General features: G+C 67.2%; 100 protein-coding genes (1 of these 100 running past the window's edge). 37 read left to right on the forward strand and 63 right to left on the reverse strand.

Annotated elements, in window-relative coordinates; genetic code table 11:
* Positions 1-224 precede the first annotated feature (224 nt).
* The 10 genes from miaB to LCI23_RS11270 all read left to right on the forward strand — a co-directional run bounded on the left by miaB (position 225) and on the right by LCI23_RS11270 (position 11,186).
* Positions 225-1,586 carry a tRNA (N6-isopentenyl adenosine(37)-C2)-methylthiotransferase MiaB gene (gene miaB, locus LCI23_RS11225; protein WP_224946550.1) on the forward strand — a complete coding sequence of 454 codons (1,362 nt, stop codon included), beginning with the start codon at positions 225-227 and terminating at the stop codon, positions 1,584-1,586.
* Complete coding sequence (locus tag LCI23_RS11230) at positions 1,583-2,674, forward strand: PhoH family protein (protein WP_224946551.1); 1,092 nt, start codon at positions 1,583-1,585, stop codon at positions 2,672-2,674. The genes miaB and LCI23_RS11230 overlap by 4 nt, the downstream gene beginning before the upstream one ends.
* On the forward strand, positions 2,655-3,122 hold the full coding sequence (gene ybeY / locus LCI23_RS11235) for an rRNA maturation RNase YbeY (protein ID WP_224946552.1): 468 nt from the start codon (positions 2,655-2,657) through the stop codon (positions 3,120-3,122). The genes LCI23_RS11230 and ybeY overlap by 20 nt, the downstream gene beginning before the upstream one ends.
* A 110-nt stretch (positions 3,123-3,232) precedes the next feature.
* The gene (locus LCI23_RS11240; protein WP_224946553.1) at positions 3,233-4,111 is read left to right on the forward strand and encodes an HlyC/CorC family transporter; all 879 of its coding nucleotides are present in this window, start codon (positions 3,233-3,235) and stop codon (positions 4,109-4,111) included.
* Complete coding sequence (lnt, locus tag LCI23_RS11245; RefSeq protein ID WP_224946554.1) at positions 4,111-5,712, forward strand: apolipoprotein N-acyltransferase; 1,602 nt, start codon at positions 4,111-4,113, stop codon at positions 5,710-5,712. The genes LCI23_RS11240 and lnt overlap by 1 nt, the downstream gene beginning before the upstream one ends.
* 111 nt (positions 5,713-5,823) lie before the next feature.
* On the forward strand, positions 5,824-6,753 hold the full coding sequence (gene glyQ / locus LCI23_RS11250; protein ID WP_224946555.1) for a glycine--tRNA ligase subunit alpha: 930 nt from the start codon (positions 5,824-5,826) through the stop codon (positions 6,751-6,753).
* A gap of 26 nt (positions 6,754-6,779) precedes the next feature.
* Positions 6,780-8,888: a glycine--tRNA ligase subunit beta gene (gene glyS, locus LCI23_RS11255; protein ID WP_224946556.1), complete on the forward strand. Its 2,109-nt coding sequence runs from the start codon at positions 6,780-6,782 to the stop codon at positions 8,886-8,888.
* 18 nt (positions 8,889-8,906) lie between these two features.
* Positions 8,907-9,461, forward strand: a complete 555-nt coding sequence (gmhB, locus tag LCI23_RS11260) for a D-glycero-beta-D-manno-heptose 1,7-bisphosphate 7-phosphatase (protein WP_224946557.1) — start codon at positions 8,907-8,909, stop codon at positions 9,459-9,461.
* Between the two features lie 37 nt (positions 9,462-9,498).
* Entirely contained in the window at positions 9,499-10,239 is a 741-nt protein-coding gene (locus tag LCI23_RS11265; protein WP_224946558.1) for a 1-acyl-sn-glycerol-3-phosphate acyltransferase, read from the forward strand.
* A gap of 44 nt (positions 10,240-10,283) precedes the next feature.
* Positions 10,284-11,186 carry a M48 family metallopeptidase gene (locus tag LCI23_RS11270; RefSeq protein WP_224946559.1) on the forward strand — a complete coding sequence of 301 codons (903 nt, stop codon included), beginning with the start codon at positions 10,284-10,286 and terminating at the stop codon, positions 11,184-11,186.
* A 37-nt stretch (positions 11,187-11,223) separates the two neighbouring features.
* Here LCI23_RS11270 and LCI23_RS11275 read toward each other — a convergent pair whose 3' ends face one another.
* The 6 genes from LCI23_RS11275 to LCI23_RS11300 all read right to left on the reverse strand — a co-directional run bounded on the left by LCI23_RS11275 (position 11,224) and on the right by LCI23_RS11300 (position 17,313).
* Positions 11,224-11,781: a YcxB family protein gene (locus LCI23_RS11275; RefSeq protein ID WP_224946560.1), complete on the reverse strand. Its 558-nt coding sequence runs from the start codon at positions 11,779-11,781 to the stop codon at positions 11,224-11,226.
* Between the two features lie 88 nt (positions 11,782-11,869).
* Entirely contained in the window at positions 11,870-13,162 is a 1,293-nt protein-coding gene (waaA, locus tag LCI23_RS11280; RefSeq protein WP_224946561.1) for a lipid IV(A) 3-deoxy-D-manno-octulosonic acid transferase, read from the reverse strand.
* Positions 13,159-14,154, reverse strand: coding sequence for a lipopolysaccharide heptosyltransferase I (gene waaC / locus LCI23_RS11285; protein WP_224946562.1), 996 nt, complete (start codon positions 14,152-14,154; stop codon positions 13,159-13,161). Before waaC ends, waaA begins: the two co-directional genes overlap by 4 nt.
* A 10-nt stretch (positions 14,155-14,164) precedes the next feature.
* Complete coding sequence (locus LCI23_RS11290) at positions 14,165-15,547, reverse strand: phosphomannomutase/phosphoglucomutase (protein WP_224946563.1); 1,383 nt, start codon at positions 15,545-15,547, stop codon at positions 14,165-14,167.
* A 198-nt stretch (positions 15,548-15,745) separates the two neighbouring features.
* On the reverse strand, positions 15,746-16,075 hold the full coding sequence (locus tag LCI23_RS11295) for an H-NS family nucleoid-associated regulatory protein (RefSeq protein ID WP_224946564.1): 330 nt from the start codon (positions 16,073-16,075) through the stop codon (positions 15,746-15,748).
* A gap of 137 nt (positions 16,076-16,212) precedes the next feature.
* Positions 16,213-17,313 carry a glycosyltransferase gene (locus tag LCI23_RS11300; protein ID WP_224946565.1) on the reverse strand — a complete coding sequence of 367 codons (1,101 nt, stop codon included), beginning with the start codon at positions 17,311-17,313 and terminating at the stop codon, positions 16,213-16,215.
* A gap of 278 nt (positions 17,314-17,591) precedes the next feature.
* On the opposite strand from LCI23_RS11300, the gene LCI23_RS11305 reads away from it, so the two are divergent.
* Positions 17,592-18,449 (forward strand): symmetrical bis(5'-nucleosyl)-tetraphosphatase, encoded by an 858-nt coding sequence (locus LCI23_RS11305; RefSeq protein ID WP_224946566.1) that lies wholly within the window; start codon positions 17,592-17,594, stop codon positions 18,447-18,449.
* A gap of 13 nt (positions 18,450-18,462) precedes the next feature.
* On the opposite strand, the gene ilvD is transcribed toward LCI23_RS11305, so the two are convergent.
* The 7 genes from ilvD to LCI23_RS11340 form a co-directional block, all read right to left on the reverse strand.
* Positions 18,463-20,325 (reverse strand): dihydroxy-acid dehydratase, encoded by a 1,863-nt coding sequence (gene ilvD / locus LCI23_RS11310; protein WP_224946567.1) that lies wholly within the window; start codon positions 20,323-20,325, stop codon positions 18,463-18,465.
* Between the two features lie 90 nt (positions 20,326-20,415).
* The gene (locus LCI23_RS11315) at positions 20,416-21,129 is read right to left on the reverse strand and encodes a 1-acyl-sn-glycerol-3-phosphate acyltransferase (protein WP_224946568.1); all 714 of its coding nucleotides are present in this window, start codon (positions 21,127-21,129) and stop codon (positions 20,416-20,418) included.
* A 98-nt stretch (positions 21,130-21,227) separates the two neighbouring features.
* The gene (locus tag LCI23_RS11320) at positions 21,228-22,508 is read right to left on the reverse strand and encodes a dihydroorotase (RefSeq protein WP_224946569.1); all 1,281 of its coding nucleotides are present in this window, start codon (positions 22,506-22,508) and stop codon (positions 21,228-21,230) included.
* An 11-nt stretch (positions 22,509-22,519) separates the two neighbouring features.
* Complete coding sequence (locus tag LCI23_RS11325) at positions 22,520-23,497, reverse strand: aspartate carbamoyltransferase catalytic subunit (RefSeq protein WP_224946570.1); 978 nt, start codon at positions 23,495-23,497, stop codon at positions 22,520-22,522.
* 2 nt (positions 23,498-23,499) lie between these two features.
* Positions 23,500-24,054, reverse strand: a complete 555-nt coding sequence (gene pyrR / locus LCI23_RS11330; protein ID WP_224946571.1) for a bifunctional pyr operon transcriptional regulator/uracil phosphoribosyltransferase PyrR — start codon at positions 24,052-24,054, stop codon at positions 23,500-23,502.
* Complete coding sequence (gene ruvX / locus LCI23_RS11335) at positions 24,041-24,433, reverse strand: Holliday junction resolvase RuvX (protein WP_224946572.1); 393 nt, start codon at positions 24,431-24,433, stop codon at positions 24,041-24,043. Before ruvX ends, pyrR begins: the two co-directional genes overlap by 14 nt.
* A 29-nt stretch (positions 24,434-24,462) precedes the next feature.
* Entirely contained in the window at positions 24,463-25,119 is a 657-nt protein-coding gene (locus tag LCI23_RS11340) for a YqgE/AlgH family protein (protein WP_224946573.1), read from the reverse strand.
* 262 nt (positions 25,120-25,381) lie between these two features.
* Here LCI23_RS11340 and LCI23_RS11345 point away from each other — a divergent pair, with 262 nt between their 5' ends.
* Positions 25,382-26,830, forward strand: a complete 1,449-nt coding sequence (locus tag LCI23_RS11345; RefSeq protein ID WP_224946693.1) for a deoxyribodipyrimidine photo-lyase — start codon at positions 25,382-25,384, stop codon at positions 26,828-26,830.
* Positions 26,831-26,861: 31 nt separating this feature from the next.
* On the opposite strand, the gene LCI23_RS11350 is transcribed toward LCI23_RS11345, so the two are convergent.
* From LCI23_RS11350 to LCI23_RS11375, 6 genes are all read right to left on the reverse strand, one after another.
* Complete coding sequence (locus LCI23_RS11350) at positions 26,862-32,372, reverse strand: Hpt domain-containing protein (protein WP_224946574.1); 5,511 nt, start codon at positions 32,370-32,372, stop codon at positions 26,862-26,864.
* 20 nt (positions 32,373-32,392) lie between these two features.
* Positions 32,393-34,678, reverse strand: coding sequence for a methyl-accepting chemotaxis protein (locus LCI23_RS11355; protein ID WP_224946575.1), 2,286 nt, complete (start codon positions 34,676-34,678; stop codon positions 32,393-32,395).
* Positions 34,679-34,763: 85 nt separating this feature from the next.
* Entirely contained in the window at positions 34,764-35,309 is a 546-nt protein-coding gene (locus LCI23_RS11360) for a chemotaxis protein CheW (RefSeq protein ID WP_224946576.1), read from the reverse strand.
* Positions 35,306-35,695, reverse strand: a complete 390-nt coding sequence (locus LCI23_RS11365) for a response regulator transcription factor (RefSeq protein ID WP_374041166.1) — start codon at positions 35,693-35,695, stop codon at positions 35,306-35,308. The genes LCI23_RS11360 and LCI23_RS11365 overlap by 4 nt, the downstream gene beginning before the upstream one ends.
* Positions 35,696-35,736: 41 nt before the next feature.
* Positions 35,737-36,132, reverse strand: a complete 396-nt coding sequence (locus tag LCI23_RS11370) for a PleD family two-component system response regulator (RefSeq protein ID WP_224946577.1) — start codon at positions 36,130-36,132, stop codon at positions 35,737-35,739.
* 168 nt (positions 36,133-36,300) lie between these two features.
* Complete coding sequence (locus LCI23_RS11375; RefSeq protein ID WP_029755924.1) at positions 36,301-36,453, reverse strand: rubredoxin; 153 nt, start codon at positions 36,451-36,453, stop codon at positions 36,301-36,303.
* 92 nt (positions 36,454-36,545) lie between these two features.
* Between LCI23_RS11375 and LCI23_RS11380 the strand changes: the two genes are divergently transcribed.
* Both LCI23_RS11380 and hemL read left to right on the forward strand, forming a co-directional pair.
* Positions 36,546-37,349 (forward strand): hydroxymethylpyrimidine/phosphomethylpyrimidine kinase, encoded by an 804-nt coding sequence (locus LCI23_RS11380; RefSeq protein ID WP_224946578.1) that lies wholly within the window; start codon positions 36,546-36,548, stop codon positions 37,347-37,349.
* Between the two features lie 14 nt (positions 37,350-37,363).
* Complete coding sequence (hemL, locus tag LCI23_RS11385; protein WP_224946579.1) at positions 37,364-38,659, forward strand: glutamate-1-semialdehyde 2,1-aminomutase; 1,296 nt, start codon at positions 37,364-37,366, stop codon at positions 38,657-38,659.
* Positions 38,660-38,686: 27 nt separating this feature from the next.
* Here the strand turns inward: hemL and LCI23_RS11390 are convergent, their stop codons facing one another.
* From LCI23_RS11390 to mpl, 10 genes are all read right to left on the reverse strand, one after another.
* Entirely contained in the window at positions 38,687-41,044 is a 2,358-nt protein-coding gene (locus tag LCI23_RS11390; protein WP_224946580.1) for a DUF4214 domain-containing protein, read from the reverse strand.
* Between the two features lie 20 nt (positions 41,045-41,064).
* The gene (gene corA, locus LCI23_RS11395) at positions 41,065-42,030 is read right to left on the reverse strand and encodes a magnesium/cobalt transporter CorA (RefSeq protein ID WP_224946581.1); all 966 of its coding nucleotides are present in this window, start codon (positions 42,028-42,030) and stop codon (positions 41,065-41,067) included.
* 88 nt (positions 42,031-42,118) lie between these two features.
* The gene (locus tag LCI23_RS11400) at positions 42,119-42,430 is read right to left on the reverse strand and encodes a hypothetical protein (protein WP_224946582.1); all 312 of its coding nucleotides are present in this window, start codon (positions 42,428-42,430) and stop codon (positions 42,119-42,121) included.
* Between the two features lie 9 nt (positions 42,431-42,439).
* Positions 42,440-43,159 carry a monofunctional biosynthetic peptidoglycan transglycosylase gene (gene mtgA / locus LCI23_RS11405; RefSeq protein WP_224946695.1) on the reverse strand — a complete coding sequence of 240 codons (720 nt, stop codon included), beginning with the start codon at positions 43,157-43,159 and terminating at the stop codon, positions 42,440-42,442.
* Positions 43,160-43,176: 17 nt separating this feature from the next.
* Positions 43,177-43,983, reverse strand: a complete 807-nt coding sequence (gene aroE, locus LCI23_RS11410) for a shikimate dehydrogenase (RefSeq protein WP_224946583.1) — start codon at positions 43,981-43,983, stop codon at positions 43,177-43,179.
* 5 nt (positions 43,984-43,988) lie between these two features.
* On the reverse strand, positions 43,989-44,837 hold the full coding sequence (locus tag LCI23_RS11415; protein ID WP_224946696.1) for a TonB family protein: 849 nt from the start codon (positions 44,835-44,837) through the stop codon (positions 43,989-43,991).
* 216 nt (positions 44,838-45,053) lie between these two features.
* Positions 45,054-47,111, reverse strand: a complete 2,058-nt coding sequence (locus tag LCI23_RS11420; RefSeq protein WP_224946584.1) for a ribonuclease catalytic domain-containing protein — start codon at positions 47,109-47,111, stop codon at positions 45,054-45,056.
* 1 nt (position 47,112) lies between these two features.
* Positions 47,113-47,694, reverse strand: a complete 582-nt coding sequence (locus LCI23_RS11425; protein ID WP_224946585.1) for a chorismate lyase — start codon at positions 47,692-47,694, stop codon at positions 47,113-47,115.
* 8 nt (positions 47,695-47,702) lie between these two features.
* Positions 47,703-48,311 carry a YqiA/YcfP family alpha/beta fold hydrolase gene (locus LCI23_RS11430; protein WP_224946586.1) on the reverse strand — a complete coding sequence of 203 codons (609 nt, stop codon included), beginning with the start codon at positions 48,309-48,311 and terminating at the stop codon, positions 47,703-47,705.
* Complete coding sequence (mpl, locus tag LCI23_RS11435; RefSeq protein WP_224946587.1) at positions 48,308-49,687, reverse strand: UDP-N-acetylmuramate:L-alanyl-gamma-D-glutamyl-meso-diaminopimelate ligase; 1,380 nt, start codon at positions 49,685-49,687, stop codon at positions 48,308-48,310. Before mpl ends, LCI23_RS11430 begins: the two co-directional genes overlap by 4 nt.
* Before the next feature lie 91 nt (positions 49,688-49,778).
* Here mpl and LCI23_RS11440 point away from each other — a divergent pair, with 91 nt between their 5' ends.
* From LCI23_RS11440 to LCI23_RS11475, 8 genes are all read left to right on the forward strand, one after another.
* Positions 49,779-50,408 (forward strand): hypothetical protein, encoded by a 630-nt coding sequence (locus LCI23_RS11440; protein ID WP_224946588.1) that lies wholly within the window; start codon positions 49,779-49,781, stop codon positions 50,406-50,408.
* Positions 50,405-50,962, forward strand: coding sequence for a TlpA disulfide reductase family protein (locus tag LCI23_RS11445; protein WP_224946589.1), 558 nt, complete (start codon positions 50,405-50,407; stop codon positions 50,960-50,962). The genes LCI23_RS11440 and LCI23_RS11445 overlap by 4 nt, the downstream gene beginning before the upstream one ends.
* Positions 50,963-51,145: 183 nt before the next feature.
* Positions 51,146-51,583, forward strand: a complete 438-nt coding sequence (aroQ, locus tag LCI23_RS11450) for a type II 3-dehydroquinate dehydratase (protein WP_224946590.1) — start codon at positions 51,146-51,148, stop codon at positions 51,581-51,583.
* A 91-nt stretch (positions 51,584-51,674) separates the two neighbouring features.
* Positions 51,675-52,136 (forward strand): acetyl-CoA carboxylase biotin carboxyl carrier protein, encoded by a 462-nt coding sequence (accB, locus tag LCI23_RS11455; RefSeq protein ID WP_224946591.1) that lies wholly within the window; start codon positions 51,675-51,677, stop codon positions 52,134-52,136.
* A gap of 103 nt (positions 52,137-52,239) precedes the next feature.
* The gene (gene accC / locus LCI23_RS11460; protein WP_224946592.1) at positions 52,240-53,640 is read left to right on the forward strand and encodes an acetyl-CoA carboxylase biotin carboxylase subunit; all 1,401 of its coding nucleotides are present in this window, start codon (positions 52,240-52,242) and stop codon (positions 53,638-53,640) included.
* The gene (prmA, locus tag LCI23_RS11465) at positions 53,637-54,590 is read left to right on the forward strand and encodes a 50S ribosomal protein L11 methyltransferase (protein ID WP_224946593.1); all 954 of its coding nucleotides are present in this window, start codon (positions 53,637-53,639) and stop codon (positions 54,588-54,590) included. The genes accC and prmA overlap by 4 nt, the downstream gene beginning before the upstream one ends.
* A 14-nt stretch (positions 54,591-54,604) precedes the next feature.
* Positions 54,605-55,825 (forward strand): DUF3426 domain-containing protein, encoded by a 1,221-nt coding sequence (locus LCI23_RS11470; RefSeq protein ID WP_224946594.1) that lies wholly within the window; start codon positions 54,605-54,607, stop codon positions 55,823-55,825.
* Positions 55,826-55,835: 10 nt separating this feature from the next.
* The gene (locus LCI23_RS11475; RefSeq protein ID WP_224946595.1) at positions 55,836-56,777 is read left to right on the forward strand and encodes a carbohydrate kinase family protein; all 942 of its coding nucleotides are present in this window, start codon (positions 55,836-55,838) and stop codon (positions 56,775-56,777) included.
* Between the two features lie 84 nt (positions 56,778-56,861).
* Here the strand turns inward: LCI23_RS11475 and LCI23_RS11480 are convergent, their stop codons facing one another.
* From LCI23_RS11480 to LCI23_RS11525, 10 genes are all read right to left on the reverse strand, one after another.
* Positions 56,862-57,335, reverse strand: coding sequence for a YggT family protein (locus tag LCI23_RS11480; RefSeq protein WP_235584425.1), 474 nt, complete (start codon positions 57,333-57,335; stop codon positions 56,862-56,864).
* A 140-nt stretch (positions 57,336-57,475) separates the two neighbouring features.
* Positions 57,476-58,885 (reverse strand): transcriptional regulator, encoded by a 1,410-nt coding sequence (locus LCI23_RS11485; protein WP_224946597.1) that lies wholly within the window; start codon positions 58,883-58,885, stop codon positions 57,476-57,478.
* A 699-nt stretch (positions 58,886-59,584) separates the two neighbouring features.
* The gene (locus LCI23_RS11490; RefSeq protein WP_224946598.1) at positions 59,585-61,231 is read right to left on the reverse strand and encodes a glycosyltransferase family 4 protein; all 1,647 of its coding nucleotides are present in this window, start codon (positions 61,229-61,231) and stop codon (positions 59,585-59,587) included.
* A 119-nt stretch (positions 61,232-61,350) separates the two neighbouring features.
* Positions 61,351-61,872 (reverse strand): hypothetical protein, encoded by a 522-nt coding sequence (locus LCI23_RS11495; RefSeq protein WP_224946599.1) that lies wholly within the window; start codon positions 61,870-61,872, stop codon positions 61,351-61,353.
* A 148-nt stretch (positions 61,873-62,020) separates the two neighbouring features.
* Entirely contained in the window at positions 62,021-63,130 is a 1,110-nt protein-coding gene (locus tag LCI23_RS11500) for a ribonucleotide-diphosphate reductase subunit beta (protein ID WP_224946600.1), read from the reverse strand.
* 132 nt (positions 63,131-63,262) lie between these two features.
* Positions 63,263-66,214: a ribonucleoside-diphosphate reductase subunit alpha gene (locus LCI23_RS11505; protein WP_224946601.1), complete on the reverse strand. Its 2,952-nt coding sequence runs from the start codon at positions 66,212-66,214 to the stop codon at positions 63,263-63,265.
* A 469-nt stretch (positions 66,215-66,683) separates the two neighbouring features.
* On the reverse strand, positions 66,684-68,156 hold the full coding sequence (locus LCI23_RS11510) for a sigma-54 dependent transcriptional regulator (protein WP_224946602.1): 1,473 nt from the start codon (positions 68,154-68,156) through the stop codon (positions 66,684-66,686).
* A 20-nt stretch (positions 68,157-68,176) separates the two neighbouring features.
* Positions 68,177-69,889, reverse strand: a complete 1,713-nt coding sequence (locus LCI23_RS11515) for a PAS domain-containing sensor histidine kinase (protein WP_224946603.1) — start codon at positions 69,887-69,889, stop codon at positions 68,177-68,179.
* Between the two features lie 8 nt (positions 69,890-69,897).
* Positions 69,898-70,149 (reverse strand): PP0621 family protein, encoded by a 252-nt coding sequence (locus tag LCI23_RS11520; RefSeq protein ID WP_224946604.1) that lies wholly within the window; start codon positions 70,147-70,149, stop codon positions 69,898-69,900.
* Entirely contained in the window at positions 70,146-70,949 is an 804-nt protein-coding gene (locus tag LCI23_RS11525) for an inner membrane protein YpjD (protein WP_224946605.1), read from the reverse strand. Before LCI23_RS11525 ends, LCI23_RS11520 begins: the two co-directional genes overlap by 4 nt.
* A gap of 197 nt (positions 70,950-71,146) precedes the next feature.
* Here LCI23_RS11525 and ffh point away from each other — a divergent pair, with 197 nt between their 5' ends.
* On the forward strand, positions 71,147-72,514 hold the full coding sequence (gene ffh, locus LCI23_RS11530) for a signal recognition particle protein (protein WP_224946606.1): 1,368 nt from the start codon (positions 71,147-71,149) through the stop codon (positions 72,512-72,514).
* Between the two features lie 233 nt (positions 72,515-72,747).
* The gene (locus LCI23_RS11535; RefSeq protein WP_224946607.1) at positions 72,748-73,134 is read left to right on the forward strand and encodes an SWIB/MDM2 domain-containing protein; all 387 of its coding nucleotides are present in this window, start codon (positions 72,748-72,750) and stop codon (positions 73,132-73,134) included.
* Between the two features lie 86 nt (positions 73,135-73,220).
* Here the strand turns inward: LCI23_RS11535 and LCI23_RS11540 are convergent, their stop codons facing one another.
* The 4 genes from LCI23_RS11540 to LCI23_RS11555 form a co-directional block, all read right to left on the reverse strand.
* Complete coding sequence (locus LCI23_RS11540; RefSeq protein ID WP_224946608.1) at positions 73,221-74,585, reverse strand: alkaline phosphatase; 1,365 nt, start codon at positions 74,583-74,585, stop codon at positions 73,221-73,223.
* Positions 74,586-74,595: 10 nt separating this feature from the next.
* On the reverse strand, positions 74,596-76,083 hold the full coding sequence (locus tag LCI23_RS11545) for an alkaline phosphatase (RefSeq protein WP_224946609.1): 1,488 nt from the start codon (positions 76,081-76,083) through the stop codon (positions 74,596-74,598).
* Between the two features lie 84 nt (positions 76,084-76,167).
* On the reverse strand, positions 76,168-76,788 hold the full coding sequence (locus LCI23_RS11550; RefSeq protein ID WP_229517376.1) for a lytic transglycosylase domain-containing protein: 621 nt from the start codon (positions 76,786-76,788) through the stop codon (positions 76,168-76,170).
* A gap of 2 nt (positions 76,789-76,790) precedes the next feature.
* A complete protein-coding gene (locus LCI23_RS11555) occupies positions 76,791-78,509 on the reverse strand; it encodes a proline--tRNA ligase (protein WP_224946611.1) in 1,719 nt (572 codons plus the stop codon).
* Positions 78,510-78,725: 216 nt separating this feature from the next.
* On the opposite strand from LCI23_RS11555, the gene LCI23_RS11560 reads away from it, so the two are divergent.
* Together LCI23_RS11560 and LCI23_RS11565 are read left to right on the forward strand one after the other, a co-directional pair.
* A complete protein-coding gene (locus LCI23_RS11560; RefSeq protein ID WP_224946612.1) occupies positions 78,726-79,370 on the forward strand; it encodes an RNA pyrophosphohydrolase in 645 nt (214 codons plus the stop codon).
* Between the two features lie 202 nt (positions 79,371-79,572).
* Positions 79,573-80,001, forward strand: a complete 429-nt coding sequence (locus LCI23_RS11565) for a DUF1841 family protein (protein WP_224946613.1) — start codon at positions 79,573-79,575, stop codon at positions 79,999-80,001.
* A 58-nt stretch (positions 80,002-80,059) separates the two neighbouring features.
* Here the strand turns inward: LCI23_RS11565 and LCI23_RS11570 are convergent, their stop codons facing one another.
* The 3 genes from LCI23_RS11570 to LCI23_RS11580 form a co-directional block, all read right to left on the reverse strand.
* Positions 80,060-81,580, reverse strand: coding sequence for a SulP family inorganic anion transporter (locus tag LCI23_RS11570; protein ID WP_224946614.1), 1,521 nt, complete (start codon positions 81,578-81,580; stop codon positions 80,060-80,062).
* Between the two features lie 104 nt (positions 81,581-81,684).
* Positions 81,685-82,023 carry a cytochrome c gene (locus tag LCI23_RS11575; RefSeq protein ID WP_224946615.1) on the reverse strand — a complete coding sequence of 113 codons (339 nt, stop codon included), beginning with the start codon at positions 82,021-82,023 and terminating at the stop codon, positions 81,685-81,687.
* 10 nt (positions 82,024-82,033) lie between these two features.
* Entirely contained in the window at positions 82,034-82,390 is a 357-nt protein-coding gene (locus LCI23_RS11580; RefSeq protein WP_224946616.1) for a cytochrome c, read from the reverse strand.
* A 176-nt stretch (positions 82,391-82,566) separates the two neighbouring features.
* Between LCI23_RS11580 and LCI23_RS11585 the strand changes: the two genes are divergently transcribed.
* The 5 genes from LCI23_RS11585 to LCI23_RS11605 all read left to right on the forward strand — a co-directional run bounded on the left by LCI23_RS11585 (position 82,567) and on the right by LCI23_RS11605 (position 87,709).
* On the forward strand, positions 82,567-83,421 hold the full coding sequence (locus tag LCI23_RS11585; RefSeq protein ID WP_224946617.1) for a MoxR family ATPase: 855 nt from the start codon (positions 82,567-82,569) through the stop codon (positions 83,419-83,421).
* Entirely contained in the window at positions 83,418-84,017 is a 600-nt protein-coding gene (locus LCI23_RS11590; protein WP_224946618.1) for a GNAT family N-acetyltransferase, read from the forward strand. Before LCI23_RS11585 ends, LCI23_RS11590 begins: the two co-directional genes overlap by 4 nt.
* Positions 84,011-85,180, forward strand: coding sequence for a VWA domain-containing protein (locus LCI23_RS11595; RefSeq protein ID WP_224946619.1), 1,170 nt, complete (start codon positions 84,011-84,013; stop codon positions 85,178-85,180). Before LCI23_RS11590 ends, LCI23_RS11595 begins: the two co-directional genes overlap by 7 nt.
* Positions 85,181-85,377: 197 nt before the next feature.
* A complete protein-coding gene (locus LCI23_RS11600) occupies positions 85,378-86,580 on the forward strand; it encodes a cation:proton antiporter (protein WP_224946620.1) in 1,203 nt (400 codons plus the stop codon).
* On the forward strand, positions 86,570-87,709 hold the full coding sequence (locus tag LCI23_RS11605; protein ID WP_224946621.1) for a YbdK family carboxylate-amine ligase: 1,140 nt from the start codon (positions 86,570-86,572) through the stop codon (positions 87,707-87,709). Before LCI23_RS11600 ends, LCI23_RS11605 begins: the two co-directional genes overlap by 11 nt.
* Positions 87,710-87,736: 27 nt before the next feature.
* Here the strand turns inward: LCI23_RS11605 and LCI23_RS11610 are convergent, their stop codons facing one another.
* Both LCI23_RS11610 and LCI23_RS11615 read right to left on the reverse strand, forming a co-directional pair.
* Complete coding sequence (locus LCI23_RS11610; protein WP_224946622.1) at positions 87,737-88,738, reverse strand: gamma-glutamyl-gamma-aminobutyrate hydrolase family protein; 1,002 nt, start codon at positions 88,736-88,738, stop codon at positions 87,737-87,739.
* Positions 88,739-88,875: 137 nt separating this feature from the next.
* Positions 88,876-89,748 carry a two-component system response regulator gene (locus LCI23_RS11615; protein ID WP_224946623.1) on the reverse strand — a complete coding sequence of 291 codons (873 nt, stop codon included), beginning with the start codon at positions 89,746-89,748 and terminating at the stop codon, positions 88,876-88,878.
* 151 nt (positions 89,749-89,899) lie between these two features.
* Between LCI23_RS11615 and LCI23_RS11620 the strand changes: the two genes are divergently transcribed.
* Positions 89,900-91,897 carry a DNA topoisomerase IV subunit B gene (locus LCI23_RS11620; RefSeq protein WP_224946624.1) on the forward strand — a complete coding sequence of 666 codons (1,998 nt, stop codon included), beginning with the start codon at positions 89,900-89,902 and terminating at the stop codon, positions 91,895-91,897.
* A 31-nt stretch (positions 91,898-91,928) separates the two neighbouring features.
* Positions 91,929-94,268, forward strand: coding sequence for a DNA topoisomerase IV subunit A (parC, locus tag LCI23_RS11625; RefSeq protein ID WP_224946625.1), 2,340 nt, complete (start codon positions 91,929-91,931; stop codon positions 94,266-94,268).
* 179 nt (positions 94,269-94,447) lie between these two features.
* Here parC and LCI23_RS11630 read toward each other — a convergent pair whose 3' ends face one another.
* Positions 94,448-94,945 carry a hypothetical protein gene (locus LCI23_RS11630; RefSeq protein ID WP_224946626.1) on the reverse strand — a complete coding sequence of 166 codons (498 nt, stop codon included), beginning with the start codon at positions 94,943-94,945 and terminating at the stop codon, positions 94,448-94,450.
* 147 nt (positions 94,946-95,092) lie between these two features.
* Entirely contained in the window at positions 95,093-96,511 is a 1,419-nt protein-coding gene (locus LCI23_RS11635) for an IgA Peptidase M64 (protein WP_224946627.1), read from the reverse strand.
* 120 nt (positions 96,512-96,631) lie between these two features.
* Between LCI23_RS11635 and LCI23_RS11640 the strand changes: the two genes are divergently transcribed.
* Complete coding sequence (locus tag LCI23_RS11640; RefSeq protein ID WP_224946628.1) at positions 96,632-97,675, forward strand: alpha/beta fold hydrolase; 1,044 nt, start codon at positions 96,632-96,634, stop codon at positions 97,673-97,675.
* 4 nt (positions 97,676-97,679) lie between these two features.
* Here LCI23_RS11640 and LCI23_RS11645 read toward each other — a convergent pair whose 3' ends face one another.
* The 3 genes from LCI23_RS11645 to LCI23_RS11655 all read right to left on the reverse strand — a co-directional run bounded on the left by LCI23_RS11645 (position 97,680) and on the right by LCI23_RS11655 (position 100,163).
* The gene (locus LCI23_RS11645) at positions 97,680-98,984 is read right to left on the reverse strand and encodes a cyanophycinase (protein WP_224946629.1); all 1,305 of its coding nucleotides are present in this window, start codon (positions 98,982-98,984) and stop codon (positions 97,680-97,682) included.
* 69 nt (positions 98,985-99,053) lie between these two features.
* Positions 99,054-99,491, reverse strand: coding sequence for a GNAT family N-acetyltransferase (locus LCI23_RS11650; RefSeq protein WP_224946630.1), 438 nt, complete (start codon positions 99,489-99,491; stop codon positions 99,054-99,056).
* 78 nt (positions 99,492-99,569) lie between these two features.
* Positions 99,570-100,163: a hypothetical protein gene (locus LCI23_RS11655; RefSeq protein ID WP_224946631.1), complete on the reverse strand. Its 594-nt coding sequence runs from the start codon at positions 100,161-100,163 to the stop codon at positions 99,570-99,572.
* A gap of 145 nt (positions 100,164-100,308) precedes the next feature.
* On the opposite strand from LCI23_RS11655, the gene argH reads away from it, so the two are divergent.
* Complete coding sequence (argH, locus tag LCI23_RS11660; RefSeq protein WP_224946632.1) at positions 100,309-101,706, forward strand: argininosuccinate lyase; 1,398 nt, start codon at positions 100,309-100,311, stop codon at positions 101,704-101,706.
* 111 nt (positions 101,707-101,817) lie between these two features.
* Here the strand turns inward: argH and rsgA are convergent, their stop codons facing one another.
* Positions 101,818-102,852, reverse strand: a complete 1,035-nt coding sequence (gene rsgA, locus LCI23_RS11665) for a ribosome small subunit-dependent GTPase A (protein WP_224946633.1) — start codon at positions 102,850-102,852, stop codon at positions 101,818-101,820.
* Positions 102,853-103,182: 330 nt separating this feature from the next.
* On the opposite strand from rsgA, the gene LCI23_RS11670 reads away from it, so the two are divergent.
* Positions 103,183-103,866, forward strand: coding sequence for an HAD-IA family hydrolase (locus LCI23_RS11670; RefSeq protein WP_224946634.1), 684 nt, complete (start codon positions 103,183-103,185; stop codon positions 103,864-103,866).
* Positions 103,867-103,946: 80 nt separating this feature from the next.
* Positions 103,947-104,174 carry a hypothetical protein gene (locus tag LCI23_RS11675; RefSeq protein ID WP_224946635.1) on the forward strand — a complete coding sequence of 76 codons (228 nt, stop codon included), beginning with the start codon at positions 103,947-103,949 and terminating at the stop codon, positions 104,172-104,174.
* Positions 104,175-104,176: 2 nt separating this feature from the next.
* On the opposite strand, the gene LCI23_RS11680 is transcribed toward LCI23_RS11675, so the two are convergent.
* The 9 genes from LCI23_RS11680 to paaE all read right to left on the reverse strand — a co-directional run.
* Complete coding sequence (locus LCI23_RS11680; protein ID WP_224946636.1) at positions 104,177-104,641, reverse strand: cupin domain-containing protein; 465 nt, start codon at positions 104,639-104,641, stop codon at positions 104,177-104,179.
* A gap of 62 nt (positions 104,642-104,703) precedes the next feature.
* Positions 104,704-106,755 (reverse strand): phenylacetic acid degradation bifunctional protein PaaZ, encoded by a 2,052-nt coding sequence (gene paaZ / locus LCI23_RS11685; protein ID WP_224946637.1) that lies wholly within the window; start codon positions 106,753-106,755, stop codon positions 104,704-104,706.
* Between the two features lie 26 nt (positions 106,756-106,781).
* Positions 106,782-107,381 (reverse strand): phenylacetic acid degradation protein PaaY, encoded by a 600-nt coding sequence (locus LCI23_RS11690; protein WP_224946638.1) that lies wholly within the window; start codon positions 107,379-107,381, stop codon positions 106,782-106,784.
* Between the two features lie 2 nt (positions 107,382-107,383).
* The gene (gene pcaF, locus LCI23_RS11695) at positions 107,384-108,586 is read right to left on the reverse strand and encodes a 3-oxoadipyl-CoA thiolase (protein WP_224946639.1); all 1,203 of its coding nucleotides are present in this window, start codon (positions 108,584-108,586) and stop codon (positions 107,384-107,386) included.
* A gap of 15 nt (positions 108,587-108,601) precedes the next feature.
* A complete protein-coding gene (gene paaK / locus LCI23_RS11700) occupies positions 108,602-109,915 on the reverse strand; it encodes a phenylacetate--CoA ligase PaaK (RefSeq protein WP_224946640.1) in 1,314 nt (437 codons plus the stop codon).
* A gap of 44 nt (positions 109,916-109,959) precedes the next feature.
* Positions 109,960-110,397: a hydroxyphenylacetyl-CoA thioesterase PaaI gene (paaI, locus tag LCI23_RS11705; protein ID WP_224946641.1), complete on the reverse strand. Its 438-nt coding sequence runs from the start codon at positions 110,395-110,397 to the stop codon at positions 109,960-109,962.
* Positions 110,390-111,928 (reverse strand): 3-hydroxyacyl-CoA dehydrogenase PaaH, encoded by a 1,539-nt coding sequence (paaH, locus tag LCI23_RS11710; protein ID WP_224946642.1) that lies wholly within the window; start codon positions 111,926-111,928, stop codon positions 110,390-110,392. The genes paaI and paaH overlap by 8 nt, the downstream gene beginning before the upstream one ends.
* A gap of 2 nt (positions 111,929-111,930) precedes the next feature.
* A complete protein-coding gene (gene paaG / locus LCI23_RS11715; RefSeq protein WP_224946643.1) occupies positions 111,931-112,722 on the reverse strand; it encodes a 2-(1,2-epoxy-1,2-dihydrophenyl)acetyl-CoA isomerase PaaG in 792 nt (263 codons plus the stop codon).
* Between the two features lie 27 nt (positions 112,723-112,749).
* Positions 112,750-113,651, reverse strand: the 3' portion of a protein-coding gene (paaE, locus tag LCI23_RS11720) for a 1,2-phenylacetyl-CoA epoxidase subunit PaaE (RefSeq protein WP_224946644.1). It continues 175 nt past the right edge of the window; the window shows 902 of its 1,077 coding nt (coding positions 176-1,077); the start codon falls outside the window, past its right edge; its stop codon occupies positions 112,750-112,752.

A 113,651-nucleotide genomic window follows, 5' to 3' on the forward strand; every position in this document is an offset into this window, starting at 1 on the left:
TTCAGGAAACCTTGTTGCAACTCAGAAATTTAACAATATAGGTATATTTGCAATTACTTTAGGTTAAATTATCTTCGCTCAAATTGCACGTCATTCTTGCGATTCCGAAGCTGTCACGCGTAGCCCTCGGCGCACACACGCCAATTCCGGGCCAGCGGAACGATTTACGCTAAACTGGACCCCTGTTTCATCGAGGCGTAGCCTCTCTTTCAACACAGCACTCCATGCAGAAAAAAGTATTCATCAAGACCTTCGGCTGCCAGATGAACGAATACGATTCGGACAAGATGGCGGATGTCCTCGGCGTATCCGATGGACTGGTCCGCACCGATTCGCCCGAAGATGCCGACGTCATCCTGCTGAACACCTGTTCAGTGCGCGAAAAAGCGCAAGAGAAAGTGTTTTCCGACCTGGGGCGCTTCAAGGCGCTCAAGCGCGCCAAACCGGAACTGGTGATCGGTGTCGGCGGCTGCGTTGCCTCGCAGGAAGGGGAAGCCATCGTCAAGCGCGCGCCGCATGTGGACGTGGTATTCGGCCCGCAGACCCTGCACCGCCTGCCGCAGATGATCCGCGAGCGGCGCGCCAGCGGAGCGGCCCAGGTCGACATCAGCTTCCCGGAAATCGAAAAGTTCGACCACCTGCCCCCAAGCAAGGTGGAAGGTCCGGTGGCCTACGTGTCGATCATGGAAGGCTGCAGTAAATATTGCAGCTACTGTGTCGTGCCCTATACCCGCGGCGAGGAAGTCTCGCGTCCCTTCGACGACGTGCTGACCGAGTGCGCCGGCCTGGCCGCCCAGGGCGTGCGCGAAATCATGTTGCTGGGCCAGAACGTGAACGCCTACCGCGGCGCAATGGCGGGCGGCGAGACGGCCGACTTTGCCCTGCTGCTGGAATATATAGCGGACCTCCCCGGCATTGCGCGCCTGCGCTACGTCACCAGCCATCCGAAGGAATTCACCCAGCGCCTGATCGATGCCTATGCCCGCATCCCGCAGCTGGTCAACCACATCTACCTGCCGGTGCAGCACGGTTCCGACCGCGTGCTCGGCGCCATGAAGCGCGGCTACACGGCGCTCGAATACAAGTCGATCATCCGCCGCATCCGCGCGGTGCGCCCGGAGATGGCCTTCTCGTCCGACTTCATCGTCGGCTTCCCCGGCGAAACCGAGGCCGACTTCGAGGCCATGATGAAGCTGGTGCAGGACGTCGGCTTCGACAACAGCTTCAGCTTCATCTTCAGCAAGCGCCCGGGCACGCCGGCGGCCAGCCTGGAAGACGATACCCCGCACGAGACCAAGCTGGCGCGCCTTCAGCGCCTGCAGGCCCTGATCGACGCGAATACCTGCAAATACAGTGCGGCCATGGTCGGCAGCGTGCAGCGCGTGCTGGTCGAGGGCGTGTCGAAAAAAGATCCCGCCCAGCTGCAGGGGCGTACCGAAAACAACCGCGTGGTGAACTTCGCCCCGGACGCGAGCGGGCTGGCCCTCGTGGGCCAGCTGGTCGATGTCCACATCCTGGCCAGCCACGACTACTTCCTTCGCGGCGAACTCGTCGCCAACCTCGATACGATTGCCAAAGCCAGTTGAAGAACACACCTACCCAGCCCTCGTATTTCATTCCCGAGCCGCTCGACAACAACCGGCTTGCCCACCTGTGCGGTCCGCTCGACGAGAACCTGCGCCAGATCTCGGCCGCGCTTGACGTCACCATCTTCCGCCGCGGCGAGAAGTTCATCGTCAGCGGCAGCAACGCCACCCGCGCGGTGGAGCTGCTGGAACGCTTCTATGCGGTGGCCAACAAGGTCGTGCCGATCGAGGAGGTGCAGCTGGCCCTGGTCGAACAGCGTTCCGGCCTGAAGCCGCGCATTCCCGGCGAAGCCGAACCTGCAGCCCCTGGCGCGGCGCCAGCGCAGGATGCCGCCGCTCCGGCGAGCGAGGAAGCGCCTTCCGACCTGGTCAGCCCCACCCTGAAAACCCGCCGCAGTGACCTGCGCGGCCGCACCCCGCACCAGATTCAGTACCTGAAGGCGGTGCTCGAGCACGACATCAGCTTCGGCGTCGGCCCGGCCGGTACCGGCAAGACCTACCTTGCCGTGGCCTGCGCGGTCGATGCGCTGGAACGCGACGCGGTCAAGCGCATCATCCTGACCCGCCCGGCGGTGGAAGCGGGCGAACGGCTCGGCTTCCTGCCCGGCGACCTGAGCCAGAAGGTCGATCCTTACCTGCGCCCGCTGTACGACGCGCTGTACGACCTGCTCGGCTTCGACCGCACCCAGAAGCTGTTCGAGAAGCAGGTGATCGAAATCGCCCCGCTGGCCTACATGCGCGGGCGCACCCTGAACCACGCCTTCGTGATCCTGGACGAAGCCCAGAACACGACGGTCGAGCAAATGAAGATGTTCCTGACCCGGATCGGCTTCGGCAGCAAGGCCGTGATCACCGGCGACGTCACGCAGGTCGACCTGCACAAGTCGCAGCGTTCGGGCCTGGTGGACGCGATCCACGTGCTGAAGAACGTGCGCGGGATCGCCTTTACCCATTTCGCGAGCGAAGACGTGGTGCGCCACCCGGTGGTGGCGCGCATCATCGACGCCTACGAGAAGCATTCCTCGATCGAGGACCTGGCCGCTTTACCCAAACCTACCCCTGTGAAAAATGCAAGAAAAAAAACATAAGCTCGACCTGGAAGTCCAGTACCCCGACACCCGCCTCGAGCAGGAGATCACCGCGCAGATGCTGCAGCGCTGGGTGGAAGCCGCCCTGCTCGGCCCGGCCGAACTGTCGATCCGATTCGTCGATGCCGGGGAAGGCCAGGCGCTCAACCGCCAGTACCGCGGCAAGGACTACGCCACCAACGTGCTGACCTTCGCCTACAACGAAGGCGAGGACCTGGGCGAGGACGATCCGACCCAGGCCGACATCATCCTGTGCACCGACGTGCTGATGCGCGAGGCGCAGGAGCAGGGCAAGACGGTCGAGGAGCACGCGGCCCACCTGGTGGTACATGGCGTGCTGCACGCCCAGGGCTACGACCACGAGCACGACGAGGAAGCCGAGGAGATGGAGCAGTTCGAGCGCGACATCATGGAAGTGCTCGGCTATCCGGACCCGTATTCGGAATGATGCCGCGGGTGGGCGGCTGCGTCGTCCACCCTGCTAACATCACCCAAAATTGGGCCATCTGCCCTTTTCGTGTATCCTATACCCATCGTAACAACGGCTTCACGCCAACTATGCCCGAGTATCCCAGTGACGTCCGATCGGACGCCAAACCCCACCGGTCGCTGTTCGAACGGCTGACCGCACTCATCTCCCCCGAGCCTGAAAACCGCGCAGAACTGCTCGAAGTCCTGCACGAAGCCCACGAACGCAAGCTGATCGATGCCGACGCACTCTCGATGATCGAGGGCGTGTTCCAGGTATCCGACCTGTCGGTGCGCGACATCATGGTGCCGCGTTCGCAAATGGACGTGATCGACATCACCGACCCGATCGAGCATTGGCTGCCGATCGTGCTCGAGACCCAGCACTCGCGTTTCCCCGCCATCGAAGGCGAGCGCGACAAGGTAGTCGGCATCCTGCTGGCCAAGGACCTGCTGCGCTACTACGCCGAGGAATCCTTCGACGTGCGCAAGATGCTGCGCCCGGCGATCTTCATTCCCGAATCGAAGCGCCTGAACGTGCTGCTGCGCGACTTCCGCGCCAACCACAACCACATGGCCATCGTCGTCGACGAGTACAGCGGCGTGGCCGGCCTGATCACCATCGAGGATGTGCTCGAGCAGATCGTCGGCGACATCGACGACGAATACGACGTCGACGAGGACGAGGACAACGTCCTGTCGATCAAGGAAGGCCAGCTGGGGCCCCGCTGGCGCGTCAAGGCCCTGACCGAGATCGAGCAGTTCAACGAAGAAATCGGCGCCGACCTGCCGGAAGACGACGCCGACACCGTCGGCGGCCTGGTCGCCAGCCACCTCGGGCGCATGCCGCACAAGGGCGAAGTGTTCGACCTGCAGAACCTGCGCTTCGAAGTGCTGCGCGCCGACGCGCGCCAGATCCACGTCCTGCTGGTCGAGAAGCTGCCATTCGCTGAAGACGACCACGACTGATGCTGCGCCGCCGTACCCAGCCCGGTTCGCCGGACCGCAGCACCGCTCCCGATCCCACGTTGCGCGGCACCAGGCCTTCCCCGCAGGCCCTGGTCCTGATGGCGCTGGCAGGCGCCAGCAGCCTGCTGTCCTTCCAGCCCTTCGGCTGGTGGCCGGTGCAGTTCCTGGCCCTCGCCTACTTCTTCTACCAGGTCGGCATGGGTACATCGCGCCGCCGCGGCGTGTGGCTCGGCTGGGCCTTCGGCTTCGGCTGGTCGGTGGCCGGCATGCACTGGCTCTACATCGCAGTCACCCGCTTCGGCGGCCTGCCCGCCATTCTCGGCGCCATCGCGATCGCCCTGCTCGGCCTGTACATGGGCCTGTTCGGCGCCCTTGCCGGCGGCGTCGCCAGCTGGCTGCGCCGCAAGTGGTCGCTGCCGGTATCCGCCTTCGTGCTGCTGGTGCTGCCCGTGACCTGGGGCGTGTCGGAATGGATGCGCGGCTGGGTGTTTACCGGTTTTCCGTGGGCGGCGTCGGGCTATGCCCACAACGTCTCGCCCCTTGGCGGCTATGCGCCCATCCTTGGCGTGTATGGCGTCGGCGTGCTGGCGGCCGTGTGCGCCGGCTGTATCGTGATGCTGACCCAGCGCGCGCGCTGGCCGTCCCTGGACCTGTTGACGGTGGTGATGGTGGTGGGCTTCAGCCTGAAGCAGGTCGCCTGGACCCAGGAAGTCGGCCAGCCGCTGAGCGTGCGCCTGCTGCAGGGTGATGTGAGGCAGGACCAGAAATTCGACATGGCCTACCTGGTCGACATTATCAGCCGCTACCAGGGCATGATCACGGCCGCGCCGGCGGACCTGATCGCCACGCCGGAAACCGCGATTCCCGTCACGCCGCAGCAGTTGCCGCCCGAGTACCTGGCCGGCATGCGCAGCTTCGCCGCGCAGACCGGCAGCCACCTGATGATCGGCATCCCGACCGCGGACAGCGCGACGCAGTATTCGAACAGCGTGATCGCCTTCGGCCCAGGCAGCGCCAGGGACCCGCAGCCTTACCGCTACGACAAGCACCACCTGGTGCCCTTCGGCGAATTCATCCCGCCGGGCTTCCGCTGGTTCACCGACCTGATGCACATCCCACTGGGCGACCAGACCCGCGGCCCGGCCCTGCAGGCGCCCTTCGCGGTCAAGGACCAGCTGGTGCTGCCCAACATCTGCTACGAGGACGCCTTCGGCGAAGAGATCGCGGCCCAGCTGCGCAATGCGCCGCGTCCGGCGACCCTGCTGCTGAACGTGTCGAACCTGGCCTGGTACGGCGACTCGGTGGCGATCCCGCAGCACCTGCAGATCTCGCAGATGCGCGCCATCGAAACCGGCCGCCCGATGCTGCGCTCGACCAACAACGGCGCCACCGCCGTGATCGACGGCCGCGGCAAAGTCGTGAAGCGCCTGCCCTTCTACGAGCGCGGCGTGCTAACGGCTACCGTGCGCGGGACCGAAGGCATGACCCCGTACATCCGCTTCGGTAACGCTGCGTTCCTGCTGCTCGGCGGACTGATGCTGGTCGGCGCATGGCTGGCCGGCCGCCGCTATCAAAATAACAGCGCCAATTCCAACGGCTGAGTTGAATCGATCCCAGAGGGCCGTGAAAATTCAGTAGAATTGGTCATTTGGCAAATTTACTGTGACCGCGGCGACGAGCGCCGCGGCACCCCACATGTTGCTCACATTCCGATGCTCACATTCCAACAAATTATCCTGACCCTGCAGACCTATTGGGACAAGCAGGGCTGCGCACTGCTGCAGCCGTACGACATGGAAGTCGGCGCAGGCACCTTCCACACCGGCACCTTCCTGCGTGCGATCGGTCCGGAGCCGTGGCGCGCCGCCTACGTGCAGCCTTCACGCCGCCCGAAGGACGGCCGCTATGGCGAGAACCCGAACCGCCTGCAGCACTACTACCAGTACCAGGTGGTGCTGAAACCGGCGCCGGAAAACATCCTCGACCTTTACCTCGGTTCGCTCGAGGCGCTGGGCCTGGACCTGAAGAAGAACGACGTGCGCTTCGTGGAAGACGACTGGGAAAGCCCGACCCTGGGCGCCTGGGGCCTGGGCTGGGAAGTCTGGCTGAACGGCATGGAAGTCACCCAGTTCACCTACTTCCAGCAGGTCGGCGGCCTCGATTGCAAGCCGGTGCTGGGTGAGATCACCTACGGCATCGAGCGCCTGGCGATGTACCTGCAGGGCGTCGAGAACGTGTACGACCTGGTGTGGACCGAGTGGGAAGAAAACGGGGCGGCCGGCGCTCCGGTCAAGAAGACCCTGTCCTACGGCGACGTGTTCCACCAGAACGAAGTCGAGCAGTCGACCTACAACTTCGAGCACGCCAACACCGAACTGCTGTTCCAGGCCTTCAGCAACCACGAAGCCGAAGCCAAGCGCCTGGTCGAACTGCAGCTCACGCTGCCGGCCTACGAGCAGATCATGAAGGCTTCGCACAGCTTCAACATGCTGGACGCGCGCGGCGCCATCTCGGTGACCGAACGCGCCGCCTACATCGGCCGCGTGCGCACGCTGTCGCGCCTGGTGGCCCAGGCTTACTACGACTCGCGCGAGAAGCTCGGCTTCCCGATGCTGCCAGGTGCAGACAAAGCCGCAGCCTGAGCCCACGGAACAGATAAGAACAGACCATGAACCAGACTCTCCTCGTCGAAATCCAGACCGAAGAACTGCCGCCGAAAGCGCTCGTCAAACTCGGCACGGCATTCGCCAATGGCATCGCGGGCGGCCTGAAGGCGCGCGACTTCCTTGAAGCGGACAGCGTGGCCACGGCCCATGCCACCCCGCGCCGCCTCGCGGTCACGATCACCAACGTACGCGGCACCTCGCCCGACAAATCCATCCGCGAGAAGGTGCTGCCGGTGGCGGTCGCGCTGGACAAGGACGGCAACCCGAGCGCACCGCTGGCCAAGAAGCTGGCCGCGCTGGGCTTCCCGGGCCTAGAGATCGGCGACCTCGAACGCGCCCAGGATGGCAAGGCCGAATCCTTCTTCTACACCTATACCGCAGCGGGAAGCGCGCTGGCCGGCGCCCTGCAGGATGTCCTGCAGGAGACCGTGGCCAAGCTGCCGATCCCGAAGCTCATGAGCTACCAGCGCCCGGATGGCGCCACCGTGCAGTTCGTGCGCCCGGTGCACCTCCTCACCGCCCTGCATGGCGAACAGCTGCTGCCGCTCTCGCTGCTGGGGCTGGAAGCCGGCCGCCACACCATGGGCCACCGCTTCCTGTCGCACGGCCAGGCCATCGCGATCCCGCATGCCGACCAGTACGCGCAGGTGCTGGAAAGCGAAGGCAAGGTGCTGGCGTCAACCGCAGCGCGCAAGGAAAGCATCCGCCAGCAGTTGCTGGAAAAGGCCGGCGCCGACCAGGTCCTGATGCCGGAAGCGCTGCTCGATGAAGTGGCCGCGCTGGTCGAATGGCCGGTGGTCTACGAATGCCGCTTCGAGGACGAATTCCTGGCCGTACCGCAGGAATGCCTGATCCTCACCATGCAGACCAACCAGAAATACTTCGCGCTGACCGATGCCTCGGGCAAGCTGCGCTCGCGCTTCCTGATCGTGTCGAACATCGCCACCGACGACCCGGCGGCCATCGTCGGCGGCAACGAGCGCGTGGTGCGCCCGCGCCTGTCGGACGCCAAGTTCTTCTTCGAGCAGGACAAGAAGAAGACGCTGGAATCGCGCCTGCCGCAACTGTCGAACGTGGTCTACCACAACAAGCTGGGCACCCAGCTCGAACGCACCGAGCGCGTGACCAGGCTGGCGACGGCAATCGCCACGCGCCTCGGCTTCGACGTGGCGCTGGCCGAACGCGGCGCGCACCTGGCCAAGGCCGACCTGCTGACCGACATGGTGGGCGAGTTCCCCGAGCTGCAGGGCATCATGGGCACGTATTACGCGCGCCACGATGGCGAGCACGATGAAGTGGCCAAGGCCGCTTCCGAACACTACCAGCCGCGCTTCGCCGGCGACCTTCTCCCCTCGACCAACACCGGCCTGGCAGTGGCGCTGGCCGACAAGCTGGAAACCCTGGTCGGCATCTGGGCCATCGGCCTGCAGCCGACCGGCGAGAAGGACCCGTTCGCGCTGCGCCGCCACGCCCTGGGCGTGATGCGCATGCTGGTCGAGAAGCGCCTGCCGCTGTCGCTGTCGGAACTGCTGGGCGATGCCGTGGCGGTGTTCGAAGGCCAGGCCGCCAAGGTCAAGGAAATGCGGGATCCGAGCGTGGAAGTGAAGGACTTCATGCTCGACCGCCTGCGCGGCATGCTGCGCGAGCGCGGCTTCTCGCCGAACGAGGTCGAGGCCGTGCTGGCCCAGAACCCGGACCGCGTCGACGACGTCGTCCAGCGCCTGGAAGCGGTGCAGGCCTTCGCCGCCCTGCCGGAATCGGGTTCGCTGGCCGCCGCCAACAAGCGCATCACCAACATCCTCAAGAAGAACGAGGATGCGATGCCGGCCGACGCCTCGGTCAGGCAGGAGCTGCTGGTCGAGCCGGCCGAGAAGAACCTGGCCGCCAAGATGACCTCCCTCGAGGGCGACGTCACCAGCGCGTTCGAGAAGAGCGACTTCACCGGCGCCCTCAAGACCCTGGCGCTGATGAAGGACGAAGTCGACGCCTTCTTCAACGACGTGATGGTGATGGCCGACGACATCAATCTGCGCAACAACCGCCTGGCGCTGCTGTCGCAGCTGCACGGCATGATGAACCGCGTCGCCGACATCTCGAAACTGGCTGCATAAGCGTAAGGTAGTAGTTCCATGAAACTCATCATCCTCGACCGGGATGGGGTCATCAACCACGATTCGCCGGACTTCATCAAGTCGCCGGCGGAGTGGATCCCCATTCCCGGCTCGCTGGAAGCGATCGCCCGCCTGAACCAGGCGGGCTACCGGGTCGTGATCGCCTCGAACCAGTCGGGCATCGCGCGCGAACTGTTCGACATCACGACCCTGAACGCGATCCACCAGAAACTGCACGCCAGCGCCCAGCTGGTGGGCGCCGACATCGACGCCATCTTCTTCTGCCCGCACGCGGCCAGCGACAACTGCGACTGCCGCAAGCCCAAGGCCGGCATGTTCGAGGAGATCAGCAAGCGCTTCAAGCTGAGCCTGAAGGGCGTGCCCACCGTGGGCGATTCGCTGCGCGACCTGCAGGCCGGGTTCAAGATGGGCTGCACGCCCTACCTGGTCCTGACCGGCAAGGGCGAAAAGACCCACGCGACCGGCGGCCTGCCGCCCGGTACCCAGGTCTTCCCCGACCTGGCCAGCATGGTGAACGCCTTCCTCAAGGCCGCGGCACAGCGGCCCGAGTAAACACCGATCCAAACCTAGACCACTGTCCGGAGCCCCTTTGCGACAATTCAGCCTGTTCCTGCGTTCCCTGCTCTTCACGATCGTGATGGTCGTGGCCACCGTGGTGTGGGCCTGCGTCTGCTTCCTGGCCGCGCCCCTGCCCTACAACAAGCGCTTCTGGGTGACCTCGCGCTGGAATGTCTTCATCATCTGGTGTGCGAAGGTGATCTGCGGGATCCGTTACCAGTTCAAGGGCTACGAGAACCTGCCGGACGCACCAGCCATCGTCCTGTCGAAGCACCAGTCGGCCTGGGAAACCATCTTCCTGCTGCCGAACCTGACCCGCCCGCTGGTATTCGTGTTCAAGAAGGAAATCCTGTACATCCCCTTCTTCGGCTGGGCCATGGGCCTGCTGCGCATGATCCCGATCGACCGCAAGCAGGGCAAGCACGCATTCGGCCACGTGGTCCGGCACGGCAAGCGCCGCCTGGCGGACGGCCAGTGGATCATCATGTTCCCCGAGGGGACCCGCATCCCAGTAGGCCAGGCGGGCAAGTACAAGAGCGGCGGCACGCGCCTGGCGATCGAAACCGGTGCCGTGGTGGTGCCGATCGCGCATAATTCAGGCGAGTGCTGGCCGAAGAACTCGTTCATCAAGCGCCCGGGCCTGGTGACCGTTTCGATCGGCAAGCCGATTTCGCCGCAGGACCACACCCCCGACAGCATGATGCAAGAGGTCGAAAATTGGATAGAATCCGAAATGCGCGTTATCTCGCCCCACGTCTACAAAGGTGGCTGAGCGACGTCAGCGCCCAGATCAGGCAGTCGCAGGCACCGCACACCATGCGTTCGGCCAAGGTCGATGGGCAGCAGCTGGAGCTGTTTGCCCAGGAATTCTTCGCGGCGCTCAAGCCCTCCGATAAGCCGGCCGCGCCGGCGCAGCCGCTGTTCAAGGCGCCGCCTCCGGCGCCGCGCCACCTCATCCCCACGCCGCCTGTCGCCAGCGGCGATGCGCCCCTCAAGCGCATCGTGCTCGGCCCCCATACCGTCGACTATGCCCTGCGCCGCTCGGCGCGCCGCTCGATCGGCTTCATGATCGACGACGACGGCCTGCGCGTGACCGCGCCGCGCCGCTGCACCCAGGCCGACATCGACAGCGCGATCCGCGCCAAGCAGCGCTGGATCCTGTCCAAGCTGCTCGAACGGGGCGAACGGCGCGCCAACCGGCAGCAGTGCCCGCCCCTCGAGTGGAAGGACGGCGCGCGCCTGCCCTACCTGGGCGGCGAGATCACGCTGCGCCTCGAAGACGCGGCGCGCAGCCACTGCCAGTTCGACACCGCCGGCGGCGAACTGTGGATCGGGGTGGTACCGGGGCTGTCGGAATGGCAGCTCAAGGAACGCGTCAAGCTGTGGTTCCAGGCCGAGGCCAAGCGCCTGTTCCGCGAGCGGCTGGATTTCTTCGCCCCGCAGCTGGGGGTGCGCTACGCGGCCTTCGGCCTGTCCTCGGCCGGCACGCGCTGGGGCTCCTGCACCAGTGCCGGGAGCATCCGCCTGAGCTGGCGCCTGATCCACTATGCGCCGGCGCTGGTGGACTACGTGGTGGTGCACGAGCTGGCGCACCTGCGCGAGATGAACCATAGCCCGCGCTTCTGGGCGGCGGTGGGCGAGGTGTATCCGGACTACGATGGGGCGCGGCTGGCGCTCAAGAAGCGGGCGCAGGAGATGCCCGTACTGTTCGCGGAATGATCGCGGGCTCGCGGGGTGCACGGCAAGGCCGTGCGCCCTACAGCAGCGCGTCGCGCCGGGCGGCGGCCAGTTCCTTCATCGCGCCGCGCTGCGCGTCCGACAGGGCCCGGTAGGGAATCGGCAGCGTGCCGCGCTTGAGCACCATCATGAAGCCGCGCGTGTAGGTGCGCACGCCGATCACGTCTTCCCAGCCGATCAGGGTCACGCCGCCGCTGGTGCGCACGATGCCGTGCTGGTCGATCGTGAATTCGTAGGTGCGCCGGCCGCGCCCCAGCATGACGAAATGCAGGGCCGCGCTCAGGGTGCTTTTCAGGCGCAGGTAGAGACTGGCGGGCCAGCGGATGCGGCGCCGGCGGATCAGGAAGCCGGCATGGTCCCACATGAAGCTGAGGTACTCGCCCAGCGTATAGCGGACGAAGAAATGCAGTCCGGATAATGGTACCGGTGGTATCGGTGGTATCGGAGAAACAGGGGCTGTGGCGGGATCGGCGTTCGCCGCTGCGTCGACCGGGCCGTCATGGGTGGGCAACTGCAGCGCATCGTCGACACCGGCGCCATGCTGGGCCAGCATCGCCAGCGGCTGTTCGCTTCCCACTCCATTGCTTCGCGGCCTCGGGTGATTAAACGACAACATTGCGCATCCCCTGTAATGATCCGAGCTCGAACCGGAATGGTAACAAAAGCTACCCGATAAGTCGCCGCAGCAGTTCAAGCGTGCGCAGGGTGGCGCCGCGGTGGCGCCCTGCGAAGGCCAGCGCATGCGCGCCCATCGCGGCGCGCGCCGCGCCGTCCGCGAGCAGGCCCAGGGCCGCCGCGGCCAGGGCGTCGGCATCGGCCACGCGCACGGCGGCACCGGCGCGCACCGCTTCCTCGCTGGCGTCGGCGAAATTGAAGGTGTGCTCGCCCAGCAGCACCGGCTTGCCGAGCGCGCAGGCCTCGATCAGGTTCTGGCCGCCGAGCGGCATCAGGCTGCCGCCGATGAAGGCGCAATCGCAGGCGGCGTAATAGGCGAACATTTCGCCCATCGAGTCGCCCAGCAGCACCTCGGCCGCGCCGATGCCGCCGATCCCCCCGCCCTCCAGGGCCGAACGGCGCGCCACCCGCAGGCCGCGCGCCGCCGCCAGTTTTTCCACCTCGTCGAAGCGCTGCGGATGACGCGGCACCAGCGCCAGCAGCGCATCGGCCGGCTTGCCGGATGCGCGCTGCCAGGCATCGAGCACCAGTGCCTCCTCGCCCTCGCGCGTGCTGGCGCACAGGAACAGGGGGCGGCCGCCGCATTGCGCGCGCAGCCAGGCACCCTTGTCCAGCGCCGCCTGCGGCGGGACCACGTCGAACTTGATGCTGCCGGTGACCTCGACCCGGGGCGCGCCGAGCGAGCGGATGCGGGTGGCGTCGGCCTCGGTCTGGGCCGCCACCAGGCCGATGGCGCCGGCGGCCTCCCCCATCAGCGCGCCCATCCTGCGGCCGCGCCGCAGCGAGCGTTCCGACAGGCGCGCGTTCACCAGGGCCACCGGCACCCCGGCCCTGGCGCAGCCGGCGATCAGGTTCGGCCATACCTCCGTCTCCATCAGGATGCACAGGCGCGGCCGCCAGCGGCGCAGGAAGCGCCCGACCATGAAGCCGGTGTCGTAGGGCAGGTAGGATTGCAGCACCCGTTCGCCATGGCGGCCGAACAGGGCCTTGCCGGTGGCGCGGCCGGTCGGCGTCATGTGGGTGAGCAGGATGCGGGCCTCGGGGTAGGCTGCCAGCAGGGCCTCGACCAGGGGTTCGGCGGCGCGGGTCTCGCCCACCGATACGGCATGTACCCAGAGCGTCATGCGCGCCGGCGCGGCCTGCACCGCCGCTGGCCCCGCGCCGCCCAGGCGTTCGGTCCAGTGGGCGCGGTAGCCGGGCTCGCGGCGCCCGCGCCACCACAGGCGGGCCAGCACCAGCGGCATGGCCAGCCACCAGGCCAGCGAATACAGCCAGCGCGTCAAGGCCGGGCCTCCGCCGCGCCCTCCAGCAGGCCGCGCGCGGCGGCGATCACCTCGGTAGCGGAGGGCGGCGCACCGAGGTCGCCCAGGTTGACGATCCGGTCCGACCAGTTGCCTTCGGTCTTCCACTTCGGCGAGTCGCAGTAGATCTCGACGGTCGGGCGCAGGAAGGCGGCCGCGATGTGGGTCAGGCCGGTATCGACGCCGACCGCCAGGCGCGCATGCTGGGCCAGCGCCACCGCATCCATCATCGACAGCTGCGGCAGCACGCGCGCGTTCGGCAGGCCGGCCGCCAGCAGCTCGGCTTCCTGCCGCTCCTGGGGCGAGCCCCAGGGCAGCAGCACCGTCAGCGGCGCCAGCGCCTGCCCCAGCGCGATCCAGTCCGCGCGCGGCCACTTCTTGGCCGCGCGCGCGGTGCCGTGGAAGAACACGGCATAGTCCTGGGCCGGCAGGAAGTCCGGCCGCGCGGCCGCCTGCGGCGCCGGCAGCCCGAAGTCGGGTGCGCTGTCGACCTGGTAGCCGAGGGCCGCCGCGGCCACCAGGCGCCCGCGCGCCACCGCATGGGTGCGCGGGTTGAGCGGAATGCTGTGGGTATGGAAGATGCGCGAGATGCCTTCGTAGCCGGAACCTTCGCTGCCGTTGGCCAGGCCCACCTTGCGCCCGCCGCGACGGGTACGGGCGGCGCCCATGATGATGCCGGTCTTGAGCAGGCCCTGGGTGTCGAACACGATGTCGTATTCTTCCTCGCGCAAGGTAGAGAAGAAGGCCTTGATCTCGGCCCGCGTCTCGGCCTTGCCCAGGCTCTTGCGCCAGCGCCGCAGCGCCCACGGGATGATCTTGCGCACGCGCGGATTCAGGCGCACCAGGCTGGTATAGCCCTCTTCCACCACCCAGTCGATGGTGGCGCCCGGATGCTGGCGCAGCAGGTCGGCCACCATCGGCAGGTTGTGCAGCACGTCGCCCAGCGAGGACACGCGCACCAAGAGGATCTTCACCGTGCGGTCCTCAGAACGGCAGTTCCGCGTCCGGCCTGGCCGCCAGGATCACCGACTTGAACTCGGCCTGGATGCGCGCCAGGGCCTCCGGATTCTCGCCTTCGAAGCGCAGCACGACTACCGGGGTGGTGTTCGAGGAGCGGGCCAGGCCGAAGCCGTCCGGATATTCCACCCGCAGGCCGTCGATGCCGTTGATGCTGGTGGAGCTCGGGAAGCTGGCGTTGGCGCGCAGGCTGTCGATCAGCGCGAAGTTCTCGCCCTCCTTCAGGTGCAGGTGCAGTTCCGGGGTGCTCGAGGCGATCGGCAGGCTGTTCAGCAGCCTGGAAGGATCGCTTTCCCTGGCCAGGATCTCGAGCATGCGCGCGCCGGCATACAGGCCATCGTCGAAGCCGTACCAGCGATCCTTGAAGAAGATGTGGCCGCTCATCTCGCCGCCCAGCGGCGAACCGGTTTCCTTCAGCTTGGCCTTGACCAGCGAGTGGCCGGTCTTCCACATCAGCGGCTTGCCGCCGGCCTGCTCGATCCAGGGCGCGAGGTGGCGCGTGCACTTGACGTCGTACAGGATCTCGGCGCCCGGGTTGCGCGACAGGACATCGGTGGCGAACAGCATCATCTGGCGGTCAGGGAAGATGATCTGGCCGTCCTTGGTGACGACACCCAGGCGGTCGCCGTCGCCGTCGAAGGCCAGGCCGATCTCGGCGTCGGTGTCCTGCAGGGCCTTGATGAGGTCCTGCAGGTTTTCCGGGTGCGCCGGGTCGGGGTGGTGGTTCGGGAAGTGGCCGTCCACGTCGCAGAACAGTTCGACGACCTCGCAGCCCATGCCGCGGAACAGGTCGGGGGCGAAGGCGCCGGCCACGCCGTTGCCGCAATCGACCGCGATCTTGATCGGGCGCGCCAGCTTGACGTCATTGACGATGCGTTCCAGGTAGGCTTTGCTAATGTCATGGGTGCCGTATTCGCCGCGCTGTTCAGCGATCTTCTGGTCGTACGCCGCGATGCTGTCGTGCAGGGCCAGGATGGCGTCGCCATGGATCGCCTCGCCCGCCAGCACCATCTTGAAGCCGTTGTAGTCCGGCGGGTTGTGGCTGCCGGTGACCATGATGCCCGAGCGGCTATCGAGCACGTTGGTGGCGAAGTAGACCATCGGGGTGGCGACCATGCCGAGGTCGATCACGCCGACGCCGGCGTCGCGCAGGCCTTCGGCCAGGGCCGCGGCCAGGCCGGGACCGGACAGGCGGCCGTCGCGCCCGATCACGACCTTGCGCTCTCCCTTGGCCAGCGCGGCGGCGCCAAAGGCGCGGCCGATATCGCGCGCGATGCCTTCGTCGAGCGTCTTGCCGATCACGCCGCGAATGTCATAAGCCTTGAAGATGGTTTTCGAGAGAGGGAGCATGGTTTCCTTGAAAAGCGGGAGGCGCGGGCGTGCATGAGCCGCCGGGGAATCGGCGCCGAATGATCGGGGTGGCTAGTTGGAGGAATGACAAATGCGGCTATTGTAGCGGCAAGCAGCGTCGCGTGGGAATCGGACGGACCGCTTGCGCGCGCGGTGCGCGGCCGCCGGAGCGGCCGCGGAGGAGACCCGGGCCTGCGTTCAGACGCGCAGCTTGTCGAGCGACTTGCCGCCCTCGACCCATTCCTTGACCCATTTCGGCTGGCGGCCGCGGCCGGTCCACTGCTGCGACGCATTGTCGGGGTGACGGAAGCGCACGGCGACGGTATTGCCTTTATTCGATGCGCCCTTGGCGGCGCCGCGGCCGCCGGTGGCCAGCAGGTCCTTGAGGGGCACGCCAACGCTTTGCGCGATGGCCAGAATCTGTTCGCGCGCTTTTTGCACTTCCTGTACTTCGCGCGTTTTCATCTCCTGCTTTATTTGCTCCTGCAGGTTGCGCAAATCGCTTATGGACATATTGGACAGATCCATCTTGGTTCCCTCGTCAGTGAAAAAGTTGAAACAGATTAAAGCAGCTTGATGCAGCCTCCGTTACAGAATCCGTTACAGAATCTGTTACGGCATGGCGAGAATCTCACCAAATTTCGCGACATACTATCATTAATACTTCATTTCCGCTTTTTATTGTGCAGGAAAAGCCAGCGTGGCGACTTGAATCGAACAATACGCGCATATAACCAGAGGTAACTGATTATAAACAACAAACTGAAGAAGATCAGAAGTCCGGTGTTTTTCCAGAACACGGTTGCGGGAATCACTGCCATCAAGGAAAAGAGCCATAAATAGGGCGAGGTGCGCGCGTTCCGTTTCATCAATGCGCGCGCTTCACGCGGACCGACGGTCCATTGCACGATGCGGCGAAATATCAGGCTATGCAGATGAATACCATCCGGGAGTGCCGGCGATTTACCGCGCACGAACATCCGGCGATAGGCCGAGAATAAGGTTTCGAATGCGGGATAGATCAGCAGCAGCGCGGCATACCAGGTCGACACGCCAGGATTGCGCATCACCAGCAGCAGTGCGAGTTCGCCCAGCATGAAACCGATGAAGTAGGCGCCGCCATCGCCGAGGAATATCAGGCCGACCGGGTAATTCCAGATCAGGAAACCGGCCGCGGCGCCAGCCACGATCAGCGCCGTCACCAGCACGTACATGTCACCGACCTGCAGCGCCACATAGGCCAGCGACAGCAGCATGCAAATGCTGACCATGCTGGCCAGCCCATTGAAGCCGTCGATAATGTTGACCGCATTCGCAATGCCGGCCACCGCCAGCACGGTCAGCGGCAGCACCAACAGGTTCAATTGCAGCGGCAGCACGCCCCAGGGTAAATCCAGGCGCACCAGTTTCGCGCCGAGCAGGTAATACGCGAGCAATGCCGCAAGCATCGTGAGCAGCAGCCGGCGGCCCGGAGAAACGCGGCCGGTACAGTCTTCGACGATGCCTCCGGCCATGGCGATGAATGCGCATCCGATCAGCGATGCAAGCCACGGACCGAGCGTCAATTCGCGCAGCGTCGAAATGGCGCCGCTGAATAGGACCGCGAGAAAGATCGGGATTCCGCCGATACGCGCGACCGCATGGGTATGGAACTTCTGCACACCTTCATAATCGCTGTCCAGCGCCGCGCCATTGCGCTTCGCGTACTTAATCACCAGCAGGGTCAGCAGCGCGCAGGCTACGAAACTGACGAAAAAGGAGAACATTATTATGCTTTCGGTGCAATTACGTGAGCCGCTTTCGCATACGCGTCCGCGGAAAAACCACGGCACGCCGATCCCGCAAATGGTGGCCCATTGTACCGGAATGGACCGTGTTTTCCGGAAGCGGATACACGGCTGTGCGCCCTCATTCGACTGGATCAAATGCGCGCAGCATTTTCCCCGCGGCATGCGCCGCAGCGTCTCTGCGTGAAATCATTTAGTATCCGAAAATGCCGGCCACCCGGCACCGCTTACTTCGCTTCACCAGGACGACAATCACCATGAGAACCTACGCCATCGGCGACCTGCAGGGCTGCGCCCACGAAGCCCGGCTCCTGATCGAACGCATCGCCGACGACGCCCGGCAACACGGCCCGGAAGCACCGCGCATCCTGTTCGTCGGCGACCTGATCAACCGCGGTCCGGATTCGCTGAGCGCGCTGCGCCGCATGAAGGCGCTGTCCGAGGCCGATCCCGGCCGTGTCGAGGCCCTGCTCGGCAACCACGACCTGCACCTGATCGCGGTTGCCGCCGGCGCGCAGCGCGCCAGCCGTTCCGATACGCTGGAAGAGATCCTGGCCGCGCCCGACCGCGACGACCTGGTCGCCTGGCTGCGCCAGCGCCCCCTGGCGATGTTCGTCGATGCCCACCTGCTGGTGCACGCCGGCGTCGCCCCGCAATGGGATGCGGCGCAGACCATGGCGCTGGCGCACGAGGTGGAAAGCGCGCTGCGCGGCCCCGACTGGATCGATTTCCTGCGCGAGATGTATGGCAACGAGCCGGACCGCTGGGACGAGGGCCTGCGGGGCAGCGCGCGCCTGCGCTGCATCGTCAATGCGCTGACCCGCATGCGCCTGTGCGCGCCGGACGGGCGCATGGACTTCCTGCACAAGGAAAGCGGGCAAGGGCCGCAAGGCTCGGACCTGCTGCCCTGGTTCGATCTGCCGCAGCGGCGCACCCGCGACGTGACCGTGGTGTTCGGCCACTGGTCGGCGCTGGGCCTGGTACTGCGGCCGAACCTGGTGGGCCTGGACAGTGGCTGCGTGTGGGGCGGGAAGCTGACGGCGGTGTGCCTGGACGACCGCTCGCTGCTGCAGGTGGATTGTCCCGAGTATCGGGAACACAGCGGCAAACAGTGATGCCCGTTTGCGGTCAGCGCTTGAGCTGGCTCAGGTCGCGCACGGCCCCACGATCCGCCGACGTCGTGAGCGCCGCATACGCCTGCAGCGCCTGCGACACATAGCGCTCGCGCCCCGCCGGCTTCCACGCATCCGCACCGCGCTCTTCCATCTTTCCGCGGCGCTGCGCCAGTTCCTCGGCACTCACGCGCAGGTCGATCGTGCGGTTCGGGATGTCGATGTCGATCATGTCGCCCTCTTCCACCAGGCCGATCGCGCCGCCTTCGGCCGCTTCCGGGGAGGCGTGGCCGATCACCAGGCCCGAGGAGCCGCCCGAGAAGCGTCCGTCCGTGAACAGCGCGCAGGCCTTGCCGAGTCCCTTGGACTTGATGTACGAGGTCGGGTACAGCATCTCCTGCATGCCCGGACCGCCCTTTGGGCCCTCGTAGCGGATGATGACGACGTCGCCGGCCTGTACCGTGTCACCGAGGATGCCCTCGACCGCCGCGTCCTGGCTCTCGAACACACGCGCCTTGCCGGAGAATTGCAGGATGCTCTCGTCCACCCCCGCCGTCTTCACGATGCAGCCCTTCTCGGCGATGTTCCCGTACAGGACCGCCAGGCCGCCATCCTGCGAGTAGGCGTGCGCGCGGTCGCGGATGCAGCCCGTGCTGCGGTCCAGGTCGTTCTCGTCGAAGCGCTCGGCCTGCGAAAAGGCGACCTGGGTCGGCACGCCGCCCGGCGCCGCGCGGAACAGCTGGTGCACGCCTGGATCGTCGCTGCGCTTGATGTCGTACTTCTCGATCGCTTCACCCATCGTGGGGGTGTGCACGGTGGGAAGCGAAGTGTCGAGCAGGCCGGCGCGCGCGAGCTCGCCCAGGATCGCGAAGATGCCGCCGGCGCGGTGCACGTCTTCGATGTGGTACTTGTCGGTCATCGGCGCCACCTTGCACAGGCAGGGCACCTTGCGCGAGATGCGGTCGATGTCGGCCATGCTGAATTCCACGCCGGCCTCGTGCGCCGCCGCGAGCAGGTGCAGCACGGTGTTGGTGGAGCCGCCCATCGAGACGTCCAGCGCCATCGCGTTCTCGAACGCCGCCCTGGAGGCGATCGAGCGCGGCAGCACGGAATCGTCGTCGCCTTCGTAGTGGCGCTTGGCGATCTCCACGATCAGGCGGCCGGCGCGCAGGAACAGTTCCTTGCGGTCCGCGTGGGTGGCGAGGATGGTGCCGTTGCCCGGCAGGGACAGGCCCAGCGCCTCGGTCAGGCAGTTCATCGAGTTCGCCGTGAACATGCCCGAGCAAGAGCCGCAGGTCGGGCAGGCCGAGCGCTCGACTTCCGCCACGTCGGCATCCGATATCTTGCTGTCGCCGGCCTGGATCATGGCGTCGACCAGGTCGAGCTTGATGATCTTGCGGTCATTATTCACGACCTTGACGACCTTGCCCGCCTCCATCGGGCCGCCGGAGACGAACACGGTCGGGATGTTCAGGCGCATCGCGGCCATCAGCATGCCGGGGGTGATCTTGTCACAGTTCGAGATGCACACCATGGCGTCGGCGCAGTGGGCGTTGACCATGTACTCGACCGAGTCGGCGATCAGGTCGCGCGACGGCAGCGAGTACAGCATGCCGCCGTGGCCCATGGCGATGCCGTCGTCGACGGCGATGGTGTTGAATTCCTTGGCCACCCCGCCGGCCGCTTCGATCTCGCGCGCCACTATCTGGCCCAGGTCCTTCAGGTGCACGTGGCCGGGCACGAACTGGGTGAAGGAATTGACCACGGCGATGATCGGCTTGTCGAAGTCGCCGTCCTTCATGCCGGTGGCGCGCCACAGGGCGCGCGCGCCGGCCATGTTGCGGCCCTGAGTGGTGGTGCGGGAACGGTAGGTGGGCATGCTGGTCTCCTCGGCGGGCTGGGCAAAGCACCAGCGTGCCCTGCGGGCTGTGAGTTGTCCAATATATGATTCAGCGTGCTGTGATACGTTTTATGTATCAGTGACGACGTGTGCCGCGAGCGCCGCGCCGATCGCCTCCTGGGCCACCCTAGCCAGGTCGCGCCGGTGCGCGCCGGTGGCATCGATCGGCGCCAGGCATTGCAGGCGGGCCTGCACCGGCTCGCCCTCCAGGATGCGCAGCAGGCTGTCCACGAAGGTGGTTTCGCCCACATACTCCACCGCGGCGTGGTAGCCCCCCGCGGCATCGACATAGCTCAGCGCATACGGCTGCACCGCGACCCCGGCATCGATCGCGGCCTCGAACAGGTTGGCGTGGAAAGGCAGCACCTCGCCCTGCAGCGAAGTGGTCCCTTCGGGGAAGAAGGCGACCCGCTGGCCGCCGTGCAGCACCGCCACCAGGCCCTTGAACAGGTGGCGCAGCTCGCGCCGGTTGCCGCGCGCGATGAAGACGGTGCCGGCGCTGGCCGCCAGCCAGCCCAGCACCGGCCAGGAGCGGATCTCGGCCTTGGCCACGAAGCGGCAGGGGTACAGGGCGTTGATCACGAAGATGTCGAGCCAGGACACGTGGTTGGCCACCACCAGCGCATGCGCGGCCGCCGGCGCGCCGGGTAGCTGCGCCACGCTGACCCGGCACAGGCCGAGCAGGCGGCGCGACCAGCGCCGCGTCAGGCGCTCGCGCAGGGCGCGCGAGGCGAGCGGGAACACCAGCGCGGACGTCGCCAGGCCCGCCACCAGGTGGACCATGACGCGCGCCAGGCGCAGTGAACGGAGAAGGCCCGGCCGGAGCTTCACGACGAGAAGGAGAAGGCAAGCTGGCGGACGGCGGGCGCCGTCCGCCCGGCTCAGCGCTGGAAAGCCACGCGGCCGCGCACGACCGTCGCGCGCACCTGGCCGGCCAGCTCGAAGCCGAGGAAGGGGGTGTGCTTGCCCTGGCTGGCCAGCGCCTTGCGCTCGACCTTCCAGCGCGCCTGCGGATCGAACACGATCACGTCGGCCGCCGCGCCCACCGACAGGGTGCCGGCCGGCAGCCCGGCGATGCGGGCCGCCTCGACGGTGACCTTGGACAGGGCCTGCGGCAGCATGTCGCCGTTGCGCTGCTCTTCGGCCCACTTCAGCGTCAGCGCCAGCAGCAGTTCCAGGCCGGTCGCGCCGGGTGTCGCTTCGGCGAAGGGCAGCAGCTTCTCGTCGTCGTCCACCGGCGTGTGGTCGGAGCAGATCGCATCCACGGTGCCGTCCAGCAGCGCGTTGCGGATCGCGTCGCGGTCGCGCTGGCTGCGCAGCGGCGGGTTGAAGCGCGCGTTGGGGTCGAAGAAGCCGATGTCGGCGTCCGTCATGTGCAGGTGGTGCACGCCGACGTCGCAGGTGAGCGGCAGGCCTTCCTTGCGGGCCGCGGCCACCAGCGCCAGGCCGGCGGCGGACGACATGCGGCACAGGTGCACGCGCGCGCCGGTGGCGCGCATCAGCTCGAAGATCGTGTGCAGGGCGATGGTTTCGGACATCACCGGCACGCCCGACAGCCCCAGGCGCGAGGCCAGCGGGCCGCTGTGGGCCACGCCGCCGCGCCCGATGTGGGCGTCCTGCGGGCGCAGCCAGACCGTGTAGCCGAAGGTCCTGGCGTACTGCATGGCGCGCAGCAGCACGGTGGTGTCCAGCACCGGCACCTCGGCCTGCGAGAAGCCGATGCAGCCGGCCTCGGTCAGCTCAGCCATCTCCGTCAGGGATTGGCCCTTCAGCCCCATCGTCAGCGCGCCCAGCGGGTGCACATTGGCCTGGTCCAGCATGCGCGCGCGGTGCTTGAGCATCTCGACCAGGCCCGGCTCGTCCAGCACCGGGTCGGTGTCCGGCGGGCACACCAGGGTGGTCACGCCGCCCTGCATCGCGGCCTGCAGTTCCGATTCCAGCGTCGCCCTGTATTCGTAGCCCGGCTCGCGCAGGCGCGCGGACAGGTCGACCAGGCCGGGGGCGACCACCAGGCCGGCCGCGTCGATGGCCTGGTCGGCGCTGAATCCAGCCGGCGCGCTGCCGAGGGCGGCGATCACGCCGTCGGCAATGAACAGGTCCTGGACCGCGTCGATGCCGTTCGCCGGGTCGATCACCCGGCCGTTCTTGATATGCAGTTTCATCTGTCCGAACTTCACGCCCTGCCTCCCGCCAAAATACTCATCACTGCCATGCGCACCGCGATGCCGAAGGTCACCTGCGGCAGGATCACCGCCTGGCTGCCGTCCGCCACCGCCGAATCGATCTCGACCCCGCGGTTCATCGGTCCCGGGTGCATCACGATCGCATCCGGCTTGGCCAGGGCCAGGCGTTCCGGGGTCAGGCCGTAGCTCTTGAAATATTCCTGGGCCGAGGGCAGCAGCGCGCCGCTCATGCGCTCGTTCTGCAGGCGCAGCATGATGATCACGTCCACATCCTTCAAGCCTTCATCCATGCTGGTGAAGGTGCGCACGCCCATTTCCGCCAGGCCGCCCGGCAGCAGGGTGTGCGGGCCGATGGCGCGCACTTCCGGCACGCCCAGGGTGGTGAGCGCATGGATGTCCGAGCGCGCCACGCGGCTGTGCAGGATGTCGCCGACGATGGCCACCCGCAGGTTGGTGAAGTCCTGCTTGTAGTGGCGGATCGTGTACATGTCGAGCAGGCCCTGGGTCGGGTGCGCGTGGCGGCCGTCGCCGGCGTTCACCACGTGCACGTGCGACTGCTGCGTCTCGATCAGGTGCTTGGCGATCAGGTAGGGCGCGCCCGACTGCGCGTGGCGCACCACGAACATGTCGGCGTGCATGGCCGACAGGTTGTCGATCGTGTCCAGCAGCGACTCGCCCTTGCTGGCCGAGGAAGCCTGGATGTTCAGGTTGATGACGTCGGCCGACAGGCGCTTGGCCGCGATCTCGAAGGTGGTGCGGGTGCGGGTGCTGTTCTCGAAGAACAGGTTGAACACGCTCTTCCCGCGCATCAGCGGGACTTTCTTGACTTCGCGGTCCGAGATGCCCACGAAGCTCGACGCGGTGTCGAGGATGTGGTTGATGACCGCCTTGGGCAGGCCTTCGATGGTGAGCAGGTGCTGCAGCTCGCCGTGCTGGTTCAGCTGCGGATTGGTAAACAGTTTCGGCATGATCAGTGGGAAGCGTCGGAAGCGTCGGAAGCGTCAGTAGCGGCGGAATCGTCCTCGATGGTCAGCGCCAGCTGGCCGGCGGCGTCGCGCTGCAGGCACAGCGACTGTTGCGGCGCCAGCTCGGCGCGGGTGCCGACATAGTCGGCCGCCACCGGCAGCTCGCGCCCGCCCCGGTCGGCCAGCGCCGCCAGCCGGATGCAGGCCGGGCGGCCGTAGTCGAACAGCACGTTGATCGCGGCGCGCACGGTGCGGCCGGTCTGCAGAACGTCGTCCACCAGCACGACCGTGGCGCCATCGACCGGGAAGCGGATGTGGGTCGGCTTCACGTCCGGATGCAGGCCCTTCCTGGCATAGTCGTCGCGGTAGAACGAGACGTCGATGGTGCCGAAGCGGCCGCTGAGGTCGAGGTCGCGCGCCAGGCGTTCGGCCAGCCAGGCGCCGCCCGAATGGATGCCGACGATGGCGGGCTCTGGCACCCCGTCCAGGCCCGCGCGGACCTGGCCCAGCAAATCGCGGTAGAGCGCCTCCGCGTCGTAGGCGTGTTTAGATGTTGGCATGAGCGTCGAAGTATTGTTGCAAAATGATGGCGGCCGCCTTGGCGTCGATGATCTCGCCGCGTTTTTTCGGGATGACGGCGGATGAATAGCGCTCGTCGACGAGTTCGACGGGCAGGTTGTAGCGGCCGTGGAGCTGGTTGGCGAAGCGGCGGCTGCGCAGGGTCATGTCGTGCTCGGCGCCGTCGGGATGGCGCGGCTCGCCCACCACCAGGCGCGCCGGCTTCCATTCATTGATGAGTTCGCCGATGACCCGGAAACGGGTGGCGTTGTCGACCGCCTGGATGACGGTCAACGGCTGGGCTTGCCCAGTGAGGGTATTGCCCATGGCGATGCCGATACGCTTCAGCCCGAAGTCGAACCCCAGGACGATCTCAAGCACAAGCCGACTCGGACACGCGAGCTCCTTCTTTATGCATGGCCGGCTTCGGTGGCAAGCATGAGTGGATCGATTCCCAGCAGCCTGATGGCGGCGGTGTACCGGTCCTCGATCGGCAGGTCGAACAGGACACGGGCGTCGGCACCGACCGTGAGCCAGCCGTTGCGCGCGATTTCTTCCTCGAGCTGGCCCGGGCTCCAGCCGGCATAGCCGATCGAGACCAGCATGCGGGCCGGGCCGGCGCCGCTGGCCACCGCTTCCAGCACGTCGATCGAGGTGGTGAAGGCGACGTCGTCGGTGACGGTGAGCGAGGACGAATAGCGGCCGCCCGGCGAGTGCAGCACGAAGCCGCGGTCGTCCTGGACCGGTCCGCCGAACATGATCGGCTGCTCCGCCACCGAGGAGCGCAGGCCGGGCGCCAGCTTCAGGTCGACACGGTCGAACAGCACCGACATCGTCATGTCGGTCGGCTTGTTGATCACCACGCCCAGCACGCCCTTCTCGTTGTGCTCGCAGACGTAGACCACGGTGCCGCCGAAGATCGGGTCCTGGATCGATGGCATCGCGATCAGGAAGTGATTGGCAAGGTTCAGTCCAGACGCGACGGGGCCGATCTTGCCCAGCGCTGCGTCAGGTTCCGGCGGCCTGCCCGGCATCGCTAGAGTGCTGCCAACTTTGCTTTTTTTCATACGATTGCTCTCACATGGGCTCACTCTGGTTAAGCACCGGGGCGCCGCGGGCGGCGTCCTGGAACGCGAAGTGTCCACAAGCCAATATTAGGCTTTTCGATAGTTTACACCGAATCCGCCCGGGGCCCATCGAAGCGCCCCGCTTCGGGCGCCTGGACACGCTGGCAACGACCCGCCTCTGTCCCGTCCAGCTGCCGGGACGGCGCTTTAGGAAGAATCCTACCCAGTACAATCCGCCGACACCTTGACCCTGCACACGATGATGAAAATGAGCAACAGCCTGCTATGGTTCCGGCGTGACCTGCGGGCATTCGATCATGCGGCCCTGCACCGGGCCTTGACCTCGTCAAACTGTGTGCATTGCGTTTTCGTGTATGACAGCGACATCCTCGATCCGCTGCCACGCGACGACCGGCGCGTGCGTTTCATCCACGCCAGCCTGGCCAGCCTCGACGCCGAACTGCGCAGGCTCGGTGGCTACCTGATCGTGCGGCAGGGCCGCCCGCTTGAAGTGATTCCGGCGCTTGCGGCCGAGCTGGCCTGCGACGCGGTATGGGTATGTGCCGATTATGAACCCGAGGCGGTCGAACGTGACGCACGGATGGCAGCCCTGCTCGCCGCGCAGGGTCGGAAATTCCTGAGCGTGAAAGACCAGGTCGTGTTCGACAGCGGCGACGTACTGACCCTGGCGGGCGGGCCGTTCTCCGTGTTCACGCCCTACAAGAAGGCCTGGCTCAAGCGCCTGGCGGCGCAGCCGGAAGCGCTGGCCGCCTACCCGGTCGACGCGCATGCCGATGCCTTCGCCGCGCCCGCCGGGCCGGCGCGGCTACCCACGCTGGCGCAGCTCGGCTTCGCCGAGGGCCCGCTGCCGGCACCGGCCGGCATGGAAGGGGCGGCCGACCTGTTCGAGCGCTTCCTGGCGCGCCTGCCCGACTACGGCCGGGCGCGCGACTTCCCGGCGGAAGACGCCAGCTCGCGCCTGTCGGTCCACCTGCGCTTCGGCACCACCTCGGTGCGCCACCTGGTGCGCAGTGCGCGCGCGCTGCAGGACAGCGGGGCCGGCGGCAGCGGCGCCACGGTGTGGCTGTCGGAACTGGTCTGGCGCGAGTTCTACATGATGATCCTGGCGCGCCATCCGCAGGTCGTCACGCGCGCGTTCAAGCCGGCCTTCGACACGCTTGCCTGGGACGAGGGGCCGGCGGCGGACGCCCTGTTCGCCGCCTGGTGCGAGGGCCGCACCGGCTACCCGCTGGTGGACGCCGGGATGGCCCAGCTCAATCACACCGGCTTCATGCACAACCGCCTGCGCATGGTGACAGCCAGTTTTCTCACCAAGGACCTGGGCATCGACTGGCGCCGCGGCGAGCGCTATTTCGCGCTCAAACTCAATGACTACGAGCTGGCCTCGAACAATGGCGGCTGGCAGTGGGCGGCCTCGACCGGCTGCGATGCCCAGCCGTGGTTCCGGATCTTCAACCCGGTGACGCAGTCGCAGCGCTTCGATGCGCAGGGCGACTTCATCCGGGAATGGGTGCCGGCGCTGGCGCGCCTGGGAGCGAAGGAGATCCATGCGCCGTGGCTGCTGGCGCCCGCGCTGCTGGCGGAGCGCGCCCTGGTGCTGGGACGCGATTATCCGCTGCCGGTGGTCGAGCACGACGCGGCGCGCCGGCGTACGCTGGAGCGCTTCGGCCGCCTGAAGAAGGCGCAATAAAAGGACGCGCCGCCGCCGGCCCGCAAGCGCGTCAGCCAGCCACCCCCTGGCCCAGCAGACTGCCGATCGCCGCCAGCAGCACCGGCTCCTGGTAGGGCTTGCCGAAGTAGGCGTTCACCCCCAGCCCCATCGCATAGTTGCGGTGCTTGTCCGCCGTGCGCGAAGTGATCATGATGATCGGGATGTCCGCCGTGGCTTCGCGCGCGCGCAGTTCGCGCGTCAGGTCGAAACCGTCCATGCGCGGCATCTCGATATCGACCAGCATCAGGTCCGGCCTGGCCCCTTCCAGCTGCTCGAGCGCGTCGACCCCGTCCTTGGCCAGCATCACCCGGTAGCCTTCCCGCTCCAGCAGGCGCTGGGTGACGCGGCGCACCGTGATCGAATCGTCGACCACCATGATGCGCGCGCGCTCGGCCGGCGGCGCTTCCTCGGCCGCCGCCGCCGGCTGCGCGGCGGGGCGCTGGGCCAGCACCACCGGATCGAGGATCAGCACGATCTCGCCGGTACCCAGCACCGTGGCGCCGGCGATGCCGGGCACGCGCGCCAGCTGCGGGCCGATGTTCTTGACCACCACTTCCCGGTTGCCCAGCACCTCGTCCACGCGCAGCGCGATGCGCCCGCTGGCGCCGTGCACCACCAGCACCGGATTGACCCGCTGCAGCGGCGCGCCCTTGCCGCCCTTGCCTTCTCCCAGCAGCGCATCGAGCGCATGCAGCGCATGCGGCTGTCCTCCGACGGCGAGCGTGCCGGCCGCCTGGGCCGCCGCCAGCTCGCTGTCGCGCACCTGCAGCACCTGCTCGACCAGGGTCGAGGGCAGCGCATGGGTACGGCCGGCGCTGGCCACCAGTACCACCTGGGCCACCGCCAGCGTCAGCGGCAGGTGGATGGCAAAGCGCGTGCCCCGCCCCGGCTCGGCCGATACCTGTACCCGTCCGCCCAGCGCCTGCGCCTCGGAACGCACCACGTCCATGCCGACCCCGCGGCCGGCCAGTTCGGTGAGCGCGTCGGCGGTCGAGAAGCCGGGCTCGAAGATCAGTTCCGCGACCTGCTGGTCGCTCATCGCCTGGTCCGGCCCGAGCAGGCCGGTGGCGCGCGCCTTGGCGCGGATCCGGTCCAGGTCGAGCCCGGCGCCGTCGTCGCTGAACACGATCGCCACCTCGTTGCCGTGCTGGCTCACCTGCACCAGGATCTCGCCGGTCTCCGCCTTGCCGGCGGCCAGGCGCGCGGCGCGCGGCTCGATGCCGTGCACGATCGCGTTGCGCAGCAGGTGCTCGAAGGGCGCGGCCATCTGTTCCAGCACGCTGCGGTCGATTTCCACCGAGCCGCCGCGGATGTCGAGGTTGACGCGCTTTTCCAGCTCCTTGGCGGTCTGGCGCGCGATGCGGAACAGGCGCTCGGACAGGTGCGAGAAGGGCACCATGCGCACCCGCATCAGGTCGCGCTGCAGCTCGCGCGTCATGCGCGCCTGCGCCGCCAGGTCTTCCGCCGCACTGTCCACCGTGCGCGACAGGCCCTCGTGGAAGGCTTCCACGTCGTTGACGCTCTCGGCCATCATGCGGGTCAGTTCCTGCAGGCGCGTGAAGCGGTCGAACTCGAGCGGGTCGAATTCGCGCTCGCCGGCGATCGACAGGCGCGAGGCGATCTGCGACTCGGCCTGCATCTCGATCTCGCGCATCTGGCGCCGCAGGCGGTCGAGGTTGTCCGTGAAGTCGGACAGCGCGCCCTTGAGCGAACCGACCTGGTTTTCCAGGCGCGAGCGCGTGATCGACACTTCGCCGGCCTGGTTGACCACCCGGTCGAGGATGTCGGCGCGCACCCGCACCAGCGGCGCGCGCGCGCCCGGCTGCTCGGCGGGGGCCACCGCCGCCGGCGCCAGCGCAGGCTGCGGCGCGGACGGGCGCTGCAGCTGCTCGAACAGCAGCAGCGCGGCATCGTAGCTGGCCAGCAGTTCGTCGAAGGCGGCCGGGGTGCTCGTCCCGGCATGCACCATGTTCTCGACCTGGGTTTCCAGCTCGTGGGTATGCTGGCCGAGGCGCATCGCGCCGGCCATGCGCGCGCTGCCCTTGACCGTGTGCAGGGCGCGCTGCAGGCCCTGCGCGATCGCGTCGTCCTGCGGCTGCTGCTGCCACTGGCGCAGGCCCTTGCCGATCTGCGGGAACAGGTCGGCGCCCTCTTCCAGGAACACCGGCAGCAAATCCGGGTCGAGTTCGTCGGTGAAGAGCGGACCGGTGGCCAGGCCGCTTTCGGCCTGCGCCGGGACGGCGTCGGGGCGGGGCTCCGGCGCGGGTGCCGGTTCGGTTCCGGCTGCCGGTTCCGGTTCCGCCACCAGTTCGGGCTCAGGTTCCGGTTCGGGCTCCGTTTCGGGTTCCGTTTCGGGTTCCGCTTCCGTTTCCGGCGCTGACTCCTGCCCTGCTTCCGGTTCCGGCGGCACGGCGTCGCCGGCCAGCTCCGGCACGCCCTCCAGCGCGGCCTCGTCCGGCGTGACCGGCACGAACACCTGTTCCGGCGCGGCCTGGTCGAGCGCCGGCGCGGCGTAGGGATCGTCGAGGAAGCTGTCGAACAGGTTGTCGATCTCGGTGACGGCGCTGGCCTTCTGCTCCGCTTCTTCCGCTTCGCGCACCGCCTGGTCCGGCAGCGGCGGCGGTCCGTCGAGCAGCGCGGCATAGGCGCTGGCGAACAGGGTGTCGAGCTGGCGCGCCAGGGCCGGCTCCACCGTGCCATACACGCTGGCGGCCTGCTGGCTGGCCAGGCGCGCCAGCAGCGCATCGAGCTGGGCTAGCAGGTCCGTCTGCGACGGCGCCAGTTCGCCCAGGGCGAACACCTGCAGCATGGTGCGCATGCGCGCCAGGCTCGCCTCCAGCAGCGCGAGGCCGGCCTCGTCGAGGTTCGGCCCAGGCAGCGCCAGCTTTTCCAGCACCAGCTCCAGCGCGTGTGCAAGCGCATGCAGGGCGCCGAAGCCGACCGTGGACGAGGTCCCGGCCAGCGTGTGCGCGGCCTTCAGGGCGTCGGGCGCGGTGCGCCCTTGCGGCGCGCCGCGCCAGGCCGCGAATTCTTCCGCCAGCACGGCCACCAGGGCCGCGGTCTCGTCCAGGTACACGCTGTACAGGCCGAGCGGAATCTCGAGTTCGCCGACGCGCTTGACGGCGGGGGCAGCGCCGGTGACAGGCGCCGTCCCGGTGTCCGATTCCAGGTGCGATTCCAGGTCCGATTCGGGGGTCGACTCCGGGGCCGATTCCGGGCTAGACTCCGCGACCGGTTCCAGCGCCATTGCCGGGACATCGTCGGCGGCCGCTTCCGGAACAGCTTCCGGCACGGAGGCGGGCGACGCCCCGGCAGCGGTGGCGTCATGTCCGGCGTGTTCGGCGTACGCCGGTCCGCCTTCCTGCACCCGCGCCGCGGCCTCCACGATGGCAGCGCCATCGCGTGCCGACTGCCCGCCGGCGGCCAGCTCGGCCACCCAGGCGCCCAGTTCTTCCCGGGCCTGGTCCAGCAGCGCCAGCAGCGCCGGGGTGGCGGCGCGCGCCTCCGACAGCCACAGGTTCAGCACGCGCTCGACCGCCGCGGCCGCCTCGGCGAAGCGCTCCAGGCTCACCATGCGGCTGCTGCCCTTGAGCGTGTGGAAGGAGCGCCGCAGCAGCATCAGGGTTTCCTGGCTGTCCGGATGCGCGTGCGCCTGCGGCAGGGTGTCGCGCACCAGGCCCAGCACTTCGCCGGCTTCCAGGATGAAGATCTCGAGCAGTTCCGATTCGACGCCCGCTTCCTGTGGCACGGTGATCCCGGGCGCCGGCTGCGGCTGGGCCTCGACGTATTCGAAAGGCAGTTCGCGCAGCAGGCGCTGGTCGGCATCGAAGCGGAAGCGCCCGCTGGCAGCCTCGCTGTTCTGCGCCAGCAGGTCGGCGAAGAAGCCGAGCGCACCGATGTTCTGGGCGATGTTGTGCAGCGCACCCGACTGCGCCTCGAGGTCGCCGTCGCCTTCGGCGAGCGCCGCCACCGCCCCGGCCACGTGGCCTGCCGCCAGCACCGCCTGGTCCTGGTCGAGGATGGCCAGCGCGCCCTGCAGGCCGTGCAGCACCGGCGCGGCCTGGGCCAGCACGTCGCGCCGGTCCGGCCGGTCGTAGTAATCGTCGAGCAGTTTCTCGACCTGGCGCAGGCCGGCCTTGATCTCGCCGGCCAGCACCGCCACGGTCTGGCCCTGCTGGATCTGGCGCGCCAGCTCGCCCTGCCATTGCGGGGCGTCAGGCGGGGTTTCGCCGGCGGCCAGCGCCAGCAGGCGCGCGCCGACCGCTTCCGCGTTCTCGGCGAAATCCTGCGGCAGCTGGCGCAGCTGGTCCAGGCCGTTCTCGACGAACAGCATGGCGGCCGCCATCTCGAGCTTGACCTCGTCGCCGCGGCCGGCCTGCAGGGCGTCCTGCGCCGCGCGCCCGAGTTCGCGCATCAGCTGGGCCAGCGCCGGGGCACCCAGCTTTTCACTGGCGCCGGCCAGGCGCGCCAGCTGCCGGCTGAAGTCGTCCTGCAGGTCCAGGTCGCCTTCGCTGGCGATGCGGTCCCAGTCCGACTTGCTGCGGGCCAGCGCCTCGCGCGCTTCCTGCAGCACGGCCTGGTCGATACGGCCATAGCGCCGTAGCGCATAGTCGTGCGGCACCATGCCATCCAGGCCCAGGGCCTGGCGCAGGCGCGCGGCGTCCGGATTCGGCGTCCCTTCGGCCGCGGCCACGAAGAACAATGCGTCGCGCAGCATCGCGTCGGGCGTGCCGCCCTGGCCCTGGGCCAGGCGGCGCAGCTGCAGGTTGACCTGGCCGAGCAGCTGCTTCACGTACAGATCGGGCGCCAGCGCGCCGTCGGCCACCACGCCGGCAAAGGCGTGCATCGCCTGCCAGAACAGGCGCGCACGCCCGTCCCCCTGGCCGGCGGCCACCGGCGCCAGCGCGTCGCGCATACCGGCCGCATGCTGGGCCTCGCCGCTCTTCAGGTAGGGCAACAGGGCCTTTTCGAAACGCGCGCGGCAAGCTGCGATGTCGAGCGCGATGTCGGGCACGTTGGCGCCGAGCAGGCCGGTGTCGGACGCCGGCAGCGCGGCGCCCTCGCCCAGCCTGGCCGGCAGCAGGTCGGACGGATGGATGCGCTCCACGCCGAGCCGCTCCTGCAGGTCGCGGTAATAGGGAAACAGGCGCGCCGGCTGCTGGGGGCTGCCGGCCAGCAGCTCGTCGAGGTATTCGACCAGGGCCTGGTAGGCATCCTGCACGGCCTGCACCGATTCCGGCGTGCAGGGCAGTTGCCCGTCCTTGAAGCGCTCGATCAGCCGTTCGGCCGCGCCGCCCAGCACGCCGGCGCCCTCGACATCGACCAGCTGCAAGGCGCCATTGGCCTGGTGCAGGTGGGTGCGGGCATGCAGCAGCAGGGTCGGCTGGGCTTCGAGGCTGCGCGCTGCGGCGTCGCGCAGGGCCGCGCCCGAACGCCCCAGCGCATCGCGGATCTCGCCGATCACCCAGGACAGGGGACCGGTATCGAAGGCGGTTGCGCGCGGCGGGAAAGGGTTCGTCATGGGCTCGTGTAATCGGTGAATCAGGCTGCCACGCGGAAGCGCGACACGGAATCCTTCAGTTCCTGCGCCAGCAGCGCCAGCTCGCGGATCGACTGCGCCGTCTGGCGCGTGCCGCCCTGGGTCTGCTCGGTAACCGACAGGATGTGCTGCATGGTATGGGCCACGCCGTTGGCGGAGGTGGCCTGCTGCTCGGCCGCGGCGGAAATCCCCTGGATCAGCTCCGCCAGGCGGTTCGACACGCGCGAGATGTCGCTCAGGGCCGCGCCGGCCGCATCGGACAGGCGCGCGCCCTCGACCACGCCCTGGGTCGATTTTTCCATGGCCGCCACCGCGTCGTGGGTGTCGGCCTGGATGGTGCGCACCAGCGCGCCGATGCCCTTGGCCGCTTCGGCCGAGCGCTCCGCCAGGCGCTGCACTTCCTCGGCCACCACCGAGAAGCCGCGTCCCGCTTCGCCCGCCGACGCGGCCTGGATCGCCGCGTTCAGCGCCAGCACGTTGGTCTGTTCCGTGATGTCCGAGATCAGGTCGGTGATCTCGCCGATCTCCTGCGAGGATTCGCCCAGGCGCTTGATGCGCTTGCTGGTTTCCTGGATCTGCTCGCGGATCTCGTGCATGCCCAGGATCGCGTTCTGCACCGCCTGCGCGCCCTGCTCCGCCGCCGCCACCGACTGGCGCGCCACGTCGGCCGATTCGGTGGCCGAACGCGACACGCTGGAAATCTGGGTCGCCATCTGTAGCACCGTGCTGGATGCGTCCTGGATCTCGCGCGACTGCGCCTCGGCCGCGCCCAGCAGTTCGGTGGACACGGCCTGGGCGCCGGCCGCCGCGCCGGTCACCTGCCCGGCGGTCTTGATGACCCGCAGCACCAGGCCACGCAATTCCTCGACCGTGTAGTTGACCGAGTCGGCGATCGCGCCGGTGATGTCTTCCGACACGGTGGCATGCACGGTCAGGTCGCCGTCCGCCACTTCCTGCAGTTCGTTCATCAGGCGCAGGATCGCCGCCTGGTTCTGGTCGTTGGTGGCCTTGGCTTCTTCTTCCTTGGCCTGGGCCAGCTGGCGCATCGCCTCGGCTTCGCGGCGGCGCGCCTCGGCGCCGCGCGTGCGGTTGCGCGAGTCCTGCAGCATCACGCGGCTCAGGCTGCCGCCCATGGCGAGCGTGAACACCGAGGCGCCCACCAGCACCCAGAACCAGCTGCTGCGGATACCCAGCTGGTAGCGGTATTCGGACTGCAGGCGCGCCAGCGAGGAACGCAGGCCTTCGCTGTCGCGCGCGATCACCGCCTCGGCGCTGCGCGCGGCGGCAAAGTTGTGCTGGTTGGTCGAGAGCGGTGCCAGCCCTTCCTGCCAGGCCTGGAAGGCGCTGCGCGCGTCGTCCAGGCGCGCGCGCAGGCCCGGTTCGGCCGCCGCGCCCGCGCCGTCGGACAGGGCCGCCAGCAGGGCGCCGAGGTCCGCGCTGTCGCGCGCGATGCCGCGCGCGGCGTCGCGGTGGGCCACGCCGGGCGCCATGAAGGCGTGGGTGGCCACCGACAGGCGTTCGCTCAGCAGCGCCAGGCGGGCGCCGGCGGCGGCCTCGCGCGGACTGTCCTGCAGGCGTTCGGCCAGGGTGCGCAGTTCGGTGGCCAGCGGCTCGTAGCGCTTGACGGCGCCGCCGTAGCCGACCAGGTGGCGCTTGTTGCCGACAATGGTGGCGGCCGCCGCGTTCGAGGCCGACCAGGCGGCGCGCGCCTTGCCCAGCAGGCCGGACAGCTCGTTCGAGGCGGCCGGCACCGCATGGCCGCCGGACTGGCCGCCACGTGCCAGCAGGGTCAGCAGGCGTCCGACTTCGGCGCGGCTGTCATCCAGTTCGGTGAAGGCGGACGGCTCGCCGCGCAGCGCATTCGGGGCCGACTTGGCCACCCGCTGCGAATGCATCAGGGCGTCGGCCGCGAGCTGGCCCTGGGTCGAGACGACGTCGGTGCGCGCCGCGTTCTGCCACATCGCCAGCACGGTCAGGAGAATGCCGCCGACGAAGGCGGCCAGCACCAGGCGCAGCTGGCGCGACAGCGACATGTGGCCGATCAGCGGCAGGCGCAGGTCGTCGGGGTCGGCCGGGGCGGCCGCGAGCGGCTTGCGCGGGCGGGTATTGCCGAGCCGGCGCGCGGCCGCGTCGGCCGAGCCGTGCAGCGGGCCCTCGGCGGAAGCCGGCGCGGACGGATGCTGGGGCAGCAGGCCGGGGCCGAACTGGGTGTCGGGCGAGGCCAGGACGGTGTCCTCGTCCTCGTCCTTGGTGAATGCGTTGATGCTGAGTTTCGAGGCGAATCCCATACCGGCTCCTGGTCCTACGATCGATGGACGCGCCGCCTGGCTGCGTCGGTGTGTTGAATGCGGTGTCTGTTCAGGCTGCCCGCCGTCAGCCGTCCGGCTCCTGGGCGACCTGCAGGAAGCGCTCTTCGCGCACCAGGGCCGCCAGCGACAGCGGCGTCCACAGCTGGCCGTCGGCATCGCGCAGGGCCTCGCCCGCGCGTTCCATGGCGCCGGCCTGGCGCAGTCCGTACACGCGCTCGGCCAGCAGCGCGCAGTTGAAGCCGAGCGCGGGAGCGAAGGTCACCAGGCGCATGCCCGGGGCGGCCGGCGCCGCGCCGTCTTCTTCGCCCAGGTAGCGCGCCAGGTCGATCACGCCGACCAGGCTGCCGCGCACATTGGCCAGGCCAAGGTACCAGGGCACGGTGAGGGGCACGCGGGCGATCGGCGCCAGCGGCACGATCTCGCCCGCCTCCAGCAGGTCGAGCAGGTAGCGGGTGCCGCCCAGCTGCAGGCCGAGCTGCTGGATCGGCGCGCCCTCGCCGCCCCTGGCGGCCTGCATGCGCTCGAGCAGCTGCTGCTGGTAGTCGCGCAGGCGGGTGCGGCGGGCGGCCGGATCGGCGCTGCCCTGGCGTGGCGCCGGCGCGTCCTTCATGCGGCGGCGCTGGCCGGCTGCTGGTCGAGCGAGGCGATGCTGGCCAGCAGCAGCGCCGGATCGACCGGCTTGACCAGGTAGTCGCGCGCGCCCTGGCGCATGCCCCAGATACGGTCGGTCTCCTGGTTCTTGCTGCTGCAGATGATGACCGGGATCGCGGCCAGCTCCGGGTCGCGCGCGATCGAGCGCGTCACCTGGAAGCCGTTCGCGCCCGGCATGACCACGTCCATCAGGATCAGTTGCGGGCGCTCGGCGCGGATCTTGTCGATCGCCTCGCCGCCATTCACGGCGGTGGTCACGGCAAAGCCCGCGCGCACCAGGATATCGGTCAGGTAAAAGCGTTCGGTCGGGGAATCGTCGACGATCAGGATGTGATGTATGGCCACCTTGGGCTCCGGGGTCGGTCAGGTCTGTCAGGTCAGTCAGGTCAGTCGCGGGCGGCGGTGTGCTCGCGCACGGCCGCCAGCAGGCTGTCCTTGGAAAACGGCTTGGTGAGATAGGCGCTGGCGCCGACCATCGCGCCGCGCGCGCGGTCGAACAGCCCGTCCTTGGACGACAGCATCAGCACCGGCGTGGCGTGGAAGCGCGCGCTCTTCTTGATCAGGGCGCAGGTCTGGTAGCCATCCAGGCGCGGCATCAGGATGTCGCAGAACACCAGCGCCGGGTGGTGGTCGTTGATCTTGGCGAGCGCATCGAAGCCATCGTCGGCCAGCACCACCGTGTAGCCGGCCTGGGTCAGGAAGATTTCGGCGGAGCGGCGGATCGTGCTGCTGTCGTCGATCACCATGATGGTCAGGCCGTTTGCTTGCGGCGATGTCGTCATTTTCGTTTCACTTCAGCATGAAGCGCCACGATAGCACAGGGTTTTGCCCTTGTGCGCAGGAGTGTTGCAGTACGTCAACTGTTGCCCGCAGATTGGATTGACGTCTTGCAAACTCAGCTATCAAGAAGGCAATGGCAGGGTGGGCGGACCGTGGCCCGCCCGGTGACATCAGATGGCGGTCATCTCGAAATCGTCCTTGCGGGCGCCGCATTCCGGGCAGGTCCAGTTCATCGGGACATCGGCCCAGCGGGTGCCGGGGGCGATGCCGTCGTCCGGCGCGCCGGCGGCCTCGTCATAGACCCAGCCACAGATCAGGCACATCCAGGTCTGGAAAGGGGCCGTCGAATCAGTACTCACAATATGCTTCCTTCTATCTAGTAAAATGCGGAATCAGGTATCTTAATCCAGGCGTCGTGCAAAACCAACCGTTCCCCCTCATCCTGACATTTGGCGTGTCCGACCCGGTCGGCGCGCTCGGCGTGCAGGCCGACCTGGCCGCCTTCGCCGCGCACGGATGCCACGGACTGTCGGTCGTGGCCGGACTGCTGGTGGCCGACAGCGCCAAGGTCGAGAACCTGCATGAAGTCGACAGCGACTGGATGGCCGACCAGGCCCGGGTGCTGCTCGAGGACATGCCGGTGGCGGCCTTCAAGGTCGGCGCCGTGGCGACCGTACTGCAACTGGCGGCGATCGCCGAGATCGTGTCCGACTATCCGGATGCGCCGCTCATTCTCGACCCTTTCCTGTCGGCCCTGCCCGACTCCGGCCTGGCCGACGAGGAAATGCTGTCGGCGATCCGCTCGATCCTGGCGCCGCAGACCACGGTGCTGATGCTGTCGCAGTCGGAACTGGGCCGCATGGCCGAGATCTGGCGCGAGCCCGGCAGCGAGGGTTCGCTGCTCGAGGACGTGGCCGAGCTGACCGATGCTGGCTGCCAGTACGTGCTGGTGACCGGCACCCGCGACGAAGCGGGTGCCTGTTCGAATACCCTGTTCGACGCCGGCGGCGTCGTCGCCCGGGTCGAATGGACGCACCTGCCGGGGCCGTTCGTCGGCGCCGGCAATACCTATTCGGCGGCCTTCACCGCCCTGATGGCCCAGGGCATGGAAGCGCCGGCGGCGCTGTTCGCGGCCCAGGAATATACCACCGGCGCCCTCGAGCACGCGCAGCGCTTCGGCATGGGCAAGTTCATCCCCAACAAATTCTACCGGTGCTGAAAAGCCCGCACATCATGACCACTGACTCCACTTCCAAGAACGAGATCCTGTTTGCCCGCGCCCAGCAATCGACGCCGGGCGGCGTGAATTCGCCGGTGCGCGCCTTCCGCTCGGTGGGCGGCACCCCGCGCTTCATCACCCGCGCCGAGGGGCCGTATTTCTGGGACGCGGACGGCAAGCGCTACATCGACTACATCGGCTCCTGGGGCCCGGCCATCGTCGGCCACGCCCACCCGCAGGTGATCAAGGCGGTGCAGGCCGCCGCCGCGAATGGCCTGTCGTTCGGCGCGCCGACCGAAGGCGAGATCGAGATCGCCGAAGAGATCTGCCGCCTGCTGCCCTCGATCGAGCAGGTGCGCCTGGTCTCGTCCGGCACCGAGGCCACCATGAGCGCGCTGCGCCTGGCGCGCGGCGCCACCGGGCGCGACAAGATCGTCAAGTTCGAGGGCTGCTACCACGGCCATGCCGATTCGCTGCTGGTGAAGGCCGGCTCCGGCCTGCTCACCTTCGGCAACCCGACCAGCGCCGGCGTGCCGGAAGACTTCGTGAAGCACACCCTGGTCCTCGACTACAACAACATCCCGCAGCTGGAAGACGCCTTCGCCTCGATGGGCGACACCATCGCCTGCGTCATCGTGGAGCCGGTGGCCGGCAACATGAACCTGATCCGCGCCACCCCGGAATTCCTGCAGCGCATGCGCGAACTGTGCACGGAATACGGCACCGTGCTGATCTTCGACGAAGTGATGTGCGGCTTCCGCGTGGGCCTGGGCGGGGCCCAGGAACTGTACGGCATCACGCCGGACCTCACCGCGCTGGGCAAGGTGATCGGCGGCGGCCTGCCGGTGGCGGCCTTTGGCGGGCGCGCGGACCTGATGCAGAAGATGGCGCCGATCGGCCCGGTGTACCAGGCCGGCACCCTGTCGGGCAACCCGGTGGCGGTGGCGGCCGGCATGAGCACGCTGAAGCTGATCCAGGAGCCGGGCTTCTACGAGCGCCTCGGCGCCGCCGCCCAGCGCCTGGTGGACGGCCTGACCGAGGCCGCCAGGGAAGCGGGCATCCCGTTCTGCGGCGACGCGGTGGGCGGCATGTTCGGCTTCTATTTCAACCACGACATCCCGTCGACCTATGGCCAGATGATGGCCGGCGATAAGGAGCGCTTCAACCGCTTCTTCCACGGCATGCTGGACGAAGGCGTGTATTTTGCCCCGGCCATGTTCGAAGCCGGGTTCGTCTCGGCCCAGCATACCGATGCGGTGATCGACGAGACGGTCGAGGCGGCGCGCCGGGTGTTCAAGCGCATCGGCTGACACGCGCCGGGAACGGCCCGGCGGCGCTCAATAGGGCGTGTACTGGAACCCGTTCCCGATGAGATCCAGGGTCGCCGCGACGTTTTCGGCCGACTCGCTGAAAGACACCAGCACCTGCTCGCGTCCCTGCCCGTCACCCAGGCGCGCCAGCCAGAACGCGGCCCCGGCCGCATCCGGCTCGCGCTGCAGTACGTTCTGGTAGAGCAGGCGCACGAACAGCTGGTCGTCCGGCGCGGTGCCGTACAATCCCGCGAATTCGGCGCTGCCGATGAAACCGCGCGCAGCGTCGAGCAGGCTGCTGCCCCTGTCGAGTTGGGCAATCCAGAAACCCAGTCCTTCCAGGTCGGGCGCGCGATCGAAGGCGGCGCGATACAGGCGGTAGGCCTGGCCGCCGTTGCCGTCGATGTCGAGCGCGATCGCCCCATATTCGAACAGCAGCCGTTCGACATTCACGACATCGTAGCGCGTGTCCCACAGGTCGTGCTGCGTAGTAGCTTCCTGCCCGTTACGCTGAATGAGGTAGTTGCCGGCCGCGCCCGGCAGCAGCAGCGTATCGATGCCGGCGCCGCCGTCGGTGCGCTGTCCCGGCAGCCCCGCCAGCAGGTCGTTCCCGGACGTCGCGGCCCCGGCCGGCGCGACGGTGCTGAAGCGCATGCTGTCCGGGCCGGCGTAGGGGTTTCCCGCCAGGTCGGACACCGCCCCCTGCGGCAGGTGGATCGTGTAGCTGCCCGGCGTGAAATGGGCGCTCGCCCTGAGCAGCACCTCGCTTCCCTGGACAAGTGGAAAGTCCATGCTGAGGTAGTCGTTGTCGCTGGCCTGGTAGACCACGGCGCCGTTCGGGCCGGTAATCGTGATGTTCGACTTGTCGATCGCGACCGGCTCGCTGAAGCGCAGCACGATGGTCGTGTCGGTCAGCGCGACGCCATCGGCGCCGGCCGGATGGGTGCTGCCGAGCAGCGCCGGACCAACCGTGTCGCCGCGCAGCGGCAAGACCGCAAGCGTGTACGGGTGCACCCCGCCCATCGCCGACTTCAACTGCAGGTAATATTCTCCGCTCAGCGTCGGCGTGAAGTCGAGCGCCAGCGAGTAATTGCGGTCGTCCCAGCCGTCGTCAACCGCCAACGTCGCGCCGTCCGCGCCGAGTATGCGCAGCACGAAGCCCTCGGCGCGTCCCGTCTGCGCGCCCACGGTCATCGCATAAGGCTCTCCCGCCACCAGCGAGACCCGGTACATGTCGACATCGCTGGCAGCCTCCAGCACTCCCCGGGTGGACACGCCTATGGGGACCGCCTGCGCGGTCGCGATGGTGTCGCCGACCAGGTCGCGCCTCCCGGGACTCAGGCTGGCCATATAGGAGCGCGGTTCGAGCAGGCCGCGGACCGTCGGGCCCTGCTCCACATCCAGGAAATGGCTGTCCCCTGCGCCCGCGCGGAAATCGAACGACATCGTCCTGCCGTCGATGTTGCCCGAGGCGGAATCGCGTATCGTGCCCGCTGCGTCGCGCAGGAACAGCATGTAGGCATCCGGTTCGGCATTGAAGGTAAGCGTATAGAACACTCCTTCTTCGACGTCGAGCCGGAACCGGTCCACATCGTGCTCGAATTCGATGGTCCCCGTGGCAAGCGCTCCCGGCGCGATGGAGCCCAGCGTCGCATTGCTCGGCAAATAGTCGTCCTGCCAGGTCTGCGAGATCCCCTTGAAGGTGCCTGCCTGCAGGCCGCGCAACTCGAGGAAGTAGTCGCCGGCCTGCGCGGGCGAGAAGCCCCAGTCCAGGTATTGTACGAACCTGCCGGCGGCATCGAGGATCCGGATCTCGGTCGGAAAGACGTAGGGCGAACCGGTGCCGATGCCGGGCCCCTCGAATTCGAAGCGGTAATGCACGCCGGGCTGCACGCTGAACCTGACCCAGTCGATATCGCCCGCCACCTCGAAGCTGCCGGTGACCGAGCCGTCGCGCGGCAGGAAGGCGCTGGTGGCACTACCGGCCGGCTGGTCGTCGGCCCCCGTGCGCAGCGCGGCCTTGAGCTCGTAGCCTTCCAGTCCGTACCATTTGTACAACGAGATCGCTTCGACATAATAGGTTCCTGCCGCTGGCGCTACGAATTCGATCGTCGGGCCGTGCAGGTAGTCGCCGTTCAGGATCCTGGTCAGCCGGTTGCCTGCCGCGTCGTACACTGCCAGCGCATACACGGCGTTGCCGATCTCGGGAAGGCTGATGCCGGTGGTCGATTCCAGCGAAAACAGGTAGCGCTGGCCGGCATCGAGCGTGATGGCGAACCAGTCGCCATCGTAGCCGCGCTCGAATCGCCCACGCTGCGGCGCGAACAGGTCGAGGCGGCCGGGCGTGTCCGGATTCTGGGGAAAGTCGTCGGTCAGGTCAACCATGGCGCACCAAGGTCACACGTCTAGCGCAGCCAGCCGCGGCGCTGGAAGTATACGAGCGGCGCCGCCATGGCCGCCACCATCAGTCCGATCGCGAGCGGATAGCCGAAGTTCCAGTTCAGCTCGGGGAAGACCTTGAAGTTCATGCCGTAGATGCTGGCGATGAGGGTCGGCGGCAGGAAGGCCACCGAGGCCACCGAGAAGATCTTGATGATCTTGTTCTGGTTGATGTTGATGAAGCCGACCGTGGCGTCCATCAGGAAGTTCACCTTGTCGAACAGGAAAGACGTGTGGCCGTCGAGCGACTCGATGTCGCGCAGGATCTGGCGCGCTTCCTCGAACTGGTCCGCGTTCAGCAGCCGGCCGCGCATCAGGAAGCTGACCGCGCGCCGCGTGTCCATCATGTTGCGGCGGATGCGGCCGTTCAAGTCTTCCTCGTGCGCGATCGCGTTCAGCGCGGCGGCCGCGTCCTGGTCGGTGAATTCCTTCTGCAGCACGCGGGTCGAGACTTCTTCTAGGGCCTCGTAGATGCCCTCGAGCGCATCCGCCGAGTACTCGGCATCGGTCGCGTACAGGTCGAGCAGCACGTCCATGTAGTCTTCGATCGAGCCGGGCCGCGAGCGCGCGCGCAGGCGTACCAGGCGGAACACCGGCAGGTCGTCGTTGTGCACCGAGAACAGGATTTTCCCGGACAGGATGAAGGCCACCGTCACCACGCGCGACGGCCCGTCTTCCTCTTCGAGCAGGAAGTCGGTGCGCAGGTGCAGGTCGCCATTCTCGGCTTCGTAGTAGCGCGCCGACGCCTCGATGTCCGACACCTCGTCCTCGCCCGGCAGCGTCACCCCATAGGTGGTCTTGACCAGGATGCGCTCCTCGTCGGTGGGCTCGTTCAGGTCGACCCAGACCGGTGTCACGTTGGCCAGGTCCTCGCGCGAGTCGACGCTGACCTGGTTCAGGCGGCCATTTTGTAGGACGAATACGTTGATCATGCGTGTTTCTCGAGGGCCGGAATGCGAAGTGACGCAAGTGTAACCGACAGCCCGCAGGGGCGGCCACCCCGTCACGACAATTTCGTCGCTAGCCTGCGCCGGACGCCGCCCCTGCGCCGAACATGGCCGCATGCCAGTAGGCGCGCGGGTCGTCGAGCCAGGCAAAGCGCGCCTTGCCGGCCAGCGCGCGCAGTGGCGCGAGCCCGATCCGGTAGCGCCACAGCAGCGCGACCAGCTCGCGCATGGCGTCCCGGTTCAGGCGCCGCAGGTCGAGCGCCACCAGCAGGTCGCGCCCTTCGCCGCGGCAGCCCGCCACACCCGCGAGCCCCAGCAGGCCATCGAAGAAACGGCGCTCGTCACCCGGCGAATAAAAGCCCTGCAAGCGGATCCGGAGTTCCACGGCCGGGGCTCAGGGCAGGTCGACGAAGCGCATCCGGCGCTGGATCAGCGCGGTACGACGTTCCAGGTAGCGGGTGCTGCGGTGCTTGTCGTAGTAGCGCGGGTTGGGCAGCATCACGGCCAGGCGCGCGGCCTGCTGCGCGTTCAAGTTCGCGGCCGAGGTGCGGAAATAGTGGCGCGCGGCCGCCTCGGCGCCGAACACGCCGCGGCCGTACTCCACCACGTTCAGGTAGACCTCGAGGATGCGGCGCTTGGGCATCACCGTTTCCAGCATGAAGGCGATGACCAGCTCCTGGCCCTTGCGCAGGTAGCTGCGCGAGCCGGACAGGAACAGGTTCTTGGCCAGCTGCTGGGTGATGGTGGAGCCGCCGCCCACCACCTTGCTGCGCCGGTTGTTCTTTTCATAGGCCGCTTCCAGCGCTTCCCAGTCCACCCCGCCATGCTCGGCGAAGCGCGAATCCTCGGACGCCACCACCGCCTTTTTGAGGTTGACCGAGATGCGCTCGTAGGGCACCCATTCATGCTTGAGCGTCGCGTTCGGGTTCTTCTCGCGCAGTTCCGCCAGCTGCTGGCGCATGAAGCTGGTCGAGCCGGGATTGAATACCGCGTACCAGCACACCATGGCGAAGAAATACAGCTGCACCAGCAGCACCAGCAGCAGCGGGCCGAGCACCAGCCACTTGCGCCAGCGGCGCGCCCCCTTGCCGGCGGCCTTCTTCGTCTTGCCCATCGCGAGCGTGCTGGTATTCATGGTCGCATCTTCCTGAACAGTTCAGTGGTATCGGGACGCACGCCGCGCCAGATGGCGAAGGCTTCGGCGGCCTGCTCGACCAGCATGCCCAGGCCGTCGCGCACCCCCGCGCCCTGGCCCGCCGCGAATTGCATGAACACGGTGGGCTGCTCGCCATACATCATGTCCAGCGCCAGCGCGCCGGGTGCGAATACGCCGGCCGGCAGCGGCGGCAGCGCGCCCGCCAAGCTGCTGGAACTGGCATTCACGACGATGTCGAAGGCACCGGCGACGGCGCCGAAGCCGCCCCCCCGCAGCAGCACCCCGTGCCGGCCGAAGTCGCGCGCCAGCGCGGCCGCCGTGGCGGCGGTGCGGTTGGCGATGACGATCTCGCGCGGGCCCTGTTCGATCAGGGGCAGCAGGGCGCCGCGCGCCGCGCCGCCCGCGCCCAGCAGCAGCACGCGGCCGCCGGCGATGGCCTTGCCCGCGTTGCGGGTGATGTCGGCCACCAGGCCCGGACCGTCGGTATTGTCGCCGGCGATCTCGCCGTTGTCGAAGCTGAGCGTGTTAACCGCCCCGGCCGCCCGCGCGCGCGGCGCCAGCCGGGTACACAGGGCGGCCGCTTCGATCTTAAAGGGCACGGTCACATTGGCACCGCGGTAGCCCTCGTCCACCAGGCGCCTGAGCGTGGCGGCGAAGCCGTCCAGCGGCGCCAGGCAGCGCCCGTAGACCAGGTCCTGGCCGGTCTGGCGCGCGAACACCGCATGGATCGCGGGCGACTTGCTGTGGTCGACCGGGTTCCCGATCACGCAGTATTTGTCCATCACCCCTACCCCCCGCGCAGCTCGGCCTGCATCTTTTCCTCGCGCGTGAAGCGGAAGCGCGTGATCACCTCCCACAGGTCGTCCTTGCCGCGGCTGCGCATGTTCGCCGGGAAGGCGCCGAAGGGCGCGGCCTGGCGCACGATGCGCAGCGCCGCCGCATCCAGCGCCGGGCTGCCCGAACTGCGCTCGATGCGCGGACCGCCATCCTTCAGGTAGAGGCTCCCATCCTGGAACACGGGGATATAGACCACCAGTTCGCCGTACAGCTTCCTGCCGTTCTGCTGCGGGAAGTTGAGGGTGCCGACTTCCTCGATCCGCTTCTGCATTTCTTTATAGTAGAGGGCATAGCCGACCTGGCGCGTGCTGGGCGTGATCTGGGTGCGCTTGGGACGCTTGTTCTGGTCCTCGATGCGCTCGATGACCTCGGCCGCCGCGCGCGAGATGGCGCGGCTGGTGTCGAAGGCATCAAGGCCGCGCGCGGCCGGATCGGGCTTGTCCTGCTCGGTCCTGGGCGCCGCCGCGAAACTGGACGAGCGCACCCGGGTCAGCACGTTTTCCTGGCGCTGCTCGAGGTCGGCGATGCGGCGCTGCAGGGCCTTGATGCTTTCGCCGTCCTCGACCTTGCGCAGGTCGGGCAGCGGGGAGCGCACCCGTCCCGCATCGGCCGTGCCGCCGCCTTCCAGGTTGGCCTGGGCCAGCGCGTCGGCCTTGGCCGGGGCCCGCGCGTGCTTGGCGTTGACCAGGATGACTTCCAGGCCGGGGTCGGCCGGGCGCTGGCGGAAGGCATCGGGAGCGGCGAAACGCACCGCCAGCAGCGCCGCGTGCGCGAGCACGGAGACGCCGAGGGCGATCATCAGGGGACGGTTGTTTTGCAAGTACTTCACTGCGCGTGCCCGGGCGGGCGGTTGGATCAGGGATGGGGCATTCTAACCTGCAACAGCGGGCGGGGGGAGATTCGGGCGTGATCGCGACACGTAGGATGGGGATTCAACGGGTGGCAAGATCATCGTGTACGGCATTCATCTGCCAACGGTCACCGCGTGGGCAGGAAACCTGCCCACCCTACGGTATCACCCAGCCTTGGCGGGCACTTCGACGCCCTCCTCGGTCGTGACCGCGGCAACCACGCCTTCGGCTTCCACGACTTCGGCCAGCGTCGCTTCCCCGGTATCGCCCTCTTCCTCTTCTTCCAGCGCGAGCGCCGCGTCGGGCGCCGTGGCCGCCACTTCCAGCAGGCGCGCCTCAAGGCTCAGGTCGACCTCGTCCCAGCGCAGGATATCGAGCCGCACCTGGGCGCCGCGCGCCAGCTGCGGCATGCCGGCCAGGCGCGCCACCAGCGGGATCTCGACCAGGCGCAGGAGGTCTTCCTTGAGTACCACGGCATCGACCTGCCTGGCGTTCTCCTGCGCCAGCCAGCGCAGGCACCAGTAGCGCTCCATGTTCTGCTGGAAGTCGTTGTAGGCCGCGTAGGCCGCGTCGAAGGCGGACACGATCGAGAACAGGGTCGCGTCGCGGTGCTTGAACGGCGCCACCAGCGGCGCCGTCACGCCATGCGAGGCGCAGGCCAGGATCTGCCACTGGTTCACCAGGTCGGTGTAGCGGCGCAAGGGCGAGGTGCTCCACGCGTACTGGTCCACCCCCAGGCCCTGGTGCGGGGCCGCGTGGGTCACCATGCGCACCTGGATCTTGGCCGCCCAGCCGCCGGCGCCCGGTCCCTGCGAGCGGTAGATGCCCGGCACCCCCGAGTCGTGCAGCAGCTTGCCCCAGGTGCTGTTGGCGAAGATCATCAGCTCGGCCACGATCTTGTCGAGCGGCGCGCCGCGCTTGCGGCGCACGATCGAGACCACGTCGTCTTCGACGTAGAAGTTGAAGTCCACGCGGTTGGCCTGTTCCGGCCTGAGGCCGAAGGCTTCGCGCTTCTTCATGCGGCCCGCTTCCAGCTGCAGGGCCCATTGCCACAGCAGGCCCAGTTCTTCCTTGTGCGGGTAGTCGGCCGTACCTTCGCCGCTGCCACCGGCCAGCGCTTCCTCGGTGACGATGGCGTCCAGGTCGTTCAGGCGCAGGTTGCGCGCGATCGGTACGCGTTCGGCACGGGTGGTGGTCGAGACCACGCTCCAGTCCTGCGGATCGAGCACCGCGTACAGCGACAGCGCCGGGCAGTCCGTGCCTTCGGCCAGCGTGAAGGCATTCACCACCTCGTCCGGCAGCATGGTGATCTTATCGCCCGGCATATACACGGTGGACATGCGCGCGCGCGCAATCCTGTCGATCGCATCGTCCGGCCGGATGGCCAGGCCGGGCGCCGCGATATGGATGCCGACCTGCAGCCTGCCGTCCGCGAGCCTGCGCACCGAGAAGGCGTCGTCGATCTCGGTCGTGGTGACGTCGTCGATCGAGAAGGCGGCGACGTCGGCCAGCGGCAGGTCTTCCGGGGCCCCGGGCACCTCCACCTGGGGGAAACCGGCGCCGCGCGGGAAGTGCTCGAACAGGAAGCGCGACATGTGCAGTTCCTTGGGCGAAGCCAGGCCGCCCGTGTTCAGCATCAGGCGCGCAGCCGTAGTCTGCAGCTCGTTGGCGGCCGCTTCCAGGGCCTTGTATTCAATCGTGTTCTTGTCCGGCTTGAACAGCAGCTGCTGGACGATGGACTGCATCGAAGCGGGCAGCTTGCCGGCCTTGAGTTCGTCCACGTAGCCGGCCTGCACGATGGCCTGCTGCTTTTTCTTCTCGATGCCGGCCAGTGCCGCCTTCAGGGTCTGCTCGGGGGCGGCCTTGTAGCGTCCGCGGCCCTTCTTGTGGAAGTAGATCGGCGCGGCGTGCAGCGCCAGCACCAGTCCGGCCGCTTCAAACGGCAGCGGCGCGTGGCCGAAGTATTCCAGCCCCAGCTCGGCGAAGCCGAATTCTTCCTGTCCCGCCACTTCCCACAGGAAGTCGAGGTCGACCTCGGCGGCGATGCCTTTCGCGCTGCCCAGCAAGGCTTCCGGCTCGGGCTGCTCGAACTGGATCAGCACGTCGCGCGACTTGACCTTGCTGCGCTTGCCGCTGGCCAGTTCCACCTGGTAGGCCTCGCCCGCCTGCGACAGGACCTTGCCGGCCTTGAAGTCGCCCGACTCTTCAAAAAATACGTTCATGTCATTTCGTGTTCTGTTGTGTGGTGGCCCGCTTCAGGTCCAGCACCGCCGGCAGGAATACCTCGGTGACCAGCAGCAGGCCGTGGTGGCGGCGGTAGACGCAGCGCCGCGCATAATACAGTGTGTCCTCGGGTCCGCCGATGGCCGCGCGCACGCGGCGAAACAGCGGATGGCCCGCGCGGATGCGCGCGTATTCCAGCTGGCCACGGCGCACCAGCGGATCGTAGAACAGGGTGGTGCCGAGCGAGCGCTCGCCCAGCGCCGAAAACAGCGGCCAGTCGCTGGCCGTGCAGCCCATCGGCACCACCGTGTGGCCGAACACCCGTGGCCGGCCATCGCATTCGAGCAGCACTTCGCGTTCCCACACGCGTCCCCGACGCGGCAGGCCGATCGTGCGCGCCTCGTCCGCCAGGCAGGTGGCGGCCTGCTGGTGCAGGCGGCGCACGCGGAAGGCTGCACTGTGCGCCATCAGGCGCGCGGTCAGCGAACCCTCGGTCGTCAGCCAGTCGCGCATCCGGTCCGGCGCGCGCAGCGCCACCGCATGCGGCTGCCAGGCCGCCAGCCTCAGCGAAGCATTCCTCATTGCGCCATTCACTGCGGCGTGCCCTGCACCACGCCCGCTCCAGCGCAGAAGGACAGCACCTCGTCGACATAGCGCGGAAATTCCGAGATCGCATGGTCGCTGCCCTCGATCACGTGCTGCCGCGCGCCGGCGTAGTGGGCCACCATGTCGCGGTAGTCCAGCACTTCGTCGCCGGTGGCGGCCAGCAGGAAGTAGCGTTCCGGCTTCGTGATCCGCTCTACCCGCAGCGCCGCCAGCTCGTCGATGTACTCGCGGCGGAACTCGAAGGGCTCGTCGGAATGCCACGCGGTGGTAAGGCCGACGTGGTGCTCCAGGCTCTTCAGCGGATTCACGGAAGGATTCAGCAGCACCGCCGGCACGTCCAGGCGCTCGGCCAGCCAGGTGGCGTAGAAGCCGCCCAGCGAGGAACCGATGATGGACAGGTTGCCGGGCGCATGGCGCTCGGCCAGCAGCAGGGCCAGGTCCATCGCGGCCTTCGGCGAAGCCGGCAGCTGCGGGCAGATCAGCGCGTGGGCGCGCCCGGCGTCCGCCATTGCCTTCTGTACCACCCGCGCCTTGAAGGACTTCGGCGAGGAGCGGAATCCGTGCAAGTAAAGAACGTACCCGTTCGCGCTCATGGCGCCAGCGCGTCCAGCAGTTTCTGGTGCACGCCGCCGAAGCCGCCGTTGCTCATCACGAGGATGTGGTCGCCCGGCTGGGCGGCCTGCACGATGGCCTGCACCATGTAGTCGAGCTGGTCGAAGCTGTGGGCGATGCCGCCCAGCGGCTTCAATGCGTCGGCCAGCGACCAGCCCAGCGCCTGCTGGCTGCCGAAGCCGAACACCAGGTCGGCGTCCTTCAGGCTGCCCGGCAGCGCATCCTTCATCGCGCCCAGCTTCATGGTGTTCGAGCGTGGCTCGAGCACGGCCAGGATGCGGCCCGAATTTGTTCCACTACTGCCGATCTTCTGGCGCAGGCCGGCGACCGTGGTGGCGATCGCGGTCGGGTGGTGGGCGAAATCGTCGTAGACGGTGATGCCGTTGACGGTGCCGCGCACTTCCATGCGCCGCTTGACGCTCTGGAAGCGCGCCAGCGAGGCGATCGCCTGCGAGGTCGGCACGCCGACGTGGCGCGCGGCGGCGATCGCGGCCAGCGCGTTCGAACGGTTGTGGTGGCCGCTCAGGTCCCAGTGCACGGTGCCCTGCACGTCGCCGTTGAACAGCACGTCGAAACTGCCGCCCTGGTGCTCGACCAGGCTCCAGTTCGCCCCTTCGGACAGGCCGAAGCTTTCCTTTTCGCTCCAGCAGCCGCGTTTCAGCACGCGGGACAGCGAGGCCTCGTCGCCGTTCACCACCAGGCGGCCCACGCCGGGCACGGTGCGCACCAGGTGGTGGAACTGGGTCTCGATGGCGCCGATGTCGGGGAAGATGTCGGCGTGGTCGTATTCCAGGTTGTTCAGCACCGCGGTCTTGGCGTGGTAGTGCACGAACTTGGAGCGCTTGTCGAAGAAGGCGGTGTCGTACTCGTCCGCCTCGATCACGAAGAAGTCGCTCGGCTTGTCGCCATGCAGGCGCGCCGAGATGCCGAAGTTCATCGGCACCCCGCCGATCAGGAAGCCGGGCGCATAGCCGGCGTCTTCCAGGATCCAGGCCAGCATCGAGGTGGTGGTGGTCTTGCCATGCGTGCCGGCCACGGCCAGCACCCATTTGTCGCGCAGGATGTGTTCGCCGATCCATTGCGGACCGGAGACGTAAGGCAGGCCGCGGTTCAGGATCTCTTCGATCAGCGGATTGCCGCGTGTCATGACATTGCCGATCACATACAGGTCGGGATTCAGCGACACCTGTTCCGGGCCGTAGCCCTGGATCAGCTCGATGCCCTGGGCTTCGAGCTGGGTGCTCATCGGCGGATAGACGTTGGCGTCGCAGCCGGTGACACGGTGGCCGGCTTCCTTGGCCAGGACCGCCAGGCCACCCATGAAGGTGCCGCAAATACCGAGAATGTGAATGTGCATGGTCGAAGAAAAATGGGCTGCGGTCGGGACCGAAAGCGCGATTCTACCCGACCCGCTGCCATTTTCCGTTCAAGAGTATGATTCAGGCACCATGCCGATACAGAACAATGATGTACTCCAGTTGCGCGCCGAAATCGCTGCCCTTGCCGCGCGCATGATCGCCCAGGACGGGGCCGACTACGATACCGCGCGCCGCAAGGCGGCCCGCCAGGCGCTCGGGGTGGACCGCCCTGCCCCCAACCTGATGCCCGACAACCTGCAGATCGAGGATGAAGTCCGCAAGTACCAGTCGCTGTTCGGCGGGCCCGGCCACGCCGCGCGCCTGCAGGCCCTGCGCAGTACCGCGCTCCAGGTAATGGATGCGCTGGCCGAATTCCGCCCCTACCTGACCGGCGCCGTGCTGAACGGCACCGCAGGCGAGCACGACGACATCCACCTGCAGCTGTTTGCCGAGAGCGCCAAGGAAGTCGAGATCTACCTGCTCAACCGCAACGTCAATATCGAGATCTCGGAAACGCCCCATTTCAAGGGTGGGCGCCACGATCCGGTTGAAACGGTCAGCTTCATGTGGCATAAGGAAAGAATTCATGCCGAGTTGTACGACTTTCATGATTTACGCGGGGCCCTCAAGCCGCGCGCCGACGGCCGCCTGCACCGGGTCGACGCAGCCGGGCTGCGCGCGCTGATGGCAAACGACGAAACACTGGAACAGGACGAATGAACAAGAAACACGTAGCGATCTATGCGGCCGTGGCCGCCATGTTCGGCATCATGGGAGCGCTGGTCGCCCTCAACCAGAAGGAATTGCCGCCCATGACGGGCAATGCCGGCGCCGCGGCCGGCGCCAAGCCGCCAGTGGCGGTGGACAAGCTGTTCGCGCAGTCGCTGAACGACTTGCAGGGCAAGCCCGAGGCGCTGGCCCGCTGGCGCGGCAAACCGCTGGTGGTCAATTTCTGGGCAACCTGGTGCGCGCCCTGCGTGCAGGAGATGCCGGAGCTGTCCGAACTGGCGGGCAGCGACGGTGGCAAGACCTTCAATGTGATCGGCATCGGCATCGATTCGCCGTCGAACATGCAGGCCTTCGCGGCCAAGCTCAAGATTGCCTATCCGCTCTATGTGGGTGGCATGGGCGGAACCGAACTGTCGCGCGCCTTCGGCAACAGCGCCGGCGGCTTGCCGTATACAGTATTGATCGGCGCGGATGGACAAGTGCGCAAGACGTATTTGGGTAAGCTCAAGTTCGATGAATTGCGCGCGGATCTGGCGAAGTTGTAGGCGTAACCTGGCACGGTGGGCCAGATTACGCGCTGCCGATCCCCTATAAAAACCGGGTCAGCGAACGATCGTACTTTTCCGAACTGCGCCGAATATGCCTGCATCAACTGGCAATTTTACTGCTTGCCAATAGCCGAGCTTGACGGCACAATGCCTTCCTTTCGGGCGTTCAGACTCTTCAACATGGCGAAAAAGCTACTGCTGCTTAATGGCCCCAACCTCAATCTATTGGGGACCCGGGAGCCTGCGGTGTACGGCGCGACGACGCTGGCCGACATCGAGCAGGCAGCCAGGGCACAGGCAGCAAGCGCAGGCGCAAGCCTGGAATGCTTCCAGAGCAACCATGAAGGAGCCCTGATCGACCGCATCCATGCCGCGCGCAGCGAAGGCGTGGAGGCGATCGTCATCAATCCGGGTGGCCTGACCCATACCAGCGTGGCACTGCGCGATGCGCTTGCGGCGGTGGCAATCCCTTTCGTGGAGGTGCACATCTCGAATGTCCATGCCCGCGAATCCTTTCGGCACCACTCGTACTTGTCCGCCATCGCGCTCGGCGTGATCTGCGGCCTGGGTCCGGACGGATACCGGTTTGCCATCGACTTTGCGCTTAAATCGCGTTAATCTACGTCAACTTCATGTATCAGCAGCCACGTAGCCACCACCAGCGCGTTGCCAGCTCTCTTAAAACGAATAAAACACCAAGGGGTTTCACATGGATCTCAGAAAACTCAAGACCTTGATCGACCTGGTCGCCGAATCGGACATCGCTGAACTCGAAGTCACCGAAGGCGAAAGCAAGGTCCGCATCGTCAAGTCGTCCGCAAACCCTCAGGGCGGGATGATGATGGTCCCGCAGCAGGCGGTGCAGCACATCGCCGCGCCGGCCGCCCCGGCCCCGGCCGCCGCGCCGGCAGCCGCACCGGCCGCCGCCGAGCCGACCGGCCACGTGGTCAAGTCGCCGATGGTCGGCACCTTCTACCGTAGCTCGGCCCCGGGCGCCCCGGCTTTCGTCGAAGTCGGCCAGAGTGTCAAGCAGGGCGATACCCTGTGCATCATCGAAGCGATGAAGCTGCTGAACGAGATCGATGCCGAGGTCGCAGGCACGGTCACCAAGATCTTCGTGGAAAACGGCCAGCCGGTCGAATTTGGCCAGCCGCTCTTCATCATCGGCTAAGCACCTCCGGCCCGGCGGCGTCCTGCCGCCAGCCCATTCATGTCGTGTCCGGCGCGTGCTGTTACCAGTCTGCGCCGGTTTTCACTGAAACACCGAACCTACCATGTTTGAAAAAATCCTCATCGCCAACCGTGGTGAAATCGCGCTGCGTATCCAGCGCGCATGCCGCGAACTGGGCATCAAGACGGTCGTCGTTCACTCCGAGGCGGACAAGGACGCCAAGTACGTGAAACTGGCGGACGAATCCGTCTGCATCGGTCCGGCCCAGTCGACGCTCAGCTACCTGAACATGCCGGCGATTATCAGCGCCGCCGAAGTGACGGACGCCGAGGCGATCCACCCGGGCTACGGCTTCCTGTCGGAGAACGCCGACTTCGCCGAGCGCGTCGAGAAATCGGGCTTCGTCTTCATCGGCCCGCGTTCGGACTCGATCCGGCTGATGGGCGACAAGGTTTCGGCCAAGCAGGCGATGATCAAGGCCGGCGTGCCTTGCGTGCCGGGTTCGGACGGCGCCCTCTCGGACGACCCGAAAGAGATCATCCAGACCGCGCGCCGCGTCGGCTACCCGGTCATCATCAAGGCCGCCGGTGGTGGTGGCGGCCGCGGCATGCGCGTGGTGCATACCGAAGCCGCGCTGCTGAACGCCGTCCAGATGACCAAGACCGAAGCCGGCACCGCCTTCGGCAATCCGGAAGTCTACATGGAGAAGTTCCTGGAAAATCCGCGCCACGTGGAGATCCAGATCCTCGCCGACGAACACAAGAACGCCGTCTGGCTGGGCGAACGCGACTGCTCGATGCAGCGCCGCCACCAGAAGGTGATCGAGGAAGCACCGGCGCCGGGCATCCCGCGCAAGCTCATCGAGAAGATCGGCGACCGCTGCGCCGAAGCCTGCCGCAAGATCGGCTACCGCGGCGCCGGCACCTTCGAATTCCTGTACGAGAACGGCGAGTTCTACTTCATCGAGATGAACACCCGCGTGCAGGTGGAACACCCGGTCACCGAGATGATCACCGGGATCGACATCGTGCAGGAACAGATCCGCATCGCCTGCGGCGAGAAGCTGCGCTTCAAGCAGCGCGACATCATGCTGTCGGGCCACGCGATCGAGTGCCGCATCAATGCCGAGGACCCGTTCAAGTTCACGCCGTCCCCGGGCCGCATCACCGGCTGGCACCCGCCGGGCGGCCCCGGCATCCGCGTCGATTCGCACTCCTACGCGGGCTACTACGTGCCGCCGCACTACGACTCGATGATCGGCAAGGTCATCTCGTATGGCGCCACGCGCGAGCAGGCGATCCGCCGCATGCAAATCGCGCTCTCGGAAATGGTGGTTGAAGGTATCCTCACCAATATTCCGCTGCACCGCGAGCTGATGGTGGACGCCCGCTTCATCGAGGGCGGCACCAACATCCACTACCTGGAGCACAAGCTGGCCTCGAAGCCGGACCTGCCGAAGGAAACGGGGATCGGCGCCAAATCGGACACCAGGATAGACGCATGAGCTGGACTGAAGTCGTCATCGAAGTCGCGCGCGAACACGCCGAGGCCCTGTCGGACGCCCTGATGGAAGCGGGCGCCCTGTCGGTCTCGGTGGAAGACGCGGACGAAGGCACGGAGGCGGAAAAACCGCTGTTCGGCGAGCCGGGCATGGAACCGACCGAGACTGCCTGGGACCACTCGCGCGTGGTCGCGCTGACCGATACGGACGCCGACCAGTTCGCGATCGTGCAGGAAGCCGCCAACGCCATCCAGCTGCCGGTCGTGCCCTCGTTCACCACCCGCGCGGTGGAAGACGCCGACTGGGTGCGTCTGACCCAGTCGCAGTTCGAGCCGATCCACATCGGCACCAACATCTGGGTCGTGCCGAGCTGGCACGAGGCACCGGACCCGAACGGCCTGATCCTGGAACTCGATCCGGGCCTGGCCTTCGGCACCGGCAGCCATCCGACCACCCGCCTGTGCATGGAGTGGCTGGAAGCGCACCCGGCGCCCGGCAAGTCGGTGCTGGACTACGGCTGCGGCTCGGGCATCCTGGCGATGGTGGCCAAGAAGCTCGGCGCGAATGATGTGGCGGGGGTCGACATCGATCCGCAAGCGATCGAATCGGCGCGCGCCAATGCCGAGCGCAATGGCTGCGCCATCGACTTCTACGTGCCGGACGACTTCGCGGCGGCGCCCAACGCGCGCCATGCCAAGGGCCAGTTCGACATCGTGGTGGCCAACATCCTGTCGAGCCCATTGAAGCTGATGGCGCCGATGCTGTCCGGCCGCGTGGCGCCTGGCGGTTCGCTGGTCCTGTCGGGCGTGCTGGCGCGCCAGGCCGAGGAAGTGGCCGCCGCCTACGCTCCCTTCATCCAGCTGGGCGTCTGGGCCGAGCAGGACGGCTGGGTTGCCCTGCACGGCACGCTCGGCCAGGACACCGCACCTGCGCCGCGCTCCTCCGCCGGCTAAGGAAGCCGCCAGGCATGGCCCTCGCCACCCAATGCCCCCACTGCGGCACCGTGTTCCGCGTCGCCGCGGACCAGCTCAAGCTGCGTGGGGGCATCGTCCGTTGCGGCGCCTGTACCGAGGTCTTCGATGGCAATGCCGCCCTGGTAGACCTGGAGGGCGCCTCCGCGCCGCCTTCCGCCACGCCGGCTGCCGTGCCGGCTCCCGTAGCTGCCGCACCGGCGGCCGAGGAGACGGGCGACGAGGCCATTTATACGCTCGAATTCGACCGTACCTTCGCGCCTTTCGGCATCCTGCCGCAGGCCAGCACCGCGCCGGCGGCATCGGTACCGCTGGCGGCGCCTGCGCCGGTACCTGAGCCAGAACCAGAACCTGAGCCCGAGCCGGTACCGGAACCGCCTCCTGCGCCGCAACCTGAACCTGACCCCGAACCGGAAGCCGTAGCGGCGCCGGATCCGGCACTGCCTGCATCCTCGGCTCCGCCGGCACCGGGCGGGCCATCCGCGCGCCCCGCGCAGGCGCTCCCGCCGCCGCTGCTGCTGCGCGAATCCGGCCCGGCCACCGTCACCCTGCCGCTGCCGCCCAGCGCGCCGCCAGTGGCCCCGCGCACGCCGCGCGCCAAGGCAGGCAAGGCGGCCAAGGCAGCGGATGCGCGCGCGCGCCGCGCCCGGCCGGCGCCGGCCAGCATCGAAGCGCCCAAGCCGCCGCCGGAGCCGGACGAACCTGCCTTCGTGCGCCGCACCCGCCAGCGCGAGCGCTCGGGCAAGACGCTGCGCATCGCGCTCGCCGCTGGCAGCGCAGTCCTGCTGCTGGTGCTCGCCGCCCAGCTGGTGCGCGGCTTCCACGACCCGCTGGCGGCCCGCTATCCCGCCTTCAAGCCGGCGCTGGTGTCGCTGTGCGGCCTGCTCGGCTGCCGGGTCGAGCTGCCGGCGCGCATCGAGCAGCTGGTGATCGATACCGGCGAACTCACCACCCTCGGCGGCAACGCCTATACCTTCACGACCCAGCTGCGCAACCAGGGCCATACCGTACAGGCGTGGCCCAGCCTCGAGCTGACCCTGTCCAGCGCCGACGACAAGCCGCTGGTACGGCGCGTGTTCGGTCCGCGCGACTACCTGCCTGCCGGGCCGCTGCTGGCAGCCGGCTTCCCCGCCCGCGCCGAACAGCCGGTGAAACTGCACTTCCGCGTCGAGGAACCGGCACCGTCCGGTTACCATGTCGCCGTCTTCTATCCCTGAAAGCCCATCCATGACCCACACCGCCCTGATCTGCGGCTCGATCGCCTTCGACAAGATCATGCAGTACCACGGCCGCTTCGCCGACACCCTGCTGGCCGACCAGCTGCACCGCGTCAACGTGTCCTTCCTGGTGCCGAGCCTGCGCCTCGAGTACGGCGGCTGCGCGGTGAACATCGCCTACAACCTCAAGCTGCTGGGCGGCGAGCCGCTGGTCATGGGCACCATCGGCCAGGATGGCGGCGACTACCTGGAGCGCATGCGCAAGCAGGGCCTGGACACGCGCGCCATCCGCACCATCCCCGGCGCCTATACGGCTCAGTGCTTCGTCACCGCCGACCAGGACAACAACCAGATCAATGCCTTCCACCCGGGCGCCATGCAGCATTCGCACGAGAACAACGTGGGCGACCAGGGGCCGCTACGGGTGGCGATCATCTCGCCGGATGGCCGCGACGGCATGCTCAAGCACGCCGCCGACTGCGCCGCCCTGGGTGTTCCCTTCATGTTCGACCCGGGCCAGCAGCTGCCGATGTTCTCCGGCGACGAGCTGCTCCGCTGCATCGACGGCGCCAGCTACCTGGCCTGCAACGACTACGAGTTCGAAGTGGTGATGGACCGCACCGGACTGGGCCTGGAACAGATCGCGGCGCGCCTGGACGCGCTGGTCGTCACGCGCGGCGGCGAAGGCTCGGACATCTACGCGGGCGGCGAGCGGCACCGCATTCCGGCGGTCCAGGCCGAGCAGGTGGTCGACCCCACCGGCTGTGGCGACGCCTACCGCGCCGGCCTGCTGTACGGGATCACGCAAGGTTTCGACTGGCCGACCACCGGCCGCATTGCCAGCCTGCTGGGCGCAATCAAGATCGCCCATGCCGGCGGCCAGAACCACAGCGTCGCGCCGGAAGAGATCGACCGCAGGTTCGAGGCGGCCTTCGGCTACCGCTTCCGCTGAACGCCGCAGCCGGCGGCAGCCGGCAAGGCATGAAAAAGGGGCCCCCATGGGGCCCCTCGTCATTTGCTGCGCCGGACGGCACCGTCAGCGGTAGAAGAGTTGCTGCAGCACGAACTTGATGATCTGGATCAGCACGAAGGCCACCAGCACCGACAGGTCGATTCCGCCCACCGGCGGCACCACGCGCCGGATCGGACGCAGGATCGGCGTATTCAGCGCGTGCACGAAGGGCGCCAGCGGCGCATGCGGATTGACCCAGCTGAACACCACCTCGATGATCAGGAGCGCCATGAAACCATACAGGATCCAGGTCAGGAAGCGGTACAGCGCATGGGTCAGCATCATTTCCCACGGCACTCCCGCCACCAGCAGCAGCGAGCTGGCCAGCAGCACCACCAGGAAGGCGCCGATCAGGCTCGCCCAGTCATAGCCGCCCATGCCGGGTACCAGGCGCCGCAGGGGCAGCACCAGCCAGTCGGTCAGGGTGAAGATGAAGTGGCCGATCTGCTGGGGCGGACGCACGCGGATCGCCTGCATCCAGAAGCGCAGCAGCAGCATTCCTCCCAGCAGGCTGGCAGCGGTATCGACGATAAACTGGAGAATGGACAGCACGTAGGCTCCTCAAAAAAAAACCGCCGTGTGAAAATCACACAGCGGTATTTTGCCTGATCCAGGCAAGACTCGCCATCGAGCCTGGATTATGGGCGGCTGCTGGTCGGGAATGGCCAGGCGGCTGCCGGCGACAGCGTGGTTTTTGCCGCCGGAGCTGGCGCGGTTGCCTTGCTGTCGGCCTTGCCATCCGATTTCGAATCGGATTTCGATTCGGGCTTGGTGTCGGCTTTTGCCTCGGCCTTGGTTTCCTGCTTGGAATCGGCTTTCGAATCCGCCTTGGTGTCGGCCTTGCTATCGGCTTTCACTTCCGGTTTGGTATCGGCTTTGGTTTCCGGTTTCGATTCGGCTTTTACTTCCGGCTTGGCTTCGGCTTTTGCAGCAGGCTTGGCGGCAGCGGATTTGGATGCTGCCGATTTAGCCGGCGCAGCGGTTTTGGCGGGCGCAGTCGATTTGGCTGGAGCAGCCGATTTGGCCGGAGCAGCCGATTTAGCCGGTGCTGCCGATTTAGCCGGTGCTGCCGCTTTCTTGGCCGCAGGTTTGGCAGCGGCTTTCGCCGGCGCGGCGGCTTTGGTCGCGGCCGCTTTCTTCGCCGCCGGCTTGGCTACCGATTTGGTGGCAGCGGTTTTAGCGGCGGTCGCTTTCTTTGCGGCTGGCTTGGCGGCGGCTTTTGCAGCCGGCTTGGCAGCCGTTTTCTTGGCTGCAGGTTTGGCGGCCGATTTTGCTGCCGACTTGGTTGCCGATTTTGCCGCGGTCTTGGCAGCCGATTTCACGGCAGGCTTGGCGGCTGCTTTCTTGGCTGCAGGTTTAGCAGCGGCTTTCTTGGCTGCAGGTTTAGCAGCGGCTTTCTTGGCTGCAGGTTTAGCAGCGGCTTTCTTGGCTGCAGGCTTGGCTGCCGCTTTCTTTGCTGCAGGTTTTGCTGCCGGCTTGGCGGCGGCTTTCTTGGCGGCCGGCTTTGCTGCAGATTTAGCAGCGGCTTTCTTGGCTGCCGGCTTGGCGGCCGCTTTCTTTGCTGCAGGTTTTGCTGCCGGCTTGGCGGCGGCTTTCTTGACGGCCGGCTTGGCAGCGGCTTTCTTTGCTGCAGGCTTGGCGGCTGCTTTCTTTGCTGCAGGTTTTGCTGCCGGCTTGGCTGCCGCCTTCTTCGCTGCCGGCTTGGCTGCGGTCTTTGCAACCGGTTTTGCAGCGGCTTTCTTCGCTGCCGGCTTGGCGGCGGCCTTGGTGGCGGCGGCCTTGGTGGCGGTGGTCTTGCTTGCGGCGGTCGACTTGGTCGCGGCGGTAGCGCGCTTGGCCGCAGGCTTGGCGGCGGTGCCTGCCTTCTTCGCTGCCGGCTTGGCGGCGGTCTTGGTCGCGGTGGCCTTGGCGGCCGGCTTGGCGGCGGCGGCTTTCTTCGCTGCCGGTTTCTCGGCGGCTGCCTTTGCTGCCGGCTTGGTGGCCTTCGTCACGGACGAAGGCGCGCTTTTTGCTGCTGCCTTTGCTGCTGGTTTCTTAGCGGTTGCCATTTTGATTCTCCTTCATCTGCGATGAGAAATACGCTCAAGGTTAAAACCCGACCACCCATTGCTGGCGGGCGAATTATTCATCGGACCAAACCGCCAGGCAATTTGGGCCAATGAATCCGGCACCGGCTGAACTGCTGCAATTCCTCACAATTGCAGCGCTTCAGCCAAGGTCGACAGGCAACCGACTCAATGCGCTTTCACATCGCTACCCTCTCGGGCGCGAAAAGAAAAAGCCGCCTTGCCTGAACATGGTCAGGCAGTGCGGCTTGTTCTTTTCGCTTCGCTTACGTGCATACTGATTGAATCAGTGTCCTATTGTTTCGATCGATTACTGCCTGGATGGACGCGACAATATCACATGTTCACGTTTTGACAAATTCAATCATGTAAAGTACACGAAAACCTTGTGAGCGCGCAACCCGGACACGGCAAATCAAATCGCGTTTTCCGCCTTGAATAGCGGCGTTTCCACATTCCCGGCACAGCCCGCATCATTTGAAACGCTATTCCAATTACGCCGATGCCGCAGCGCTTTCGTATCGCTGCGCACCGCGCCGTTTCGCGCCGGACGCTGTCAGGCCAATTCCCCGGAATCCGCTATCGGGCCGCAACGCAGCCGACGAATTGATCAGCCCTTCCCGCTTGGACCAGCCGATATGGCAAACGTGCCCGCGACATGCACGCGATATTGCGCACTTCCTAGTCGACGACCCGCAGCAGGTCCATCTTGCACAGCCAGGCCAGCCCGCGCAGCAGCATCGGCCGGTCGCAGGGGCCGAGCGTGTCGATCAGTTCCTCCACCTCCAGCGGACGCGGGCCGATGGCGCCGAACAGGCGGCCGAAGTCTTCCAGTGTCGGCAGTGAAGCCGCCGCGAAACGGTTGATCGCCAGCTCGCGGTACTGATTGACCCGTGCCAGCGAGGCATCCGGCGCCAGCTCCACCAGCGAGGCCGCGCCGAGCGCGCGGGTCGGGTAGCTGGCAAACAGGCGGAACGGATCGGGACGGTCGGGCGCGCGTGCGGGCAGCGGCGGCGCCAGCACCGGGTCGGCGCGCCGGCGCTCGGCCAGTTCGTCCCACAGGGCGCGGTAGCGCCTGAAGATCACGCTCCAGTCGAACTCCGATCGGGCCCGGGCACGCCCCTGGCTGCCCAGGTGCTGGCGCAGGCCCGCGTCGCGCACCAGGCGTCCGTAGGCCTGTGCCAGCAAGGCCCCGTCCAGGGCCACCGCCTGGCTGGCGTGGCCGCAGTACATGTCAACGCTGTCCACGCCATCGTCGTAGCGCAGCGCCAGGTCGGGACCCGCGCCCGGTCCCGGCATCACGGTCGGGATGCGGTAGCCATCGACGCCGTCGCGCACCGTGTCGCGGTAGCCGTTCCAGTCCGAGACCACGCAGGGCAGCCCGGCCGCCATCGCTTCGAGCGGGGCCAGGCCGAAGCTCTCCTGGACATTGTCGGCCAGCGAAGTGAACACGTCGGCGGCGGCCCAGGCATCGCCCTGCTGGTCCGCCGCGCGTCCATCCAGCTCGACCAGGCGCACCGAGGGACACAGCAGCGCCGCCGCTTCGCGGAACGCCGCCTCGACGGCCTCGCCGGCGGACCAGCCGGCAATCAGGAGGTGTACCCGCCGCCCGCCCTTCTCCGCCCGCTCCAGCGCCGTGAACATCTGCTGCGGATGCGACTTGGCATGCAGGGACAGGCGGCCCAGGTAGAGGAAGGCGACATCGTCCGCGCCGAGACCGAAGCGGGCGCACGCTTCCTGGCGCCGCGCCGGGTCCGGCGCCAGGCTGTCGCAGTGCACGCCGAGCGGAATCAGGGGCAGCTGGGGCAGCTCGAAGCGCTGCGCCCCGAGCCGCGTGCGCAGGTAGTCGGCCTGCTCCTCGACCAGCACGCGCAGGCTGTCGCGCACCGCGCGCGAGGTGCAGATGATGGCGTCCCAGCCGCGCACCGGCGCCACCAGCAGGCTGGTCACCATGCCCATCGTCTCGTGCGAGGCAATGGCGTGCGTGATGCCGCACAGGCTGTAGCGGTCCTGGCCGGCGGCCAGGCGGCGCCAGGCCAGGCGCGCGATGCCGGGATCGGGGTGGAGCAGGCAGCCGAAGCGTTCCAGTTCCTGCGGTGCGGACTGCGGGACCCAGGCCAGGCTGCCCGCATGGCCCTGTTCGCGCAGGGCCGCCGCACACGCCTCGACGTGGCTGCGTTCGGAAGCGAAGCAGCCCAGCTCGCCCACCTCCGGATCGCGTGCGATCGCGCGCAGCAGGCCGACGCCCGCCGACTGGCGGCCCATCAGTTTCTGGCCGGCGGTGGAAAAGGCCTCGGGAAGATAGTGTAGGGCGAAGCGCTTGGCCATGCGGTCTCCTGCGGCCACGCGCATGCGCCGGGGAGGCGGCGCAGGGCTGGCCTGTCGCGGCCATCATAGCGGGCGCGCGCGGACCGCGGCGCAGGCCTGCGGGCGCGGGCGCTGTGGCATCAGTCGCAGGCGCTGCCACCCTCGGCAATCCACCACTTCCCGCCGCGGTAGGCAAGGAGCACGCCGGCGATGCAGGCTTCATTCGGCGCATACTGCAGCGCCACGCCTTCCCCGCGCCATTCGACCGTTACGCGCCAGGCCTGTCCCTTGGCCATCACTTCGCGCACCAGTTCCTCGCTAGGTGGCAGGTACACGACATCCGGGTCGGAGCCGGTGTCTTCGTAGGTCATTTTCGTCCGGGGACCCAGCAGCAGCCTGACCTGGCGCGCATTGGCGGGCGTGGCGGGCGCGCACAGGAGCGTGTCGACCGCCCGCCACAGTGCCGGCGTGGCGGGAAGCTTCAGCCGGTCCAGCGAGGCCTTCAGGGCCTTGCGCTCGCCGGTCTTGCACGCATGCGGATACCGTTCGCCATGGACGTCCAGGTCTTCATGCGCCTGCGGCGCAGCGGTGGCGGCGGTGGTGATGCTTCCAAACAGGCCCGCTGCCAGCAAGCCCGCGAGGTGGCAGGAAAAGCGGCGCATCGTCTTCCTTTCAATGAGCATGTGCCTTGGTGGTGGCCAGCGCATGCATTAGACAGGCTTTGCCGGAAAACCGCCTCCGTTAACGACAAAGGCCCGTCACGATGGACGGGCCCTGTTCACGCACACCGCAAAGATGCGCGGTGTGACATCAATCCCAGCTCAGCGCACCGCCGGTCTGGTACTCGGTCACGCGGGTCTCGAAGAAGTTGCGCTCCTTCTTCAGGTCGATCATCTCGCTCATCCACGGGAACGGGTTCTCTTCGTTCGGGAACAGCTGGTCCAGGCCGATCTGCACGGCGCGGCGGTTGGCGATGAAGCGCAGGTAGCCCTTGAACATCGGGGCGTTCAGGCCCAGCACGCCGCGCGGCATGGTGTCTTCGGCGTAGCGGTATTCGAGGTCGACCGCCTGCATGAACAGGACCTTGAGCTCTTCGCGGAAGGCCGGGGTCCACAGCTGCGGGTTTTCCATCTTGATCGTGTTGATCAGGTCGATCCCGAAGTTCACGTGCATCGACTCGTCGCGCAGGATGTACTGGTACTGCTCGGCGGCGCCGGTCATCTTGTTCTGGCGGCCGAGCGCCAGGATCTGGGTGAAGCCGACGTAGAAGAACAGGCCTTCCATCAGGCAGGCGAACACGATGATCGACTTCAGCAGCTTCTGGTCGTTTTCCAGGGTGCCGGTCTTGAATTCCGGATCGGTCAGGACATTGATGAACGGGATCAGGAACTGGTCCTTGTCGTGGATCGATTCGATCTCGTTGTAGGCGTTGAAGATCTCGCGCTCGTCCAGGCCCAGCGACTCGACGATGTACTGGTAGGCGTGGGTGTGGATCGCCTCCTCGAAGGCCTGGCGCAGCAGGTACTGGCGGCATTCCGGCGCCGTGATGTGGCGGTAGGTGCCCAGCACGATGTTGTTGGCGGCCAGCGAGTCGGCGGTGACGAAGAAGCCGAGGTTGCGCTTGACGATGCGGCGCTCGTCTTCGCTCAGGCCGTTCGGGCTCTTCCACAGCTCGATGTCGCGCTGCATGTTCACTTCCTGCGGCATCCAGTGGTTCGCGCAGCCGGCCAGGTACTTGTCCCATGCCCACTTGTACTTGAACGGCACCAGCTGGTTCACGTCGGTCTGGCCGTTGATGATGCGCTTGTCGTCGGCGTTGACGCGCTTGGCGACTTCGGCGGCGGCAGGTAGCGCTTCGCCGGCGGCTTGCGCTGCGCGCGGGGCTGGTGTGGTGCTTGGTTCGTCGTCCCAGGAGAGCATGTGTTTGTTCCTTCTTTCGTGACTGCGTCCGCGCGGGGCGGACGGTCGTATTGGTTCAGTAAAGTCAGCGGCGATTCAGTGGTGCGGCCCGGCGCTCATGCCGGCCCGCACCCGATGTCGCTGAGTGACAGCTTATTGGCAAGCCTCGCACTCGTCGAAGCCGGCGTCGCCCGGACGCAGGTAGCAGGCGGCGCCTTCCACCACTTCCGCGCTTGCCGCCGCAGGTGTTGCCGATGCGGCGGCCACCGGGCCGTTCGCTGCCGCCGGGGCGCCGGCCGGCGCGGCATGGCCGGCCACCAGGCCGCCCGAGACCGGCACCGCGTTCAGCGCGCCGGTACGGGTGGTCGACTTCTCCATGTGTGTCGCCGCGATGGTGCGCAGGTAATACGTGGTCTTCAGGCCGCGCAGCCAGGCCAGCTTGTACGTTTCATCCAGCTTCTTGCCCGAGGCGCCGGCCATGTAGATGTTCAGCGACTGGGCCTGGTCGATCCACTTCTGGCGGCGCGAAGCCTGTTCCACCAGCCACTTCGGCTCGACTTCGAAGGCGGTCGCGTAGATGTCGCGCAGGTCTTGCGGCACGCGGTCGATCTTGGACAGCGAACCGTCGAAGTACTTCAGGTCGGCGATCATCACTTCGTCCCACAGGTCGCGTGCCTTCAGGTCGCGCACCAGATAGGCATTGATCTCGGTGAACTCGCCCGACAGGTTCGACTTCACGTACAGGTTCTGGAAGGTCGGCTCGATGCAGGCCGACACGCCGATGATGTTCGAGATGGTCGCGGTCGGGGCGATCGCCACGCAGTTCGAGTTACGCATGCCGAAAGCTTTGATGCGCTCGCGCACCACGCTCCAGTCCATCGATTCGCTCGTGTCCTGCTCGAGGTAGCCGCCGCGTTCCTCGGCCAGCAGCTTGATCGAGTCCTGCGGCAGGATGCCGCGGTCCCACAGCGAACCTTCGTAGGTCTCGTAGCGGCCGCGCTCCTCGGCCAGTTCGGTCGAGGCCAGGTAGGCGTAGTAGCAGACGGCTTCCATCGACTTGTCGGCGAATTCGACTGCCTTGTCCGAGGCGAAGGGCACGCGCATCATGTGCAGGCAGTCCTGGTGGCCCATGATGCCCATGCCCACCGGACGGTGGCGCAGGTTCGAATTGCGCGCCTTGTCCACGGCGTAGTAGTTGATGTCGATGACGTTGTCGAGCATGCGCATCGCGGTGCGGATGGTCTTCTGCAGCTTGGCGTGGTCCAGGCCCTCGCCCTTCATGTGCTGCGGCAGGTTCACCGAGCCCAGGTTGCAGACGGCGATCTCGTCGGCGCTGGTGTTCAGGGTGATCTCGGTGCACAGGTTCGACGAGTGCACCACGCCGACGTGCTGCTGCGGCGAACGGATGTTGCACGGATCCTTGAAGGTGATCCACGGGTGGCCGGTCTCGAACAGCATCGACAGCATCTTGCGCCACAGGTCGAGCGCTTCGACCTTCTTGTACACGGTCATTTCGCCGCGTGCGGCCTTGGCTTCATAGGCGACGTAGGCTTCTTCGAAGGCCTTGCCGACCTTGTCGTGCAGGTCCGGCGTTTCGCTCGGCGAGAACAGGCTCCAGTAGCCCTTTTCCATCACGCGCTTCATGAACAGGTCCGGAATCCAGTTCGCGGTGTTCATGTCGTGGGTGCGGCGGCGGTCGTCGCCGGTGTTCTTGCGCAGGTCGAGGAATTCCTCGATGTCCATGTGCCAGGTTTCCAGGTAGGCGCAGACCGCGCCCTTGCGCTTGCCGCCCTGGTTCACGGCGACGGCGGTGTCGTTGACCACTTTCAGGAACGGCACCACGCCCTGCGACTTGCCGTTGGTGCCCTTGATGCGCGAGCCCAGTGCGCGCACCGGGGTCCAGTCGTTGCCCAGGCCGCCGGCGAACTTCGACAGCAGCGCGTTTTCCTTGATGGCGTCGTAGATGCCTTCCAGGTCGTCGCCCACGGTGGTCAGGTAGCACGAAGACAGCTGCGAACGGCGGGTGCCCGAGTTGAACAGGGTCGGGGTCGAGCTCATGAAATCAAAACTCGACAGCAGGTTGTAGAACTCGATGGCGCGCGCTTCGCGGTCGCTTTCCCTCAGGGCCAGGCCCATCGCGACGCGCATGTAGAAGGCCTGCGGCATCTCGATGCGGGTTTCGCGCACGTGCAGGAAGTAGCGGTCGTACAGGGTCTGCAGGCCGATGTAGCCGAACTGCAGGTCGCGGTCGGCGACGATGGCTTTCGCCAGGCGCTCGAGGTCGTAGGTGCCCAGCGCTTCGTCCAGCAGCTCGTTCTGGATGCCCTTGGCGATGTACTGCGGGAAGTAGGTGATGTATTCGGCAGCGGCGCCAGCCTGCGGCACTTCATGGCCGAAGACTTCCTTGCGGATGGTATGCAGCAGGATGCGCGCGGTGACCTGGCTGTAGGCCGGGTCTTTTTCCATCAGTGCGCGGGCGGCCAGGATGGCCGACTTGTACAGCTCCTCGACCGGCACGCCGTCGTACAGGTTCTTCAGGGTCTCGGCGACGATCGCGTCGGCGTCGACATGCTTTTCCAGGCCCGAGCAGGCGGCGTTCACGAGGGCGTGGACGTCGTTCATGTCGAGCGGACGGCGCTGGCCGCCGTCGACCACGTGGATCTGCGGCGCGGCGACCGGGGTGCCGCCAGCGGCTGCCTTGGCGGCCTTGCGTTCTTCCATGCGCTTGGCGCGGTACAGCACGTATTCGCGCGCGACGTCATGCTCGCCCGAGCGCATCAGCGACAGTTCGACCTGGTCCTGCACGTCCTCGATGTGGAAGGTGCCGCCGTTCGGCTGGCGGCGCACCAGCGCGGCCACCACGTTGTTGGTCAGCTGTTCCACCAGCTCGCGGATGCGGGCCGAGACCGCGCCCTGGCCGCCGGCGACGGCGAGGAAGGCCTTGGTCATCGCGACCGAGATCTTGTGCGGCTCGAACGCGACCACGGCGCCGTTGCGGCGGATGACGCGATAATCGCCACGCGCGGCGATCTCGGCCGGGGTGGCGGTGGCCGCCGCGCCAGTAGCGACGTGCGGAACGATCGAAATGTCTTGTGCTGTTTGCATTGAGCCTCCAGTGGCAGCGGAACCTGCCGTCGTTTGTTTTAACCAGTCTTGTCAGCTGGACAAAATTTTGAGCAAAGCGAACCCCCGCCAGCGAAAACGATTGCTGACAATCAAGAAAAGAACAGTACGGCAGGGTGGAAAATCGCTGATGAATCAGTGGCTTGCAGAGCAAGCTTCACGTCGATGCTGAACTAGTTGCCTGTCGTTCAATACCACTATATCTAGTGTTCAACGTTGAGATCAGACTAATTGTAGTGGCTGACCCAAGTCAGGGCAAGCGAATTACTTTTCAATTTTTGGCCTTTTTTTTGCCTCGCAGGCTTGACAAGACGTTATAGCGAGACTGGCGGGCAGCTGGCGGTGAGTAAGTGCTAACCAAGGCTGCCAGCGCTGCTCATTGCGTAATCAAGGCCATCCGGGATGCATTATCCTTGTTAGTTTTGCACTGGCGAAAAGACAACAACACCCCTCAGGCATGGTCGTCCGGCGCGCAGATTTCCAGCTTCTGAATCTGGTAGCGCAGCTGGCGCACGCTGATCCCCAGCAGGGCCGCGGCCTGGGTGCGGTTGAACTGCGTCTGCTGCAGCGCGCGTCCGATGATCTCGCGCTCGACCTGGTTCAGGTACTCGGGCAGGTTGCTGGGCAAGCCGGTCGGCCCGAGCTGGGCAGTTCCCGCCATCTGCGCGGACAGCGCCGCTGGCGGCGACCCCGTCTCCGGTACCGGCGCCGGCGCCGGTTGCGGCAAGGACGGCGGCAGCGTCGCCGCAGCCGGCTGCCCGCTCCCGCCCTCGGCCGGGCGCGCCGCCTTCAGCGACAGGTCGCCGACTTCGATCACGCCATCGTTGGCGAAAGCCAGCGCCCGCTCCAGCACGTTTTCCAGCTCGCGGATGTTTCCCGGGAAGGAATAGGCGCGCAGCGCCTCGAGCACGCCCGGGCCCAGTGCGGCCTGGTTCGGCCCGGCCAGGCGCGCCAGGATCGTCGCGGCCAGCACCGGCAGGTCGTCGAGCCGTTCGCGCAGCGGCGGCAGCGCCAGCTCGATCACGTTCAGGCGGTAGAACAGGTCCTGCCTGAACCTGCCCTGCTCCACGCAGCGCGCCAGGTCCTGGTGGGTGGCGCTGATGATGCGCACGTCGACCGGCTCCTCGGCCGTGGCGCCGATCTTGCGCACGCGCCGCTCCTGGATCGCGCGCAGCAGCTTGACCTGCATCGGCAGCGGCAGGTCGGCCACTTCGTCCAGCATCAGGGTGCCGCCGTTGGCGGCCTGGAAGAAGCCGTCGCGCTCCTCCGCAGCGCCAGTGAAGGCGCCCTTGCGGTAGCCGAAGAACTCGGCCTCCATCAGCGTTTCCGGGATCGCCCCGCAGTTCACCGCCACGAAAGGCTTGCTGGCGCGCGAGCTCAGGGCGTGGATTTCGCGCGCGGCCAGTTCCTTGCCGCTGCCGGATTCGCCGGTGATCGAGATCGGCGCGTTGGAGCGCGCCAGGCGCCCGATCTGGGCGCGCAGCGCCGTCATCGCGGGCGAACTGCCGATCATGCGCGAGCCGGGCGCCGCGCCATCGGCCGGCGCCGGCGGCGCTTCCAGCAGCTTCAGGGCCGAGCGCACCATCACCCGCAGCGCGTCCAGCGCCACCGGCTTGGAGATGTAGTCGAAGGCGCCGGCCTTGAGCGCCACCACGGCGTTCTCGGCGCTGCCATAGGCGGTGATCACGGCGATCGGCGTGCCGCTGCCGGCGGCGCTCACTTCGCGCACCAGTTCCAGCCCGAGGCCATCGGGCAGGCGCATGTCGGTCAGGACCAGCGCGTAGTCATGCTCGTCCAGCAGGGCGCGCGCCTGGCGCAGCGTGGCCGCGCTGTCGACGTCCAGGCCCATCTTGAGCAGGGTGATCTCGAGCAGTTCGCGCAGGTCGGCTTCGTCGTCGACCACGAGGATGCGGGGTGCGGCCATGGTTTCCTTTCTTGTCGTCGCTAGGCGGCAGGCTGGGCGAAACTGATCACGAAGCGGCCGCTGGCCTCGGCGGCATCGGCGCCATCGTTGCCATCGTTGCCATCGTTGCCATCGGCGCCGTCGGTGCCATCAGTGCCATCAATGGCATCGAAACGGTATTCGTAGTCGAGTTGCGCATCGTTGTTCAGGCACAGCTCGCGCGCCAGGTACAGGCCCAGGCCCGTGCCCTTGCTCGAGGTGGTGTAGAAGGGCTCGAACAGGTGGGCCCGCACTTCGGGCGTGATCCCGGGGCCGTCGTCCTGCACGTGCAGCTCGATCCTGCCGGCGGCGTCGTGGGCGGGAAAGACGCGGATGCTGGCCGGCCGGCGGCTGGCGTAGCGCACCGCGTTGCCCAGCAGGTTGAGCAGCACTTCGTGCAGGTGCAGCGGATCGAAGCGTACCGCGCTGGCGCCGGGGTCGCCGATGTAGAGCACTTCCTGCGCCAGCCCGTGGGTCTCGCAGAACTCGGCCTTCAGCTCGGCCAGGAAGGCGCCCAGCCGCACCGGCTCGCCGTTCGGCTGCACCTTGCGCGACAGTTGCAGGATGTCCTCGACCATGCGGTTCACCCGCGCCACGTTGTCGCCCACGATCTTCAGCAGGCGCACCTCGGCCGGGCCGTGCAGGTCTTCGGCCAGCAGCGCGGTGGCATGGCCGATCGCCGACAGCGGATTGCGCACCTCGTGCGCGATGCTGGCGGTGAGGCGGCCCATCGAGGCCAGCTTCAGCTGCTGCGCCTGGTTTTCGATGGCGCTCACGTCCTGCATGAAGACCACGCTGCGGCCCAGCGCCACGCCGCCCGTATCGACACGCGCGAAGCGCAGCTTCAGGTGCACCGGCCCGTCGCGCCGCCCGCGCAGCGCACCGGCCTCCTGCTGGTAGGGTTTGATGGTGACGAAGGCGGCGCCGTCGACCGGGGCGCGCAGCCAGCCGGCGAATGCCTGGGCCAGCGGCTCGAGGCCGGGCGCCTCGCCCAGCCTGAAGCCGGCCGCCTCGCCTTCCAGGCCGAGCATGCGGCGCGCCGCCGGGTTGCCGGTGAAGACCGTGCTGTCGTCGCCCGCCACCAGGATGCCGTCGCCGACGTCGGCCATCACGATCCCGTTGATCACCTGCTGCACGCGCAGGTCGGCGCCGCGCTGGGCGGCCAGTTCTTCCTGCTTGATCAGGCGCGCGGCCAGCCGGTTCACCAGCAGCGCGCAGGCGAAGAAGGCGGCGCCGTACAGGCCGGCCTGCATCAGCGGCGGCTGGCGCTCCAGCATGAATACCTGCCAGGTGGCCTCCAGCAGCAGGAACAGGGTCGCCACCGCGCTGGCGAACAGCGCCAGCGAGAGCGGCGCCAGGATCGCGGTGCCGGCCAGCGGAAACAGGTAGAGGATCGCCAGGCCGCTGCGCATGCCGCCCGCATCGAGGTAGAGCAGCGAGATCACGGCCAGGTCGAGCGCCACCTGCCCTCCCAGCTGCAGCGCGAAGCGGCGCCGCCACCAGGTGGCCAGCACCGCGAACAGCAGGGCCGCGGCCAGGTAGAACAGGCAGGCCCGGGTATTCACCGCGTCCAGGCGGCCGGCGCCGCCGTTGATGCCCATGCCCAGGTAGAGCAGCAGCACCAGCGCGATGACGATGCGGGTGACGGTGAGGGTCTGCAGCGAACGCCACAGGGTCGCGCGCGATGCGGGAGACAGCAGGGTACGGACGGGCATCGGCCGGCCTAGCGCGGCGGCAGGCGCGCGTGGCCCGGCGAACAATAATCCTGGCCGTCGGCGTGCACCGCTTCCGAGGCCGGGAAATGCAGGCCGCAGTGGGCGCACTGGGTCATGTTCTCGATCCCGGCTGCCGGCGCCTCGCTGCGCGGGGGAGGCTGCACGGGCGGCTGGTGGCGCGCACCGAGCGCCTTCAGCTTGGCGCGCACGGCCAGCACCACCAGCCCCACCAGCAGGATCCAGAACAGCACGCGGCTCATGCCAGCCCCCGGTGCAGCACGACTTCCAGCACGAAGCGGCTGCCGACATAGGCCAGCGCCAGCGTGGCGAAACCGGCCAGCGTGAAGCGCAGCGCGGTCTTGCCGCGCCAGCCCTGGTAACGGCGGCCCGCCAGCAGCGCCGCGAACAGCAGCCAGGACAGCAGTGCGAACACGCTCTTGTGGTCCAGGCGCAGCGCGCGTCCGAACAGCTGTTCGGAGAACACCACGCCCGACAGCACCGTCAGGCTGAGCAGGATGAAGCCGATCCAGATCACGCGGAACAGCAGCTTTTCCATGGTCAGCAGCGCCGGCAGCTGGTCCAGCGCGCTGCCGAGCCAGCCGCCGCCGGCGGTGCGCGTGTGCAGGCGCGCCTCCTGCAGGGCCATCAGCACCGCGTGGAAGGCGGCGATGGTGAGCGTGCTGTACGCCAGCACCGCCACCACCACGTGCCAGCCGAAGGCCGGTGACTGGCCATCGAGCGGCAGCAGGCTGCCGGGGAACAGCATCGGCAACGCGCTGGCCGCGACGGCGCAGGGCATCACCAGGCGGCGCATGCCGTCGAGGGCGAAATTGCGGTTTTCCAGCCAGTAGGCGGCCACCGAGACCCACAGGGCGCTCGACAGCATGATGGCGAAGCCGACCCGCAGCCGGCCCGGCGCGAGCACGTCGAGCCCGAGCGCGGCGCCATGCGCCACCCAGGCCAGGGCGGTCACGCCGGAAATCGCGGCGCCCCGGCGCGACGGCAGCAGGGCGCACACCGCGTACAGCAGGGCCGCGGCGAGAAAGAGGGAGTTCTGCATAATAAGAGTCTACACCATCGGGAAACGGCGGGAACAGGGCCTGGCCTGGCAAGGATGGCAAGCCTTGCGCATGGGAGAGGCCGCCCGGCAGCGAATATTTGCGCTGGCGGGCCGGCGCGGCCGGACTGGGCGCCTGGCGCAAGGTAGAATGTCGGTTTACCGAATTTGTCGTGCTGTCTTATATAGTCAGGTAGAACATGCTAGATAACCTTACCCAACGCCTAGCCAAGGTCGTCAAGACGATGCGCGGCGAGGCGCGTCTTACCGAGGCGAACACCGCCGAGATGCTGCGCGAAGTGCGCATGGCCCTGCTGGAAGCCGACGTGGCGCTGCCGGCGGTGCGCGAGTTCATCGCCAAAGTCAAGGAGAAAGCGCTGGGCGAAGAAGTCATCGGCTCGCTCAGCCCGGGCCAGGCCCTGGTCGGCGTGGTGCAGCGCGAGCTGGCCGCCCTGATGGGCGCCGACCTCGGCCCCGATGCCACCCAGCTCTCCTTCGCCCAGCAGCCGCCGGCGATCATCCTGATGGCCGGCCTGCAGGGCGTGGGCAAGACCACCACCACCGGCAAGCTGGCCAAGTATCTGAAGGAGCAGAAGAAAAAGAAGGTCCTGACCGTCTCGGCCGACGTGTACCGCCCGGCCGCGATCGCGCAGCTGGAATCGGTCACGAAGCAGGTCGGCGCCGACTTCTTCCCGACCACGGCCAGCGACAAGCCGGTCGACATCGCGAAGAACGCGCTCGACTGGGCGAAGAAGCACTACCACGACGTCCTGATCATCGACACCGCCGGCCGCCTCGGCATCGACGAAGCGATGATGCAGGAGATCGCCGCGGTGCACGCCGCCGTCAATCCGGTCGAGACCCTGTTCGTGGTCGACGCCATGCTGGGCCAGGATGCGATCAACACCGCCAAGGCCTTCAACGACGCCCTGCCCCTGACCGGCGTGGTGCTGACCAAGCTCGATGGCGATTCGCGCGGTGGCGCGGCGCTGTCGGTGCGCCACGTGACCGGCAAGCCGATCAAGTTCGCCGGCGTGTCCGAAAAGCTGGACGGCCTGGAAGCCTTCGACCCGACCCGCATGGCCAACCGCGTGCTGGGCATGGGCGACATCCTCGCGCTGGTGGAAGAAGCGCGCAAGGGCGTCGATGCGGAAGCGGCGACCGAGCTGGCCAACAAGATCAAGGGTGGCGGCAAGTTCGACATGAACGACTTCAAGGCCCAGCTGACCCAGATGAAGAAAATGGGCGGCATGTCCGGCCTGCTCGATAAACTGCCGGCCCAGTTCCAGCAGGCGGCCGCCGGCGCCAACATGGACCAGGCCGAAAAGCAGGTGCGGCGCATGGTCGGCATCATCGATTCGATGACCGCGCTGGAACGCGCCAAGCCGGAACTGATCAAGGCCAACCGCAAGCGCCGCATCGCGGCAGGCGCCGGCGTGCAGGTGCAGGAAGTGAACCGCATGCTGAACCAGTTCGAGCAGATGCAGACCATGATGAAGAAACTCAAAGGCGGCGGCCTGATGAAGATGATGCGCGGGATGAAGGGCATGATGCCCGGCATGCGCTGACCTCTTGCGGCGCTTCCCGGAAAACCGCGCGGGCCCTGGCCTGGCGCGGTTTTTTCACGTCCGGACCGGGCATTTTTTCACCGAATACGCGGCGAGTGTGAGATAGCGCGCATTTTACGGCTTGTCAGAGTGAAAAATTTCGAAAAAGACTTGCATGAACAGTAAAAGGCCACCAATATAAGCCCGTGCGTATATAGCGCAAATTCCCTGTGTTCGTTTTAGGAGGCTCGAAGATGGCAACAGCCAAAAAATCCACCGCAGCGCCAGCCAAGCAAGCCGCCAAGCCGGCTGCAGCGGCCAAGCCTGCAGCAAAGAAGGCAGCTCCAGCAAAAGCAGCAGCGAAACCAGCAGCAAAGCCGGCGGCCGCACGCAAGCCGAACGCCGCTTTCATGAAAGAGATGACGCCGTCGGGCGAACTGGCAGCAGTGGTCGGCAACAAGCCGCTGCCACGCACCGAAGTCACCAAGAAGGTCTGGGACTACATCAAGGCCCAGAACCTGCAGGACGCATCGAACCGCCGCATGATCAATGCCGACGACAAGCTGAAGGCTGTCTTCGGCGGCAAGGCCCAGGTATCGATGTTCGAGATGACCAAGCTCATTTCGGACCACCTGAAGTAAGCACTGGCTGGCTGTCCAGTAGCCTTGTAAGCGCAAAAGCCCCGTCGATCGACGGGGCTTTTTGTTTGTGGGCCTGCCCCCGCGGCCTAGAGACCCGCCGCGGCCTTCATCAGGTGGAACACCTGCGTGTTCTCGATCGTGCCCTTGAACGGGGCTGAACCGGCCCCGGTGGCGTACAGCTTCACGTCCCCGCCTCCGTGCGACTCGTAGACCGTGCGCACGCCGGCTTCCTGCTGGTACGCGTCGTCCAGCGCGGTGGCGCTGTCGACGTCGGCGCGCTGGTCCGGACGCACCTTGCCGTTGCCGAACACGAGCGCGGTGAAGGTCTTGCCGTCGGCATCCTTCTTCGGCTGGCCGGTGGCGTAGTCGTGCACGATGTCGAGCACCTTGCTGCCGCGCTTCGGATAGCCGTTCAGGACCATGGTGTGGTCGTGGTCAGCGGTGATCACGATCAGGGTGTTCTCCAGGCCCGGGTCGATCTCGCGCATGCGCGCGATCGTCGCCACGATCGCCTCGTCGAAGGCCACGGTGTCGGCCAGCGCGTTCTTGGCGTTGTTGTCGTGCAGGGCGTGGTCGATCTTGCCGCCTTCGACCATCAGGAAGAAGCCGTCCGGATCGGGCGCCAGCAGCTCGACCGCCTTCAGGGTCATCTCGCTCAGGCTCGGCTGCTCGGGGCGGCGCGCCAGCGCGAAATCGAGGTGGTCGTCGGCGCTGTAGATGCCGACGAACTTGCGGCCTGGGCGCGCCGACAGCATGTCGGCGCGGGTGGCGCCCACCGCGTAGCCTTGCGCGGCGAATTCCTTCAGCAGGTCGCGTCCGTCGGCGCGGCCCTTTGGATTGCGCGCCCGGTCGTAGGGCGTGAAGTGGTTGCGCGCACCGCCCATCAGCACGTCCACGCCGTCGCCCAGCGCCGCGTTGTAGCCCTCCCCGCCTGGCACGATCTGGCGCGCGATGCTGTAGGCGGCATCACGGTGGCAGGCGTGGGCGAAAGTCGAGGCCGGGGTGGCGTGGGTCAGCGCGGTGGTGGTCACCGCGCCCACCGCCTTGCCCCGTGCCTTGGCCAGTTCGAGGATGGTCGGCACCACCTGGCCGTCGACGCACTTGTCCACCGTGCGGTTGCCGTTCGCGTCCTTGTCCGGCTCGATGGCGCGCGCATCCTTCAGCGAGATGCCGTCCTGGTTGATCTTCACGCCCGTCATGTAGGCGCCCATCGAGGGCGCGCTGTCGGTGGTCTGGAAGTCGTTCGAATAGGTCTTGATGCGCGCGGTGCGCTCCAGCCGTTCGAAGCCGAGCAGGCCGTCCTCGCCGTGCTTGAAGATGCGCGCGGCGGTGATGGTGGTCGGGCCCATGCCGTCGCCCAGGAAAAAGATGATGTTCTTCGCCTGCGGCGCGGCCGCGGCGCCCGAGGCGACCAGGCTGGCGGCGAGCAGGAGGGAAAGTCGTTTGTGCATGGTGGTCTCCTTACAGGCCGGCGGCGGTCTTGATCAGGCCGAATACGCGCGTGTTGTCGATGGTTCCGCGGAACAGTTCCGCGCCGGCGCCGGCGGCGCCCAGGTAGACGTCGGTGCCGCCATGGGTCTCGGCGCCGGGGCGGGTGCGCACCACGGCTTCCTGGTGGTAGTCGTCGCGCGTGACGATGTCGTCGGTCAGCGCGGGCTGGGTGCCGCGGCTGCCATTGACGCGCTTCTCGCCGGTGCCGAAGCCGATGATGGTGAACGGACGGCCTTCGCGGTCCAGCATGGGGCTGCCGTCCAGGTTGCGCACCAGGCCCAGCACGCCCGGGTTGGTGGGCGTGGTCTTGCCGGTGCGGACCGTGTAGCCATTCAGCAGCAGGGTGTGGTCATGGTCGGCGGTGGCCACGACCAGGGTGTGCTTCAGGCCCGGATCGAGCGCTTCCATCTTCTCCAGCGCGGCCTGCATGGCGGCGTTGTAGGACACGGTTTCCTGCAGCGCGCGTTTGCCCAGGGTGGCATGCAGCGCGTGGTCGATCAGGCCGCCCTCGACTACCAGGAAGAAGCCCTTGCCGCTGCCTTTGCCGGTGCCGGCGTGCGGCGCCAGCAGGTCGATCGCCTTGCGCGTCATCTCGGTCAGGCTGGGCTGCCTGGCCGGGTCGCGCGCGGCGTCGTAGTCCATGTGGTTGGCGGCGAACAGGCCGATCGCCGGCTGGCGCGGATCGGCGCCAAGCGCCCCCATGCCAGCGCTGTCGGCCACCACGCGCATGCCCTGCGCGCGCAGCTCGGCCAACAGGTCGCGCCCGTCGGCGCGCTTGCCGCCGCGCTCGAAGGGCGTGAAGAACTGTGCGCCGCCGCCGAACAGCACGTCGAGGCCGCGCGCGCCGAGGGCCGCGTTGTAGCCGGCGCCGCCCGGCACCAGCATCGCCGCGAAGTCGTTTTCCAGCTTGCGGTGGCAACCGTGGCCATACGCGGAGGCTGGCGTCGCGTCGGTCACGCTGGTGTTGGTGACCACGCCGATCGCCATGCCGCGCCGGCGCGCCAGCTCCAGCAGCGTGGGGGCGGGCTCGCCGTTGTCGCACTTGCTGACCAGGGCATTGCCGTTGGCATCCTTGGCGGGCGCGATCGAGCGCGTGCCGAAGGACATCGAGATCACACCGTTGTTGTGCTTCACCCCGGTCATGTAGGCGGCCATGCCGGCCGCGCTGTCGGTGACCATGGCGTCGTTCGAGAAGGTCTTCACGAAGGCCGATTCGGGCAGGCGGTCGATGGTAAGTTCGCCTTCTTCGCCGGCGTGGAAGATGCGCGCGGCGGTGAGCGTGTTCAGGCCCATGCCGTCGCCGAGGAAGAAGATCACGTTCTTCGCGCGCTCCTGGTGCTGGGCCTGCGCTGGGGCCTGCGCCTGGGACTGCGCCTGGTCCTGGGAAGTGGGCGGCACCGAGGCGCAGCCGGAAAGCAGGGCAAGCAAGGCTGCGCCGGCAAGGGTGGTCAATCGCATGGAGAACCTCTACGTCTGGAAAGCGCAGAGTTTACACCGCGCCATGTGCATATGGCAGGCGGATTTGTTGCGGGATTGTTGGGTCTAGGCGCCCGGCTTGAATTCCCAGCGCTTCCACGCCGCCAGCACCGCATTCGGATACTGCGGCTTGCCGCGGCTGCCGTTGTAGCGGCCAAGGGCCAGGTAGAGGTTGCCCTTCTCCATATCGATGTACATGCGCAGGATCGAGCAGCCGTAGCGCAAGTTGGTCTGCATGTTGAACAGCATGCGGCGGTCGCTGTCGCCGATCACCTTGGTCCAGAAGGGCATCACCTGCATGTAGCCGCGCGCGCCGGCGATCGAGATCGCGTACTTGCGATAGGCCGACTCGACCTGGATCAGGCCCAGCACCAGCCCCGGATCGAGGCCGGCACGGGTCGATTCGTACCAGAGCGTCTCGAGGAATTCGGTGCGCGACAGGAGATCGGGAATGCGCTTGGCGAGCCGGGTCGACATCTCGGCGAACCAGGCTTCGTAGCGCGCCCGCGCCGCGGCATCGCGCAGTACCGGTTTGGGCGGACGGCTGTCGCGGATCGCGCTGGCCAGGGCCAGGCGCACCGAATCGGCGAGCTGCTCTTCCTTCTGGTTGCCCGCATGGGCACTGCCAGCGAGCAGCAGCGCGCCGGCGAACAGCGCGCCGGCCGCGAACGGGAACAGCGTGGCCAGGTTCACTTGCCCAGCTTGCCCTTGATGAAGGCGGCCATGCCGTCGACCGGCACGCTGGTGGCCGCCTCGTCGCGGCGGCCCTGGTATTCCAGATTGCCTTCCTTGAGGCCGCGCTCGCCGATCACGACACGGTGCGGGACGCCGATCAGTTCCCAGTCGGCGAACATCGCGCCCGGACGCAGGCCGCGGTCGTCGACGATGACGTCGACGCCCGCCGCCTGCAGTTCTGCGTACAGCTGCTCGGTGTGTTCCTTGACCATCTCGCTGCGGTCCAGGCCCATCGGGCACAGCACCAGCTCGAACGGGGCGATCGCATCCGGCCAGACGATGCCCTTGTCGTCGTAGTTCTGCTCGATCGCCGCGCCCAGGATGCGGGTCACGCCGATGCCGTAGCAGCCCATCTGCAGCGGGGCGGGTTTGCCGGCTTCGTCCAGGAAGGTGGCCTGCATGGCTTCCGAGTAGGCGGTGCCAAGCTGGAACACGTGGCCCACTTCGATGCCGCGCTCGATCGCCAGCACGCCCTCGCCGTCCGGCGAAGGATCGCCTTCGACCACGTTGCGCAGGTCGGCCACCAGCGGCTCGGCGCAGTCGCGGCCCCAGTTGGCGCCGGTGTAGTGGTAGTCCGCTTCGTTCGCGCCGCAGACGAAATCGGCCATGTTGGCGACCGTGCGGTCGGCCACCACGGTGACCGGCAGGCGGGTAGAGATCGGACCGAGGTAGCCCGGCACGGTGCCGTAGGCTTCCCCGATCTCGGCTTCGGTCGAGAAGCGGAATTCCTTCAGGCCCGGCACCTTGTTCACCTTGATCTCGTTGAGCTCATGGTCGGCGCGCAGCAGCAGCAGGAAGTAGGTCTTCTTCCCTTCGTTCTCGACGGTCAGGGCGATGCTCTTGACGTGGTGCTGCAGCGGAATGCCCAGCAGTTCGGCCACGGCTTCGCACTTCGTCTTGCCGGGCGTGGACGTCTTGACCAGTTCCTGCGTCGGCGCGGCGCGCTCGCCGCTGGCCAGCGCTTCGGCCGCTTCGATGTTGGCGGCGTAGCTCGAGGTCGGGCAGTACACCAGCGCGTCTTCGCCGGTGCTGGCGATGACGTGGAATTCGTGCGAGCCGGTGCCGCCGATGGCGCCATTATCGGCCGCCACCGCGCGGAACTTCAGGCCAAAGCGGGTGAAGATCTTCGTATACGCCTCGAACATGGTGGCGTAGGACTTCTGCATGCCTTCGACGTCGCGGTCGAAGGAATAGGCATCCTTCATCGTGAACTCGCGGCCGCGCATCAGGCCGAAGCGCGGGCGGCGCTCGTCGCGGAACTTGGTCTGGATGTGATAGAAGTTGATCGGCAGCTGGCGGTAGGACTTCAGTTCGCTGCGCACGACGTCGGTGACCACTTCTTCCGAGGTCGGCTGGATGGCGAACTCACGGCCGTGACGGTCCTTGACGCGCATCAGCTCCGGGCCCATCTTGTCCCAGCGCCCGGTCTCCTGCCACAGCTCGGCCGGCTGCACCAGCGGCATCAGCAGTTCGATGGCGCCCGCCTTGTTCATTTCTTCGCGGATGATGTTCTCGACCTTGCGGATGATGCGCAGGCCGGTCGGCATGTAGGTGTAGATGCCCGAGCCGAGGCGCTTGATCATCCCCGCGCGCATCATCAGCTGGTGGCTGACGATTTCCGCGTCCGAGGGCGCTTCTTTGAGAGTTGAAATAAAAAATCGTGAGGCGCGCATATCCGTGAATTCTTTTTAAAAAGAGAGGGTTATAATCGACCTAATTTTAAAGGATTAGCTGGCTGATGCGTCCAAACTTTCTACAAATGGGGCCGGAACGGAGCACGGAACCGGCAAGCCCGGCCTGGTCGGCAAGCCGCGGTCAGGGCAAGGGCGACAATTTGTGGGTAAAAATATAAGGATCATTCGGCCGGCAGAAAGTTTCGAGGTGCACTTATGCTCGATCGTGAAGGGTTCCGCCCCAACGTCGGCATCATCCTGCTGAACGCCAATAACGAGGTGTGGTGGGGCAAGCGGGTGCGCGAGCACTCGTGGCAATTTCCGCAAGGGGGTATCAAATACGGCGAAACGCCGGAACAGGCGATGTACCGCGAACTCGAAGAAGAGATCGGTTTGCGCCAGGAGCACGTCAAGATCGTGGGCCGCACCCGCGACTGGCTGCGCTATGAAGTGCCGGACCACTTCATCAAGCGCGAGATCCGCGGCCACTACCGTGGCCAGAAGCAGATCTGGTTCCTGCTGCGCATGATGGCGCGCGATAACGACGTCAACCTGCGCCTGACGGATCACCCCGAGTTCGACGCCTGGCGCTGGCACGACTACTGGGTGCCGCTGGACGTGGTCATCGAGTTCAAGCGCGATGTCTACCAGCGTGCGCTGCAGGAACTGTCGCGCTTCATTACCTGGCCGGCCCGCGGCGCCCACGGCGAACGCCGCCACAGCGCGCGCTACCTGCGCCAGCCGCACGGGCGCGCCCAGGGCGGCGGCAAGGCGGCCCAGCAGCCGCCGGCGCTGGCGGCAAGTGCCACCGCGGCGTCCGTTCCGGCGGCGCCGGACGCACTGGCGGCGCAGGAGAAGTAGGCAGCGCATCCGGGAAGCGGGGCGGCGCCATGCCGCCGCGCTCCTCCTGCCCTTGCGCCTGCGCTCGCGCCCGATTCGCCCGGAGCGACGGCCGCCCTGCCCTGTCCGAACATCGGGGATGCAGGCTGGCCGCGCCTGCCCGGCAAGGCGGGCGGCATCGCGCTACAATGCCGCCTCCACTCCCTTTACTTCCCCGTTTCCCATGTTTACTCCGTCCTCGCACGACGTACGCCGCTTTTTCTGCGACGCCCTGCGCAAGCAGCGCAATGGCGAGATCCTGAGCCCGATGGATGCCATCGCGGCCGACTGGATCGTCCAGCACCCCGAATACCACGCCGAACTGGAAGACGCCGAGGCGGCGATCGCGCGCGACTACGCGGTCGAAGGCGGCAAGCCGAATCCCTTCCTGCACCTGTCGATGCACCTGTCGATCGCCGAACAGGTATCGATCGACCAGCCGCGCGGCATCAAGGCCGCGCACGATGCCCTGGTGGCGAAACGCGGCGAGCACGACGCGCACCACGAGATCATGGAATGCCTGGGCGAGATGATCTGGACCTCGCAGCGCAACGGACTGCCGCCCGATACCGAGGCCTATATCGACTGCGTGCGCCAGCGCGCCACGCGCTGAGGACGGCGCAGCAACATGATCCAGAAATGCGGCAAATGCCGCATTTTTTGTATCATGTTCAGGCCAGCTTGTCGTCCGCCACCCGGTAGCGCGGGTCTTCCAGCAGGTTCACCTCGATCATGTCCTTTGCCTTCTCCAGCACCTCGCGGCAGTCCGGGCTCAGGTGGCGCAGGTGCAGGCGCTTGCCCAGCTGGCGGTAGCGCTCGGCCAGCGCGTCGATGGCCTGGATCGCCGAATGGTCGGCCACGCGCGCGCGGCGGAATTCGATCACCACGTCCTGCGGATCTTCCTTCGGCGTGAACAGGGCCTGGAAGCCCGTCACCGAGGCGAAGAACAGGGTCCCTTCCAGCTCGTACACCTTCCAGCCCTGGGCATCGACGCCCGTCTCCACCCGGATCTGCCGGGCGTGCTGCCAGGCGAACACCAGGGCCGACACGACCACGCCCGCCAGCACCGCCACCGCCAGGTCGAAGGCCAGGGTCATGCCGGCCACCAGCACGATCACCAGCGCGTCCGCGCGCGGCACCCGGCCGAACAGGCGGAAAGTGCCCCACTCGAAGGTCTTTTCGCACACCACGAACATCACGCCGATCAGCGCCGCCAGCGGGATCTGCTCGATCCAGTGCGAGCCCACCAGGATGAAGGACAGCAGGAAGGCCGATGCCACGATGCCGGACAGGCGCCCGGTGCCGCCGCTGTTGACGTTGATCATGCTCTGGCCGATCAGGGCGCAGCCGCCCATGCCGCCGAACAGGCCGGTAACCACGTTCGCGGCGCCCAGCGCCAGGCATTCGCGGTTCGGCTGGCCGCGCGTGTCGGTGATCTCGTCGACCAGGGTGAGCGTCAGCAGCGACTCGATCAGGCCGACGCCGGCCAGCACCAGCGCGTAGGGGAACACGATGCGCAGCGTGTCCAGGTTCCACGGCACCTCCGGCAGGGCGAACGCAGGCAGGCCGCCCGCGATCGAACCCAGGTCGCCCACGGTCTTGGTGTCGATGCCCAGCAGCGCGCAGCCGGCGCTGGCCGCCAGGATGCCGACCAGCGTGGCCGGCACCGCTTTCGTCACCCGGGGGGTCAGGTAGATCACGGCCATGGTGGCGGCCACCACGCCCAGCATGGTGGCCAGTGCGGGGCCCGCCATCCACTGCGGCGCGCCGTCCGGGCCCGGGGTCTTGAAGTGCCCGAACTGGGCCACGAAGATCACCAGCGCCAGGCCGTTGACGAAGCCGAGCATCACCGGATGCGGCACCATGCGGATGAACTTGCCGAGCCGGGCGGCGGCGAACAGCAGCTGCAGCACGCCCATCAGCACCACCGCGGCGAACAGGTACTGGGCCCCATGCTGCACGACGAGCGCCGTCATCACCACCGCCAGCGAGCCGGCGGCGGCCGAGATCATGCCCGGGCGCCCGCCAAAGGCGGAGGTGATGAAGGAGACCAGCACCGCCGCATACAGGCCGGTGAGCGGCGAGACCTGGGCCACCAGGGCAAAGGCGATCGCTTCGGGAACCAGGGCCAGGGCCACGGTCAGGCCGCTGAGCAAATTGGATTTGAGATAGGTGGGAGACAGGGTCGGCATGGTGAGCGGTTCGGAAGGCGGCCAAAAACAAAATCCCCCCGCGGGCGGCCCGGTCGGGGGGATCGGCAGTTTACCAGCCCGGGGCCGGTAACGCTGCGAAAAGCTTACTTGCTGACGACGAACTGCGACGGCAGGCTGGCCAGGTAGGCGCCGATGTCGGCCATGTCCTGGTTCGACAGCGGCTGCACCTGCCCCGCCATGATCGGGTTGGTGCGGCCGTTGGCGCCGGCGCCGCGCTTGTAGGCGCGCAGGGCGTGGGTCAGGTAGTCGGCGTGCTGGCCGGCCAGCTTCGGATAGCTCGGGTCGATCGGCTTGTTGAAGTCGGCGCCGTGGCAGGATGCGCAGTTGTACTTCTTGGCCAGCGCCTCGCCTTTCGAGACGTCGGCGGCCGCCGCATTCAGGGAAAACGCGCCGATCACCAGCGCGGAGAACAGTGTTTTCATTGGCTGGTCCTTAGCGCTTGGTGGTGGCGGGGGTCTGCTGCGCGTAGTAGGCGGCAACATCGGCGATGTCCTGGTCGCTCAGCGACTTGGCGATGCCGACCATCGACGGGTGCTTGCGCTCGCCCTTGCGATAGGCCTTGAGCGCGCTCTCGATGTACTTGGCCGACTGGCCGCCGATCATGGGAACCTGGTAGACCTCGGGGAAGCCGGTCTTGTAATGGGGAATGCCGTGGCAGCCGATGCACATTTCGATCTTGGCCGGTGCCGCTTTCGGATTGCCGACAACGTCCGCCGCGACCGCCGCGCCGGTCGTGATTGCGCTGGCGGCAACGCCTGCCAATGCCAGTACTGCTAAAGATGTTTTCATGGTGTGGCTCGTTAGTTGTAATTCGAATACCGCAAACGCACAAAAAGTTAGCAAACGTACTACCAACCTGTCGATTCTATCTGAAGAGTTGTTACCAGTCTACAAGACGCACGCTCCCGCCCGGCGCCCGGTTCTGGCATATACTCGCCCTCATTTCCCATCCATCCAACACGCCCATGCACGCTTCTCCACGCTTCGAAGGCAGCGACCAGTACGTCGCCACCGATGACCTGAAACTGGCGGTCAACGCCGCCCTGACCCTGGGCCGCCCGCTCCTGATCAAGGGCGAGCCGGGCACCGGCAAGACCATGCTGGCCGAGGAAGTAGCAAGCGCCCTCAGCATGCCGCTGCTGCAGTGGCACGTGAAATCGACCACCAAGGCCCAGCAGGGCCTGTACGAGTACGACGCCGTCTCGCGCCTGCGCGATTCGCAATTGGGCGACGAGCGCGTGCGCGACATCCACAACTACATCGTCAAGGGCGTGCTGTGGCAGGCGTTTACCGCGCCGGAACCGACCGTGCTCCTGATCGACGAGATCGACAAGGCCGACATCGAGTTCCCCAACGACCTGCTGCGCGAACTGGACCGCATGGAGTTCTACGTCTATGAAACGCGCGAGATGGTGGTGGCCAGGCACCGCCCGCTGGTGATCATCACCTCCAACAACGAAAAGGAGCTGCCGGACGCCTTCCTGCGCCGCTGCTTCTTCCATTACATCAAGTTCCCCGACCGGGACACGATGGCCGACATCGTCAAGGTCCACTTCCCGACCCTGAAGCAGGACCTGCTGGCCAGCGCCCTGCAGAGTTTCTATGAGCTGCGCGAGGTCGCCGGCATCAAGAAGAAACCCTCGACCTCGGAATTCCTCGACTGGCTGAAACTCCTGCTGGCCGAGGACATCCCCTTCGATGCCCTGCGCGGCAAGGACGGCAAGGCCATCGTGCCGCCGCTGCATGGCGCCCTGCTCAAGAACGAGCAGGACGTGCACCTGTTCGAACGCCTGGTCGCCATGGCACGCGCCAACCGATGAACGCGGTACTGCCTGCCACGCTGGAATTCAACGGCCTGCGCCTGGAGCCGCTCGCGCCCCACCACGCGGACGGCCTGCGTGCGGCCGCCGGCGACGGCGAACTGTGGACCCTGCGCGTGACCAGCGTGCCGGCGCCGCACGAAACGGCCGCCTACATCGCGACCGCGCTCGCCGCGGGCGACCGGCTCGCCTTTGCCGTCATCGATGCACGCAGCGGCCAGGTACTGGGCAGCACCAGCTACCACGACATCCTGCCGGCCGTGGGCCGGCTCGAGATCGGCCATACCTGGTACGCGCGGCGCGTCCAGCGCAGCCACGTGAACACCAGCTGCAAGCTGCTCCTGCTGTCGCACGCCTTCGACACCCTGGGCGCCGGCGTGGTGGGCCTGCGCACCGACTGCGAGAACCTCGCGTCGCAGGCCGCCATCGAGCGCCTCGGCGCGAAAAAGGATGGGATGCTGCGCCACCACGCGCTGCGGCGCGACGGCACGGTGCGCGACACCGTCATGTACAGCATCCTGCGCAGCGAGTGGCCCGGCATCAAGAGCGCGCTGCATGCGCGCCTGGAACGCCACGCCGGGGCCCGGGCATGCTGATCGGTTTCTTCTACGCCCTGCGTGACGCGAAGGTCCCGGTCACGATCAGGGAATTCCTGACCCTGCTCGAAGCCCTGCAGCGCGGCGTCGCGGCGCCCTCGCTCGACGAGTTCTATTACCTGGCGCGCCTGAGCCTGGTGAAGGACGAGGCCCATTTCGACCGCTTCGACCGTGCCTTCGGCGCGTTTTTCCACGGCGTGAACGCGGTATTTGACGAAAAGGCCGACATCCCGCTCGACTGGCTGCTCAAGCGTTTCGAGCGTGAGCTCACGCCCGAGCAGCGCGCCGCGCTGGACAAGCTCGGTTACGACAAGCTGCAGCAGCGCCTGGAACAGCTGCTGAAGGAGCAGAAGGAGCGCCACGAAGGCGGCAGCAAGTGGATCGGCACCGGCGGCACCTCCCCCTTCGGCAATGGCGGCACCAACCCGGAAGGCATCCGCATTGGCGGCCAGGGCCGCAACCGCACGGCCGTGAAGGTGTGGGAACAGCGCAGCTACCGCGACTACGACGACGAACGCGAACTGGGCACCCGCAACATCAAGGTGGCGCTGCGCCGCCTGCGCCGCTTCGCCCGCACGGGCGCCGCCGAGGAACTGGCGCTGGACGACACCATCCGCGCCACCGCCAGCAATGCCGGCTACCTCGACATCCGCATGCAGCCCGAGCGCAGGAACCGGATCAAGGTGCTGATGCTGCTCGACGTGGGCGGCTCGATGGACGACCATATCGAGCGCGTGGAAGAGCTGTTCTCGGCCGCCAGGAGCGAATTCAAGAACATGGAGTTCTATTACTTTCACAACTGCGTCTACGACCACCTGTGGAAGAACAACCGGCGCCGCCACAGCGAACGCTTCCCGACCTGGGACCTGCTGCGCACCTATCCGGCCGACACCCGCGTCATCTTCGTGGGCGACGCCACCATGAGTCCCTACGAGGTGCTGGCCCCGGGCGGTTCGGTCGAGTACAACAACGAGGAGCCGGGCGCCGACTGGCTGGCCCGCTTCACCGCCACCTTTCCGAAATTCGCCTGGCTCAATCCCGAGCCCGAGCACCTGTGGCAGTACCGGCAGTCGATCGCCGTCATCCGCCAGATCATGAACAACCGCATGTTCCCGATCACCCTGGAAGGCCTGGAGCGGGCCATGCGGCTGCTGAGCAAGTAGCCGACTGCGCACGGCAATCGTGCGCGCCGGGGCATCTTGTAGAATTGCCAACAAATCGCAGGGTGGGCGGCTATGCCGCCCACGCGGGAATGGTTTGCTCCAGCTAACTGCGCTGCGTCCATGCGAAACGCTTGCCGAACGCGTGGGAGGGTGACCCGCCCACCCTCCGGCAAAGCGCCTAACAAGAGGGAAAAACGATGCCCGATCTGCTTCCCATCCTCACCAGCCTCGCCTGGCCGATCGCGCTCGCGCTGGCCTGGCTGGCCGGTGAATTCGGCCAGCGCTGGACCGGCCTGCCGCGCATCAGTTTCTATGGACTGGCGGGCTTCGTGCTGGGCAGCGCGCAGATCGGCGTGCTGCCGGCGCCGGATGCAGGGCCGGTGGCCCTGCTGGCCGACATCGCCTTCGGCCTGATCCTGTTCGAGCTGGGCTACCGCTTCAACCTGCGCTGGCTGCGCCACAATCCCTGGCTGGGGGTGGCCGGGCTGGCCGAGAGCCTGCTGACCTTCGTACTGGTCTACCTCGTGGCCGTGGCCTTCGGCAGCCCGCAGCTGATGGCGCTGATGATGGCGGCGCTGTCGATGGGCACCTCGCCCGCCACCGTCGTGCGCATCATCAACGAGCAGCGCAGCTCGGGCCAGGTCACGGAACGGGTGCTGCACCTCACGGCCCAGAACTGCGTGCTGGCGGTGTTCGCCTTCAATGCCATCGTCGGCTTCTGGATCTTCCGCACCTTCGATGCGGTGGGCGAGGCGCTGTGGCAAAGCCTGGTGGGGCTGGCCGGGTCGGCCCTGGTCGGCGCCCTGTTCGGCATGGCCGTCCCGGCCCTGCTGCGCGCCATCCGCAACCCGCGCCGGGACGGCACGGTCGCCTTCGCGCTGGCCACCATGCTGCTGGTGGCCCTGTGCGATGCCGGTACCCTCTCGCCCTATATCGCCACGCTGGCTTTTGGGCTCACCGCGCGCCACCGGCGCGTCGCCTTCAGCCAGGCGCAGCGCAATTTCGGTCCGCTGGGCGAAGTGCTGACGGTGCTGCTGTTCGTGTACGCCGCCTCCACCCTCGACTGGCGCCAGGTCGCGGCCGGCGCCGCGCTGGCGCTGAGCGTGGTGCTGGTGCGCCAGCTCGCCAAGACCGGGGCCGTGACCGCCTTCGCCCACCTGTCGGGCGTCTCCTGGCGCAAGGGCGCGCTCACCGGGCTCGGGCTGGCGCCGCTGTCGGTGTTCGTGATCCTGCTGATCGAGCATGCGCGCCACGCCGGCGTGCACGTGGTGGAGGAACTGCGCGCCATGGCGGCGGTGACCATGCTGCTGGAAGTGTTCGGTCCCCTGATCATCCAGCGCACCCTGGTCTGGGCGCGCGAATCGTCGGCCAGTGCGCCGGAGGCTTCCCATGCCGCTTGACGCGTTTACTTCCTCGCAGCCGCTCACCTTCGGGGTCGAGCTGGAACTGCAGCTGGTCAGCCTGTCGGACTTCGACCTGACCGCGGCCAGCCCCGACCTGATGCACCTGCTCAAGCGCAAGCCCTTCCCCGGCAACGTGACGCCGGAGATCACCGAGAGCATGATCGAGATTAACTCGAGCGTGCACACGTCCTATGGCCCGCTGCTGGACGAGCTGCGCGAGATCCGCGACACCCTGGTGGCGGCCAGCGATGTGCTCAACATCGGCATCGCGGGCGGCGGCACCCATCCCTTCCAGCACTGGTCGGAACAGAAGATCTCGAGCAAGCCGCGCTACGAATACCTGTCGCAGCTGTACGGCTACCTGGCCAAGCAGTTCACCGTGTTCGGCCAGCACGTGCACATCGGCTGCGCCAACGGCGACGATGCGCTCTACCTGCTGCACGCGCTGAACCGCTACCTGCCCCACTTCATCGCGCTGTCCGCTTCTTCTCCCTTCGTGCAAGGGGTGGATTCCGGCTTCGATTCGGCGCGCCTGAATTCCGTATTCGCCTTCCCGATGAGCGGGCGCGCACCCTTCATGCTGACCTGGCAAGCCTTCACCGACGAGTATTTCGCGAAGATGGAGCGCACCCACATCATCAAGAGCATGAAGGACTTCTACTGGGACCTGCGGCCCAAGCCGGAATACGGCACCATCGAGCTGCGCGTGTGCGACACTCCGCTCACGGTGGAACGGGCGGCGGCGCTGGCGGCCTACCTGCAGGCGCTGTGCCGCCACCTGCTGGCGCGCAGCGAGGAACCGCCGGCCGAGGACGACTACCTGGTCTACAACTACAACCGCTTCCAGGCCTGCCGCTTCGGGCTGGAAGGCGCGCTCACCCATCCGAAGACCTACGACAGCGTCCCGCTGCGCGAGGACATCCTGGCCACGCTCGAGAAGATGATGCCGCATGCGCAGGCGCTGGGCAGCGTCGAGGCCCTGCAGCACCTGGCGGCCGCGGCGGCCGACGGCAGCGACGCCGCGCGCCTGCGCCGCTTCCATGAACGCGAAGGCAGCGTCGAAGGCATGGTCAATGCCGCGGTCCAGCTGTTCCGCGGCGAGCGCCGCATGCGTCCGGTGCGCTAGGCTGCCGCCTGCCGCATCGGCGCGGCATTACAGCCGGGTTTCGCGCGCCGCGCGCAGGAACTCGTCCAGCACCGGCGTACAGTCGAGCAGCTCGGTGCCGCCGGCGCGGTGGAATTCCGGGTGCCATTGCAGGCCCATGACGAAGTCGGCCCGCTCGTAGCGGATCGCCTCGACGATGCCGTCGGGTTCGGAATAGGCCTCGATGCGGATGTCGCGCCCGACTTCCTTCACCGCCTGGTGGTGGATCGAATTCACGACCGGATGGCGCACGTCGCGGAACATCCTGCCCAGCGATGAACCCTCCGGAAAGCGGATCGCATGGCGATGCGCGTCGTAGATGTCGTGCACGTGGGCCAGCGCCTCCGGCACATTGGTGGCGACGTCCTGGTACAGCGTGCCGCCGAAGGCGACGTTGATCAGCTGGCAGCCGCGGCACACGCCCAGCACCGGCTTGCCGGCATCGACGAACTCGTGCAGCAGCTCGAGTTCGTACACGTCGCGCGCGCGGTCGCCGCTCCATTCGGGCCGGGTCGGCGCTTCGGAATAGGTTTGCGGCGCCACGTCCGCCCCGCCCTGCAGCACCAGCCCGTCGAGGTGGCGGGCGTAATGGCGCAGGGTGATGTTGCTGGGATGGAGCAGCCCGCTGGTGTTCACGGTCGGGATCATGAACACCAGCACGTCGCGCGACATCACCCACTGGGCGATCGACTCTTCGAGGTATTGCAGGTTCTTGCTGAGCAGGCCGCGCGCACCCGGTTCGGGATGGAAGATGCGCGCCGATACCCCGATGTGCAGGGTGCGGTGCATGAAGTCGCGGTTGAAGCGTTCGCGCAGCGCGCGCCAGCGCGAACCCAGCACCCGCCCAGCCAGCGCCAGCGGCGTGTCGCCGTCGCGCTGGTAGCGGGCATGGCCGCGCATGGCCGGGCCCTCGGTGGCGCGCCGGTCAGGCACCCGCAACGGGGTGTCGGGACGCTTGCCGACCGGGGGACCGGGCACCTCGTCGGGGGGATGTCGTTCGTTTTCCGCCATGTCGCCAATATAGCCCGGCTGCGTGCGCGCACGATTCGGCCTTGTTACAAAATCCCCGCGCATGCTGCCACGGTGTCAACTTGCGGGGTTTGGATTTTTAGTGAATACTGTATGCAATTACAGTATTCTTGTTGGGACTAGTGCGGCAGCGCCAGCAGTTTTTCGAAGGTCGCCAGCAGGTGACGGTCGGCCACCGGCTTGTCGAGCAGGCCGCGCACGCCGGCATCGCGGGCGCGCAGGCTGTCGTACTTGAACGACAGCCCGACGAGAAACAGGACAGCGGTACGGCCCGCACCCTCCTGCGACTTGATGGCGCTGCTCAGGCTGTACGGTTCGATGCCGGGCGCGCAGGTATTGATCATGACCAGCGATACCGGCGTTTCGTCGCACAGGCGCACGGCGGCGCGGCTGCTGTCGGTCCACTCGACGGGCCGCTCGATGCAGGAGGGGCTGGCGATGCCGGCGGCGCTTCCCAGCTTGCCGCTGACGACGCGCGCCACGTGGTCGCGGAAGGCGCCACCCTTGTCGATGATGAGCACGGCGCCGTCGGGTGGTCCCTGGCGCAGGTGATGGTAATAGGCTGGCGGCTCGGTATCCGGCGCCAGCCTCGGCCTTCGCCGGCGTTCCGGCAGGCTGTGTTCGCCGCGTGCGGCCAGCACCGCCAGCGCCTGCACGCGGGCGTCGAGCAGTTCGGCCAGGGCATCGAACAGGCGGGCGGGATCGACCGGACGTGGCAGGCTGCGGCGTCCGTGTTCGCCGGCGCCGCGGTCGCCGCCGATGAGGAGGATGGGCTGCAGGGCGCCGGGCGGCAGGCAGGACAGGCGTGCCAGCGCGGCCGCGTTGCCGCCGTCGGCGATATACAGGTCGGGTTCTTGCAAACTGTCGTCGTGCAGGCAAAAATACGACGGCCCCGACGAGGGGGCATGCGCCAGCAGGCTTTCCAGTGCGGCGCATTCAGCCGGCGCGAACCCGACCAGGCGGATGGTGAACGGATATCTGGGTGCGTGCATTGCTGTTCCCGCCTTTCCTGACATCTCCCAGGCCACATCGTTTTAATCTAACACAATGGTCTGTACTAACAAGCACATTTGGCTTTGAAAACGCCAATGTTTTCCGCGTGACAAGATAGAATGCGCAAGCATTGAATTAACGAACCTCAGCATGGCTTCCAAGAAACCCGCATCCGACTACAGCGAATCCTCCATCCGCGTCCTGAAAGGACTCGAGCCCGTGAAACAGCGTCCGGGCATGTATACCCGGACTGAAAACCCGCTGCACATCATCCAGGAAGTGATCGACAACGCCTCCGACGAGGCGCTGGGCGGACACTGCAAGCACATCGCCGTCACCCTGAACACCGACGGCTCGGTCACGGTCGAGGACGACGGCCGCGGCATCCCGGTCGGTCTGCACCCGGAAGAAAACGTCCCTACCGTCGAGATCGTGTTCACCCGCCTGCACGCGGGCGGCAAGTTCGACAAGGGTTCGGGCGGCGCCTATGCCTTCTCGGGCGGCCTGCACGGGGTCGGCGTGTCGGTCACCAATGCGCTCTCCACGCGCCTGGAAATCACCGTCTGGCGCAAGGACGACGACGGCAACGGCGTGCATGATCTCGCCTTCGAGAACGGCGACCTGGTCGAGCCACTGCATTCGCGCCCGCTCGAGCGCGGCGGCAAGAAAAACGGCACCCGCGTCACCGCCCGCCCCGACCCGAAGTACTTCGATTCGCCGAACATCCCGCTGGGTGACATGCAGCGCCTGCTGCGCTCGAAGGCCGTGCTGTTGCCGGGCGTGACCGTCACGCTGACCAATGCGAAGACGGGCGACGTCCAGACCTGGCGCTATGACGAAGGCCTGCGCGGCTACCTGCTTGAAGCGCTGGCCCAGACCTCGGGCGGCCAGACCGTGATTCCGCTGTTCGAGGGCGCGCAGTATGCGGCCGCGGGCGACGAGGGCTTTGCCGAAGGCGAAGGCGCGGCCTGGGTCGTGGCCTGGACCGAGGAAGGCTCGGTGGTGCGCGAGTCCTATGTGAACCTGATCCCCACCGTCAGCGGCGGCACCCACGAATCCGGCCTGCGCGACGGCCTGTTCGGCGCCGTGAAGGGCTTCGTCGAGATGCACTCGCTGCTCCCGAAAGGCGTGAAACTGCTGCCGGAAGACGTGTTCGCGCGCGTCTCTTTCGTGCTGTCCGCGAAAGTGCTGGACCCGCAGTTCCAGGGCCAGACCAAGGAACGCCTGAACTCGCGCGACGCGGTCAAGCTCGTATCGACCTTCACCAAGCCGCCGCTCGAGCTGTGGCTGAACCAGCACGTCGAATACGGCAAGAAGCTGGCCGAACTCGTCATCAAGCAGGCCCAGTCGCGCCTGCGCTCGCTGCAGAAGGTCGAGAAGAAGAAATCCTCGGGCGTGGCCGTGTTGCCGGGCAAACTCACCGATTGCGAATCGACCGACATCACCCGCAACGAGCTGTTCCTGGTCGAGGGCGACTCGGCCGGCGGCTCGGCCAAGATGGGCCGCGACAAGGAATTCCAGGCGATTCTGCCGCTGCGCGGCAAGGTGCTGAACTCCTGGGAGACCGAGCGCGACCGCCTGTTCGCGAACAACGAGATCCACGACATCGCGGTGGCGATCGGGGTCGACCCGCACGGCGTGGACGACAACCCGGACCTGTCCGGCCTGCGCTACGGCAAGATCTGCATCCTGTCGGATGCGGACGTGGACGGCTCGCACATCCAGGTGCTGCTGCTGACCCTGTTCTTCAGGCACTTCCCTGCCCTGTTCAGGAGCGGCCACATCTGCGTGGCCCGTCCGCCCTTGTACCGCGTGGACGTGCCGGCGCGCGGCAAGAAGCCGCTGCAGAAGCTGTACGCGCTGGACGACGGTGAACTGCTGGCGATCGAGGACAAGCTGAAAAAAGAAGGCCTGAAGGAAGGCAGCTGGAGCATCTCGCGCTTCAAGGGCCTGGGCGAGATGAATGCGGAACAGCTGTGGGAAACCACCATGAACCCGGATACCCGGCGCCTGCTGCCGGTGGCCTTCGGCCAGTACAGCCTGCCCGAATCGGCCTCGCGCTTCAACATGTTGATGGGCAAGGGCGAAGCCGCCGCCCGCCGCGCCTGGCTGGAAGAACACGGCAACGAAACGGAAGCCGACATCTGAGCGCGCGCCTACCGAACAGAACGAATAGATCATGACGACGCAAGCAAGCCTTTTCGAACAACAACACGAGCCGTCCGACGACGTCGAGACGCTCACCCTGTCCACCTTCGCCGAACGCGCCTACCTCGACTACGCCGTCTCGGTGGTCAAGGGCCGCGCGCTGCCGGACGTCTCGGACGGCCAGAAGCCGGTCCAGCGCCGCATCCTGTACTCGATGCACGAACTGGGCCTGGGTCACACCGCCAAGCCGCGCAAGTCGGCCACCGTGGTCGGCGACGTGCTCGGCAAGCTGCACCCGCACGGCGACCAGTCGGTGTACGACGCGCTGGTGCGCATGGCCCAGGACTTCTCGCTGCGCTACCCGCTCATCGACGGCCAGGGCAACTTCGGCTCGCGCGACGGCGACGGCGCGGCGGCGATGCGCTACACCGAAGCGCGCCTGACGCCGGTGTCGCGCCTGCTGCTCGACGAACTCGACATGGGCACGGTGGACTTCCAGCCGAATTACGACGGCTCGACCCTTGAACCGCGCCAGCTGCCGGCGCGCCTGCCGATGGTGCTGCTCAACGGCGCCTCGGGCATCGCGGTCGGCATGGCCACCGAGATCCCTTCGCACAACCTGCGCGAAGTGGCCTCCGCTGCAGTCGCCCTGATCCGCAACCCGAAGATCACCCACGCCGAACTGATGACTTTGATCACCGGTCCGGACTTCCCGGGCGGCGGCCAGATCATCACCCCGGCCTCGAACATCGCCGACATGTACGCCACCGGCCGCGGCTCGATGAAGGTGCGTGCGCGCTGGAAGATCGAGGAACTGGCGCGTGGCCAGTGGCAGGCGGTGGTCACCGAACTGCCGCCGGGCTGCTCGGCCCAGCGCGTGCTGGAGGAAATCGAGGAACTGACCAACCCGAAGGTCAAGGCCGGCAAGAAGGCCCTGCTGCCGGAGCAGCTGGCGCTCAAGCAGACCATCCTCGGCGCGCTCGACACCGTGCGCGACGAATCCGGCCGCGAAGCCGCGGTGCGCATCGTGTTCGAGCCGAAGTCGAAGAACCAGGACCAGGGCGAGTTCATGCTGATGCTGCTCGCGCACACCTCGCTCGAGACCTCCAGCCCGATGAACCTGGTGATGATCGGCGGCGATGGCCGTCCGCGCCAGAAGGGCCTGATGGAGATCCTGCAGGAGTGGGTCGACTTCCGCTTCGCTACCATCCGCCGCCGCACCGAGTTCAGGCTGGGCAAGGTCGACGACCGCATCCACATCCTGGAAGGCCGCGAGACCGTCCTGCTGAACATCGACGAGGTCATCGCCATCATCCGCAATGCGGACGAGCCGAAGGCCGCGCTGATCGAGCGCTTCCGCCTGTCGGAGCGCCAGGCCGAGGACATCCTCGAGATCCGCCTGCGCCAGCTGGCGCGCCTGGAAGCGATCAAGATCCAGCAGGAGCTGCTTGAACTGCGCACCGAAAAGGAAAAGCTGGAAGACATCCTGAACAATCCGTCTTCCATGAAGCGCCTGATCATCCGCGAGATCGAAGCCGACGCCAAGCAGTACGGCGACGAGCGCCGCACCCTGATCGAGGAAGCCGAGCGCGCCGTGGCCGAGCAGAAGGTCGTCGACGAGCCGGTGACGGTGATCGTGTCCGAGAAGGGCTGGGTGCGCGCGCGCACCGGCATCGGCCACGATCCGGCGCAGTTCACCTTCAAGGCAGGCGACTCGCTGCTGCAGGCCTTCGAATGCCGCACGGTCGACTCCCTGATCGGCATCGGCAGCAACGGCAAGAGCTTCTCGGTGCCGGTGGCCGCGCTGCCGGGCGCGCGCGGCGACGGCGTGCCGATCACCACCCTGGTCGACCTGTCGGGCGGCGTTCGCATCCTGCACTACTTCGCGGGCAACCCGGACACGCGCCTGCTGCTGGCTTCGTCGAACGGTTTCGGCTTCATCGCCAAGGCCGGCGACATGATCAGCCGGCTGAAGGGCGGCAAGTCCTTCATTACCCTGGACGACGGCGCGGTGCCGCTGGCGCCGCGGATCGTGAGCGACACCGCGGGCGCGATCGCCTGCCTGTCCGAGAAGGGCCGCGTGCTGGTGTTCGGCATCGACGAGATGAAGGTGCTGACCAATGGCGGGCGCGGCGTGACGCTGATGGAGCTCGAACCCAAGGAAAGCCTGCTGGCGGCGCAGCCGATCAACCAGAAGGGCGTGAACGTGATCGGCACCTGGGCCGGCTCGAAGCCACGCACGGTGGAGCTGTTCGCGTCAAGCCTGGAGCCGCACTTCGGCAAGCGCGCGCGCAAGGGCAAGCCGCTGTCGGCCAAGCTCAAGGCGCAGGACCTGGCGATGCGGGCGACTGAAGCCGCATCATCAGTGTAGGGTGGGCGGGGTAATTTCGGGCAATGCCCGGAATTACGAACGCCCACGCGGTGATCGTTAGCGAATGAACCACCGCACAGGCTGATCTTGCGTAGCTTGACCGCGTGGGCGGCAAAGCCGCCCACCCTACGAGAATAAAAACGCCGGCGCGAAGCCGGCGTTTTCATTTGTAGCGTTGCTTAGTGCTTCGCCGCCGCCTTTTGCACCTCGGCCGTCGCCTCGGCGCGCACCTGGTCGGTCTTGGCCGCCGCGGTGGCCTTGTCGGCCGCCGCCTCGACTTGCGTCTTGAGCAGCTTCTCGTCGGCCTTGATCATCTTCTTGTCGGCCTTCAGCTTCGCATCGGCGATCTTTTCCTCGGCCTTGGCCACCGCCTTGGCGCGGTCTTCCGGATCGGCCTTGGCGACCTTCTCGACCGCGTCGGCGTGGGCCTCGGCTGCCTTGTCATACGCCTTGTCCTTTTTCTCGGTGGCGTCGGCCACGGCCTTGTTCACCTTCTTGTCGGCCTTTTCGGCGACCTTCATTTCCTTCTGTTCAGCCTTGGCGATGTCCTTCGTCGCCTCGGCCTCGGCCTTCACGACCGCCTTGGTGGTGGCGGCGCTGTTGGCTCCGGTGGTGGTCTGGGCGTGGGCGGCGGTGGCCAGCAGGCCGGCGATCAGGGTGGCGAGCAGTTTGTTCATGGTGTTTCCTTTCCGGTGAGTGGTCGCGCTGGCGGTCTGCGCTGCCTGCGCTGTGTTGTTGTTTGCCATGGGTCCAGAATACGGACTCCCCCACTCCCGGGTCTGTTAGCCAACCCACTTAGAAAGTTATCGTTTTGTAAGCAAATCTTACGGCCGCGCCGGGCCCGCATACAGGTCGATGATGTCGTTGACCCCATCGCGGCATACCGGGCAGAAGGCCTCGCTGCGGTCGAACATCAGGCACTGCATCGCCGGACGGTAGTAGCCGCTGGCTTCGTAGTTGGCGCCCTCGAAGGCGCCGACCGCGTGGCGGTAGGGCCGGCCGGCGAACAGCGCCAGGGTGGCGCGCAGGTCTTCGCGGAACAGCGCGTCCATCTCGCTTTCCGGGCGCTTGGCCGCGCGCAGCGCCGCCCGCTTCTTCTGGTAGGCACGCGAGGCTTCCTCGTACTCGGCTTTCGGCCAGGGCGTGGGCAGCGGCGTGCCGGCCTGCACGTGGCGCTTCCACTTGAGGGTGGCCGGGTCGCGCAGCGCGGTGACGTTCGGCTCCCACGGTTCCATGCGCGTGCCCGATGGCGCATACGCCACCGGCGAGGTGTAGTACTCGTCGGCCAGCCCGGCGAAGTGGTGGCCGAACTCGTGCACGAACAGGTAGTTGGCCCAGGCATTGCCGGCCGCCGCGGTGCTGAACTGGCCATAGACGCCGCCGCCGCCATAGGTCTCGTTGTTCACCAGGATCTCGATGAACTCGTAGGGCGCATGCTGGGCGATGTCGCGCAGCGCGCGGTTGTCCAGCGTGAGCACGTAGCGCTCGCTGCCGAAGATGTCGTAGCGGGTGCCCAGCGCCGAAGCATGGTGCACCCCGGTCGACGGACGGCTGATGCCCGATTGCGCGGTCGGTACGGCGAGTGCCCAGACGTTGAAGTCCTGCGCGCGTTCCTTGAAGGGCGAGACCGAGAACAGGTACGCGGTCAGGCGCCGCGCGTCCGCCTCGAACTTCTTCAGTTCCGCGCCCGTATAGCCGTCGCCCATGATCAGCAGGTCGACCTTGTCGGCGGACGGTCCGCTGACGTGCACCGGAATCGGCTGCGCAGGCGGCGCCGGCTGCCGCTTCACGACCTCCTGCGCATCGGTGTCCACCTCGACGCTCCAGGCCACCGAGAACGCGTTGCGCTCGTCGCGCTGGAGGATGCGCACGCGCACCGGGCGGTCCGGCTTGGGAAAGCGCACCGATTCCTGGAAGCTGCGGCTGACCTTGCTCGCCTCCTCGGTGGTGCGCCACTCGCCGAAGATGGTCGAGAAGCCGCGCGAATACAGCAGCTCGCCCGTCTTCGCATCCACCACCTCGACCCGGTTCTGGCCGCGGTTGGTGTCGTCGAGCGTGCGCGCCATGCTGCCCGGCCAGGGCAGCGGCTCGATCAGCACACGCTCGAGGGCGTACTGGTCGGACAGGACATTGCCGCTGTGGGTGTAGTCGAGGCGGACCGTGGCCGGCTGCGGCGCCGCGCTGGCGAGGCCGGTGAAGAATGCCAGGGCGGCGGCGAAGAAGCGGAATGGCAGGCGGAGCATGTCGTCCTCGTTCGATGCGAAAACGGCATTGTAGAACGGCTGCCGGATTGTCAGGCATGCCAGTTGTATTCAGCGCAGGAGCAACCTAGAATCGTCCGGGTAGCGATACATGGAGACGCCATGCACTTCTTCGTACGCAGCATCCTGGCCGCGCTGGCCCTGGCTTCGCCGCTTGCGCAAGCGGCCGGATCCACCGCCTGCCAGCCGGGGCAACCGATCCGCGACAGCGGCTACGTCAAGATTGGCGGGATCGCGCAGTGGATCTCGATCGACGGCGCCGACTGCGCCAAGCCGGCGCTGCTGCTGGTGCATGGCGGTCCGGGCAATCCGATCTCGATCTACGAGAACGATCCCTACGCGTCCTGGACCAGGGACTACGTCGTCGTCCACTGGGACCAGCGCGCCAGTGGCCTGACCTGGGGGCGCAACGCGCCGGCCGAGGACACGCCGCTCACGCTGGCCCAGATGCGCGACGACGGCATCGCACTGTCGCGCCACCTGCTGGCACGCCTGGGCAAGCGCAAGCTGGTGCTGCTTGGCAGCTCCTGGGGGTCGATCCTGGGCGGGCACATGGCCGCGCATGGCCCGGAACTGTATTGCGCCTGGATGCCGGTGGCGCAGGTCGTCAACGGGGCCGATACCATGCGCGCCTCGCGCGAGATCATCCTGGCCCGCGCCCGCGCGGCAGGCGACCAGGCCACCGTCGAGAGAATCACCGCGCTTGGGGCGCCGCCCTGGACCAACCCGCGCAACTTCGGCATCCTGCGCCGCGCGGTCCGCAAGTACGAGGCGCTGGTATCCGACCCGGCCACGGCCGCCTGGATGGCATGGAAGGCGGCGCGCAATACGCCCAAGGCGCGTGCCGACTACGAGGCGGCCGAGGACTACTCGTACATCCAGTTCATCGGCATGAAAGGCGACGGCATCGCCTCGACCGTGGACATGGCGGCGCAGGCGGCCCGCTTCGGGATGCCGGTCTACATGGTGCATGGAGACCAGGACCTGCTGGCGCCCAAGGAGATCGCGCAGCGCTACTTCGCGCGGATCGCGGCGCCGCGCAAGCAGCTGGTGGTGGTCGAGCGCGCCGGGCACGATCCGAACATTCCCCTGATCGACGCACAGGCGCGCCTGCTTGCCAGCGCGCTGGGCGGACGCTGCGAATGAAGGCTCACCTGGCCGCGCCGACCCGGCCGCCGCCTGCCACGGCGTCGAGCCGCCAGTACTGGTACAGCGGGTGCTGCACGACGATCGGCCGGATATCGAGCCGCAGCTTGTACACCGAGTACTGCTCGGTGAGCGCGGACTGGTAGCCGACGCTGTCATGGCTGCGGGATAGCCGGAACTCGAAGCCGAGCTCGGGCTGGACCGCATGCGGGCTGTCCAGCGACAGGCCGATGGCCTCGGACTGGTCGCTGTCGATCAGCCTGGACATCAGTTCGACCACGGTACTGTGGCCAAGGATATCGGCCGAGAACAGGGGTTCGCGGTAATACGGCCGGGCCGGATCGATCCGGTTGTCCCGCTTGTCGGGCGCGGGCGTGAAGACGTGCGTGCGCAGGTGGAAGCGGTCGCCATTGTCGAGGTAGCTCAGGCGCACGTTGCTGAGCTCGAGCGGGCCGTCCTGGGCCACCGCCTTCGACAGGTCGACCAGCAGGGCGCCGCGGTAGCCGATCACCTCGACCTCGCGGCTGGGCGCCACCACCATGGCGGTGTTCTCGTCGATCCCAAGTCCCAGCTGGTAGCCCTTCTTGAGCATGGCCGGCAGCATGCGCGCGAAGCGGCCGCGCACCAAGAGGTGCTGGTCGATGAACACCTCGTCGCCAATGAAGCCGAGGCCGGGCGCGATTTCGCCGCCCTCATCGAGGCCGAGCTTGAGTGTGGCCAGCACCGGCTTCGGGTGGCCGAACATGGTGCTGCTCATGATGGCGGCGCCGGCGCTGGTGCCGCCGATCATGCCGCCGCCGCGGTACAGCTCCCACAAGGCGTCGAGGATACGGGTATTGCTGCCGTCGGGGCGGCGCAGCGCGCGCGTGATGCGGGCCTGGTCGCCGCCGGAGAAGAAGGCGCCGCCGGCCGCGCGCACCGCGGCCGCCAGGGCCGGGTCTTCGGCCGCCGCCTGGTAGTCGGTGCCGGCCAGGCGCGGCGCGACCGGCACGAAGAAGGCCTGGGCGCCGTAGTGCCTGAAGCGCTCGACCAGGGCCTGGCCGGTCTTGTCCGGGCTGGCCGAGGCGGAAGCGAACACGGCGATGCGGGCGCCCTTGCCGCCCGCCAGCTGGACCATGCGTTCCCACACGGCGGCATTGTCGCCACGCAGCGCGCCGCCGATGATGACAAGCGAGCCCTTGGGCTGGGATGCGGAAACGGAGGAGTCGGGTGCTGCGGCAACAGCGGGCAGGCTGGTCCAGCAGGTGCAGGCCAGCAGGCAGCGGAGCAGGATACGAACGACAAGCTGGAAAGCGACAGGTTGACACATACGGCTTCCTTCGAGGCTCGGGACAATCCTAAGCCTGATTCGGGAAGCCTGTCGCCGTCTTGCGTCTGCTCAGGACAAATATATGTTCGGAAAGTAACGTTCCATCAGCGTCTCCGGACGTTGCGGCGCGGTGAAGCCGAAGCGCTCGTACAGGCCGTGCGCATCGGTCGTGGCCAGCATGAAACGGCGCAGCTTTTGCAGGCTGGGATGGCGCAGGACCACCCCGACCAGCTGCTTGCCATAGCCGCGGCCGCGGTATTCCGGCACCACGAACACGTCCACCAGGTTGGCGAAGGTGGCGAAGTCGGTGATCACGCGCGCGAAGGCGATCTGGCGCCCGTCGAGGTAGCCGCCGAAACACAGTGAATTCTCGATGGCGCGCTCGACGATCGGGCGCGAGATACCCACCGCCCAGGTCGACTGCTCGCTGAGGAAGCGGTAGATCATCGGGATGTCCAGCTGCGTCTGGTCGGTGCTGACCTGGAAGCTCGAATCGTTGGTAATCATGGAAGCGGTGAGTCTGTCTGGCTTAAAAACCAATTCTAGCGCCGTTTGCCGCATGCACAACACGCGATTGCGGTGGGCTCAGCCATTGCGCAGGTAGCGCTCGGGCAGCGGCAGCTTGGCGTCTTCCGCGCGCCAGACCAGGCTCAGCACGTACCAGCGCTTGCCGTCATGGATGAGCTGGATGCTGTTGATGCCGCGTACGAAAGGCTGGGCGTCGTCCTTCGCGTGGCGCGCCTCGTAGGTACTGAACACATGGGCGATCTGGCCATAGGTCTCGACGGTGCGCGCCTTTTCGCTTTCGAAGAAGCCCATGGTGGCGAAGGCCTTGGTATTACGCGCGATATAGTCATCAGGGGTCATGGCGCGGAACACATAGCTGCCGTCCGGACGCGCGCCGACCGCACCCATCCGCCCTTCCGGCGCGAACAGCGAACGCATGCGGTTCCAGTCGCGCGCGGCGCCGGCCGGGCCCGAGATCACGTCGTACAGCGCGGCCACGATGGCGTCGATCGAGGCGACGTCGGCCGGGCGGGCGGCCGGCATGCCGGGTGCCGCCGGCGCGGGCGGGGCGGCGATGCCGGTGGGGGTGGCGGGCGCTGCCTGCTGTGCCAGCGCCGCCGGCGCTGCCAGGGCCAGCGTCACGGCGAGGCCGAGTGGAGCGAATCGGGTCATGGGGTCTCCCTGCTATTGTAATTGGGTGAAGAGGTGGCTCCATGATCACGCATTTGCGCATGCTTGTCACCCGCCATGGGTGGGGGCGCCGGCCAGGCAGCGGGGGGACAGTTATAATTCTGCGATACCCAACCTGGATCCCACCATGACCGATCAATTTTCCAAGAAAGCCGAGGCCTGGTCCGCGCGCTTCACCGAACCCGTCTCCGACCTCGTCAAGCGCTACACCGCCTCGGTGTTCTTCGACAAGCGCCTGGCACCGTACGACATCCAGGGCTCGCTGGCCCATGCCGAGATGCTGGCCGCGCAAGGCATCATCAGCGAACAGGACCGCGCCGAGATCGAACGCGGCATGGCCCAGATCAAGGGCGAAATCGAAGCCGGCAAGTTCGAATGGCTGCTCGACCTGGAAGACGTGCACCTGAACATCGAGAAGCGCCTGACCGAACTGGTGGGCGATGCGGGCAAGCGCCTGCATACGGGCCGCTCGCGCAACGACCAGGTCGCCACCGACATCCGCCTGTACGTGCGCGCGGCGATCGACGACATCCTCGGCCTCTTGGGGAGCCTGCGCGGCGCCCTGCTCGACCTGGCCGAGCGCCATGCCGACACCATCATGCCGGGCTTTACCCATTTGCAGGTGGCCCAGCCGATCACCTTTGGCCACCACATGCTGGCCTATGTCGAGATGTTCGGCCGCGACGCCGAGCGCATGCAGGATGCGCGCCGCCGCGTGAACCGCCTGCCGCTGGGCGCGGCCGCCCTGGCCGGCACCACCTTCCCGATCGACCGCCTGCGCGTGGCGAAAACCCTGGGCTTCGAGGATGTCTGCCACAACTCGCTGGACGCCGTGTCCGACCGCGATTTCGCGATCGAGTTCACCGCCGCCGCGGCGCTCGTCATGGTGCACGTGTCGCGCTTCTCGGAAGAGCTGGTCATGTGGATGAGCCCGCGCATCGGTTTCATCGACATCGCCGACCGCTTCTGCACCGGTTCCTCGATCATGCCGCAAAAGAAGAACCCGGACGTGCCGGAACTGGCGCGTGGCAAGACCGGCCGCGTGGTTGGCCACCTGAACGGTCTCCTGATGCTGATGAAAGGCCAGCCGCTGGCCTACAACAAGGACAACCAGGAAGACAAGGAGCCGCTGTTCGACACCATCGACACCCTGACCGACACGCTGCGCATCTTCGCCGACATGGCGGGCGGCATCACGGTAAAGGCCGACAACATGCGCGCCGCCGCCCTGCAGGGCTATGCCACCGCCACCGACCTGGCCGACTACCTGGTCAAGAAGGGCCTGCCCTTCCGCGACGCGCATGAAGCCGTGGCGCACGCGGTGCGCGCCTGCGACGACGCCCGATGCGACCTGGCCGAGATGTCGCTCGAGCAGCTGCGCGCATTCTCGCCGCTGATCGGGCAGGACGTGTTCGCGGTGCTGACCCTGGAAGGCTCGGTGGCGGCGCGCGACCACGTGGGCGGCACCGCGCCGAACCAGGTGCGCGCGGCGATCGCGCGCGTGCGCCAGCAGCTCGCGGAGTGATGTGTAGGGTGGGCGGATCTCCCGCCCACGCGTTCAACCATCGTCAACATTGAACGGCAAGCGTCATGCCATTGTGTCGTTCAACGCGCCGACGGCGAGCCATCCACCACGCTAGCGTCCGCGCTTGTCACGGCCACGCTGCTTCGCTTCCTTCATCAACACCTTCCACTTCCCGCGTTCGGCGATCCGCTCCAGCGCCGTCTGCTCCGCCCGCCTTACCTCGCGCAACAGCTTGCGATAGTGCTGCAGGCGATCCGCATCCACCACATCCCGCACCGCGCATCCCGGCTCGCTCGCATGGCGGCAGTCGCGGAATTGGCAGCCTTCCGCCAGCGCCGCGATGTCCTTGAAGGTCAGCTCCAGCGCATCCTCGTCCGCATCCGGCTGCCAGGCGCGCAGGCCCGGCGTATCGATGATGCAGGCGCCGCCCGGACAGCGGTGCAGCGAACGCGCCGTGGTCGTGTGGCGACCGCGGTCGTCGCCATGGCGGGTGCCGCCGGTGGCCTGCAGGCTGCCGGTCAAGGCGTTGGTGAGCGTGGACTTGCCGACGCCCGAGGACCCGAGCAGCACCAGGGTCTGCCCTGCCCCCAGCCAGGGCGCCAGCACGCCGGTGTCAAGCTGCTGCGCCGGAATCAGCGACAGCAGCGGCACATCCCCGGGAATGCGCTGGCGCAGCTGCGCGCTCCTGCCCTCCACCTCGCTGCCGATGTCGGGCTTGGTCAGGACCATGACCGCTTCCAGGCCGCAGGCCCGCACCAGGGCGATGCAGCGCTCCATGCGGCGCGGATTGAAATCATTGTCCAGGCCCATCAGCAGCAATGCGGTATCGACATTGCTGGCGAGGACCTGGCTGCCCGACGGGGTCCGGCGTGACAGCCGGGTGAAGGCATCGAGGGTGCGATCGATCCACCAGTCACCCTGACCTGGGGTGGCGAGCACCCAGTCGCCCACCACGGCCTGGCCAGTGGACACGAAGCGCGCATGGCGCGCCGGGAAAGACGCGCGCCCGTCATCGAGCGTGAACTCGTCGCGCTGGACCGAGGTCACGCGTGCGAGGCGGTGGCGCGGCATTGCCGCCGCGAGTTGCGAGACGAAATGTTGCTTGAAGCCGATCCGGTGCAGGGTCGGGAAATCGAGGTCGATCATGACGATGTGTTTTCCAATTCAAGGGCGCACGGGCGTGCGCAGGCAGCCGCGTCGATGACGCGGCAGGAACAAGGAATGGAAGGTCGGCGCCTAGGAGTCTTGATGCGCCCCGGACATCGTCGGGAAGCGGATCAGGCGGCCGACCGGAGGGCGGTATCAGGCTGATGCATACGGCGGCTCCCCGGATCGGTTGAATGGACCGGTAGTCTGGCAGCGCAGTGGCGAAAGGTCAAGCGCCTGGCGGCAAGCATGGGAGCGAAGGCAGGGGAGCGAAGGCAAGGCGCCGTTTGCGCTAAGCTGCACGATCATCCATCCAGGGAGATTGCACCCGTGACGCCCACCAACCCCGCCGTCCTGCCTACGCGCGCTTACGCCGCCTTCCTGTTCGACATGGACGGCACCATCCTCACGTCGATCAAGTCCGCCGAGCGCGTCTGGAGCGCCTGGGCGCTCCGGCATGGACTCGATCCGGACACCTTCGTTCCGACCATCCATGGCAAGCGCACCGAGGACACCATCCGCAAGCTCGGCCTCCCCGGCGTCGATCCCGTCGCAGAGGCGCTGGGCATTGCACTGGCCGAGATCGAGGACGTGGCCGACATCGAAGAAATCGCCGGCGTGGGCCGCTTCCTGGCCAGCCTGCCGAGCGGGCGCTGGGCCATCGTGACCTCGGCTTCGCGCCCCCTGGCCACGGCGCGCATCCGCGCGGCCGGGCTGCCGCTGCCACCCCTGCTGGTGGCGGCCGAGGACGTGAAGCACGGCAAGCCAGCCCCCGATCCCTTCCTGCTGGGCGCGAAAAAACTGGGCGTGGCGCCGCAGGATTGCCTGGTGTTCGAGGACACGCCGATCGGCCTGGCGGCCGCCGAAAGCGCCGGCATGGACAGCATCATCGTCACCGCCACTCACACGCATCCGGTCGAAACGCGTTCGGCCCGAGTGCCGGACTATGCGGACCTCGTTGCCGTGCGTACAGAAAGTGGATTGCTGAAGGTGCAGCGCAGGATCGGGCACTGAGTCAGCCACCGAGCGAACATCTTGTGCTGGCATGGATGATACCCAGATGAAGGGTATCGACATCGACCAGGGAGGTGCCCATGCACCGCTACCGCAACACCAGCGGCGAGTCAGGCGTGCTCGCCTATGACATCGGCCAGGACTCGATCACCATCCAGTTCCAGGGTGGCGAGCGCTACCTGTACACCGAACGCAGTGCCGGCGCCGAGAATATTGCCAGGATGCAGGAACTGGCGCGCGAGGGACGCGGGCTGTCGACCTTCGTCAGCCAGCACATCCGTAGCCGCTATGCGCGCAAATTGAACTGAACTCAGCCGCGCGGAGGATAGGGCGAACCGTCCTTGTGCGTATAGGCAGCCGTGGCGCCGTCGTAGCGCAGGTCGATGTCGGGATAGGTGGCGACATCCTCCTTGATGCGCGAGCCGACGCACAGGAACACACCCGGCCCCCAGCTGCGGTTGACCAGGTGGTGCCCGTTCGGCCTTCCCCCCGGGAAGGCCGCGCAGTCGCCTGCGCGCATGATGGTTTCCCCTTCGTCGGTGACCAGCACCAGTTCTCCCGACACCATCATCACGAACTCGTCCTCGTGCGAATGCCAGTGGCGCTGCGACGAGGCTGCGCCCGGCTGCAGCTCGACCAGGTTCACGCCGAACTGGCTCAGGCCGCCAGCTTCGCCAAGGGCCTGCCTGGTGCGTCCGTCCACCAGTTCGGCAAAGGCTTCCGGATAGCCGGTTCCTTTCAGTACAGGAATGCTGCTCAGGTCCAGTCTCGACATGCGAAGGGTCTCCTTGCTTGGTTGCGAAGACGGGAATCCGTCTTCGCTACGCTTGGCTACATTCAGCCGCGCTTTTGCACCAGCGTCAGGATATCGTAACTCGCCACCAGTTCGTCGTGTTGATTCGTCACCTGGACATCCCAGGCCACCACGCCCTGGCCGCGTCCCTGCTCATCCGTACGGTTGCGGTCGACCTTGCGCTTGCAGGTGAGGCGCGCGCGGATGGTGTCGCCGATCGCCACAGGCGCCACGAAACGCAGGTTATCCAGGCCATAGTTGGCCAGCACCGGGCCAGGGGCCGGGGACACGAACAGGCCCGCCGCCGCCGACAGCACGAAGTAGCCATGCGCGATGCGCTTGCCGAACTGGGTGTCCCTGGCCGCGATCTCGTCGAAGTGCATGTAGAAGTAGTCGCCCGAGACGCCGCCGAAGTTGACGATGTCGGCTTCGCTCACGGTGCGGCGGTGGGTCAGCAGCGAGTGGCCCACTTCCAGGTCTTCGAACCAGCGGCGGAACGGGTGGATGTCGGTTTCCTTGACCGCGCCGCCGCGCACGTATTCGCCGGTGACGGCGGTCAGCATGGTGGGCGAGCCCTGCACCGCGGCGCGCTGCAGGAAGTGCTTGACGGCGCGGATGCCGCCCAGCTCTTCGCCACCGCCGGCGCGGCCCGGGCCGCCGTGCTTGAGCTGCGGCAGCGGCGAGCCGTGGCCGGTGGAATCCACCGCCGCTTCGCGCTCGAGGATGTGCACGCGGCCGTGCGAAGCGGCGGCGATCGGCACCGCATGCGCGGCGATCGCCGGATCCTTGGTCACCAGGGTCGTCACCAGGCTGCCCTTGCCGCGTGCGGCAAGCGCCAGGGCTTCGTCGATGTCCTTGTAGGTCATGACGGTGGACACCGGGCCGAAGGCCTCGATATCGTGCACGGCGTCGTTGACCATCGCATTACGGCACAGCAGCAGGGTCGGCGCGAAGAAGGCGCCGGCAGCTACGCCCTCGCCCACCGGCTTGAACCCGTCGCGCGCGCTGAACAAGACCTCATTGCCGCGCGCGAGCATCTCGACGCGCTCGGACACGTCGCGGTGCTGGTCCATCGAGGCCAGCGCGCCCATGCGCACGCCCTCGACCTTCGGGTTGCCCACGGTGATCTTGGCCAGGCGCTCGCGCAGGCGGCTGCCGACCGCATCGGCATGCTGCTCGGGCACGATCACGCGCCGGATCGCGGTGCACTTCTGGCCGGCCTTGCCGGTCATCTCGCGCGCCACTTCCTTGACGAACAGGTCGAATTCGGGGTCGTCGGGCGTCACGTCCGGGGCCAGGATGGCGCAGTTCAGCGAGTCGGCTTCGGCGGTGAACGGCACCGCTTCGCGGATCAGGTTCGGGTTGGCCTTCAGCTTGGCCGCGGTATCGGCCGAACCGGTGAAGGTCACGGCGTCGAAGCCGCCCAGGCGGTCCAGCAGGTCGCCGGTCGAGCCGATCACCAGCTGCAACGCGCCTTCCGGCAGCAGGCCTGACTCCATCATCATCTTCACGGAGGCCTGGGTCAGGTAGCTGGTCGCGGTGGCCGGCTTGACGATGCAGGGCATCGCGGCCAGGAAGCTCGGCGCGAATTTTTCCAGCATGCCCCAGATCGGGAAGTTGAAGGCGTTGATGTGCACCGCGATGCCGCCCTTCGGCACCAGGATGTGGGTGCCGGCGAAGCCGCCGCGCTTGCCCAGGGCCAGCGCCGGGCCTTCGTGCAGCACGTTCGACGAAGGCAGTTCGCGCGAGCCCATGCTGGCATAGGCGAACAGGGTGCCGATGCCCCCTTCGACGTCGACCCAGCTGTCCGGACGGGTGGCGCCGGTCAGGTGCGAGATCTCGTACAGCGCTTCCTTGCGCTCCATCATGTACAGCGCCAGGGCCTTCAGGCGCTGGGCGCGCTGCTGGAAGTCGAGCGCCATCAGGGCCGGCACGCCGGTCTTGCGGCCGTAGGTGACGGCTTCGTCGAAGTCGATCTTTTCCGCGTGGGTATGGTAGATCAGCTGGTTGTCCAGCGCGCTGTGCAGCGGGGTATGCGCTTCCGAACCGTGCCAGCGGCCGGCGATCAGGCTTTGCAGGGTGGCGATGTTGCCCATGTTCTCAGTCTCCTTCAGTTGTCTTGTCAAGCCTTGGGCTTGTGCCTGCCTTCGGGGTCGAATGCGATGCCCTGGCGGCCAGGCTCGGGTTCAGGCCAGGCGTCCACTTCGCGCATGGTCTGCAGCGAGCGGATGTTCAGTTCGTGGTACTGGCGGGTGCCGAAGCTCTTCCACTTGATGTCCTCATCGGTGAGCGCGCGCATGACCTTGGCCGGCGTGCCCATCACCATGCTGCGCGGCGGGATGAGCATCCCGGCCTTCACGAAGCTCATCGCGGCCACGATCGATTCCTCGCCGACCACCGCCTTGTCCATCACCACGGCGTTCATGCCCACCATGGCGTTCCTCTTGATGCGGCAGCCGTGCAGCACGGCGCCGTGGCCGATGTGGCCGTCCACTTCGACCACCGTGTCTTCGCCCGGGAAGCCGTGCATCACGCAGGTGTCCTGCAGGTTGGCGCCCTCCTCCAGGATCAGGCGGCCGAAGTCGCCGCGCAGCGAGGCCAGCGGCCCGACGTAGCAGCGCGGCCCGACGATCACGTCGCCGATCAGGACGGCGCTCGGGTGCACGTAGGCCGTGGGATGCACCACCGGCCGCACGCCGTCGATCTCGTACACCTTGACCATGCTTATACCCGCTCGACGATCACGGCGATGCCCTGGCCGACCCCGATGCACATGGTGCACAGGGCGTAGCGCCCGCCGGTGCGGTGCAGCTGGTTCACGGCGCTCAATACCAGGCGCGCCCCGGAGGCGCCCAGCGGATGGCCGAGGGCGATCGCGCCGCCGTTCGGGTTGACGTGGGCGGCATCGTCCGCCAGGCCGAGGTCGCGCATCACGGCCAGGCCCTGGGCGGCGAAGGCTTCGTTCAGCTCGATCACGTCCATCTGGTCGAGCCGCAGGCCGGTCTGGGCCAGCAGCTTCTTCACGGCTGGCGCCGGGCCGAAGCCCATGATGCGCGGCGCCAGGCCGGCGGTGGCCATGCCGACCACGCGCGCGCGCGGCGTCAGGCCGTGGCGTGCGGCGGCTTCGCCGGAGGCGAGCAGCAGCGCGCAGGCGCCGTCGTTCAGGCTCGAGGCATTGCCGGCGCTGACGGTTCCGTCGGGCCTCACGACGCCCTTGAGCCTGGCCAGCGCTTCCATGCTGGTCTCGCGCGGCTGCTCGTCGGTGTCGAACACGCGCGATTCGCCTTTCTTTCCGTGGATGGTCACGGGCACGATCTCGTCCCTGAACACACCTTCCGCATTGGCGCGCGCCCAGCGCTGCTGGCTGCGCAGGGCGAAGGCGTCCTGGTCCTGGCGGTTGATGTTGAATTCCAGCGCCACGTTCTCGGCCGTTTCCGGCATCGAATCGATGCCATATTTCGCCTTCATCAGCGGGTTGACGAAACGCCAGCCGAGGGTGGTGTCCTCGATTTTCGCGGCGCGCGAAAAGGCGCTGTCGGCCTTGGCCATCACGAAGGGGGCGCGGGTCATGCTCTCGACTCCGCCGGCGATGACCAGGTTCGCCTCGCCGGCCTTGATCGCGCGCGCGGCGCTGCCGACGGCGTCCATGCCCGAACCGCACAGGCGGTTGATGGTGTTGGCCGGCACCGCTGAGGGCAAGCCTGCCAGCAGCGCGGCCATGCGGCCGACGTTGCGGTTGTCTTCGCCGGCCTGGTTGGCGCAGCCGTAGAACAGGTCGTCGATGGCGGCCCAGTCCACGTCCTTGTTGCGGGCGATGAGCGCCGCGATCGGCAGCGCGCCCAGGTCGTCGGCGCGCACGCTCGACAGCGCGCCGCCGTAGCGGCCGAAGGGGGTGCGGATGGCGTCGCAGATGAATGCGTCAGTCATGGTGTCTCCGAAGGTTCAGTGTTTGGGGCGGTTGTCGACCACGCGCCGGGCCTTGCCGGTCAGCGTGCGCTCGATCCCGCCGGGCAGCTTGAGGGTCACGCGCGTGGTTACGCCGACATTGGTCTTGATACGGTGCTGCAGCTCACGGCACAGGGCGTCCACGTCTGCCGGCGACATCGCATCGTCACGCAGTTCGCCCAGCACTTCCAGCGTGTCCAGGTGGCCGTTGCGCGCCACCACCAGCTGGTATTGCGGCGCCAGCGCGGGCATCTTGAGCATGATCTCTTCGATCTGGCTCGGGAACACGTTCACGCCGCGGATGATCAGCATGTCGTCCGAGCGGCCCGTGATGCGGCTCATTCTGCGCATCGAGCGCGACGTGGGTGGCAGGAGCCGCGTCAGGTCGCGCGTGCGGTAGCGGATGATGGGCAGCGCTTCCTTGGACAGCGAGGTGAACACCAGTTCGCCCTCCTCGCCGTCGGGCAGGACTTCGCCGGTTTCCGGGTTGATGATCTCGGGATAGAAATGGTCTTCCCAGATCACCGGGCCGTCCTTGCTCTCGATGCACTCGCTGGCCACGCCCGGGCCCATCACTTCCGACAGTCCATAGATGTCGACCGCGTCGATGCCGGCGCGGGTTTCGATCTCCTGGCGCATGGCGTCGGTCCAGGGTTCGGCGCCGAAGATGCCGACCTTCAGCGAGGAGGTGGCCGGATCGATCCCCTGGCGCGCGAACTCCTCGACGATGTTGAGCATGTAGGAAGGCGTGACCATGATGATCGAAGGCTTGAAGTCCTGGATCAGCTGCACCTGCTTCTCGGTCTGGCCGCCGGACATCGGGATCACCGTGCAGCCCAGCTTTTCCGCACCGTAGTGCGCGCCCAGGCCGCCCGTGAACAGGCCGTAGCCATAGGAGATGTGCACCATGTCGCCCGCACGGCCGCCGGCCGCGCGGATCGAGCGCGCCACCACGCCGGCCCAGGTGTCGATGTCGCGCTGCGTGTAGCCGACCACGGTGGCCTTGCCGGTGGTGCCGGAGGACGCATGCACGCGCACCACCTGTTCGCGCGGCACCGCGAACAGGCCGAACGGATAGTTGTCGCGCAGGGTTTTCTTGTCGGTGAAGGGAAACTTCGCCAGGTCGGCCAGCGTTGTCAGGTCGCTCGGGTGCACGCCGGCCGCGTCGAAGGCGGCGCGGTAGTGCGGCACGTTCTCGTAGGCGTGGTGCAGCGACCACTTCAGGCGCTCCAGCTGCAGGGCCTGCAGTTCGTCGCGGCTGGCGCGTTCGATCGGTTCCAGCTCGCCCGGAGAAGGATTACGTTGGACCATCTCGGCCTCCTGTCGTGTTGCAAAAAGCGTGTTGCAAAAGGCGATTACTCTCCGACGTCAGCGACCGTGCCGCTGACGCGGTGCGACTTCCCGCGGAACAGCGCCACCATGCGCCCATCCTGGTTGCTGACCTTGATGTCGTAGACGCCGGTCTTGCCCTGCAAGGCCTGCTCCACCGCCTCTGCCACCAGCAGGTCGCCCTCAAAGCCAGGCGCCAGGTAATCGATCGTGCAGCCGGCGCCCACCGTGTTGAAATTGTGCGAATTGCAGGCGAAGGCGAAGGCGCTGTCGGCCAGCATGAAGATGTAGCCGCCGTGGCAGGTGGCGTGCCCGTTGAGCATGTCGGCGCGCACGCGCATCGACATGCGCGCATAGCCGGGGCGGATGGCGTCGAGCGTCATGCCCAGCGCCTGGCTGGCGGGGTCGCGTTCGTACATGGTCTGGCCGGCCAGTTCCGCCAGCGCCTGCGGATCGCTATGCATGAAAACGGGCTCCGTGCGGATTGGCGGCGATCTTGCGGCGCAGCAGGGGCGAGACGCGGTAACGGTCTTCGCCGTAGATGGTCGCCAGGTTGGCCAGCACCGCCACGATGTGCTCCAGCCCGACGCTGTCGGCCCAGGCCAGCGGTCCGCGCGGATAGTTGACGCCCTTCTGCATCGCGATGTCCACCGCGCGCGCGCTGCACACGCCCTGGTTGACCGCGTCGGCCGCTTCGTTGGCCAGCATGGCGACGGTGCGCATCACGGCCATGCCGGGCACGTCGTCCAGGCGCGTCACGGCAAAACCCGCCCCCTGGAACATGCCGACCACCGCGTTGTAGGCTTCGATGCTGCACTGGTCGGCTTTCGCCAGCGCGATGCGGGTGGCGCCGGCTGGGTCCAGCAGCAGGTCGTAGACGACGGTGTCGTCGTGCCAGCTTTCGGCGGCGCGCACGGTCGCGCTGCGGCCGTCGGTGAGATACACCGCGGCGCCCTGGCACACGAAGCCCGGCGTGCTGTCGAGGGTCTCTTCGCGGTGCAGCGCGTAGCCGGCAGCGCCGAGGCGCGCGGCCAGTGGGGCGAGCGCATCGGACTCGTTGCCGGTGATCGACACCGATGCCGGCTTCGCTTGCGGCGCCTCCTGCTGCACCACGGGCTGCCCGGCGCCCTCGCCATAGCGGTAGAAGCCGCGGCCGGTCTTGCGTCCCAGGAAGCCGGCATTGACCAGCTCCTGCTGCAGGATCGATGGGGTAAAACGCGGGTCGCCGAAATAGGCGTCGTAGACCGAATTCGTGACCGAGAAGTTGACGTCGTGGCCGATCAGGTCCATCAGCTCGAAGGGTCCCATGCGGAAGCCCCCGCAGTCGCGCAGCACGGCGTCGATGGTGGCCGGCTCGCCGGCCTGTTCCAGCAGCAGGCGCAGGCTTTCCGCGTAATACGGGCGCGCCACGCGGTTGACGATGAAGCCCGGCGTCGATTTCGCATGCACCGGGTTCTTGCCCCAGGCTTCGGCGGTGGCGTAGACGGTGTCGGCCACCGCCTTGTCGGTGGCGATGCCGCTGATGACTTCGACCAGCGCCATCAAGGGCACCGGATTGAAGAAGTGCATGCCGACCAGGCGTTCCGGCCGGCGCAGCTGCGCGGCGATGGCGGTCACCGAGATCGAGGAGGTATTCGTGGCCAGGATGCAGTCCTCGGCCACGATGCTTTCCAGCTCGCCGAACAGGGCGCGCTTGACCTCCAGGTTCTCGACGATGGCTTCGACCACCAGCCTGGCCTGGCCCGCTTCCTGCAGGCTGCCGATGCGCCGCAGGCGCGCGCCCGCGGCGGCCGCCTCTTCCTGGCGCATGCGGCCCTTCTCGACCAGCCTGGCGTAGGTGGCCTGGATGCCGGCGATCGCCTTGTCGGCCGCGTCAAGCCGGGTATCGAACAGCAGCACCGGGTGGCCGGCACTGGCCGCCACCTGGGCGATGCCGGAGCCCATGGCGCCGCTGCCGACGACGGCGACGACGCTGTCCTTCTCGAGTGCCTGCATGCTTACTCTCCCTTGAACTGCGCCGGGCGCTTGGCGATGAAGGCGGCCACGCCTTCGCGGTAGTCGTGGCTGTAGCCCAGCTCGCGCATCATCTCGCCTTCCAGCTTGAGCTGCTCCGGCAGGGTGTTGGCCCAGCTGGCCTGCAAGGCCTTTTTCGTGAACGCCAGGCCTTTGGTCGGCGCGCTGGCGAAGTGCTCGGCCATGGCCATGGCCTGGTCCATCAGCGTTTCGTCCGGCACGCAGGCCCAGATCAGCCCCCACTCCTCGGCCTTCTCGGCCGTGAGCTTCTCGCCCAGCATGGCGAGACCCGTGGCGCGCGCCTGGCCGATCAGGCGCGGCAGATGCCAGGTGCCGCCGGTGTCCGGGATCAGGCCGAGTTTACAGAAGGCTTCGATGAAGCTGGCCGACTTCGCGGCCAGCACGATGTCGCAGGCCAGCGCCAGGTTGGCGCCGGCGCCGGCGGCCACGCCGTTCACGGCGCAGATCACCGGCATCGGCAGCGACTTCAGGGTCAGCACCAGGGGAGCGTAGAACTTCTCGACCGATTCGCCGAGGTCGACGCCGGGCGCGCCCGGGGCCACGGCGCGGTCCTGCAGGTCCTGGCCGGCGCAGAAGCCGCGGCCGGCGCCGGTGAGCACCAGCACGCGCGCCGACTTGTCGGCCTGCAGCCTGTCGAGGGCGTCGCGCACTTCGAGGTGCATGGCCTGGGTGAAGCTGTTCAGGCGGTCGGGGCGGTTCAGGGTCAGGACGGCGATGCCGTTTTCGATCTTGAACTGGATGGATTCGTAGCGCATGGGGTCTCCGTATTCTTGTTGTCGGGCTTATTCCGCGATGTCGAAGTCGACCACCACCTTGTCGGTGATCGGAAAGCTCTGGCAGCTCAGCACGAAACCGCGCGCCACTTCATAGTCTTCGAGGGCGTAGTTGACGTCCATCTCCACCTGGCCATCCAGGACCTTGCAGCGGCAGGTCGAGCACACGCCGCCCTTGCACGAGTAGCGCATGTCGATGCCCGCGCGCAGGCCGGCGTCCAGCAGCGACTCCTTGTCCTTGTCCATCGTGAAACTGGCCGCGTTGCCGTCCATGATGACGGTGACTTCGGTCTGGTGCTGCGCGCCGGCGTCGATCTTGCGCGGCTTGTGCTCGTGCTTCGGGATGCTGGCGGCGAACAGCTCGATGCGGATCTGTTCCTTGGCCAGGCCGGCCGCCTGCAGCGAGCGCGAGACGCCGTGCATCATGTCTTCGGGGCCGCAGATGAAGGCCACGTCGATGTCGCGGATGTCGATCCAGTGCTTCAGGAAGTGGCCGCACTTCTCTTCGGTGATGCGGCCGTTGAACAGTTCGATGTCCTGCTGTTCGCGGCTCATCACGTAGACCAGCTTGAGCCGGTCCATGTACTGGTCCTTCAGGTCGGTCAGCTCGTCGCGGAAGATCACGCTGGACGAGGCGCGGTTGCCGTACACGACGGTGAAGCGGCTCTTCGGCTCGGCCAGCAGGGTGGTCTTCACGATCGACAGGATCGGGGTGATGCCGCTGCCGGCGGCGAAGGCCAGGTAGTGGCGCGCGCTGTGCGGGTCGAGCGGCACGTTGAAGTGGCCCATGGGCGGCATGACGTCCAGCGTGCTGCCGGGTTTCAGGTGCTCGTTGGCCCAGGTCGAGAACTGGCCGCCGTTCACGCGCTTGATCGCCACGCGCAGGGTATCGTCCTGCACCGCCGAACAGA

This window comes from Massilia sp. MS-15, from assembly GCF_020176695.1.
Taxonomy (GTDB): domain Bacteria; phylum Pseudomonadota; class Gammaproteobacteria; order Burkholderiales; family Burkholderiaceae_D; genus Telluria; species Telluria hydrophila.

Bases quoted from the DNA above. Each gene is read 5' to 3' on its own strand.
- miaB (WP_224946550.1), top strand. From the start codon at position 225: ATGCAGAAAAAAGTATTCATCAAGACCTTCGGCTGCCAGATGAACGAA.
- ybeY (WP_224946552.1), top strand. From the start codon at position 2,655: ATGCAAGAAAAAAAACATAAGCTCGACCTGGAAGTCCAGTACCCCGAC.
- LCI23_RS11240 (WP_224946553.1), top strand. From the start codon at position 3,233: ATGCCCGAGTATCCCAGTGACGTCCGATCGGACGCCAAACCCCACCGG.
- lnt (WP_224946554.1), top strand. From the start codon at position 4,111: ATGCTGCGCCGCCGTACCCAGCCCGGTTCGCCGGACCGCAGCACCGCT.
- glyQ (WP_224946555.1), top strand. From the start codon at position 5,824: ATGCTCACATTCCAACAAATTATCCTGACCCTGCAGACCTATTGGGAC.
- glyS (WP_224946556.1), top strand. From the start codon at position 6,780: ATGAACCAGACTCTCCTCGTCGAAATCCAGACCGAAGAACTGCCGCCG.
- gmhB (WP_224946557.1), top strand. From the start codon at position 8,907: ATGAAACTCATCATCCTCGACCGGGATGGGGTCATCAACCACGATTCG.
- LCI23_RS11270 (WP_224946559.1), top strand. From the start codon at position 10,284: ATGCGTTCGGCCAAGGTCGATGGGCAGCAGCTGGAGCTGTTTGCCCAG.
- LCI23_RS11290 (WP_224946563.1), bottom strand. From the start codon at position 15,547: ATGCTCCCTCTCTCGAAAACCATCTTCAAGGCTTATGACATTCGCGGC.
- LCI23_RS11295 (WP_224946564.1), bottom strand. From the start codon at position 16,075: ATGGATCTGTCCAATATGTCCATAAGCGATTTGCGCAACCTGCAGGAG.
- LCI23_RS11300 (WP_224946565.1), bottom strand. From the start codon at position 17,313: ATGTTCTCCTTTTTCGTCAGTTTCGTAGCCTGCGCGCTGCTGACCCTG.
- LCI23_RS11305 (WP_224946566.1), top strand. From the start codon at position 17,592: ATGAGAACCTACGCCATCGGCGACCTGCAGGGCTGCGCCCACGAAGCC.
- ilvD (WP_224946567.1), bottom strand. From the start codon at position 20,325: ATGCCCACCTACCGTTCCCGCACCACCACTCAGGGCCGCAACATGGCC.
- LCI23_RS11315 (WP_224946568.1), bottom strand. From the start codon at position 21,129: ATGGTCCACCTGGTGGCGGGCCTGGCGACGTCCGCGCTGGTGTTCCCG.
- LCI23_RS11320 (WP_224946569.1), bottom strand. From the start codon at position 22,508: ATGAAACTGCATATCAAGAACGGCCGGGTGATCGACCCGGCGAACGGC.
- LCI23_RS11325 (WP_224946570.1), bottom strand. From the start codon at position 23,497: ATGCCGAAACTGTTTACCAATCCGCAGCTGAACCAGCACGGCGAGCTG.
- pyrR (WP_224946571.1), bottom strand. From the start codon at position 24,054: ATGCCAACATCTAAACACGCCTACGACGCGGAGGCGCTCTACCGCGAT.
- LCI23_RS11340 (WP_224946573.1), bottom strand. From the start codon at position 25,119: ATGAAAAAAAGCAAAGTTGGCAGCACTCTAGCGATGCCGGGCAGGCCG.
- LCI23_RS11345 (WP_224946693.1), top strand. From the start codon at position 25,382: ATGAAAATGAGCAACAGCCTGCTATGGTTCCGGCGTGACCTGCGGGCA.
- LCI23_RS11350 (WP_224946574.1), bottom strand. From the start codon at position 32,372: ATGACGAACCCTTTCCCGCCGCGCGCAACCGCCTTCGATACCGGTCCC.
- LCI23_RS11355 (WP_224946575.1), bottom strand. From the start codon at position 34,678: ATGGGATTCGCCTCGAAACTCAGCATCAACGCATTCACCAAGGACGAG.
- LCI23_RS11360 (WP_224946576.1), bottom strand. From the start codon at position 35,309: ATGAAGGACGCGCCGGCGCCACGCCAGGGCAGCGCCGATCCGGCCGCC.
- LCI23_RS11370 (WP_224946577.1), bottom strand. From the start codon at position 36,132: ATGACGACATCGCCGCAAGCAAACGGCCTGACCATCATGGTGATCGAC.
- LCI23_RS11375 (WP_029755924.1), bottom strand. From the start codon at position 36,453: ATGTGCCTGATCTGTGGCTGGGTCTATGACGAGGCCGCCGGCGCGCCG.
- hemL (WP_224946579.1), top strand. From the start codon at position 37,364: ATGACCACTGACTCCACTTCCAAGAACGAGATCCTGTTTGCCCGCGCC.
- LCI23_RS11390 (WP_224946580.1), bottom strand. From the start codon at position 41,044: ATGGTTGACCTGACCGACGACTTTCCCCAGAATCCGGACACGCCCGGC.
- corA (WP_224946581.1), bottom strand. From the start codon at position 42,030: ATGATCAACGTATTCGTCCTACAAAATGGCCGCCTGAACCAGGTCAGC.
- mtgA (WP_224946695.1), bottom strand. From the start codon at position 43,159: ATGGGCAAGACGAAGAAGGCCGCCGGCAAGGGGGCGCGCCGCTGGCGC.
- aroE (WP_224946583.1), bottom strand. From the start codon at position 43,983: ATGGACAAATACTGCGTGATCGGGAACCCGGTCGACCACAGCAAGTCG.
- LCI23_RS11415 (WP_224946696.1), bottom strand. From the start codon at position 44,837: ATGATCGCCCTCGGCGTCTCCGTGCTCGCGCACGCGGCGCTGCTGGCG.
- LCI23_RS11420 (WP_224946584.1), bottom strand. From the start codon at position 47,111: ATGAACGTATTTTTTGAAGAGTCGGGCGACTTCAAGGCCGGCAAGGTC.
- LCI23_RS11425 (WP_224946585.1), bottom strand. From the start codon at position 47,694: ATGAGGAATGCTTCGCTGAGGCTGGCGGCCTGGCAGCCGCATGCGGTG.
- LCI23_RS11430 (WP_224946586.1), bottom strand. From the start codon at position 48,311: ATGAGCGCGAACGGGTACGTTCTTTACTTGCACGGATTCCGCTCCTCG.
- mpl (WP_224946587.1), bottom strand. From the start codon at position 49,687: ATGCACATTCACATTCTCGGTATTTGCGGCACCTTCATGGGTGGCCTG.
- LCI23_RS11440 (WP_224946588.1), top strand. From the start codon at position 49,779: ATGCCGATACAGAACAATGATGTACTCCAGTTGCGCGCCGAAATCGCT.
- LCI23_RS11445 (WP_224946589.1), top strand. From the start codon at position 50,405: ATGAACAAGAAACACGTAGCGATCTATGCGGCCGTGGCCGCCATGTTC.
- aroQ (WP_224946590.1), top strand. From the start codon at position 51,146: ATGGCGAAAAAGCTACTGCTGCTTAATGGCCCCAACCTCAATCTATTG.
- accB (WP_224946591.1), top strand. From the start codon at position 51,675: ATGGATCTCAGAAAACTCAAGACCTTGATCGACCTGGTCGCCGAATCG.
- accC (WP_224946592.1), top strand. From the start codon at position 52,240: ATGTTTGAAAAAATCCTCATCGCCAACCGTGGTGAAATCGCGCTGCGT.
- prmA (WP_224946593.1), top strand. From the start codon at position 53,637: ATGAGCTGGACTGAAGTCGTCATCGAAGTCGCGCGCGAACACGCCGAG.
- LCI23_RS11470 (WP_224946594.1), top strand. From the start codon at position 54,605: ATGGCCCTCGCCACCCAATGCCCCCACTGCGGCACCGTGTTCCGCGTC.
- LCI23_RS11475 (WP_224946595.1), top strand. From the start codon at position 55,836: ATGACCCACACCGCCCTGATCTGCGGCTCGATCGCCTTCGACAAGATC.
- LCI23_RS11480 (WP_235584425.1), bottom strand. From the start codon at position 57,335: ATGCTGCTGCTGCGCTTCTGGATGCAGGCGATCCGCGTGCGTCCGCCC.
- LCI23_RS11485 (WP_224946597.1), bottom strand. From the start codon at position 58,885: ATGGCAACCGCTAAGAAACCAGCAGCAAAGGCAGCAGCAAAAAGCGCG.
- LCI23_RS11490 (WP_224946598.1), bottom strand. From the start codon at position 61,231: ATGGCCAAGCGCTTCGCCCTACACTATCTTCCCGAGGCCTTTTCCACC.
- LCI23_RS11495 (WP_224946599.1), bottom strand. From the start codon at position 61,872: ATGCGCCGCTTTTCCTGCCACCTCGCGGGCTTGCTGGCAGCGGGCCTG.
- LCI23_RS11500 (WP_224946600.1), bottom strand. From the start codon at position 63,130: ATGCTCTCCTGGGACGACGAACCAAGCACCACACCAGCCCCGCGCGCA.
- LCI23_RS11505 (WP_224946601.1), bottom strand. From the start codon at position 66,214: ATGCAAACAGCACAAGACATTTCGATCGTTCCGCACGTCGCTACTGGC.
- LCI23_RS11510 (WP_224946602.1), bottom strand. From the start codon at position 68,156: ATGGCCGCACCCCGCATCCTCGTGGTCGACGACGAAGCCGACCTGCGC.
- LCI23_RS11515 (WP_224946603.1), bottom strand. From the start codon at position 69,889: ATGCCCGTCCGTACCCTGCTGTCTCCCGCATCGCGCGCGACCCTGTGG.
- LCI23_RS11520 (WP_224946604.1), bottom strand. From the start codon at position 70,149: ATGAGCCGCGTGCTGTTCTGGATCCTGCTGGTGGGGCTGGTGGTGCTG.
- LCI23_RS11525 (WP_224946605.1), bottom strand. From the start codon at position 70,949: ATGCAGAACTCCCTCTTTCTCGCCGCGGCCCTGCTGTACGCGGTGTGC.
- ffh (WP_224946606.1), top strand. From the start codon at position 71,147: ATGCTAGATAACCTTACCCAACGCCTAGCCAAGGTCGTCAAGACGATG.
- LCI23_RS11535 (WP_224946607.1), top strand. From the start codon at position 72,748: ATGGCAACAGCCAAAAAATCCACCGCAGCGCCAGCCAAGCAAGCCGCC.
- LCI23_RS11540 (WP_224946608.1), bottom strand. From the start codon at position 74,585: ATGCACAAACGACTTTCCCTCCTGCTCGCCGCCAGCCTGGTCGCCTCG.
- LCI23_RS11545 (WP_224946609.1), bottom strand. From the start codon at position 76,083: ATGCGATTGACCACCCTTGCCGGCGCAGCCTTGCTTGCCCTGCTTTCC.
- LCI23_RS11555 (WP_224946611.1), bottom strand. From the start codon at position 78,509: ATGCGCGCCTCACGATTTTTTATTTCAACTCTCAAAGAAGCGCCCTCG.
- LCI23_RS11560 (WP_224946612.1), top strand. From the start codon at position 78,726: ATGCTCGATCGTGAAGGGTTCCGCCCCAACGTCGGCATCATCCTGCTG.
- LCI23_RS11565 (WP_224946613.1), top strand. From the start codon at position 79,573: ATGTTTACTCCGTCCTCGCACGACGTACGCCGCTTTTTCTGCGACGCC.
- LCI23_RS11570 (WP_224946614.1), bottom strand. From the start codon at position 81,580: ATGCCGACCCTGTCTCCCACCTATCTCAAATCCAATTTGCTCAGCGGC.
- LCI23_RS11575 (WP_224946615.1), bottom strand. From the start codon at position 82,023: ATGAAAACACTGTTCTCCGCGCTGGTGATCGGCGCGTTTTCCCTGAAT.
- LCI23_RS11580 (WP_224946616.1), bottom strand. From the start codon at position 82,390: ATGAAAACATCTTTAGCAGTACTGGCATTGGCAGGCGTTGCCGCCAGC.
- LCI23_RS11585 (WP_224946617.1), top strand. From the start codon at position 82,567: ATGCACGCTTCTCCACGCTTCGAAGGCAGCGACCAGTACGTCGCCACC.
- LCI23_RS11590 (WP_224946618.1), top strand. From the start codon at position 83,418: ATGAACGCGGTACTGCCTGCCACGCTGGAATTCAACGGCCTGCGCCTG.
- LCI23_RS11595 (WP_224946619.1), top strand. From the start codon at position 84,011: ATGCTGATCGGTTTCTTCTACGCCCTGCGTGACGCGAAGGTCCCGGTC.
- LCI23_RS11600 (WP_224946620.1), top strand. From the start codon at position 85,378: ATGCCCGATCTGCTTCCCATCCTCACCAGCCTCGCCTGGCCGATCGCG.
- LCI23_RS11605 (WP_224946621.1), top strand. From the start codon at position 86,570: ATGCCGCTTGACGCGTTTACTTCCTCGCAGCCGCTCACCTTCGGGGTC.
- LCI23_RS11610 (WP_224946622.1), bottom strand. From the start codon at position 88,738: ATGGCGGAAAACGAACGACATCCCCCCGACGAGGTGCCCGGTCCCCCG.
- LCI23_RS11615 (WP_224946623.1), bottom strand. From the start codon at position 89,748: ATGCACGCACCCAGATATCCGTTCACCATCCGCCTGGTCGGGTTCGCG.
- LCI23_RS11620 (WP_224946624.1), top strand. From the start codon at position 89,900: ATGGCTTCCAAGAAACCCGCATCCGACTACAGCGAATCCTCCATCCGC.
- parC (WP_224946625.1), top strand. From the start codon at position 91,929: ATGACGACGCAAGCAAGCCTTTTCGAACAACAACACGAGCCGTCCGAC.
- LCI23_RS11630 (WP_224946626.1), bottom strand. From the start codon at position 94,945: ATGAACAAACTGCTCGCCACCCTGATCGCCGGCCTGCTGGCCACCGCC.
- LCI23_RS11635 (WP_224946627.1), bottom strand. From the start codon at position 96,511: ATGCTCCGCCTGCCATTCCGCTTCTTCGCCGCCGCCCTGGCATTCTTC.
- LCI23_RS11640 (WP_224946628.1), top strand. From the start codon at position 96,632: ATGCACTTCTTCGTACGCAGCATCCTGGCCGCGCTGGCCCTGGCTTCG.
- LCI23_RS11645 (WP_224946629.1), bottom strand. From the start codon at position 98,984: ATGTGTCAACCTGTCGCTTTCCAGCTTGTCGTTCGTATCCTGCTCCGC.
- LCI23_RS11650 (WP_224946630.1), bottom strand. From the start codon at position 99,491: ATGATTACCAACGATTCGAGCTTCCAGGTCAGCACCGACCAGACGCAG.
- LCI23_RS11655 (WP_224946631.1), bottom strand. From the start codon at position 100,163: ATGACCCGATTCGCTCCACTCGGCCTCGCCGTGACGCTGGCCCTGGCA.
- argH (WP_224946632.1), top strand. From the start codon at position 100,309: ATGACCGATCAATTTTCCAAGAAAGCCGAGGCCTGGTCCGCGCGCTTC.
- rsgA (WP_224946633.1), bottom strand. From the start codon at position 102,852: ATGATCGACCTCGATTTCCCGACCCTGCACCGGATCGGCTTCAAGCAA.
- LCI23_RS11675 (WP_224946635.1), top strand. From the start codon at position 103,947: ATGCACCGCTACCGCAACACCAGCGGCGAGTCAGGCGTGCTCGCCTAT.
- LCI23_RS11680 (WP_224946636.1), bottom strand. From the start codon at position 104,641: ATGTCGAGACTGGACCTGAGCAGCATTCCTGTACTGAAAGGAACCGGC.
- paaZ (WP_224946637.1), bottom strand. From the start codon at position 106,755: ATGGGCAACATCGCCACCCTGCAAAGCCTGATCGCCGGCCGCTGGCAC.
- LCI23_RS11690 (WP_224946638.1), bottom strand. From the start codon at position 107,381: ATGGTCAAGGTGTACGAGATCGACGGCGTGCGGCCGGTGGTGCATCCC.
- pcaF (WP_224946639.1), bottom strand. From the start codon at position 108,586: ATGACTGACGCATTCATCTGCGACGCCATCCGCACCCCCTTCGGCCGC.
- paaK (WP_224946640.1), bottom strand. From the start codon at position 109,915: ATGGTCCAACGTAATCCTTCTCCGGGCGAGCTGGAACCGATCGAACGC.
- paaI (WP_224946641.1), bottom strand. From the start codon at position 110,397: ATGCATAGCGATCCGCAGGCGCTGGCGGAACTGGCCGGCCAGACCATG.
- paaH (WP_224946642.1), bottom strand. From the start codon at position 111,928: ATGCAGGCACTCGAGAAGGACAGCGTCGTCGCCGTCGTCGGCAGCGGC.
- paaG (WP_224946643.1), bottom strand. From the start codon at position 112,722: ATGCGCTACGAATCCATCCAGTTCAAGATCGAAAACGGCATCGCCGTC.